Raw genomic sequence first — 96550 nt, forward strand, 5'->3', positions numbered from 1 at the left:
CATGGTCAACAGTGAAAGGATGATGTCGTGCTTATCTTATTAGGTTACCTGGTTGTTCTCGGTACAGTTTTCGGCGGTTATTTGATGACCGGCGGAAGCCTTGGAGCACTCTATCAACCCGCTGAACTGGTGATTATTGCCGGTGCAGGTATTGGGTCGTTTATTGTCGGTAACAACGGTAAAGCAATCAAAGGCACGCTCAAAGCGCTGCCGTTACTGTTTCGCCGCTCCAAATACACCAAAGCGATGTATATGGATCTGCTGGCACTGCTTTACCGACTCATGGCGAAATCGCGACAGATGGGCATGTTTTCGCTGGAGCGCGATATTGAAAACCCCCGCGAAAGCGAGATCTTCGCCAGTTATCCCCGCATCCTCGCGGATACCGTTATGCTTGATTTTATCGTTGATTATCTGCGCCTGATCATCAGTGGCCATATGAATACCTTCGAAATCGAAGCGCTGATGGATGAAGAAATTGAAACCCACGAAAGCGAGTCGGAAGTTCCCGCTAACAGCCTGGCGCTGGTCGGTGACTCGCTCCCGGCATTTGGTATTGTCGCGGCAGTGATGGGGGTGGTTCACGCGCTGGGATCGGCTGACCGGCCTGCCGCCGAACTGGGGGCGCTGATTGCTCATGCGATGGTAGGGACTTTCCTCGGTATCTTACTGGCTTACGGATTTATTTCCCCACTGGCGAGTGTTTTGCGCCAGAAAAGCGCAGAGACCAGCAAAATGATGCAATGCGTCAAAGTCATACTGCTTTCTAATCTGAACGGTTATGCACCGCCAATTGCCGTTGAATTTGGTCGTAAAACGCTCTACTCCAGTGAACGGCCATCGTTTGTTGAGCTGGAAGAACACGTTCGCGCGGTAAAAAATCCGCAACAGCAGACGACAACCGAGGAAGTATGAAGAATCACGCGCACCCAATAATTGTCGTCAAACGACGCAAAGCAAAAAGCCACGGCTCGGCGCATGGATCGTGGAAGATTGCTTATGCTGACTTTATGACCGCGATGATGGCTTTTTTTCTGGTGATGTGGCTGATCTCCATTTCCAGCCCAAAAGAGCTGATTCAGATAGCGGAATATTTCCGCACGCCGTTGGCGACCGCGGTAACGGGTGGTGATCGCATTTCTAATAGCGAAAGCCCAATTCCCGGCGGCGGTGATGATTACACTCAGAGTCAGGGAGAAGTGAATAAGCAGCCGGACATTGAAGAACTGAAAAAACGCATGGAGCAAAGTCGGTTGCGGAAATTGCGTGGCGATCTCGACCAGCTTATAGAGTCAGACCCGAAACTACGGGCGCTGCGTCCACATCTCAAAATCGATCTGGTACAGGAAGGTTTACGCATTCAGATTATCGACAGCCAGAATCGCCCGATGTTTAAAACCGGCAGTGCTGACGTCGAACCCTATATGCGCGACATTCTGCGGAGTATTGCGCCAGTGCTGAATGGTATTCCTAACCGTATCAGTCTCTCCGGTCATACCGATGATTTCCCTTACGCCAATGGTGAGCAAAGCTACAGCAACTGGGAGCTTTCTGCCGAACGCGCTAATGCGTCGCGCCGTGAGCTAATGGTGGGGGGGCTGGCTGATGGCAAAATTCTGCGCGTCGTCGGCATGGCGGCGACCATGCGTTTAAGCGATCGCGGACCTGATGATGCTGTCAACCGTCGAATCAGTCTGCTGGTCCTGAACAGACAGGCCGAGCAGGCCATTTTGCATGAAAACGCTGAAAGCCAGAATGAGCCGGTAAGTGTACTGGAAAAAACTGGGGGCGCTCCGCAGGTCAGTGTTCCCACAATGCCATCAGCCGAACCGAGGTGACAGCGTGAGCATGGATATAAGCGATTTTTATCAGACATTTTTTGATGAAGCGGACGAATTGTTGGCCGATATGGAGCAGCATCTGCTGGATTTGCAGCCAGAAGCGCCAGATGCCGAACAATTGAATGCTATCTTTCGTGCGGCCCATTCCATCAAAGGAGGGGCAGGAACTTTTGGTTTTACCGTGTTACAGAAAACCACGCATCTGATGGAAAACCTGCTCGATGAAGCCAGACGCGGTGAGATGCAGCTTAATACCGACATTATCAATCTGTTTTTGGAAACGAAGGATATCATGCAGGAACAGCTCGACGCTTATAAACAGTCGCAAGAGCCGGATGCCGCCAGCTTCGATTATATCTGCCAGGCCTTGCGTCAACTGGCATTAGAAGCGAAAGGCGAAACGGTGCCCGCAGTGACCCGGTTAAGTGTGGTTGCCAAAAGTGAACCGCAAAATGAGCAGAGTAACAGTGAGTCGCCGCGACGAATTATCCTTTCACGCCTGAAGGCGGATGAAGTCGAGCTGCTGGAAGACGAACTGGAGCAGTTGACCACATTAACTGACGTGGTTAAAGGCGCGGATTCATTATCTGCAACAATGTCGGGAGATATTGCGGAAGACGACATTACCGCCGTGCTCTGTTTTGTGATTGAAGCCGATCAGATTGCCTTTGAAGCGGTAGAACCTGCACCAACAGTATCGACCCCGCCAGTGCTGGAACTGGCCGCAACAGAAGCGCCAGCCGGACGCGTAGAGCGGGAAAAAACGACGCGCGGTAGCGAATCGACCAGCATCCGTGTGGCGGTAGAAAAGGTTGATCAACTGATAAACCTGGTCGGTGAACTGGTCATCACCCAGTCAATGCTCGCTCAGCGCTCCAGTGAACTGGACCCGGTAAATCATGGGGATTTGATTACCAGCATGGGGCAGTTACAACGTAACGCCCGTGATTTGCAGGAATCGGTGATGTCGATTCGTATGATGCCGATGGAATATGTCTTTAGCCGCTATCCGCGGCTGGTGCGCGACCTGGCGGGTAAACTCGGCAAACAAGTAGAACTCACGCTTATAGGCAGCTCCACCGAACTCGACAAGAGTCTGATAGAACGCATTATCGATCCGCTGACCCACCTGGTACGCAACAGCCTTGACCACGGTATAGAACTGCCGGAAAAACGCCTCGCCGCAGGTAAAAATAGCGTCGGAAATTTGATCCTGTCTGCCGAACATCAGGGCGGTAACATCTGCATCGAAGTGACCGACGATGGCGCGGGACTAAATCGTGAGCGGATTCTGGCAAAAGCCGCCTCGCAAGGGCTGCCTGTCAGCGACAACATGAGCGACGACGAAGTGGCGATGTTGATATTTGCTCCGGGTTTTTCCACGGCGGAGCAGGTTACCGATGTTTCCGGGCGTGGCGTCGGCATGGATGTCGTTAAACGTAATATCCAGGAGATGGGCGGCCATGTCGAAATCAAGTCGAAGCCGGGCACAGGTACAACGATCCGCATTTTACTACCGCTGACACTGGCGATCCTCGACGGTATGTCCGTGCGCGTTGCTGATGAAGTTTTCATTCTGCCGCTGAATGCTGTCATGGAATCACTGCAACCCCGTGAAGTCGATCTGCATCCGCTGGCAGGTGGCGAGCGGGTACTTGAAGTGCGTGGTGAATATCTGCCAATAGTCGAACTGTGGAAAGTGTTTAATGTCGCTGGTGCGAAAACTGAAGCCACCCAGGGGATTGTCGTGATCCTGCAAAGTGGTGGTCGTCGTTATGCCTTGCTGGTGGATCAATTAATTGGTCAACACCAGGTGGTGGTGAAAAACCTTGAAAGTAACTATCGCAAAATTCCTGGAATATCCGCCGCAACAATTCTTGGCGACGGAAGCGTAGCACTGATTGTTGATGTCTCAGCCTTGCAGGCAATAAACCGCGAACAATGTATGGCGAACACCGCCGCCTGATTGAGTAAAAAGGTAATAAATATGACCGGTATGACAAATGTAACAAAACTGGCCAGCGAACCGTCAGGCCAGGAATTTCTGGTATTTACCCTTGGTGATGAAGAGTACGGCATAGACATTCTGAAAGTGCAGGAGATCCGTGGTTACGACCAGGTCACGCGGATTGCGAATACGCCAGCGTTTATCAAAGGCGTCACTAACCTGCGCGGCGTCATTGTGCCAATTGTCGACTTACGCATTAAGTTCAGCCAGGTCGATGTGGACTATAACGACAACACAGTCGTGATCGTCCTGAATCTTGGCCAGCGCGTGGTCGGCATAGTGGTTGACGGCGTATCGGACGTTCTTTCGTTGACGGCGGAACAAATTCGCCCGGCACCGGAATTTGCCGTGACGCTTTCTACTGAATATCTTACGGGACTGGGCGCGCTGAGTGACCGCATGCTGATTCTGGTTAATATCGAAAAACTGCTAAATAGTGAAGAGATGGCGCTGTTAGATAATGCGACCGCAGACGTCGCGTAATTTCGCGTTCAGCAATAAATAAAGGCAGAACCCGATGATGCGCACATCGGGTTTTTTTATTTTAAGTCATCTCTCTACGATTGATCTAAGTAATAAAGTTTCCCACCTTCCTGCCGATAACGGGATCAACTTGTTTTCAGGAAGGTGCCTTATGATTAACCGTATCCGCGTAGTTACGCTGCTGATGATGGTGCTGGGGGTATTTGCACTGTTACAGCTCATGTCCGGCAGTCTGTTTTTTTCTTCGCTGCACCATAGCCAGCAAAGCTTTGTGGTTTCCAATGAACTACGGGAACAACAGGGCGAGTTAACTTCAACCTGGGATCTCATGCTACAAACGCGCATTAACCTGAGTCGTTCAGCGGTGCGGATGATGATGGACCCATCCAATCAACAAAGTAGTGCAAAAATTGAATTGCTTGATAGCGCCAGGAAAACGTTGGCGCAGGCGGCTGTTCATTATAAAAAATTCAAAAGCATGGCACCGTTACCCGAAATGGCTGCCGCCAGTAGTCATATTGATGAAAAATACAAAAATTACCACACGGCATTAACTGAACTGATTGATTATCTTGATTATGGTAACACCGGAGCCTATTTTGCCCAGCCAACCCAGGGAATGCAAAATGCGATGGGAGAGGCTTTTGGGCAGTACGCCCGTAGCAGCGAAAAATTGTACCGCAATATCGTTGTCGACAATGCCAGTGATTACCGTTTTGCCCAGTGGCAACTGGCCGTTATCGCGCTGGTGGTGGTACTGATTCTTCTGGTGGCATGGTATGGCATTCGCCGCATGTTGCTTAACCCGCTGGCAAAAATCATTACCCACATCCGTGAAATTTCGGGTGGTAACCTGGCGAATAACCTGGCCATTGCTGGACGCAGTGAAATGGGCGAGCTGGCGCAGAGCGTTTCGCATATGCAACGTTCTCTGACTGATACAGTCACCCACGTGCGCGAAGGTTCAGATGCCATCTACGTTGGTACGCGTGAAATTACTGCAGGTAATACCGATCTCTCCTCCCGAACTGAACAGCAGGCCTCGGCACTGGAAGAGACTGCTGCCAGCATGGAACAACTCACCGCCACGGTGAAACAGAACGCCGATAATGCCCGCCAGGCCTCGCAACTGGCGCAAAGTGCCTCCGACACTGCCATGCACGGCGGTAAAGTGGTGGATGGCGTGGTGAAAACCATGCACGAAATTGCTGACAGTTCGAAGAAAATTGCTGACATCATCAGCGTTATCGACGGTATTGCTTTCCAGACCAATATACTGGCGCTGAACGCCGCCGTAGAAGCTGCCCGTGCCGGTGAACAGGGCCGTGGTTTTGCCGTGGTTGCGGGTGAAGTGCGTAATCTTGCCAGCCGTAGCGCCCAGGCGGCAAAAGAGATTAAAGCCCTGATTGAAGACTCAGTATCCCGCGTCGATACCGGTTCGGTGCTGGTTGAAAGCGCCGGAGAGACGATGACCAACATCGTTAATGCGGTTACGCGCGTTACCGACATTATGGGGGAAATTGCTTCAGCCTCCGATGAACAGAGCCGTGGCATTGATCAAGTGGCGCAGGCCGTGTCGGAAATGGATCGTGTGACTCAACAGAACGCCTCGTTGGTGCAGGAGTCAGCCGCTGCAGCCGCCGCGCTGGAAGAGCAGGCCAGTCGTTTAACGCAGGCAGTATCCGCGTTTCGTCTGGCTGCCAGCCCGCAATCCCAAAAACCACCGCTTCAATCCCGGCCAGCCAGTGAAAAACCACCAACACAACCACGCCGGCATATCGCTGAACAAGCTCCAAACTGGGAAACATTTTGATGGCTATTTACTCAAGCACCATTGTTGCCAGATTGATCAGATGATGCAACAGAACGTCGCGCGTATCGTCTCTGATGGCGCTATTTACAAGTGGTTATACGACACAATCGGCGCAGTTACAGGCTGTGCCAGTGGTTTCCTGAAGTGACTGAGAAGGCGCTATGACATCATCTCTGCCCTGTGGGCAAACGTCTTTATTGTTACAGATGACCGAGCGCCTCGCGCTTTCCGACGTTCATTTTCGGCGGATAAGTCAATTGATCTACCAACGTGCGGGGATCGTTCTGGCCGATCACAAACGTGACATGGTCTACAACCGGCTGGTACGCCGTTTGCGTTCGCTGGGACTGGCAGATTTTGGGCATTATCTGAATATGCTGGAATCTAATCAGTGCAGCAGCGAGTGGCAGGCATTTATTAACTCATTGACGACCAACCTGACGGCATTTTTTCGTGAAGGGCATCATTTTCCGCTGATCGCAGCTCACGCCCGCCGCTGTTCTGGTGAATATCGCGTATGGAGTGCAGCGGCATCGACAGGCGAAGAACCGTACAGCATTGCGATGACGCTGGCGGACACATTGGGCACTGCGCCCGGACGCTGGAAAGTCTTTGCCAGTGATATCGATACCGAAGTCCTGGAGAAAGCTAAAAGCGGCATTTATCGCCATGAAGAGCTGAAAAACCTGACGCCACAACAACTCCAGCGTTACTTCATGCGCGGCACGGGACCGCATGAAGGGCTGGTGCGCGTGCGTCAGGAGCTGGCGAATTATGTCGATTTTTCGCCGCTGAATTTGTTGGCGAAACAGTACACCGTACCGGGGCCGTTTGATGCGATCTTCTGCCGTAACGTCATGATTTACTTTGATCAAACGACTCAACAGGAGATTTTGCGTCGCTTTGTACCGCTACTTAAGCCCGACGGATTGCTGTTTGCGGGTCACTCTGAAAACTTTAGCCATCTTGAGCGCAGCTTCACGTTGCGAGGTCAGACGGTGTATGCGCTAAGTAAGGAATAACGATGAGCAAAATCAGGGTGTTGTCTGTCGATGATTCGGCATTGATGCGCCAGATCATGACGGAAATCATCAACAGCCATAGCGACATGGAAATGGTTGCGACGGCTCCTGATCCGCTGGTCGCGCGTGATTTGATTAAGAAATTCAACCCTGATGTGTTGACGCTGGACGTTGAAATGCCGCGGATGGATGGGCTGGATTTCCTCGAAAAATTAATGCGTTTGCGACCAATGCCGGTGGTGATGGTTTCTTCTCTGACCGGCAGAGGTTCCGAAGTCACGCTGCGCGCGCTTGAGTTAGGGGCGATAGATTTTGTCACCAAACCACAACTGGGTATTCGCGAAGGAATGCTGGCGTATAGCGAAATGATTGCCGAAAAGGTACGAACGGCGTCAAGAGCGAGCCTGGCCGCGCATAAACCGTTATCGCCACCGGCAACGCTGAAGGCTGGCCCGCTGTTGAGTTCAGAAAAATTGATTGCAATTGGTGCCTCAACGGGCGGAACAGAGGCGATTCGTCACGTACTGCAACCGTTGCCACTTTCCAGCCCGGCGCTGTTAATCACTCAGCATATGCCGCCCGGTTTCACCCGCTCTTTTGCTGACCGACTTAACAAGCTGTGTCAGATCGGCGTTAAAGAGGCTGAAGACGGTGAACGCGTCTTACCGGGACATGCCTATATCGCGCCGGGCGATCGGCATATGGAACTGGCGCGCAGTGGCGCGAACTATCAAATCAAAATTCACGATGGCCCGGCGGTTAACCGTCATCGGCCTTCGGTAGATGTGTTGTTCCATTCTGTTGCCAAACAGGCGGGGCGTAATGCTGTTGGGGTGATCCTGACGGGAATGGGTAACGACGGCGCGGCGGGAATGTTGGCGATGCGTCAGGCGGGGGCATGGACCCTCGCGCAAAACGAAGCAAGCAGCGTGGTTTTCGGTATGCCGCGTGAGGCCATCAATTTGGGGGGCGTCTGCGAAGTGGTCGATCTTAGTCAGGTAAGCCAGCAAATGCTGGCAAAAATCAGTGCCGGACAGGCGATACGTATTTAAATCAGGAGTGTGAGATGGCGGATAAAGAGCTTAAATTTTTGGTTGTGGATGACTTTTCCACCATGCGACGCATTGTGCGTAACCTGCTGAAAGAGCTGGGATTCAACAATGTTGAGGAAGCGGAAGATGGTGCCGATGCTCTCAACAAGTTACAGGCGGGCGGTTATGGGTTTGTGATCTCCGACTGGAATATGCCGAATATGGATGGTCTGGAACTGCTGAAAACCATTCGTGCTGATGGCGCGATGTCGGCGTTACCGGTGTTGATGGTGACCGCAGAGGCGAAGAAAGAGAACATTATCGCCGCAGCACAAGCGGGGGCCAGTGGCTATGTGGTTAAGCCATTTACCGCCGCGACGCTGGAGGAAAAACTCAACAAAATCTTTGAGAAACTGGGCATGTGAGGATGCGATTATGATGCAACCATCAATCAAACCGGCTGATGAACATGCCGCTGGCGATATCATTGCGCGCATTGGCAGCCTGACGCGTATGTTGCGTGACAGTCTGCGGGAGCTTGGACTGGATCAGGCGATAGCTGAGGCCGCTGAAGCCATCCCCGATGCCCGCGATCGTTTGTACTACGTCGTGCAGATGACTGCCCAGGCTGCGGAGCGTGCGCTGAACAGTGTTGAGGCGTCACAGCCACATCAGGATGAAATGGAGAAGTCGGCAAAAGCATTAACCCAACGCTGGGATGCCTGGTTTGCCGATCCGATTGACCTTGCCGATGCCCGTGAACTGGTGACCGATACGCGGCAATTTCTGGCGGATGTGCCTGTTCATACCCGTTTCACCAATGCGCAACTGCTGGAAATCATGATGGCACAGGATTTTCAGGATCTCACCGGCCAGGTGATTAAACGGATGATGGATGTGATACAGGAGATTGAACGCCAGTTGTTGATGGTGCTGCTGGAAAACATTCCGGAACAGGATGCGCGTCCGAAGCGTGAAAGCCAGAGTCTGCTTAATGGGCCACAGGTTGATAGCAGCAAAGCGGGTGTGGTAGCCAGCCAGGATCAGGTCGACGATTTGTTGGATAGTCTCGGTTTTTAATTTGTATTGCCTGATATGACGTGACCCGTCGTATCAGGCGGCCGGATGAGACGTTTACACCGCATCCGACAAACGCGGCACCACGCCTGATGTGCTGCGGTAAAAGCCCTAAATCCCGCCTGTTTTGCCCCTTACTCTAACCATTGAACGCTTTCCGCTCTGGCATTATTCACGCTTATCACTATTTCCAGGATTGGCGACGTGTCTGACGAGAGCGACGACAAAACAGAAGCCCCCACACCTCACCGACTTGAAAAAGCACGGGAAGAGGGACAGATCCCGCGCTCCCGTGAGCTAACCTCACTGCTGATTTTGCTGGTGGGCGTGTGTGTTATCTGGTTTGGTGGCGCGTCTCTGGCTCACCGGTTGTCTGGGATGCTCTCCGCCGGGCTGCATTTTGATCACAACATCATCAATGACCCCAACCTAATCCTGGGGCAGATTATTCAGTTAATCAGAGAAGCCATGTTGGCTCTGTTGCCGCTGATTAGCGGCGTGGTGCTGGTGGCACTCATTTCGCCAGTCATGTTGGGTGGTCTGGTATTTAGCGGCAAATCATTACAGCCGAAGTTTTCCAAAATCAACCCGTTACCAGGTATTAAACGCATGTTCTCAGCGCAAACCGGCGCAGAGCTGCTGAAAGCGATACTGAAATCCACTTTGGTCGGCAGTGTGACTGGTTTTTATCTCTGGCATCACTGGCCGCAGATGATGCGCTTAATGGCGCAGTCGCCCATTACTGCAATGGCTAACGCGATGGATGTTGTGGGATTGTGCGCGCTTTTAGTGGTGCTTGGGGTCATCCCAATGGTGGGATTTGACGTCTTTTTTCAAATATTCAGCCACCTGAAAAAGCTGCGTATGTCACGGCAGGACATTCGTGATGAGTTCAAACAAAGCGAAGGTGATCCCCATGTCAAAGGGCGAATTCGTCAGATGCAGCGAGCTGCGGCGCGGCGTCGGATGATGGCCGATGTGCCGAAAGCGGACGTCATTGTTAACAACCCAACTCACTACTCAGTGGCATTGCGATATGACGAAAACAAAATGAGTGCGCCGAAAGTGGTCGCCAAAGGTGCAGGGCTGGTAGCACTGCGCATTCGTGAAATTGCCGCTGAAAATAACGTCCCGACCCTTGAAGCACCGCCGCTGGCGCGTGCGCTGTATCGACATGGCGAAATAGGCCAACAAATTCCAGGCCAACTATACGCCGCTGTGGCAGAAGTACTGGCCTGGGTCTGGCAACTGAAACGCTGGCGTCTGGCCGGTGGGCAACGCCCCGTACAACCCACACATCTTCCGGTGCCGGAAGCCCTGGATTTTATCAACGAGAAACAGCCCCATGAGTAATCTGGTCGCAATGCTGCGCCTACCCGCAAACCTGAAATCGACACAATGGCAGATCCTTGCCGGACCGATTTTGATCCTGTTGATCTTGTCGATGATGGTGCTGCCACTGCCCGCATTCATTCTCGACCTGCTGTTTACCTTCAATATTGCCCTGTCGATCATGGTGTTGCTGGTGGCGATGTTTACCCAGCGCACGCTCGAGTTTGCCGCGTTCCCGACCATCCTGCTGTTTACCACGCTGTTGCGTCTGGCGCTCAACGTGGCTTCAACCCGTATCATTTTGATGGAAGGTCATACTGGTGCGGCGGCGGCGGGGAAGGTCGTTGAAGCGTTCGGTCACTTCCTCGTTGGCGGTAACTTTGCAATCGGCATTGTGGTATTCGTCATCCTCGTGATCATCAACTTTATGGTTATCACCAAAGGTGCCGGGCGTATTGCGGAAGTGGGGGCGCGCTTTGTTCTCGACGGTATGCCGGGTAAACAGATGGCGATTGATGCCGACCTCAACGCCGGATTGATTGGTGAAGATGAGGCGAAAAAACGTCGTTCCGAAGTGACCCAGGAAGCCGATTTTTACGGCTCAATGGACGGGGCGAGTAAGTTTGTTCGTGGTGATGCTATTGCCGGGATCCTCATCATGGTCATTAACGTCGTCGGCGGATTGCTGGTCGGCGTGCTGCAACATGGCATGAGCATGGGCCATGCGGCAGAAAGTTATACGCTGTTGACCATCGGTGATGGCCTGGTGGCGCAAATCCCGGCGCTGGTTATTTCTACCGCTGCGGGGGTCATCGTCACGCGTGTCAGCACCGATCAGGATGTTGGCGAGCAGATGGTGAATCAGCTTTTCAGTAACCCCAGAGTCATGTTGTTAAGTGCCGCAGTACTGGGGTTACTTGGTCTGGTGCCAGGAATGCCAAACCTGGTCTTTTTACTGTTCACGGCGGGACTGCTGGGGCTGGCGTGGTGGATCCGTGGACGCGAACAAAAAGCGCCTGCCGAACCGAAGCCGGTAAAAATGGCGGAGAATAATGCCGTTGTTGAAGCGACGTGGAACGATGTGCAACTGGAAGACTCGCTGGGAATGGAGGTGGGGTATCGGCTGATCCCGATGGTCGATTTTCAGCAGGATGGCGAGTTGCTGGGGCGTATTCGCAGTATTCGTAAGAAATTTGCCCAGGAGATGGGCTTTCTGCCGCCGGTGGTGCACATTCGCGACAATATGGATCTGCAACCTGCCCGTTATCGTATCCTGATGAAAGGCGTTGAAATTGGTAGCGGCGATGCCTATCCGGGGCGCTGGCTGGCGATCAACCCGGGGACAGCCGCCGGAACATTACCCGGTGAAGCGACGGTCGACCCGGCGTTTGGTCTGAATGCTATCTGGATCGAAAGCGCGCTAAAAGAACAGGCGCAGATTCAGGGATATACCGTGGTTGAGGCCAGCACGGTGGTCGCAACGCATCTTAACCACCTCATTAGCCAACATGCCGCCGAACTGTTTGGTCGTCAGGAGGCGCAGCAGTTACTGGATCGCGTCGCCCAGGAGATGCCAAAGCTAACGGAGGACTTAGTTCCTGGCGTCGTCACGCTCACCACGCTGCACAAGGTGCTACAAAACCTGCTTGATGAAAAAGTGCCGATTCGCGATATGCGCACCATCCTCGAAACGCTGGCGGAACATGCGCCCATCCAGAGCGAACCACATGAATTAACCGCCGTCGTCCGCGTGGCGCTTGGTCGGGCGATTACCCAGCAATGGTTTCCCGGCAAAGATGAAGTTCACGTTATTGGCCTGGACACGCCGCTGGAGCGTTTGCTGTTACAGGCATTGCAGGGCGGGGGCGGGCTGGAGCCTGGACTGGCGGATCGTTTGCTGGCACAAACTCAGGAGGCATTATCCCGTCAGGAGATGCTGGGCGCGCCGCCAGTGCTGTTGGTGAACCATGCGCTGCGGCCATTATTATCTCGTTTTCTGCGCCGTAGCCTGCCGCAACTGGTGGTGCTTTCGAATCTCGAACTCTCTGATAACCGCCAAATCCGTATGACGGCGACGATTGGCGGCAAATAATGAGGAGCTTATTAGCTATTTTGTTGTTTCCGATGCTTGTGCAGGCTGCCGGGGAGGGCATGTGGCAGGCAAGTAGCGCGGGCGTGACGCTGAATCATCGTGGTGAATCGATGTCGTCAGCGTCTCTGACTTCGCGACAACCGGTTTCAGGATTGGTGACGCTGGTGGCCTGGCGTTATCAGCTTATCGGCCCGACACCTGTAGGGCTGCGCGTGCGCTTGTGTTCGCTATCTCGTTGTGTCGAATTAGACGGGCAGAGCGGGAGTACGGTGGCATTTACCGGCGTACCTGCGACAGAACCGTTGCGCTTTATCTGGGAAGTTCCAGCCGGTGGGAGGTTAATTCCGCCGCTGAAGGTGCAGCGTAATGAAGTGATTGTGAATTATCGGCGGTGATAAAAAAGCCGATGTCCGTAACTGCGACATCGGCCTTTGACACATAACGCGATTACATACGCTCTACAGTCTCAATACCCAGCGTATCCAGACCCAGTTTCAGCGTCTTCGCGGTCAGTTGTGCCAGTTTCAGACGGCTGTTACGCACTTCTTCGTTTTCTGCGCTGAGGATCGGGCAGTGCTCGTAGAAGCCAGAGAACAGACCAGCCAGATCGTACAGGTAAGCACACATCACGTGCGGTGTACCTTCACGGGCAACCACCGTGAGGGTTTCTTCAAATTGCAGCAGGCGAGCGGCCAGTTGCGCTTCACGATCCTCACGGATGACAACCGGAGCCGCAGCCAGTTGATCTTCGTTAATTTCCGCTTTACGGAACACGGACAGCACACGGGTGTAGGCATACTGCATATACGGCGCAGTGTTACCCTCGAACGCCAGCATGTTGTCCCAGTCGAAGATGTAGTCGGTAGTGCGGTTTTTGGAGAGATCCGCGTATTTCACCGCGCCGATACCGACCGCATTGGCCAGTTTTTCCAGCTCGTCGGCTGGCATATCCGGGTTCTTCTCAGCCACCAGACGACGCGCGCGTTCCAGTGCTTCATCCAGCAGATCTGCCAGTTTCACCGTACCGCCAGCGCGGGTTTTGAATGGTTTACCGTCTTTACCCAGCATCATGCCGAACATGTGGTGTTCCAGCGGTACGGATTCTGGTACATAACCTGCTTTGCGTACGATTGCCCATGCCTGCATCAGGTGCTGATGCTGACGGGAGTCGATGTAATACAGCACGCGATCGGCATGAAGGGTTTCATAACGATACTTCGCACAGGCGATATCGGTGGTGGTGTAGAGATAGCCGCCATCTTTCTTCTGAATGATAACGCCCATCGGCTCGCCTTCCTTGTTCTTGAACTCATCAAGGAATACAACGGTCGCGCCTTCACTTTCTACTGCCAGACCTTTGGCTTTCAGATCTGCCACGATACCCGGCAGCATCGGGTTGTAGAGGCTTTCGCCCATCACATCATCGCGAGTCAACGTTACGTTCAGACGATCGTAAGTGATCTGGTTCTGCGTCATGGTGATGTCGACCAGTTTGCGCCACATTTCGCGGAAGTATTCGTCACCGCTTTGCAGTTTTACCACGTAGTTACGTGCACGTTCGGCAAACTCTTCATCTTCGTCGTAATGCTTTTTCGCATCGCGGTAGAAACCTTCGAGATCTGCCAGCTCCATTTCACCGGCGTTTTCCTGCTGCTGTTTTTCCAGCCACGCAATCAGCATACCGAACTGGGTGCCCCAGTCACCGACGTGGTTAGCGCGAATTACGTTGTGACCGAGGAACTCCAGGGTACGCACAGCCGCGTCACCAATGATGGTGGAACGCAGATGCCCTACGTGCATCTCTTTCGCCACGTTTGGCGCGGAGTAGTCCACCACAATGGTCTGTTTTTCTGGTGTAGCAACACCGAGACGATCGGACGCCAGCGCCTGCTGAACATGTTCAGCCAGGAATACCGGATCAAGGAAAATGTTGATAAAACCTGGGCCGGCGATCTCAACTTTACTGGCGATACCGTTAAGATCCAGATGAGTCAGCACCTGCTCTGCTAATTGTCGCGGTGCCATACCCAGTTTTTTAGCAACTGCCATCATGCCGTTAGCCTGATAGTCGCCGAACTGAACTTTTGCTGACTGACGAACCTGCGGTTCGCAATCCGCAGGCGCGCCTGCCGCAATCATGGCCTGACGGACTTTTTCTGAGAGAAGAGCCTGAATATTCACCGGAATACCTTACATTGATGAAGCGAGCGAGAATTGCCCGCACCAGTTAAAGAAATTAGGGCGGGAGTATACTGCAAATGGCTGTTTTCGTCAGCAACGTGCGCGTGGCGTATTGCCGTTTTCACTATTGCACCGGGGACTGCGCGAAATCAGCAGTTGGTTGGCGCAGGGCAACAAGGTAAATTAACGCTTTTGCTGAAAGACGAAGAGTGATTATGGCTAACTGGCAATCTGTCGACGAGTTGCAGGATATTGCAACGGATTTACCGCGATTTATCCACGCATTAGACGAACTTTCCCGTCGTCTGGGGCTGGATATTACTCCGCTGAATGCCGATCACATTTCCTTGCGTTGTCATCAAAACGCCACCGCTGAACGCTGGCGTCGTGGGTTTGAACAGTGCGGCGAACTCCTGTCAGAAAATATGATCAATGGCAGACCGATTTGCCTGTTTAAATTGCATGAATCGGTACAGGTTGCTCACTGGCAGTTTTCGATAGTTGAGTTACCGTGGCCTGGGGAAAAACGTTACCCGCACGAAGGCTGGGAACATATCGAAATCGTTCTGCCTGGTGATCCAGAGACACTGAACGCCCGTGCACTGGCATTACTTTCTGATGAAGGGCTTAGTCAGCCGGGGATCTCGGTTAAAACCAGTTCGCCAAAAGGTGAGCATGAGCGATTACCCAATCCAACGCTGGCCGTCACCGACGGTAAAACCACGATTAAGTTTCATCCGTGGGCCATTGAAGAGATCGTCGCCAGTGAGCAGTCGGCGTAATTAAGGAGTAAAAATGGCATTACTGGAAATTTGCTGTTACAGCATGGAGTGCGCGCTGACGGCGCAGCAAAACGGTGCCGACAGAATAGAGCTGTGTGCGGCACCGAAAGAAGGTGGCTTAACGCCGTCGCTGGGTGTGCTGAAGTCTGTGCGTCAGCAGGTTACTATCCCTGTGCATCCGATTATCCGTCCTCGCGGTGGCGATTTTTGCTACAGCGACGGCGAGTTTGCCGCCATTCTTGAGGACATCCGCACAGTACGCGAATTGGGATTTCCTGGACTGGTGACGGGGGTTCTGGATGTTGACGGTAATGTCGATATGCCACGAATGGAAAAAATAATGGCGGCTGCCGGTTCGCTGGCCGTCACTTTTCATCGCGCCTTCGATATGTGCGCTAACCCTTTAAATGCACTGAATAATCTTGCGAAATTAGGCATTGCCAGGGTGCTGACATCGGGGCAAAAATCAGACGCGCTGCAAGGTTTATTAAAAATTATGGAACTTATTGCCTATGGTGATGCTCCAATCATCATGGCCGGAGCTGGAGTTCGTGCAGAAAACCTGCACCACTTCCTCGATGCCGGAGTGCTGGAAGTCCATAGCTCCGCGGGAGCGTGGCAAGCCTCACCGATGCGTTATCGTAATCAAGGATTGTCCATGTCATCAGATGCACTCGCGGACGAGTATTCGCGTTATGTCGTAGACGGGGCGGCGGTTGCTGAAATGAAAGGAATCATTGAACGCCATCAGGCCAAATGATTTTTACCGTTGCATCATGTCGCCCAATATGATGCTTGCTCGTACCAGGCCCCTGCAATTTCAACAGGGGCCTTTTTTTATCCTTGATCAGTATGAAAAATGAACCTGAAGGCAAAGACAAAATGGCGTGGCTGATCAGGCGCATAAGAAGTAAATAGCGCCCGGAAACGGGCGCTAAATTGCAGATAAAGTGTGCTTTATTCATGCCGGATGCGGCGTGAACGCCTTATCCAGCCTGCAAATTTGTGCAAATTTAACATATTGCAGGAGACGGGTAGGCCTGATAAGCGTAGCGCATCAGGCGGTTTTGGCGTTTGTCATCAATCTCAGCGCTCGGAAACGGGTTACGGCTTACGCGCAATCAGCACCGCGCGTTTAGGCGCAGGATAGCCTTCTACCGTTTTACTCGGATCATGCGGGTCGAGGAAATCAGACAAAGACTCGGTAACCATCCATTCAGTACGGCGCTGCTCTTCTGTAGAGGTAACGCTCACGTCCGCAATGCGGATATCAACAAACCCACACTTCTTCAGCCAGTTTTTCAGCGCCAGTGCTGATGGAATGAAATAGACATTACGCATTTGCGCGTAACGATCGCCTGGCACCAGTACTGTGTGCTCATCGCCATCAACAATCAGCGTTTCCAGCACCAGTTCGCCTTCATTCACCAGTTGATCTTTTAACTGCCACAGATGTTCCAGCGGTGAGCGGCGATGGTACAGCACGCCCATCGAAAAGACGGTATCAAAGGCTTTCAGCGCTGGAAGTTGTTCAATACCTAACGGCAGCAGATGCGCGCGCTGATCGTTACCTAACAACTTACGCACCGCTTCGAACTGGCAGAGAAAAAGTTGCGTAGGGTCAATCCCCACCGCCAGATGCGCGCCTGCGCCAATCATGCGCCACATGTGATAACCGCTGCCGCAGCCAACATCGAGGATCGTGCGCCCGGTCAAATCAGAGAGATGCGGCAGAACACGATCCCATTTCCAGTCAGAACGCCATTCGGTGTCGATGTTAACGCCATACAGCGAGAACGGCCCTTTACGCCACGGCATCAGGTTGCGCATCAGTGTTTCAATGCGTTTAATCTGCCCGGCACTCAGCGGCTCTTTGCTTTCCGCCGTTACGCTATGCAGTAAATCAAGACGATACGGTTTAATTTCGGGCAGAAATTCCACCGCATTGGACCACTGTTTAAACAGACCGTGCTGCTGTTCACGTTGCCAGTTGGCAATCTGTGCAGGGAGGGTTTCCAGCCAGTGCGAAAGATGATTTTTGGCAATCAGAGAATAAAAGTTACCAAAGTCGATCATGCAGCGTCCTCTGCTTTCAATGCCACCAGTGAGCCAAAGTTAAAGCACTGGAACCATAACTCGCTATGTTCAAATCCGGCTTTATGCAGGCGTGCTTTATGGGTTTCCACAGAATCGGTCAGCATCACGTTTTCTAACATGCTGCGTTTTTGGCTGATCTCCAGCTCGCTGTAACCGTTGGCGCGTTTAAAATCGTGGTGCATGTTGAACAGCAGTTCACCGACTTTGGCATCTTCGAAACTGAATTTTTCCGAAAGCACCAGCGCACCGCCAGGATTCAGTCCTTGATAAATTTTATCCAGTAATGCCTGACGTTCAGAAGGCTCAAGGAATTGCAGGGTAAAATTCAGTACCACCATCGACGCGTTTTCAATGGCAATATCGCGAATATCACCCTCGATTACTTCTACAGGTGTTGGCGCTTTATAGGCGTCGATATGGCGACGGCAGCGTTCAATCATCGCCGGGGAGTTGTCGATGGCGATAATTTTACAATTATCATGATGAATATTGCGACGCACCGAGAGCGTCGCCGCGCCCAAAGAACAGCCCAGATCGTAAACCTGCGTACCAGGTTGTACGAAGCGTTCGGCCAACATGCCAATCATTGAAATAATATTGGAATAGCCGGGAACGGAACGCTGGATCATATCCGGGAAGACTTCGGCTACCCGTTCATCAAAGGTCCAGTCGCCCAGTCTGGCGATAGGGGCAGAAAATAACGTGTCGCGGTGAGACATAACGTAAAAATCCGGGAAAAAGAAAGTGGCGTATTGTGCGCTAACGCAGGGAGAAAACCAACTCCCAGGGCATATACCAAAGATTCGCCAGCACCATCAGCAACAGCGCACACCAGGTGGCGCTCATGCCGGAACGCCGCCAGCGAAACAGACGGTGATGAAAACCGTAATAATGCATCAGACGCCCGGCAAGCAGAACAATGCCGCAAATATGTACCATCCAGGTTTCTGCGCCATTCATTTCCATAAACAGCATCAATACAATCGCGATGGGAATATATTCCACCGCGTTACCGTGAATGCGAATGGCGCTTTGCAGTTCGCTAAAACCGCCGTCACCATAGGCAACGCGATATTGCATTCGCAGGCGAACAACATCAAAAGAGAACTTCATTAATAACAACGCACCTAAAACGGCATACAGCGCGCTTACCATACAAACTCCCTTTAAAATGGCCGATGGCTCCTGTCTATGATAGGTGGCAATTTCAGAAAAGAGAAGATTGCTGTGGAATAGCCGGAACTGCTCCGATCTCTGGAAGTGTCTTACGTAAGTCTTCCCAAAGGGTATGTACCAGTTCCGGTGCCTGGGCAATATCTGGCGTATGTAAAAAAAGATAAGGCGTGGTGGTCTGGTGCCACTGTGCTAATTTTTGTAACCAGACCTGAAATAATTCCCGATTTTGCGTCATATCATCGCTGCCGATAAAACGGATCAGTGGGTTTGTCGCTGTTAATACGGCATGAACCGGAACTTTGGGCTTTTTCCGTTGCGCGTCGCGAATGGCTTCATTATGCGGACGCGCTGCATGAACCGGACGGCTGTCTAAAATCACCCGATTAACGCCGCGCTGATGCAAACCGCGATTAAGCGTTTGTTCCTCTACCTCTTTGGCAAAAAACAGCGGATGACGAACTTCCACACCATAGGTAAATTCGCGAGGAAGGGAATCGAGAAAGTGCCACAGTGCAGACAGATCCCGGGGGCCAAATGTGGCGGGCAGTTGCAGCCAGTATTGCCCAATGCGCGGCGCTAACGGTGACATGCGGGTTAAAAATTCTGCTACTAAATCATCGCAATGTCGCAATGCGGCCTGGTGCGAAATGGTCGCCGGAAATTTAAAACAAAAACGAAAATCATCGCTGGTTTGCTCGCGCCAGCGCAGAACCACTTCCGGCTTTGGCAGAGCATAAAGGGTCGTGTTGCCCTCCACGCAGTTAAAATGGCGGGCGTACTCTTCCAGGCTGGAGATCCCCAACCGCACCCATTTTGGATGCGACCATTGCGGCAGACCGATATAAATCATAACGCGTTGAGGATCTCTTCCACGCGACGCACACGGGCAATGCGCGGGTAGATATGGTTGATGCTGTTGTTGTGCTGTTCGGTACTGGCGGCGCTACAGGCGTCTTCAGCGATCACCAGATTAAACCCTAACTCCCACGCGTTACGGGCGGTGGACTCAACACCGATATTGGTTGAAATCCCACACAAGACAATGGTGTCAATGCCACGACGGCGTAATTGCAACTCCAGATCCGTACCGTAAAACGCACCCCATTGACGTTTAATGATTTCAATATCGCTGTCAGTTGCACCTAACGCCGCAGGATGCCGCCACCAGTTCTCCGGCAACGTTTTGGCAGGCGAAGGCGCATCAACCGGCTGTTTCAATGCTTCGGCATAATCGGCCGACCAGCCGACGCGCACCAGAAATACGGACTGTCCGTTTGCGCGAAATTTCGCCGCCAGTTTTCCGGCGCGATTAACAACATCCTCGGCAGTATGTGGGCCACCGGCAAAAGGCAAAATGCCTTCCTGTAAATCAATCACCACCAGTGCAGTGGTTTTAGCATTAAGCTCAAGCATGATCTCTCCTGATAAAACAAAATCGTACCTCTCACCTTAATGCGATTAGCCGATGGCAGGATGACAAATTTTGTTAATTTTTATGTGTTCAGGCAACACCTTTATAGCAAACAAGGGTAGAGTCTGATTCCAGGCCTGATATAAAGTGGTAACGAGTCGTTCCAGAGCGGGCCAGACTCTTACGGTGCGGCAGAATTTCCAGTATAATAGCCGCCTTTTTTCATTCAGTTGTGACATACAGCTAACGCTGCGACTTAGGTCACCTGCGCAGCAGGGGACATCCGCCGGCAGCTAAGTTAAGGGATATCTCATGCGTACAGAATATTGTGGACAGCTCCGTTTGTCCCACGTGGGGCAGCAGGTGACTCTGTGTGGTTGGGTCAACCGTCGTCGTGATCTTGGTAGCCTGATCTTCATCGATATGCGCGACCGCGAAGGTATCGTGCAGGTATTTTTCGATCCGGATCGTGCGGACGCGTTAAAGCTGGCCTCCGAACTGCGTAATGAGTTCTGCATTCAGGTAACGGGCACCGTGCGTGCGCGTGACGAAAAAAATATCAACCGCGATATGGCGACCGGCGAAATCGAAGTGCTGGCGTCTTCGCTGACCATCATCAACCGCGCAGACGTTCTGCCGCTTGACTCTAACCACGTCAACACCGAAGAAGCGCGTCTGAAATACCGCTACCTCGACCTGCGTCGTCCGGAAATGGCTCAACGCCTGAAAACGCGCGCTAAAATTACTAGCCTGGTGCGCCGTTTTATGGATGACCACGGCTTCCTCGACATCGAAACTCCGATGCTGACCAAAGCGACGCCGGAAGGCGCACGTGACTACCTGGTGCCGTCTCGTGTGCACAAAGGTAAATTCTACGCGCTGCCGCAGTCTCCGCAGTTGTTCAAACAGTTGCTGATGATGTCCGGTTTCGACCGCTACTATCAGATCGTTAAGTGTTTCCGTGACGAAGACCTGCGTGCTGATCGTCAGCCTGAATTTACCCAGATCGATGTGGAAACTTCTTTCATGACCGCGCCGCAAGTGCGTGAAGTCATGGAAGCCCTGGTGCGTCATCTGTGGCTGGAAGTGAAGGGCGTAGATCTGGGCGATTTCCCGGTAATGACCTTTGCGGAAGCTGAACGCCGTTATGGTTCTGATAAACCGGATCTGCGTAACCCGATGGAACTGACCGACGTTGCCGACCTGCTGAAATCCGTTGAGTTTGCGGTATTCGCGGGGCCAGCGAACGATCCGAAAGGTCGTGTTGCTGCTCTGCGAGTTCCGGGCGGGGCATCGCTGACCCGTAAGCAGATCGACGAATACGGTAACTTCGTCAAAATCTACGGCGCGAAAGGTCTGGCTTACATCAAAGTCAACGAACGCGCGAAAGGTCTGGAAGGTATCAACAGCCCGGTAGCGAAATTCCTCAACGCTGAAATCATCGAAGCCATCCTGGATCGTACCGCCGCACAAGATGGCGATATGATTTTCTTCGGTGCCGACAACAAGAAAATTGTTGCCGACGCGATGGGCGCACTGCGTCTGAAAGTCGGTAAAGATCTCGGCCTGACCGACGAAAGCAAATGGGCACCGCTGTGGGTTATCGACTTCCCGATGTTTGAAGACGATGGCGAAGGCGGCCTGACGGCAATGCACCATCCGTTCACCTCACCGAAAGACATGACTGCCGCCGAGCTGAAAGCGGCACCGGAAAATGCGGTGGCGAACGCTTACGATATGGTCATCAATGGTTACGAAGTGGGCGGTGGCTCTGTGCGTATCCATAATGGTGATATGCAGCAGACGGTGTTTGGCATTCTGGGTATCACCGAAGAAGAACAGCGCGAGAAATTCGGCTTCCTGCTCGATGCCCTGAAATATGGTACGCCGCCGCACGCAGGTTTGGCATTCGGTCTTGACCGTCTGACCATGCTGCTGACCGGCACCGACAACATCCGTGACGTTATCGCCTTCCCGAAAACAACGGCGGCAGCGTGTCTGATGACTGAAGCCCCGAGCTTTGCCAACCCGACTGCACTGGCTGAGCTGAGCATTCAGGTTGTCAAGAAGGCTGAGAATAACTGATATGAATAAAATACACGAAATCATTTGCGGTGCATCGAGGCGGCAACTGAGTGAACTTCCATGAGCATAGATAACTATGTGAATGGGATGAGCGAAAGCAGCCAACGAAGAGGCAGCGTGAAGGATAAAGTGTATAAGCGTCCCGTTTCGATCTTAGTGGTCATTTACGCACAAGATACGAAACGGGTGCTGATGTTACAGCGGCGTGACGATCCTGACTTCTGGCAGTCGGTAACCGGCAGTGTGGAGGAGGGTGAAACCGCGCCGCAAGCTGCTATGCGCGAAGTAAAGGAAGAGGTCACCATTGATGTTGTTGCTGAACAACTGACCTTAATTGACTGTCAGCGCACGGTAGAGTTTGAAATTTTTTCACATTTGCGTCATCGCTATGCGCCGGGCGTGACGCGTAATACGGAATCATGGTTCTGTCTTGCGCTACCACACGAGCGCCAGATTGTTTTTACTGAACATCTGGCATACCAATGGCTTGATGCGCCCGCTGCGGCGGCGCTTACTAAGTCGTGGAGCAACCGACAGGCGATTGAACAATTTGTAATTAACTTAGCCTGAGAAGGCGTATACACAAAATCCTTCGAGCTGTATCAAGGTGGTAAACGAGAGCCGCTAACGCAGGCAGCCTGAAGGATCAAGTGTATAGTTATTTTGGAGATATTTTTATGGCAGGTCATAGTAAATGGGCCAACACCAGACATCGTAAAGCTGCGCAGGATGCTAAGCGCGGTAAAATCTTCACTAAAATCATTCGTGAGCTGGTGACCGCAGCTAAACTGGGTGGTGGCGATCCGGATGCTAACCCGCGTCTGCGTGCTGCCATTGATAAAGCACTGTCTAACAACATGACCCGTGACACCCTGAACCGCGCAATTGCACGTGGTGTGGGCGGTGATGATGATGCGAACATGGAAACCATCATCTACGAAGGTTACGGTCCTGGCGGCACTGCAATCATGATTGAATGTCTCTCTGACAACCGCAACCGTACCGTTGCTGAAGTGCGTCACGCATTCAGCAAATGTGGTGGCAACCTCGGTACTGACGGTTCCGTGGCTTATCTGTTCAGCAAAAAAGGTGTGATCTCCTTCGAGAAAGGTGACGAAGACACCATTATGGAAGCGGCGCTGGAAGCAGGTGCTGAAGACGTTGTGACCTATGATGACGGCGCGATTGACGTTTACACCGCATGGGAAGAGATGGGTAAAGTACGCGACGCTCTGGAAGCGGCAGGTCTGAAAGCAGATAGCGCGGAAGTATCTATGATCCCGTCAACCAAAGCTGATATGGATGCAGAAACCGCACCGAAACTGATGCGTCTGATCGATATGCTGGAAGACTGCGACGACGTGCAGGAAGTTTACCATAACGGTGAGATCTCTGATGAGGTTGCAGCGACCCTCTGATGAGGCCGGCTAAACAACAAAACGGAGACGCGTGATGGCGATTATTCTCGGCATTGACCCGGGTTCACGCGTTACCGGTTACGGCGTTATCCGCCAGGTGGGCAGACAACTGTCCTACCTGGGTAGCGGATGCATACGCACCAAAGTGGATGATTTACCGTCTCGTCTGAAGCTCATTTATGCAGGCGTGACGGAAATCATCACCCAGTTCCAGCCAGATTATTTCGCAATCGAACAAGTCTTTATGGCGAAGAACGCCGATTCTGCCCTGAAACTGGGGCAGGCGCGTGGTGTGGCGATTGTGGCAGCGGTGAATCAGGAATTGCCGGTATTTGAGTATGCCGCTCGCCAGGTAAAGCAAACCGTGGTGGGTATTGGCAGTGCCGAGAAAAGCCAGGTGCAGCATATGGTTCGCACCTTGCTGAAACTTCCCGCTAACCCGCAGGCAGACGCCGCTGATGCGCTGGCAATTGCCATCACCCACTGCCATATCAGTCAGAATGCGATGCAGATGAGCGAATCGCGGCTGAATCTGGCTCGCGGGCGACTGCGTTAAATTATACTGCCTCGGTCAGTTCAGGCTGAGGCGTATCTACTCCTTCGGCATGAATCAACACCAGACCCGGATGATGCCACAAACTCGCTGGCGTTACGGTTTTTCGCGCCCACGGAATTGAGCCTAAAAACCAGAATTTCCAGAAAGTAAGTTTTGCATGTGGATTGCTGTGTAATAACTCTTCAAAAGTTTCTATCTCGCCTACCGGAATACATAATGCTTCTTTATAAATATCAAAGACAAACTTTGAGCAGAACTGGCGAGATGACTCATATTTAAACCCGGTGTGATAGAGCTTGCGCAGTCGAGAGGGAACCTGTTCTATCAGCCTTTGTTTTTGCTGTTCTGTCAGCCCTGCACCTAATCGCTTTACGGCATAGCGTTGGTGAGAAGAACGTTTAATAAAATGGGACAGTGTGGTGATGGTGGAGAGGGGAACACGGCTTTCTGCGACCAGAAAATCATCGCCGTCATGACCGATAATGATCCCGACGTGATTACTCCAGCAATTTGATGCGGCAGAAATTTGGCCGAATAATGCGGCACCTATACATGTAAATACAATATCACCAGTTTCATATTCAGCAGGATAATTAATATTCACTTTATCATTCCATTGAAATAAATTTGAATATGTTTAATAACATAAAATCTTTTTTATCGCAGGTATAGTCAAGTTTATTTTTTTTGGATCTTTTACCTGAATATTTAATATATAAAATATTTGCTTTCAATATGACCTGGAGAATGAATTATGCAGTGACAATTCTCCGTTCATCGAGACGCCTCGCAATTTTTCTGCATCCTTCGCTGGATATCTATCCAGCATTTTTTTATCATACAGCATTATCTTTGATTCATTACGCAGGAGCGTCATGTGATAGGCAGGCTGAGAGGCATCATTCTGGAAAAACAACCCCCGCTGGTGTTACTTGAAGTGGGCGGCGTAGGCTATGAAGTGCATATGCCGATGACCTGTTTTTATGAACTCCCTGAAGCGGGCCAGGAAACGATAGTCTTCACCCACTTTGTAGTACGTGAAGACGCGCAGTTACTGTACGGTTTTAACAATAAGCAAGAACGCACGCTGTTTAAAGAACTGATTAAAACCAACGGTGTGGGGCCGAAACTGGCACTGGCGATCCTCTCTGGTATGTCAGCGCAGCAGTTTGTTAATGCCGTTGAGCGTGAGGATCCTGCGGCACTGGTGAAATTACCTGGCATAGGTAAAAAAACTGCCGAACGGCTGATTGTTGAAATGAAAGATCGCTTTAAAGGCCTGCACGGCGATCTGTTTACACCGGCTGCCGATCTGGTGTTGACCTCACCGGCAAGCCCGGCAACCGACGATGCCGAGCAGGAAGCGGTTGCTGCGCTGGTGGCGCTGGGCTATAAACCACAAGAAGCCAGCCGCATGGTGAGCAAAATCGCTCGTCCTGATGCCAGCAGTGAAACATTAATTCGCGAAGCCCTGCGCGCCGCGTTATGAGGTAAAGGATGATTGAAGCAGACCGTCTGATTTCTGCCGGTACGACCTTGCCGGAAGATGTGGTAGATCGCGCTATTCGCCCCAAATTACTGGAAGAGTATGTTGGTCAGCCGCAGGTCCGTTCGCAGATGGAGATTTTCATCAAAGCGGCGAAACTGCGCGGCGATGCCCTCGATCATCTATTGATTTTTGGTCCTCCTGGCCTGGGAAAAACCACGTTAGCCAACATCGTTGCCAATGAAATGGGCGTCAATTTACGCACAACGTCTGGTCCGGTACTGGAAAAGGCGGGTGACCTGGCGGCAATGCTGACCAACCTTGAACCGCACGATGTGCTGTTTATTGATGAGATCCATCGTCTCTCGCCAGTCGTGGAAGAGGTGCTGTATCCGGCAATGGAAGATTACCAGTTGGATATTATGATTGGTGAAGGCCCGGCAGCGCGTTCGATAAAAATCGATCTACCACCGTTCACCTTGATTGGCGCGACCACGCGTGCTGGCTCATTGACATCGCCATTGCGTGACCGTTTCGGTATAGTGCAGCGCCTGGAGTTTTACCAGGTGCCTGATCTGCAATATATCGTCAGTCGTAGCGCACGGTTTATGGGGCTTGAGATGAGTGACGATGGCGCACTGGAAGTCGCTCGCCGGGCGCGAGGTACGCCACGTATCGCTAATCGTTTGCTGCGTCGTGTGCGTGATTTTGCCGAAGTGAAGCATGATGGCACCATCTCGGCAGATATCGCCGCCCAGGCGCTGGATATGCTTAATGTCGATGCAGAAGGTTTCGATTATATGGATCGCAAGTTATTGCTGGCGGTAATCGATAAATTCTTCGGTGGTCCGGTTGGCCTGGATAACCTGGCTGCAGCCATTGGCGAAGAGCGTGAAACTATTGAGGATGTGCTGGAACCTTATTTGATTCAGCAAGGCTTTTTGCAGCGTACACCGCGCGGGCGTATGGCGACAGTGCGGGCGTGGAACCACTTCGGGATTACACCGCCAGAAATGCCGTAGAGCGGATAAAGCGTTAACGTCGCATCTGGCATTGAATTATTGACAGGATGAATCGAGACAGGCGCTCCCGCAGGAGCGCCTGATTGATTAGCGACCAAACAGGTCACGTTTTTTCGCTTTAAATGGCTGGGAAATCACCACCAGCACTGCGACAATCAGGTAAGCAACAAAAATACCGAGCAACCACTGCGGCATATCCAGACCTAAAAACTCCCACTGACGCTCAGCGCAATCACCAGAGGCGACAAACACTTGTGGCACCCATTTATCCAGCGGCAGCCAGTCCGGGAAGCGAACCATGAAATCACAGGTCATAAACGGCGAAGGATAGAGCTGGAGCATGGTGTGTTCGTAAGTTAACTGCACACCACGAAACGCGCTATACAACCAGATAATCATCGCCACATAACGCAGCGGCGTTTTCGGGGCGATAGCGCCAATCAACGCGGCACCCAGAACACCGAATAACGCGCAGCGTTCATAAATACAGAGCACGCAAGGTTTCAATAACATCACATGCTGGAACCACAGCGCCGTCAGTTCCAGTGCCAGAGCGGTAAGCGCCATTAACAACCACGCACCCCGCCCCTGTGAACATTGGTTCAAAAATCGCAACATAATAATTTCCCTGCAATATGCATCGAATGCGCAGTTTAAACCAATTCATTCGTTGCGCCACCAGGAGGGAGTAAAAATAGGATGTAATTGAACAATTATCGGGCGGAAAGGCAAACCGGGCATGAATATGCCCGGTAAGTTGTTATCAAAGCGTTGCTATCCACCCCATTTGCATAAACCATTCAGTTACAGGGGCAAGAGTAAACTCTACGCAGAGTAGCCCGACGAGGGTCAGTACGAGGGTGTAGGGCAGAGCCATCCATACCATGCGGCCATAAGAAAGACGTATCAATGGCGCGAGAGCGGAGGTTAACAGGAACAAGAACGCAGCTTGTCCGTTCGGCGTGGCGACGGATGGCAGGTTGGTCCCGGTGTTAATGGCGACGGCCAGCAGTTCATATTGCTTCATACTGATAGCGCCGCTCTCCATTGCTGCTTTGGCTTCGTTGATATAAATCGTTCCCACAAAGACGTTATCCGAAATGGAAGACAGCAAACCGTTGAAGATATAGAACAGCGATAGCTGGGCGTGTTCTGATGCCTGCAATACAAACTGGATAATTGGGGAGAACAGTTGTTGGTCGATAATCACCGCAACTACCGAGAAAAAGACCGTCAACAGTGCAGTGAATGGCAGAGATTCGGTGAAGGCTTTGCCGATAGCATGTTCATCAGTGACACCGGTCAGTGATGTAGTCAGAATAATGACAGACAAACCAATCAGGCCGACTTCCGCCAGATGCAACGCCAGCGCGGTGACCAGCCAGACGCCGATAATCGCCTGGACAATCAGGCGAATTTTATCCTGACGTGTACGCTGGTTACGGCTTTGATCGTCAAACTGCTGCAGCACTTCGCGGACTTTCTCCGGCAGCGTTTCACCGTAGCCAAACCAACGCATTTTCTCCACTAACAGGCAGGTTAACAAACCACAAATCAGAACCGGGACGGTTACCGGTGACATGCGCAGGAAGAAATCGCCAAAATGCCAGCCAGCAGCTTTCGCAATAATCAGGTTTTGCGGTTCACCGACCATGGTCATCACACCGCCTAATGCAGTACCGACACCCGCGTGCATCATCAGGCTACGCAGAAAACCACGGAACTGCTCCAGCACCACCTTGTAATGCTTGTCGATATGGCTGTCGTCTTGCAGATCGGTATCTTCGGCACGGGAAGAAGCCACTCGGTGATAAATACCATAAAAACCCACCGCAACGCTGATCACCACGGCCACTACGGTTAAGGCATCCAGGAACGCGGAGAGAAACGCAGCCGCCACACAAAAAGAGAGCGATAACAGCATCTTGGAGCGAATGCTTAACAGCAAGCGGGTAAAGATGAACAGCAATAGCTGTTTCATAAAATAGATACCCGCCACCATAAACATCAGTAGCAGCAAGACTTCAAGATTCGCCGCCACCTCTTCACGGACGTGCTCCGCGCTGGTCATGCCTATGAATACCGCTTCGATAGCCAACAGGCCGCCAGGCAGTAGCGGATAGCATTTGAGCGCCATCGCCAGGGTGAAAATAAATTCCGCTACCAACAGCCAGCCAGCAACAAAAGGGCTGATGAGGAAAATTAACGGGTTAACAATTAAGAAAATAATGAGGGCAAGTTTGTACCAGTCAGGTGACTGGCCCAAAAAATTGCGCCATAACGCGCGGCCCCAGGAGATCTCCATGATGGTTTCCCTTACCTTACAAATAATAAATGATGTTTTTATGTTAGAACGCAAAGCTTAACGGCCAGGCAGGAGTGAGGCAAGTCTTGATAGTCAAGCGGAAAGAGATGCGGAAAATGAAGCCCTGATCCCTTTTTTCTTCTTTTTGTCTGCTATCAGCGTAGTTAGCCCTCTGGTATGATGAGTCCAACTTTGTTTTGCTGTGTTATGGAAATCTCACTATGGTCATTAAGGCGCAAAGCCCGGCAGGTTTCGCGGAAGAGTACATTATTGAAAGTATCTGGAATAACCGCTTCCCACCCGGGACTATTTTGCCCGCAGAACGTGAACTTTCAGAATTAATTGGCGTAACGCGTACGACGTTACGTGAAGTGTTGCAGCGACTGGCACGAGATGGCTGGTTGACTATTCAACATGGCAAGCCAACGAAGGTGAATAATTTCTGGGAAACCTCCGGTTTAAATATCCTTGAAACACTGGCGCGACTCGACCACGAAAGTGTGCCGCAACTTATTGATAATTTGCTGTCTGTGCGTACCAATATTTCAACTATTTTTATTCGCACCGCGTTTCGTCAGCACCCTGATAAAGCGCAGGAAGTGCTGGCAACCGCCAATGAAGTGGCCGATCACGCCGATGCTTTTGCTGATCTGGATTACAACATTTTCCGCGGTCTGGCGTTTGCCTCTGGCAACCCGATTTACGGCCTGATCATTAACGGGATGAAAGGGTTGTACACGCGCATTGGTCGTCACTATTTTGCTAATCCGGAAGCGCGCAGTCTGGCGCTGGGTTTCTACCACAAGCTGTCGGCATTGTGCAGTGAAGGCGCGCACGATCAGGTTTACGAAACGGTGCGTCGCTATGGGCATGAGAGTGGCGAGATTTGGCACCGGATGCAGAAGAACTTGCCAGGTGATTTAGCCATTCAGGGGCGATAATCCATCCAGACTGATGACAAACGCGTAATTGCCTGATGCGCTATGCTTATCAGGCCTACGTTGTTCTTGCAATATATTGAATTTTCGATACTTTGTACGCCACATCAGGCAAAAATGAGTCCTCCTCAAATGAGGAGGACTTTTTACAGATTTCCCATTCTTGGCGGGCAACGTTCCAGCAACTCGACGCTGCCATCTTCGTTTTGCTGCTCCAGCGTCACATCAAATCCCCACAAACGATGCACATGTTTCAGCACCTCTTTACGTCCCCGATCCAGCGGAGCGCGGTTATGCGGAATGTAGCGTAGAATCAGCGAACGGTCGCCGCGCAAATCCACGTTCCAGATCTGAATATTCGGCTCCAGATTGCTTAAGTTATATTGCGACGATAATCGGTTACGGATCTCCCGATAACCTTCCTCATTATGAATGGCAGAAATTTCCAGATAATTATGCCGATCATCATCCAGCACGGTGAAGAAGCGGAAGTCACGCATTACCTTCGGTGACAGGAATTGACTGATAAAGCTCTCATCTTTGAAATCACGCATCGCGAAATGCAGCGTTTCCAGCCAGTCAGAACCGGCGATATCCGGGAACCAGTATTTGTCTTCTTCCGTTGGTGACTGACAAATCCGCTTAATATCCTGGAACATGGCGAATCCGAGGGCATACGGGTTAATGCCGCTGTACCACGGGCTGTTATACGGCGGCTGGAAGACCACATTGGTGTGACTATGCAAGAACTCCAGCATAAAGCGTTCGGTCACTTTCCCTTCATCGTACAGATGGTTAAGGATGGTGTAGTGCCAGAAGGTGGCCCAGCCTTCGTTCATCACCTGAGTCTGTTTTTGCGGATAAAAATACTGGCTCACCTTACGCACAATGCGCAGGATCTCACGCTGCCATGATTCCAGCAGTGGGGCATTTTTCTCCATAAAATAGAGCAGGTTTTCTTGTGGTTCGGAAGGATAGCGGCGCGCTTCGGCAACGGTTTTCTCTTCTTCGCGTTTCGGCAGGGTACGCCAGAGCATATTGACCTGACTTTGCAGATACTCTTCGCGGCTTTTCTGTCGGGCTTTCTCCTCTTGCAGCGAGATTTTTTGCGGGCGTTTGTAACGATCCACTCCGTAGTTCATCAGCGCATGGCACGAGTCCAGCAGCTTTTCTACCTCATCAACGCCATAACGTTCTTCGCACTCGGTAATGTATTTGCGGGCGAAAATCAGGTAATCGACAATCGAACTGGCATCGGTCCAGCTACGGAATAAATAATTGTTTTTGAAGAAAGAGTTATGGCCGTAACAGGCATGCGCCATCACCAGCGCCTGCATGGTAATGGTGTTCTCTTCCATCAGGTAAGCGATACACGGGTTAGAGTTTATGACAATTTCATAGGCCAGCCCTTGTTGGCCATGCTTATACAGGCGCTCAGTTTCGATAAACTTCTTACCAAATGACCAGTGCGGATAGTTAATCGGCATACCGACGCTGGAGTAGGCATCCATCATCTGTTCTGAGGTGATCACTTCAATCTGGTGCGGGTAGGTATCCAGCCGATAGAGTTTCGCCACCCGGTCTATCTCTGCCAGATAAATATCCAGCAGCTCGAACGTCCAGTCGGGTCCATCGCTCAAACGTGTGGTGTCCTTATTCATAGAATCGATCGTCGCCATACGCGCACCTCATTGTTGTCGGTACTCTCTGTGTGGAGGACCTCATTTCAAGCATAGAACACCCGTTAAAAACCGCGTCGCCGGAGAATTTTTTTCTTTGCGATTTCTTATTATCGTAGTGCCAATAATCAGCCTCTGAACGGAATTTTCTGCTGGATAAAAAGTACCTTCAGCAGGAGATACCAAAGACGGCATATTCCCACAGCGTCAGGGAGATGTGAGCCAGCTCACCATAAAAAAGCCATATGTTGAATAATATTTTCATCTAGGTTATCAAGATGTAATTAGATTATTGTTCTTTTACTGTATCTACCGTTATCGGAGTGGCTATGCGAGTTGTCATACTGGGAAGTGGTGTGGTAGGCGTTGCCAGCGCCTGGTATTTAAATCAGGCAGGACATGAGGTCACCGTTATTGATCGGGAACCGGGAGCAGCCCTGGAAACCAGCGCAGCAAATGCCGGGCAAATCTCGCCTGGTTATGCGGCACCGTGGGCGGCGCCAGGTGTGCCGTTGAAGGCGATTAAATGGATGTTTCAGCGCCATGCACCGCTGGCGGTTCGTCTCGACGGTACGCAATTTCAGTTGAAATGGATGTGGCAAATGTTACGTAACTGCGACACCAGCCACTACATGGAAAACAAAGGGCGGATGGTGCGCCTGGCGGAATACAGCCGTGATTGCCTGAAAACATTACGTGCTGAGACTAACATCCAGTATGAAGGGCGGCAGGGCGGGACGCTGCAACTGTTCCGTACCGAACAACAATATGAAAACGCGACTCGCGATATTGCCGTTCTGGAAGATGCTGGTGTGCCGTACAAACTACTGGGATCCAGCCGTCTGGCGGAAGTGGAGCCAGCGCTGGCCGAAGTGGCACACAAACTCACCGGTGGCCTGCAACTGCCCAATGACGAAACCGGCGATTGCCAGCTCTTTACCCAGAATTTAGCGCGAATGGCGGAACAGGCGGGGGTTAAATTCCGCTTTAATACGCCTGTCGATCAACTGCTTTGCGACGGTGAGCAGATCTATGGCGTGAAGTGTGGTGATGAAGTGATTAAGGCCGATGCGTATGTGATGGCATTTGGTTCTTACTCGACAGCGATGCTCAAAGGCATTGTTGATATTCCGGTCTACCCGCTGAAAGGTTACTCGCTGACCATTCCTATTGCACAAGAAGATGGTGCGCCGGTGTCCACTATTCTCGATGAAACCTACAAAATTGCCATTACACGTTTCGATAATCGCATCCGTGTCGGCGGAATGGCGGAAATTGTTGGCTTTAATACTGAACTGCTACAGCCGCGTCGTGAAACGCTGGAGATGGTGGTTCGCGATCTCTATCCGCGCGGCGGTCATGTTGAGCAGGCCACGTTCTGGACGGGGCTACGCCCGATGACGCCAGATGGCACGCCGGTTGTGGGGCGTACACGCTTTAAAAATTTGTGGCTGAATACCGGTCACGGCACGCTCGGCTGGACGATGGCTTGCGGTTCTGGTCAGTTGTTAAGCGATCTGCTCTCTGGTCGCACGCCCGCTATCCCGTATGAGGATTTAAGCGTGGCGCGCTACAGCCGTGGATTTACGCCATCGCGCCCGGGTCATTTACATGGCGCGCACAGCTAAGGACGCGAGATGACCAGACCGATACAGGCCAGCCTCGATCTGCAGGCATTAAAACAGAATCTGACCATTGTTCGCCAGGCCGCGCCGCATGCGCGTGTCTGGTCGGTGGTAAAAGCCAACGCGTATGGTCACGGTGTCGAGCGTATCTGGAGCGCGCTCGGGGCCACCGATGGCTTTGCATTACTTAATCTGGAAGAGGCGATAACGTTACGCGAGCGCGGCTGGAAAGGGCCGATCCTGATGCTGGAGGGATTTTTCCATGCTCAGGATCTGGAAATTTATGACCAGTACCGGCTGACCACCTGTGTACACAGCAACTGGCAGCTCAAAGCGTTGCAAAACGCGCGACTAAAGGCACCGCTGGATATTTATCTTAAAGTGAACAGCGGGATGAATCGGCTGGGCTTCATGCCTGAGCGCATGCTTACCGTCTGGCAGCAATTGCGGGCGATGGCGAATGTTGGCGAAATGACGCTGATGTCGCATTTTGCCGATGCGGAGCATCCTGATGGGATTTCTACGGCGATGGCGCGTATTGAGCGAGCAGCAGAAGGGCTGGAGTGTCGGCGTTCGTTGTCTAACTCGGCGGCAACCCTGTGGCATCCGGAAGCGCATTTTGACTGGGTTCGACCAGGCATTATTTTGTATGGTGCTTCGCCGTCCGGTCAGTGGCGGGATATTGCCAATACTGGATTACGTCCGGTAATGACATTAAGCAGCGAGATTATTGGTATCCAGACACTAAAAGCAGGAGATCGTGTGGGCTATGGCGGTCACTATACCGCGCGCGATGAGCAGCGAATTGGCATTGTCGCCGCCGGATACGCCGATGGTTATCCGCGTCATGCGCCAACCGGTACACCTGTTTTAGTGGACGGAGTACGCACCATGACGATAGGGACAGTCTCGATGGATATGCTGGCGGTTGATTTGACGCCTTGCCCGCAGGCGGGAATTGGTACGCCGGTTGAGCTGTGGGGCAAGGAGATCAAAATTGATGATGTCGCCGCCGCTGCCGGAACGGTAGGCTATGAGTTGATGTGCGCGCTGGCGTTACGCGTGCCAGTTGTGACGGTGTAACTTGCTGTTAGCCGGATAAGACGCACAGCGTCGCATCCGGCGATACAAACTACATCAAATTTTAGATTCGGCTTCGTCCTCTGCCACCCGAACGCCGATCTTCAACACGGCATTATCTTCTTTCTCAGCCACCGTCCAGATCATCCCGGCAAACTCCACCTGGTCACCGACAACCGGTGCCGCGCCTAACAACTGCTGAACAATTTCACCCAGTGTTTGCTGTTTATCGCGATATTCCCGGCCGTCTTCCAGACCATATATCAGCGCCACATCAGCATATTTGGCGCTGGCTTCGAGAATGAAGTCACCAAAGAAGCGTTGATCCAGCGCGACTGGCGGCGACTGGCTGAACAGTTTACCGAGCGCCGGAAGATCGCGCTCCCGACCAATTACACACAGCACATCGCCTTCGCGCAGTCGGGTGCTGCCGGTGGGATGAAGCAACTGGTTATCACGAAACAGTGCCGCAATACGCGTCTCTTTTGGCATATGCAGATCGCGCAGTGCCGCACCCACGCACCATTTATCGGCACTTAACTGATAAACAAACTGCTCCCACGGGTTTTCCGGGTGAATATCCAGGCCAACGCGTGATACAGGACGTCCGACGGGCGGAACCACGACTTTGGCTTTTTTCGCTGCCCACGAGAGTGATGTTCCCTGTAATAGCAGTGAAACCAGCACCACGAAGAAGGCGACATTAAAGAACAAGCGCGCATTTTCCAGCCCCGCCATCATCGGGAATACTGCCAGAATGATCGGCACCGCGCCGCGTAATCCCACCCAACTGATAAACACCCGTTCGCGCAGATTGAAGCCGCGGAACGGTAATAATCCGGCAAATACCGACAGGGGACGGGCGAAGAAAATCATCCATGCGGACAATATGAGCGCCGGAATGGCAATAGGCAGCAGGTCGCTCGGATTAACCAACAGGCCGAGCACGAGGAACATGGCGATTTGTGCCAGCCAGGCGAGGCCGTCGAAATTTTGCAGAATGCCGTAGCGGTTGCGAATCGGGCGATTACCCAGCAGAAAACCGCACAGATAAACTGCCAGAATACCGCTGCCTTCCAGCGCCGTGGTTAAAGAGAAAATCAGGATACCGCCGCTTAATGCCAGCAATGGATATAAGCCCGCAGGCAGAGCAATGCGGTTAATCATTTGCAGCAGTAAATAACCACCGCCAAGACCGATCACAATTCCCAGCCCAAATTGCTGCAGAATATCGACAACGAACATCCAGCTAATAGTGCTTTCATGATGCTGGATCATCGCAATCAAGGTAATCGTCAGAAAGACGGCCATCGGATCATTGCTGCCGGATTCTATCTCCAGCGTTGAGCCAACACGTTCGTTAAGTCCCTTGCCGCCAAGCAGAGAAAAGACCGCTGCGGCGTCGGTGGAGCCGACAATGGCACCGATTAATAAGCCTTCAATCAAATCAAGATTAAACAACCACGCCGCCATCATGCCGGTTAAACCGGAGGTGATAAGCACGCCGACTGTCGCCAGTGAAAGCGCCGGACCTAATGCAACGCGAAATGAGCTGGCCTGGGTTCGCATCCCGCCGTCGAGCAAAATAATTGCCAGCGCCAGATTACTTACCATGTAGGCAAAAGGATAATTATCAAACGGAATGCCGCCGACGCCATCGACGCCCGCCAACATGCCAATCGCCAGGAAAATGACCAGAATCGGAATGCCAAGGCGGGAAGAAAATGAACTAAGTAAAATACTACTGGTGACAAGGATGGAGCCTAAGATGAAAAGGCTAATGATTGTTGCGGCATCCAACGGTCGGTTACTCCTGATTACGCTGTCTCGTACTATAAACCCTACCATATTCACGGCAGAAACAGCGTTTTACTTGGCCCTGAAGCGTGATTTTTTTACGCTTTCAGAACAGGATGACCGCTTATTGTCATCCGTGTGCCTCTTTTATCGTTATTGAGTATGGCATGTGCGCCCAACGGCAGTGTAACCGTGCGTTGTTCATGACCAAAATCGAGGCCGGTGATGAGTGGGATCGACAGACGAGAGCGCAAGAACGCGTAAACTGACTCCAGGTTGTAACCCGCGTCATAATCATTTGGCGCGCTGCCACTGAAACTACCGAGAATGATCGCGCTCTGACGATGTAAAATACCTGCGTGATAAAGCTGTAACAACATGCGCTCGACGCGGAAAGGATGCTCGTTGATATCCTCCAGCACCAGAATGCCGTTCTCGATTTGCGGCATCCAGGGCGTACCAATCAGCGAAATCAACATCGCGAGGTTGCCTCCCCACAACGTGCCTTCGCTCTGACACGCCGGGCCTTCCCCTTGCCATTCAATGGCGAACGTTTCATTACGTAACGCCAGCCAGAAATGGTGCTCGGTAAAGGCGTTCAACTCATCCGCGCCAAAATTCGCCACCAGCATCGGTCCGCTAAAGGTGATGACATTGCCTTGCGCCAGAAGAGCGCACTGAATGGCCGTAAAATCGCTATGCCCGCAGATGAGCAACGGATCATGTTGTTGGCGAGTTACCAGTGCCTGCCAGTCAATGTCTGCCAGTAAGCGACTGGCACCGTAACCGCCGCGTACTGCCAGTACGATAGTGTTGGGTGACGTCAGCCTGGCAAGGGCATTGATATCCTCCAGTCGCTCCGTTTCCGTACCAGCAAAACGCTCACAGCGTCGGGCAATGACCTCTACGTTATTGACCTGATGACCTGCATCCGTCAGGCGTTGAATACCGCGCTGCGCGGCGTGCTGATTAATGCAGTAACCCGACGGGGCGATTAAGTGAAACTGAGACATGGCAATTCCTTGCTGACAACAGAAACGAATTGTATATCATGCCGCTTAGGTGTGCTGTTGTCACCTCAACGGCGATTCCAGGCTATAAGGATAGATGAAGTGAAATTGAGATGGTTTGCCTTTTTGATTGTGTTATTAGCGGGTTGTTCATCTAAGCATGACTACACGAACCCGCCGTGGAACGCGAAAGTTCCGGTACAACGTGCAATGAAGTGGATGCCAATAAGCCAGAAGGCCGGTGCGGCCTGGGGTGTCGATCCACAATTGATCACGGCGATTATCGCTATTGAATCGGGCGGTAACCCAAACGCGGTCAGTAAGTCGAATGCGATTGGTCTGATGCAGTTGAAAGCCTCAACGTCCGGACGTGATGTTTACCGCCGCATGGGGTGGAGTGGCGAACCGACAACCAGCGAACTGAAAAACCCGGAGCGCAATATCTCAATGGGGGCGGCTTACCTGAATATTCTGGAAACCGGCCCGCTGGCAGGAATTGAAGATCCGAAGGTACTGCAATATGCACTGGTGGTGTCATACGCCAACGGAGCTGGCGCGCTGTTACGGACTTTCTCATCAGATCGGAAAAAGGCGATCAGTAAAATCAACGATCTGGACGCTGACGAGTTCCTCGAGCATGTAGCGAAAAATCACCCCGCACCGCAGGCACCGCGCTATATCTACAAACTCGAGCAGGCACTGGATGCGATGTAACTCAGTCGCGTATTTTGTCCGCTTTCTCCCGGGCTTCCCGTTCGAGTGAGAAAATAATTCGCTGTAATTGCCGCTCCACCGTCGGGCCGACGTTAAGAAAACGAAAGCTCAGACGGGGAGTGGAGATGGTTTCATTTTTGCCATCAATCAATTTGCGTTCGCTGATAGCCAGTAACTGGGCGTCAAAGTGAAAAACTCCCCATTGTCCCATGTTGACCTCAATCTGTGCGAAGCGCATGCCTTCGTGCAATCCGGCTGGTTTTTCCGTTTCCAGCAATGCGCCCATGCCACCTAACGATAAATCATACAGGCGAAAACGTAACGTACTGTTATCTGCCAGTTTGGTCTGGCAATAATAAGGCGGATGAAGTGGGGCGGAGATGCGAAAATATCGGCGTCGTTGTACAAACCATAAGGCGGGAGGGAGTGTGGTGATGAACGCAGGAAGCTGCAAATACTCACTTTGCTGTAATTGTTCAACAGTAAACTCGACTTTCGCCCCCTGAGTTTCGGCGGTAATAGTAATGTGCTGCGCTTTAAGCGCTGCATTATTGTCTTCTGGTTGACTGCCGTGATCCAGCACCAGTTTATCAGGGCTTATTGCCAGTATTTTGCTGATCAACTGACCGCCTGACCAACTGATACGCAAGGGAACAGCGGCTTTGTGCAAATCGCGTAAAATGCCCAGGACTGCTAACGGATTTTGTTTCAGGAACTGCTCATGGTAATGACTCACGCGGAAAAACTCCTGACCGACAAACTGTCTTTGGTTTATCGGTAGTGATTAACAAAACTTAATACAAATGCGTGAATATTTTTTACACGTTGATCTTAAATCAACCGACAGACGCCAGCATCGATCCAGCCCTTGCCTATACTTAGAGCGTTGACGTAAACATTTTCTGCGTCCGATTCATCGAAACGAGGGCCTGAACATGGGAATTATTGCCTGGATTATTTTTGGCCTGATAGCCGGCATTATCGCCAAGCTGATCATGCCAGGGCGTGATGGTGGTGGATTTTTCCTGACCTGTATTCTCGGGATAGTCGGTGCGGTTGTCGGCGGCTGGCTGGCGACCATGTTTGGCATTGGCGGTTCCATCAGCGGTTTTAATTTGCACAGCTTCCTGGTGGCGGTGGTCGGCGCTATCCTGGTTCTGGGGGTATTTCGCCTTCTGCGAAGAGAATAAGATTTTCATAAGGCGGATAGCGGTGCTGACGCCGCTATCCGCTTTCAAATCAGAACGTATACTCCACACCTGCCCAGAAATTACGCCCTTCTTCAATAAACCCTTCGCTGTAGGCATATTTCGTATCAAACAGGTTATTGACGGACGCATTGACGCTGAAGCCATGACCTAAGGCGTAATCGGCACGAATGTGGGTCACCGCAAAACCGGCGGCTTTTTGTGAACCGTCGCTGTTGCTGTAACTGGAGGAACGCGCCTCTTCCGACAGCGTTACGCTTAACGGCTCCCACGGTTTGAGTGTCATCCATGCAGTCATTGTCTGTGTCGGCAGATCGGTTATCTTGCCGATATCTTTGCGTTTGGCATCGGCATGAATCAGAGCGTAGCTCAATCCTACATCCAGTACATTGCTGATTTTCCCCTTAATACCGGCATCCAGGCCACTGTAATCTACCGTGCCGCTGTTCTGGTTTTGAATGGTATCGGCATCGATATTGTGTGAAAGGATGGCGTCACTTACCCGGTTATAGTAAACGCTGACTTCAAATCCCCAGGCGCGGGTGAAAGCGCCATTCCAGGTTAAATCCACTCCGCGAGCGCGTTCTGGCTTAAGTTGTGGATTAACAATGGCTATCTGGTTATACGCCGGTTTGGACGTGGTATAGCGTTCTTTCAGTGTCGGGAGGCGCGTGCGGTCATAGTATGAAAGCGCCAGCGTGTCTTCATTGGCAAAGTGGTATTTCCCCATCACCTGCCAGTTAAAAGCTGACTGATTGTTGTCGTCATAATGGGTGATGCTGCCATCTTTTTCGTGTTTTTTCGCTTCTACGCTATCACGCCAGTCATAGCTGATCCCGGCCACAACATCCAAATTATCAGCAGCAGCCCATTGATATTCACTGGCGAGCGACCAGGTACGATCTTCATAGCGATCGTAAGCGGCGTGAGGTGCACCTTTTTCCCGGTGTACGTCATCCTTCCAGTTAACGGCAAACGACAGCAGATCGTTTTCACGTACATCGGCCGCCAGTTGTAATCCGGCACCATCGCTGTAATCGGAATAGTGACTATAGCTACCGTTTTTACTTTTCAGATCGGCCAGCGAGTTGTACATCATGAGCGTATTTTCAAAGGTGTCGCGATACAGCCGGCTTTTCAGGGTAAAACGGTCGTTTAGCTGTGTGGTTCCCTGATAGTAAAAACTTTCTTTGTCATACTCCGGCCACTGCCAGTAGCGTGACTTTTGGCCACTGTTTCCGCTGTATGGCGGGTTGTCTTTTTCGCCATCCTGCTTAATGTAAGTCAGCGTGTATTCATCGTTTTCACGCGGTGTAAAACCGAGCTTCACAATGCCGCGTTTGTCATCGGCAGATGAGTTAATCATCTTACCGTGCTTGCCTGCAATATCATTATTAACACCGTGTGGCAGGCCGAGAAAATCCTGTTTTAGCTGGCTGCCGCTGACTTGCAAGTATCCCAGATCGCTGCTGGCGGCAAATGAAGCGTGCATATCGTAGGCGTTGTCCTGACTACGGCTCCATCCCTGACGATATCCCAGACTCGCTTCCAGCGGTTTGGTCGGTTTCTGAGTGGTGATGTTTATGGAACCCCCCATCTGATTAGGTCCCTGTAGCAGTGAGGAATACCCTTTGGAAACTTCGACCGCGCCCAGATTGTTGGTTAAAATCCGCGCCAGATCGAGGTTACCATCATAGGGAACATAAATGGGGACGCCGTCGAAATAGACCGGCACCTGACGGCTATCAAAACCACGAACTTTGACCTGTTCTTCGTTGCGGCTGCCTGATTTTTGCAGCACCACGCCGGGAACGACACTTAATGCCTGAGCAACATTTTGTTTATCCAACGCCTTTATGGTGGGTTGATCGAGAATGGTGGTCGTCGTCGATGATACAGGGCTGGACCATACAGTCAGTGTATCGCTCTCTTGAGCTGCTACGGCCTGCTGGGCAAGTGCAATTGATAATGCTGTGCAGAGATAATGTTTTTTGAATCTCATAAAATAAATTCCGTTTAATAAAGAATTAAAAAGAGGCTTTGGGTTTCAGACTGACTTTGATATCAGCCGGTGCCGCGTAATAAGGCGCGGAGGTAATAAACAGTCGGATGCCACAATCGAGGTAATTTTTGAGAGTTGTCAGATTAATTCCACCCGTCAGAGCCAGCGTGCAGTGAGGAGCCAGTGACGGTGCTTTTTGCGCAATTTCCGTTGCCTGCTGCGGACTAAATTTGTCGAGCTGAAGTACGTCTGGTTGCGCGCGTAACGCGGCAATTGCCTCTTCGGGCGTATCGGCTTCAACAACGATTTTCTTCTCCGGTGCGTGGCGACGTAACTGAGCGATTGCGCCCGACCAGTCCTGCTTGTCGGCAAGAAAATGACGGTGGTTGGCAAACAATAATATGGTCTCCGCACATCCGGCACGGTGAATCAATCCCCCTGCGGCCAGAATTGCCTGCGCTGCCAGTAAACGGGTGCCGGGGATCGCTTTTCTGGTGCAGGCAATATTGCCATCGGAATAACGTTCGCGAAGCAGCATCAACATTTGAGCGAGATAATCAGACACGCCGCAACTCCACTCCAGCACGTTCTGGACTGCTTTCCACCCCTGATGAAGTGCTGCGGCATTGCCATGTGCCCGGATTAGACGCTGACCCGGGTTCGCTAGTGAACCGTCGCTGGCAGCATCATCGATGGTTAATCCCAGTGTAGTTAACATCTTGCAAGCCACCGCCACGCCACTGACGCAGCCGCCCTGGCGGTGAAAAAAATCAATAACACCAGGCTGTTCACCGATGCCTAATGCACGTGTGGTCAGGTCACCTCCCTGGATATCCTCCAGAAGTAACGCATCGATTTGTGCCTGAGAAATGAAAATCATCGCAGTGCCTCCTGTGGCACGCTGTCCCACCAGATGAGTGCCCAGTCGCGGCTGGCAGGGGCGAGGGCGCGAGCATCCTGTTGTTGATACCAGCGATATAACCTTTCGCGTTCATCGTCGTTAAGCGTGCCGAGACTCCAACTGACGTTCTGCTCAAAACGTTCCCAGGTACTGTTATCCTGTTGGCAATTTTGCCCACGGATAAAATCAACGTGAGCATAAATTCCCATCTGATACAGCACGTTAAGTGCAAAGATATAGTTGGGTAATTCGATCACTTCCCGACCTGCCGCCCGCTGGATGGCAGGGGAGACGAACGAGGTACTGACAAGATGGGTGGTATAGACGCGTAACCGTGCCTGATTATTCAGTTTGGTTATCGCCTGGCGCATGTCAGCCACCAGCGTGGATCGGGAAGCCACGGCAATATCGCAGCGTGGCAGGTCACTCCAGTCCTCTTCCCAGGCGCGTTGGATCCAGTGGACATTGTCGGCCTTCATCGCGGCGGCGCGACGGGCGGCAACGTTCAGCATCCCCTGACTGTAATCAACGCCATAAACGGTAGTGACTTTATCAGCCAGTGCCAGTGACACAGTGCCCGGTCCACAGCCCATATCGAATAAGGAATTTGCGCCCTGCAGGTCAATTTTAGCGATCAGTTGTTGCAGATAGCTGTCCGTTGGCGAGGCGCAATTCTCGGCCATTTTTTCCGCCCGTTGATCCCAGTGATCTGGCGTTTTTTCTGTTCGGTGAGCCAGCTTTAATTGCTGAAGATAAAGGTCTGCAAAATCAATATCATCAATGAGCATGATTGTTCCTTAGCGTTTAATGGCAGAGAGGTGATGATGAATCTGGGCGGCGGAAACCCGATACAGGGCTGCCAGTTTGTCCATTGTCAGTTGTTCAGCCGGTAAGCCTTGTGTTACGCGTCCATCTGGCTCAACCCGGATAACGCTGTCGGCAATGGCGTTAGCATGTAGCGGATGATGGGTCGACATCAGCATCGTCATTCCGTTATTTTTTAGCTGCGCCAGGGTGTCCAGCAGTTGGATCTGATGACCAAAATCGAGGCTGGAGGCAGGTTCATCCAGTAACAACAAGCGTGGTTGCTGAAGCAGGGCGCGGGCGATTAATGCCATCTGGCGTTCACCGCCGCTAAGGGTATTCCAGCGCCTTGTCGCCAGATGCGAAATACCCAGCTTTTCCAGTTGCTCTGTGGCTTTCAGGCGTTCTTGCTTACCGGGGACGGAAAACGTCCCCATTATTGGAGTCAGTCCCATTAACACCATGTCCAGTACACTGAAAGCAAAAACACCGTCGTGCGCTTGCGGCACCCAGGCAATAGCTTGCGCGCGCTGGTGATGGCTAAGTTTCTGAACAGGTACGCCATCCAGCAAAATCTCGCCACCTGACAATGGAATCACGCCAAGAATGGTGCGCATCAGCGTAGTTTTACCGCAGCCATTGGCTCCCAGCAGGCAACAAATTGATCCCTGAGACAGGTTGAAGGAAACGTCGTGTAGCACCGGATGGCGGGAGTAACCCAGAGAAGCATGACGGACGGCAAGCAAAGTCACTGGCGACCTCCGCGTAACAACAACAGCAGAAAAAATGGTGCACCAACAAAAGCGGTCAGAATGCCGAGCGGGATTTCTGTTGTCCCAATGCTTCGCGCCAGTGTGTCGGTGAGCAGAAGCAGAATGGCACCTGTAGACATCGCCACAGGCAATAGTTGCTGATGGTTGTGACCAGTCAACAAGCGGGCAATATGTGGGACGACGAGGCCGATCCAACCAATAATTCCTGCTATTGCCACTGTGCTGGCGGTGATTAGCGTGGCGCAGATAATCAACCCTAACCTCAGGCGCGCAACATTCAGCCCCAGCGAGCTGGCTTCATCGTCGGAAAGTGTGAGTAAATTCATGCGCCAGCGGAGGAAAAACAGGGGCAGGGAGCCAATTAGAATGATCGGCGCAGCGTAGTAAAGATCACGCAAGGTTACGGTGGACAGCCCTCCCAGCAACCAGAAGGTTATTGAAGGTAACTGGGTGTAGGGATCGGCCAGAGTTTTTATTAGCGAAATTCCGGCTCCGCATAGCGTACCCAGCGCAATACCGACCAGTACCAGAGTTAAGACCGGATCGTGGCGGGTAACCCGGCGTGTAATCAACCAGACACCCGCGACGACCAACAGTCCGCCGCAAAACGCGTACAGTTGGATGTAAACAATCGATAATCCCCACAGGATTGCCGCGCAGGCTCCGAGTCCGGCACCCGCGGAGACACCCAGAATATCTGGTGAAACTAAGGGATTACGGAACATACCCTGATAGGTGGTTCCCGCCCCCGCCAGCGCAGCGCCCAGTAACAGCGCAGCAAGAATGCGCGGTACGCGGATTTGCCAGAAGACAATGTGTTCCTGCACTGGGACATCTTCTTGACGAAGAATGAGCGCCAGCAACTGCTGCATATCGAGATGATAAGCCCCACTTACGGCAGCAAAAGTGATGCTGATGGCTGCCAGCAGCAAAAGCAAAATAAACCCGTTCACTGTTCTCATTAGCTCGCCACCATTTTTTGATAGTCGGCGTCACTTAATGTGCAATGCCAGAACAGTTGGGCGTAACGCTGCATATCATCTTTAAACTGGCTGTTGACTACGGGATCGAGCCAGGCATGCAATCGGCGTAACCCCAAAAGGCGATTGATTCCTGGTGGGGCATCCAGCCAGCCAAAGGGCAAACCAGTTAAAAATAAGATGCGTCGTTCCGCGACAGCTTTTACCCCCTGCCAGAGCGGGTCGTTACGGATAAAGTCAGCAGTGACGGGATCCTGAACCAGAATAATATCCGGCTGCCAGCGCAGCAGGTTTTCCATGGATACTTGCGCCAGCCCATGACGATCGGCAATTTGTGCAACATTGTGCAGACCTAATAATTCTGCCGCCTCAGTATGCAACGAACCTTGTAAACCTGTTTCCAGCCCCCGGGCACCACGCGCGGCATAAAAGCGAATGTTGGCAGCGGGCGAGGCGGCGAACGCCTGAGCTTCACGAACGAAACGGTTGGCGAGACTGGCTTGTTCTGCGGCGCGGTTTTCTTCGCCTAACGTTTTGCCCAGCGTTGTTAACTGTTCTGCGGATTGTTCCAGTTTCCCGTTAAGCAATAACCAGGGGATTTGTGTCTGCTCGCTAACCTGCCGGGCCTGGGAGATCCAGGTGTCATCTGTATTGCCGCAATCAACGACCAGATCGGGCTGCAATGCCATCAGCCCTTCCATCGAGAGCGAACTGGCGCGCCCGGCAAGCCGCCCAAGTTTAGGTAAATGGCGAATCGCCGGGGGTAATGGAATAGCCGCTTCGCGGGCAAAGTTAAAGGAAGAAAAACCGACCAGTTTTTCCGGAGCGACAGCCAGCAAAAGCAGATCCGCAGGTGCACCAGCGCTGACTATGCGCGTAATCTTTTTTGCGTCGGGGAGCATCGGTGAGGCCCAGAATTTAACGGGTTGTGCAAAGGACGGCAAATGATACAGGAGCAGGGTGGATGCAAGAGCCTGCGTAAACATCCGTCTGGTTAGTGGCATGAGTAATATCCTGACAATCAAAACCGCTATATATTTACATATATATCGATAAAGATCATGTTTGATATCAAGGTTTATTTAAAGAAACAGATTGGTCTGCTTATTTGCTAAACAGCATTTTGTTTAACAAGAAAAATTATCAGGGAGAATGGGAGACAGACAAAAATATAAATAGAATCGTAATGATTAATAAATTGATAATGCAAGATTTAACGCTTGCTCTGATATAAGGCGGCTAAGGTATAGAATGTATAATGAGCGATTTTTGATATTTCATGGAAAAAATGGGCAATGCCAATTTAATGTGCGGAATGACATTGCCCGATATACAGTAAATTTAAGGCGTAGGTTCCGCCTCTTTTTGTTTAACCGGCGGTGTTGTTGATTTACTGAGTGGGCGACTTGCCGGAACGTTGTCACACGGTTGCGCTTTCGGGCAGATCAAATCCAGCATTTTCAGCGTCACGCCGTTGGTCCAGCCAAAGCCATCCTGCAACGGATATTCGCCACCGCCGCCACCTGTTCCGGTGGTGCTGACATCATATTTTTCGACCAGCTTTTTCTCCCGGTCATAAGTGTGTTGAACATTGGTCAGGAAATTCCAGCTAATATCCATCGCCACCTCATTTTGCCCGTAGTTTTGCAATCCTTCGGTAGCAACCCATTGCAACGGTGCCCAGCCATTTGGCGCATCCCATTGCTGTCCACTTTTCACCGAGGTGGTGTTCAGTCCGCCAGGTTGCAGCAGATGCGTTCTGGTCGCCGTTGCCATTTTGCTGGCACGATCTTTCGCCGCAGCGTTGACATACAGCGGGAACAGGGCGGCGGCAGTTAACTGATTGCGTACTTTATGGCTCTTCAGATCGTAATCGGCATACCAGCCTTGCTGGTCGTTCCACAGGTATTTTTCGATCCCTTGCTGACGGGCATTGGCTAATGTTTCATATTGACTGGCCATCGCGTTATCCCCGGCGGCTTTACTGGCGCTGGCGAGAATTTTTTCCATTTTATACATCAGACTATTAAGATCGACCGGCACAATGCTGGTGGTGCGCAAGGTATTTAACTGCTGTGGATTATCCATCCAGCGCGAGCTGAAATCCCAGCCAGATGCGGCGGCGGAACGCAGGTCGCGATAGATTTCCGTAGCGGGGCGACCGGGATTGCTTTTGGCTGTGGCGATATCTTCCACCCACGATTCCGGACGCGGTGTATCGCGGTCGTCCCAGTAGCGGTTAAGGATAGTGCCATCCTTGAGCTTTACAACGCGTTTTTCCTGTTGCCCGGCTTGCAGGTTTTCAACGCCGTCCATCCAGTAAGCATATTCTTTTTGCAGTTGCGGCAGATACTGTTTCAACGCTGCATCGCCTTCATGTTGTGCCAGTAACTCCACCATCAGGGCAAAGAAGGGTGGTTGTGAACGGCTCAAATAATAGCTGCGATTACCGTTTGGAATATGTCCGTAAGTGTCTATTTCATAGCCAAAATTCGCCACCATATCCGCAACTTTATCCCAGTGACCGCTTTCAGCAAGCCCCAGCATAGTGAAGTAGCTGTCCCAGTAATATACTTCCCGGAAACGCCCCCCCGGCACGACATAGGGTTTCGGCAACGGCAGCAGAGAGTCCCATTTTTCGGTGCTTTCGGTTGTGCGGGTTAATACCGGCCAAAGCCCATCAATATGTTCACGTAGCGACTGTCCCTTTGGTGGGATGTGTTTCTCGCCTTCTTTTGGCAGGGAGAAATTGACTTTCACGAAGTGACGCAAATCAAACCCGCTCTGGTTCTGTTGCATCCGGTAATCAGCGAGGATCATCAGCGGATCGCTGTTTGGCACGGCGTCGGCAAAGGTTTTTTGATCCGGAAAAAGTTTGGCGTTTTGTACATCGTCAAACAACGGTCCCAACAAAATATCAGGCGATTGTGGTGTGACGGCAATTTCTTCCGCTTGTGCCGATAGCGCGGCAAAACACAAAAAAAGTGTGGTGGGAATTAACGCCATTCTTTGTGGATGACGAGGGACACGTGGTTTCATCAATCATTCTCCTTTGGCGATACCGAACAAAACGGTATTCAAGTATCAGAAAACCTTAGTTCAGGATCGCCGTAAGGACATGATTGAAATCTTATTCTGCGAACTGACAGACAAATCTGACGGAGAATCTAATTTAACTCTGATGCCTGAAGCGTTGTGCTTTTACATCCAGGGTTAATGTCTCTTCAGGTTGTAGCGCATACAGTTTCTCGCCCTGCTGACAAACCCAGCCAATGCCCAGTTCACGGGCAATTAAGGCGCTGTGGGATACCGGGCTTCCGGCGCTAAGACAGATGCCTTTAACGACAGTCGGGTCCAGTTGCAACATGGTGGAAGGGTAAATATTCTCCGCCAGTAAAATAGTCGGCGCGCTAAATTGCGGCAGTTCTTCTTTCGTCTGTGTCAGGTGGAGCAGGGTACGATGCAGAAGATCGTCTACATCAATATAGCGAGCTTGCAAATATTCATCATCAAGCTGCTGATATTGTTGGCTAAGTTCTTTAAGAACCTGCTGCCAGGCATATTCTGCTGTGCAGTGTTCATGCTGAAGGAGTTCGCTTGCCGCCGCCAGTAGTTCAGGATCGTCTAACAGAGTATGGTGGCCGGAAAAGATCGCGGCGATATCGTCGAGCCCGTTTGCCTCTGCCTTTGCCGATAAGGCCATCAAATCTAACAATGTGAAGTCAATCGCCTGGCGTAATCGTTCCTGTTCTTGTTCCGCTGTCAGAGTTGATTTCGCCTGCACTGTGCATAAAACCGGTTGATAATAGAAGGCTTTACCCGTGACAGGAGGGACTGGGCGCAGAGTCGGTGGCGCTATCTCTTCCGTTTCACCAAAGTTATCTTCAGCCAACTGGCGGAAAGCGGCCAGCGCCTCTTCAGCTTCAGGCCCTTTCACAATCAGGCGCAGAGTATCGTTATAGCGGACTTGTAACAGCGCAATCTGGTTAATACTTTCCGGCGTGACGCATTTACCGTTTTTCTCCAGCAACATGTCCGCATTAAATACCGATAAGGTATAGACCAGTCGGGAGGCCGGGCGCACGTGGAGGCCGTTACGGTTTTTAATCACCACCGCCAGAGAACGAGCCTCTTCATCGTGCGGAGGGCATATGTCAGAGATTTCACTGTCGGATGACGGTAAACCCAGTTGTTCGCGTTTGGCTTCCAGCGCATGCATTGCGTCATGGATAACCTGGTTGATATCCGCACCTGACGCCGCGCTGACCGTCGCAGCCAGCGTCCCTTCAACCAACGGTGCGGCGCACAACCGTACTTTTGCGGCGATCTCTGGCGCAAGCAATTCCAGTGCGGTTTCTGCACTCAATAACGCGCTCCCCATATCCATCATGACCAGCACATGGTCGGCATCGGCAACGGATTCGATGGCTTCCATCACTTTGACGGCATCGGTGCCGATGGGATTTTGTGGATCATCGATCCCCGCGGCAACGGCGATTTTACAACTATCGCTCATCAGCATCTGACGGGCTAATTCACCAACACCTTCTCCCAGTCGGGCGCTATGTGAAACTATGACCAGGTTTACCATCACCAATTCCTTACTCTTTCGCGGCTAAAGCCAGCATTTTCATCATAAACATCACGGAGGTCGCGCCAGGATCCTGGTGACCGATACTGCGTTCACCGAGGTAACTGGCACGGCCTTTGCGGGCTTGCATCGTAATCGTGCTTTGTGCAGCGGATTCAGCGACGCTGCTGGCAGCGTCGAGCGCCGCCGGAACAGAGAGATTTTGCTCGCAGGACTGACGTAACGACTCAACCACCGGCACCCAGACATCGCACATGGTCTTATCGCCGGGCTCGGCTTTTCCCCGGCTGATTACGCCATCCGCACCATCGCGGAACATCTGATAAAGCTCTTCCAGCGTCAGGCTTTGTCGTGCCTGAGTTACCTGTGCGGCGCGAATAAAAAACGTACCGAACAGCGGACCACTGGCACCGCCGACGCTGGAAAGCAACGTCATACCGGTATTTTTGAGGATGAAACCAATATCCTTGTCCTCGATGGCGGGTAGTTTCTCCACCACTTTGCTAAAGCCACGATTCATATTCAGCCCGTGGTCAGCGTCACCAATTTCACGGTCAAGGCTGGTGAGATAATCGCTCTCTTTGCTGAAAATTTCTCCACAGCGAGTGAGCCAGTTAACAATCTGTGTTCTGCTCAGTGACATCATCATCTCCTTATTTACCCCAGTTGAGTGCCGGGGTATGGACCGGGGCGTCCCATAGTGCCAGCATTTCGTCATCAACTTTCAGTAAGGTGATAGAAAAGCCGGACATATCCAGTGAGGTGCAGTACGCGCCAATTAAATTACGCTCGATAGTCAAACCCGCTTGCTGACAACGCGTGGTCAGGCGGTTATAGACGCCGTATAGCTCAGAAAGCGGTGTGGCACCAAGATTGTTGACCAGTGCAATCACCCGATCGCCAGACTGTAGCGGCTGTTTGGTTTGCGTCTGTTCCAGCCAGTTTCCTTGTTGATAATCCCAGAAACGCAGCGTGCGATGATATGCGCCATTTTCCAGCAGGGTATCGAACATTTCATCGACGGTTTGATTAAGGGAAGAGAAGGGGCGACGGTCAATACCTGGTTCACCATGAATGCCAACGCCAAACTCCATCTCATTATCCGCCAACGTAAAAGACGGTTTGCCTGCGGCAGGAACGGTACAGGCACCGAGGGCGATACCAATTGAGTGACCCTGATTATTCAACTTACGCCCCAGTTCTGCACAGGCGTCCAGTGAGTCGCCACGTTCCGCCGCCGCACCCACCAGTTTTTCAATTAATACCGTGTTGGCAACGCCGCGCCGCCCGGCGGTGTAAAGACTGTCTTTCACCGCAACGTCGTCATCGACAACCACTGTGGTGACTTTTACGCCGCTGTCGTGCAGTAATTCTGTTGCTGTTTCGAAGTTAAGAATATCGCCGGTGTAATTTTTGATAATCAGCAGCACACCTTCGCCGCCATCAATTTGCATGGCGCATTCAAAGATTTTGTCTGGCGTCGGAGAGGTGAATATTTCGCCAGGACATGCCCCCGAGAGCATTCCCTGGCCGATATAACCGCAGTGCATCGGCTCGTGTCCGCTGCCGCCGCCCGACAGTAGAGCGACTTTTCCTGCAACGGGTGCATCAGCTCGGGTGACATACAGTGGGTCCTGATGCAGCGTCAGCGAAGGATGGGCTTTCGCCAGCCCTGCCAGTTGTTCGTTCAGTACGTCTTGCACATCATTGATCAATTTTTTCATTATTTTGTTCCAGCATTTACGGTAGGGCATGGATGATGTTCAACGATACGGCGACCACTGACTGCCGATGAATCCATTGTGCATCAGGCAAGGGAAAAGAAAATTAACCCAAATTGCGTTTCATAATGGAACATATGCTTTAATGAATGTTTCATATTGAAACTTGTATGTGTCTTAATACTAAAAATTGCGAGCCGGAACACCTTTTGTCATAAGTGAGCGGAATATGAATGGCGGTTTTAACGACGATAGCCGGGGGCTTTCTCCCTTAATTGCAGCCTCCTGGGAGCGATGCTGTAAGCTGATGAAACGGGAGTTATGGAGCAAACCGCACCAGGCACAGGGCGTAACATTTGCTTCTATTTGTCGGCGTAAAAAGGCGATGCTGACGCTCGGGCAAGCGGCGCTGGAAGATGCCTGGGAATATATGGCACCCCGAGAGTGCGCCCTGTTTATCCTTGATGAAACGGCCTGCATTCTTAGCCGTTATGGGGATCCGCAGACGTTGCGCCAGCTCAGTCTGCTGGGATTCAGCGACGGTACATATTGTGCTGAAGGGATCATTGGCACTTGTGCATTATCGTTAGCGGCTATCTCCGGTCAGGCTGTGAAAACGAAGGCCGATCAACATTTTAAGCAGATGCTTTGGGATTGGGCATTTTGTGCAACGCCACTGTTTGACAGCAAAGGGCGATTGACGGGGACGATAGCCCTGGCGTGTCCGGCTGAACAATCGACGGCAGCCGATTTGCCGTTGACGCTGGCAATTGCTCGCGAGGTGGGGAATTTACTGCTGACGGACAGTTTGCTTGCTGAAACTAATCGGCATTTAAATCAGCTTAACGCCCTGTTAGAAAGTATGGACGATGGGGTGATTAGCTGGGACGAGCAGGGTAATTTGCAATTTATCAATGCTCAGGCGGCGCGTGTTTTGCGTCTGGACGCGACGGCAAGTCAGGGCAAGGCGATCACTGAACTGTTAACGTTACCCGCCGTTTTGCAACAGGCAATAAAACAGGCGCATCCGCTCAAACATGTGGAAGCGACCTTTGAAAGCCAGCATCAGTTTATTGATGCGGTCATTACCCTTAAACCGATAATAGAAACGCAGGGAACCAGCTTTATTCTGTTGCTGCATCCGGTGGAACAGATGCGGCAATTGATGACCAGTCAATTAGGCAAAGTTAGTCATACATTTGCCCATATGCCGCAGGACGATCCGCAAACCCGCCGCTTGATTCATTTTGGCCGTCAGGCGGCGCGCAGCAGTTTTCCTGTTCTACTTTGTGGGGAAGAGGGCGTTGGTAAAGCCCTGTTAAGTCAGGCAATTCATAATGAAAGCGAGCGGGCAGCAGGGCCTTATATCGCCGTCAATTGCGAGTTATACGGTGATGCGACGCTGGCGGACGAGCTTATTGGCAGCGATCGCCCGGAGAACGAAAATGGTCGCCTGAGTCGGCTGGAACTGGCGCACGGCGGCACGTTGTTTCTTGAAAAAATTGAATATCTGGCAGTGGAGTTACAGTCTGCTTTATTACAGGTTATCAAGCAGGGGGTTATCACGCGGCTGGATGCGCGGCGTTTAATACCGATTGATGTCAAAGTCATTGCTACAACGACCGCGGATCTGGCAATGCTGGTGGAACAAAATCGCTTTAGCCGGCAACTTTATTACGCGCTGCATGCGTTTGAAATTACTATCCCGCCGCTGCGTATGCGGCGCGGCAGTATTCCGGCGTTGGTGAATAACAAGCTGCGCAATCTCGAAAAACGTTTCTCAACCCGCCTGAAAATTGATGACGATGCGCTTGCCCGCCTGGTTTCTTGTGCATGGCCCGGCAATGATTTTGAACTGTACAGCGTCATCGAGAACCTTGCCCTGAGCAGCGATAACGGGCGAATTCGCATCAGTGATTTGCCTGAACATCTGTTTACCGAACAGGCGACAGATGATGTCAGCGCCACACGTCTTTCAACCAGTCTGTCATTTGCGGAAGTCGAAAAAGAGGCAATTATTAATGCAGCACAGGTTACGGGCGGACGTATTCAGGAAATGTCTGCATTACTGGGGATTGGTCGCACTACGCTGTGGCGAAAAATGAAGCAACATGGCATTGATGCGAGTCAGTTCAAACGCCGTGGATAGTGGGAGAGTATGTACTCTCCCGTCTATGACTTACTAATTAATAGCGACTATGACCAGGGCTGCCATGATTTGGCCCACCATTTGAGGGGGGCATTGGCTTACCGGAGGCCGCAGGGCCACGAGGGCCATCGCTGTGGCGGTGATGATGGTGAGGAACACAAGCACTTAACAGGCTGGCGAAGACAATTGCTAACAGGCTGAAGGTAAATGTTTTTTTCATGACAAACTCTTGAACGGTTAATGCACTGTGATTGTTATCACATAAAAGCCATATTGTTAATATTGCCAGGAGTCTGATTATGAATTTCGGTAACTCAGAATTGGAAGTAGCAGCGTAGCAGGTAAAAAAAAGCCATTATGTGCAACTCACATAATGGCTCATTATTAACCGCTCGGGTATTACGCGGAATTAGACGTTGAACAGGAAGTTCATCACATCGCCATCTTTAACGATGTAATCTTTACCTTCTGCACGCATTTTGCCCGCTTCTTTCGCGCCTTGTTCACCTTTGTAAGTGATGAAATCTTCAAACGAGATGGTTTGTGCACGGATAAAGCCTTTTTCAAAATCGGTGTGGATTTTGCCAGCAGCCTGCGGAGCCGTTGCACCAACCGGAATGGTCCATGCGCGCACTTCTTTCACCCCAGCGGTGAAGTAAGTTTGCAGATTCAGCAGTTTATAACCAGCACGGATCACACGGTTCAGACCCGGCTCTTCCAGTCCCAGTTCCTGCATAAACTCGTCACGTTCTTCGTCGTCCAGTTCGGCAATGTCTGCTTCAACAGCAGCACAAACCGGAACCACGATAGAGCCTTCTTTCGCCGCAATCTCACGCACCTGGTCAAGATACGGGTTGTTTTCAAAACCGTCTTCGTTGACGTTGGCGATGTACATCGTCGGTTTCAGAGTCAGGAAGCTCAGGTAACGAATAGCCGCTTTCTCTTCTGCGCTTAAATCCAGCGCGCGCAGCATACCTGCGTTTTCTAGCTGTGGCAGACATTTTTCCAGAACCGCCAGTTCGGCTTTCGCGTCTTTATCGCCACCTTTGGCCTTCTTCTGTACGCGATGAATTGCACGTTCACAGGTGTCGAGATCCGCCAGTGCCAGTTCGGTATTGATAACTTCAATATCGTCCGCCGGGTTAACTTTGCCGGAAACGTGGATGATATTGTCATTTTCAAAGCAACGAACAACGTGGCCGATCGCTTCGGTTTCACGGATGTTGGTCAGGAACTGGTTACCCAGACCTTCACCTTTCGACGCGCCTTTTACCAGACCGGCGATATCGACAAATTCCATGGTGGTGGGAAGCGTGCGCTGCGGTTTTACGATTTCAGCCAGTTGATCCAGGCGTGGATCGGGCATTGGTACGACGCCGGTGTTCGGCTCGATGGTGCAGAATGGAAAGTTGGCCGCTTCAATACCGGCTTTGGTCAGCGCGTTGAACAGGGTAGATTTCCCGACGTTGGGCAAACCGACGATACCGCATTTGAATCCCATGATTTAAATCACCTTAATATCTTAATAATCAACCTGTTATCGTAAACAGATTGTAGAAATGGAAATAACTTTGCCTATTATACACGGCACTCGGCAAAAATGCCGCAGACAACGACTTATTGCGCTTTAAAGGCGTGCAATCGGTTCGTTGCTTTGGTCAGGCCATCTGTAAACCACATTTCAGTACAACGTGCCGCTTCGTCGATGGCGTCATCAATTAACTTCTGTTCACTAACAGGTGGTTTGCCTAACACAAAGCCGACAACTTTGTTTTTATCGCCCGGATGACCAATTCCGATGCGTAAACGGTGAAAGTTAGGGTTATTACCTAATTTACTGATGATGTCTTTCAGTCCATTGTGACCACCGTGGCCACCGCCCAATTTAAATTTGGCGACGCCAGGAGGCAGATCCAGTTCGTCGTGGGCGACCAGAATTTCATCCGGGTTAATGCGGAAAAAACTGGCCATCGCTGCGACTGCTTTGCCGCTGAGATTCATAAATGTAGTCGGGACTAACAGGCGGACATCTTCTCCTCCGAGAGTCACTCGTGAGGTATAACCGAAGAATTTAGCTTCTTCCCGTAGAGGGGCGCGTAAACGCTCCGCCAGTAAGTCAACGAACCAGGCACCAGCATTATGTCGCGTTGCTGCATATTCAGCGCCGGGGTTCGCCAGGCCGACAATCAATTTAATCGTCACGTTTTTTTGTCCTGAGTGAGTACATAACTGGCGCGTAGTTTACTGGTTGCGGCCCCGCTTGACAAAAAACAGCGCCTTATATGCTGACAACACAATAATTGCCTCTACAGACTATTAGAAAGTCAGGGTGTTCAGATGGTTATTTGTAAAGTTTTGTTGAAATAAAGGGGGTAATTGTGATCACACCCGCACATAAGCCACAGGGTGTTGTCTATACTTTACACATAAGGATGAGGGGTATTCCCTGTTACAACCCAGAAAGTTCCGGAGGTGACATATGAAACGCAAAAACGCTTCGTTACTCGGTAACGTGCTCATGGGGTTGGGTCTGGTGGTGATGGTGGTTGGCGTGGGGTATTCAATCCTCAACCAGTTACCACAGTTTAATATGCCCCAGTATTTCGCACATGGTGCAGTGCTGAGTATTTTCGTCGGTGCCATTCTCTGGCTGGCGGGTGCCCGTGTTGGTGGGCATGAACAGGTGTGCGACCGTTACTGGTGGGTTCGCCACTATGACAAACGTTGCCGCCGTAGCGATAATCGTCGTCATAGCTAATGTATAATGCAGTTTACTGACCAGTCAGTTTGCGCTGACTGGTCAATTTAATGCCTTTCTTACAGATCAGCCATCGCTGCGCTGCGATTCGGGAAGAACGCCAGGCGTCCCGGAATCGGTTGAATACCGGATCGAGCCATTGTGCGCAGAGGCTGAAATTCCACGTTACACACGCGCAGTTCACACCCTTCAGGCAGTCGCTTCACAAAACGCTGGAACGCATCAAGACCACCGGCATCAAGCACCGGAACGGCATCCCACTTCAGAATAACAATTCGTTTTCCTTCCAGACGTGATTCCAGTTCAGTGAACAGACCTTCAGCCGCAGCGAAAAACAGCGGGCCGATAACACGCAGAACCAGTACATCGTCAGGCACGTCTACTACTACCGGAGCCAGGCGAGTCATACGGGCGATACGGCGCATAAACAGCAGCGATGCCAGCACGATCCCTACGCTGATGGCAATAACCATATCAAACAGCACGGTCAGTGACATGCACAGCAGCATGACGATGATGTCATCCTTCGGCGCATGACGCAGCAAATCGACCACTTTATGCGCTTCACTCATGTTCCACGCCACCATCAGCAGCAGGGCAGCCATGGCGGAAAGCGGCAGCCAGGAAAGCAGCGGTGCCAGTACCAGCAGGGCAAGAATAACCAGAATAGAGTGAATTACCGCCGAGATGGGGGAAGTCGCCCCGGCACGGACGTTAGCGGCAGAACGCGCGATCGCGGCTGTAGCGGTAATACCGCCAAAGAATGGGGCAATGATATTCCCCAGCCCCTGGCCGACCAGCTCACTATTCGCTTTGTGTTTCGTCCCGGTCATACCATCCAGTACCACAGCGCAGAGCAGAGATTCAATCGCCCCGAGCATTGCCATTGAGAATGCTGCAGGCAGAAGAGTGCGAATGGAGTCCCAGCTTAGCGTGAATTCTGAATTGGGCAGATCCCACGGTAGCACCAACTGCGGCAGCAGTTGCGGGATACCGTTACCCTGGGAGCCATCGGCCAGAACGTAGTGGAATTGCGAGCCGATGGTAGCAACATGCCCGCCGAGCAGGTTAACAATTCCCATCACCGCACAACCGGCCAGCAATGCTGGAAGGTGACCAGGTAAACGGATGCCCAGGCGCGGCCAGAAAATCAGGATCCCAAGCGTAACAATACCAATTGCGGCATCACCCACGTTAATCGTCGGCAGCGCCATAAATAATGCGCCAACTTTTTGCAGATAATGTTCCGGGACATGAGCCATTTGCAGACCGAGAAAATCTTTAATCTGCATCGTACCGATGGTGATCCCGATACCCGAGGTGAAGCCTAAGGTAACGGAAACCGGAATATACTCAATCAGGCGGCCAAAGCGTGCCAGCCCCATCAGGATCAAAAAGATCCCAGACAACAATGTCGCAACCAGCAGGCCTGCCAGTCCAAACTGTTGCGAAACAGGATAGAGAATTACCACAAATGCCGCAGTCGGACCGGAGACGCTAAAGCGCGACCCACCCGTCAGAGCAATGACAATCCCTGCAACAGCAGCGGTGTATAAACCGTACTGTGGAGCTACGCCACTGCCAATTGCTAACGCCATCGCCAGCGGAATAGCAATAATCCCGACGGTAATCCCGGCAATCAGGTCACGGGTAAACCGTGCGGCAGTGTATTTTTCTTTCCAGCAAGCGTCGATCAGAGCGCGGAAAGGCATCACATGTGAGGAGAATATTTTGTTCACAATAATGTTTCATCCGTGAGCGCATCATCTGTCAACTAAATGGCAGGTGAAGGAGGCATAGGTCATACAAATGGATATTACAGACAAAAAAACCCGCCGCAGCGGGTCTTTGAGCCGGGTTCGATTAATGTTCGAACATAGCAGAGATCGATTCTTCGTTGCTGATACGACGAATCGCTTCGGCCAGCATACCTGACAGGGTCAGAGTACGCACGTTCGGCAGTAATTTGATTTCATCGCTCAGCGGAATAGTATCGCAGACAACGACTTCATCAATTACAGAGTTACGCAGGTTGTTCGCCGCGTTGCCAGAGAAGATCGGGTGAGTCGCATACGCAAATACACGTTTAGCACCACGTTCTTTCAGCGCTTCAGCAGCTTTACACAGCGTACCGCCAGTGTCGATCATGTCATCGACCAGTACGCAGTCACGACCTGCAACGTCACCGATGATATGCATCACCTGGGAAACGTTCGCACGCGGACGACGTTTATCGATGATTGCCATATCGGTATCGTTCAACAGCTTAGCGATAGCGCGGGCACGCACAACGCCGCCGATGTCCGGAGAAACCACAATCGGGTTATCCAGATTCAGCTGCAGCATGTCTTCCAGCAGGATCGGGCTACCAAATACGTTATCAACCGGAACGTCGAAGAAACCCTGAATCTGTTCAGCGTGCAGATCCACTGTCAGCACACGGTCAACACCGACGCTGGAGAGGAAGTCTGCAACCACTTTCGCAGTGATTGGTACACGAGCGGAACGGACGCGACGGTCCTGGCGCGCATAGCCAAAGTAGGGGATAACAGCGGTGATACGACCTGCGGAAGCACGACGCAGGGCATCAACCATAACGACTAATTCCATCAGGTTGTCGTTAGTAGGGGCACAAGTGGACTGGATGATGAAAATATCACCACCGCGTACATTTTCGTTGATTTGTACGCTGACTTCGCCGTCGCTAAAGCGACCTACAGCGGCGTCGCCGAGTGAAGTGTACAGGCGGTTGGCAATACGTTGTGCTAGTTCCGGGGTGGCGTTACCAGCAAAAAGCTTCATATCAGGCACGAGAAGAACCTCAGGCATGCGTCCATTGGTGGAAAGAATCTGCCGAAAACTGTGCGGGCCAGGCAATATTCTTTCCAGGCGGTGTATTAAAGAGCGCGATGCAACGTCTGGAACAAGGTGACGTTGTCACCGAAACTCAGCTTGCCCGGCTTAAAGCATGGCTCTGTGCAATGGGGAAAGGTTGACGCCTTTCGCCACAAAGCCATTGAGCCATTCCGGGGCTTGCTCTAGCACCTGGCGGGCTTCAGACTCTGTATCAAATTCAGCAAAGACACAGGCCCCTGTCCCAGTCAGGCGCGACGGGGCGTATTCTAACAGCCAGGAAAGCACCGCATCAACCTCGCGAAAACGTTTTCTTGCGATAACCTCGCAATCATTGCTAAATTCACATTTTAGCAACGTTTCTATTGACCTTTTCGGCGTGTTGCGCGGGAGTTCGGGATCTTTAAAAATTACCGGTGTCGGAATACTCACACCAGGGTGTGCTACCAGATACCATTTTTCTGGCGGATCCACCGGTGTTAATATTTCGCCAACGCCTTCGGCAAAAGCAGCATGACCACGCACAAAGACAGGCACATCAGCGCCCAGCGTCAGCCCCATTTTCGCCAGCTCCTCGATGCTGAGTCCACATTGCCAGAGATGATTTAACGCCACCAGAACAGTCGCGGCATTGGATGAACCGCCGCCCAGACCACCGCCCATCGGCAAACGCTTGTCAATACTGATATCTGCACCGCTTCCCGCCGGAAGACGCCCGCTGGCGGCTGCTGTTTTCATCAGCAAGCGTGCCGCGCGAACAATCAGGTTATCTTCGTTTTCCACGCCTTCAACGGGCGTTAACAGGCGAATTTCCCCATCGTCACGAAGTTCAATGTTGATGGTGTCGCCGTAATCAAGAAACTGAAACAGCGTTTGCAACGTGTGGTAGCCGTCCGCACGCTGACCGGTAATGTATAAAAACAGATTAAGTTTTGCCGGAGAAGGCCACTGAGTCCGCATTATTTCACTATCCAGTTATCCATTTTTAACTTGATGCGCTGACCACCGTCGGTGAGCTCCATATTGGCAGGCATCGCTGGTTGCGTTTTAGTGTCATAACCACCGTATACCACTTTCCAGTTTTTGCCGTTCTGGCTGTAGGTGATTTCACTCAGGCGATATTGATCGTCTAGTTTGTAGTCGGTCGCGTCTCCCGGCAAACCTAAAATCCACTGACGCAGACTATTGAGCGGTATTGGCATTCCGGTCAATTTGCCTATCATCTCTTCGGCATCATCAGCGGTGTAGCGCTGGCCTTTGTTATCCACTAACTGCACGTTACCTGGTTGCGCATTCAGCTCCAGCTCGGTGCTGCCCAATGGGTTAGTCAGCAGCAGACGGTAACGATCCTGACCGGTTTGCTGCCAGAAAAAGCGGGCGTAGACTTTCTGTTGATCGGAAATATAAGCAAACGCACCGCGAGTCTGATACTGATTAAGATTACGAACGTCTTGCTGATGCTGACGCCACTGTGGTGAATCCGGGCTTTTGCCTGGACCTTTGGGCGTGGTAACGGAACAGGCAGTGAGCACGAGGGCTGCCAGCGGTAGCAGGCGGATAAGACGAAAATCGGGCAGGGGCATAATGATGACAAGTCCTTGAGATACGTTGCAGTTATAACCCTTAATGCTAGCGTTACCGTCCGCTATCGTCTATGTTCAAGTTGTCTTAATTGCCAGAATCTAACGGGTTTCGGCAATTACTCCAAAAGGGGGCGCTCTCTTTTATTGATCCCGCGCATCCTGTATGATGCGAGCAGACTAACCATATCAACGTTGGTATTATTTCCCGCAGACATGACCCTTTTAGCACTCGGTATCAACCATAAAACGGCACCTGTATCGCTGCGAGAACGTGTATCGTTTTCGCCGGATAAGCTCGATCAGGCGCTGGACAGCCTGCTCGCGCAGCCGATGGTGCAGGGCGGCGTGGTGCTGTCGACGTGTAACCGCACAGAACTTTATCTTAGCGTTGAAGAACAGGATAACCTGCAAGAGGCGCTTATTCGCTGGTTGTGCGATTACCATAATCTTAATGAAGAAGATCTGCGTAATAGCCTCTACTGGCATCAGGATAACGATGCGGTTAGCCACTTAATGCGTGTCGCCAGTGGTCTGGATTCACTGGTTCTGGGCGAGCCGCAAATTCTCGGCCAGGTGAAAAAAGCGTTTGCCGATTCGCAAAAAGGCCATATGAAGGCGAGCGAACTGGAGCGCATGTTCCAGAAATCTTTTTCTGTAGCGAAACGCGTTCGTACCGAAACAGATATTGGTGCCAGTGCCGTGTCTGTCGCTTTTGCGGCTTGTACACTGGCGCGACAGATCTTTGAATCACTCTCTACGGTGACGGTATTACTGGTGGGGGCGGGCGAAACTATTGAGCTGGTGGCACGTCATCTGCGCGAACATAAAGTGCAGAAGATGATTATCGCCAACCGTACTCGCGAACGAGCACAAATTTTGGCAGATGAAGTTGGCGCGGAAGTGATTGCATTGAGCGACATCGATGAACGTCTGCGTGAAGCCGATATCATCATTAGTTCTACCGCCAGCCCATTGCCGATCATCGGTAAAGGCATGGTGGAGCGTGCATTAAAAAGCCGTCGCAATCAACCGATGCTGCTGGTGGATATTGCCGTTCCGCGCGATGTCGAGCCGGAAGTCGGCAAACTGGCGAACGCCTACCTTTACAGCGTTGATGATCTGCAAAGCATCATTTCGCACAATCTGGCACAGCGTAAAGCTGCCGCCGTGGAGGCGGAAACCATCGTCGCTCAGGAAGCCAGCGAATTTATGGCGTGGCTGCGTGCACAAAGCGCCAGTGAAACCATTCGCGATTATCGCAGTCAGGCAGAGCAGGTTCGCGATGAGTTAACCGCCAAAGCGTTAGCGGCCCTTGAACAGGGCGGCGACGCGCAAGCCATTATGCAGGATCTGGCATGGAAACTGACTAACCGCCTGATCCATGCGCCAACGAAATCACTCCAACAGGCCGCCCGTGACGGGGATAACGAACGCCTGAATATTCTGCGCGACAGCCTCGGGCTGGAGTAGCAGTACATCATTTTCTTTTTTTACAGGGTGCATTTACGCCTATGAAGCCTTCTATCGTTGCCAAACTGGAAGCCCTGCATGAACGCCATGAAGAAGTTCAGGCATTGCTGGGTGATGCGCAAACCATCGCTGACCAGGATCGTTTTCGCGCATTATCTCGTGAATATGCGCAGTTAAGTGATGTTTCGCGCTGTTTCACCGACTGGCAACAAGTGCAGGAAGATATCGAAACCGCACAGATGATGCTCGACGATCCAGAAATGCGTGAGATGGCGCAGGATGAACTGCGCGAAGCGAAAGAGAAAAGCGAGCAACTGGAACAACAACTTCAGGTTCTTTTGCTGCCAAAAGATCCTGATGACGAACGCAACGCCTTCCTCGAAGTGCGCGCCGGAACCGGCGGCGATGAAGCCGCGTTGTTTGCTGGCGATCTGTTCCGCATGTACAGCCGCTACGCGGAAACCCGTCGCTGGCGTGTGGAAATCATGAGCGCCAGTGAGGGTGAACATGGTGGTTATAAAGAGATCATTGCTAAAATCAGCGGCGATGGTGTGTATGGTCGGTTGAAATTTGAATCCGGTGGTCATCGCGTGCAGCGTGTCCCTGCCACGGAATCGCAGGGGCGGATCCATACTTCTGCTTGTACCGTTGCTGTAATGCCGGAACTGCCAGAAGCGGAACTGCCAGATATCAACCCGGCGGATTTGCGCATTGATACTTTCCGCTCTTCAGGAGCGGGAGGTCAGCACGTTAACACCACCGATTCGGCAATCCGTATTACCCACTTGCCGACCGGCATCGTTGTTGAATGTCAGGATGAACGTTCACAGCATAAAAACAAAGCGAAGGCGCTTTCAGTGCTCGGTGCTCGCATCCATGCGGCGGAAATGGCAAAACGCCAGCAGGCGGAAGCCTCGACCCGCCGTAACCTGCTGGGGAGTGGCGATCGCAGCGACCGTAACCGTACCTATAACTTCCCACAGGGGCGCGTCACCGATCACCGTATCAACCTGACGCTCTACCGTCTGGATGAAGTGATGGAAGGTAAGCTGGATATGCTGATTGAACCGATTATTCAGGAACATCAGGCTGACCAACTTGCGGCGTTGTCCGAGCAAGAATAATGGAATATCAACAATGGTTGCGCGAAGCAATAAACCAACTTCAGGCGAGTGAAAGCCCGCGGCGCGATGCTGAAATTTTGTTGGAACATGTTACCGGCAAGGGACGCACTTACATTCTCGCCTTTGGTGAAACGCACCTGACTGACGAGCAACGAGAGCAACTCGACGCGCTGCTGGCGCGTCGTCGCGCCGGTGAACCCGTTGCTCATTTAACCGGTGTGCGTGAATTCTGGTCGTTGCCGTTGTTTGTTTCGCCAGCGACTTTGATTCCTCGTCCGGACACCGAATGTCTGGTAGAACAGGCGCTGACACGCTTGCCTGAACGGCCTTGTCGCATTCTCGATCTTGGTACTGGCACTGGGGCGATAGCCCTGGCATTGGCCAGTGAACGCCCGGATTGTGATGTTACGGCGGTTGACCGAATGCCTGATGCAGTTGCCCTTGCAAAGCGCAATGCACAGCATCTGGCGATTAAAAATATCCATATCCTGCAAAGCGACTGGTTTAGTGCACTTGACGAGCAGCAGTTTGCGATGATTGTTAGCAATCCACCGTATATCGACGAGCAGGATCCACATCTTCAACAAGGCGATGTCCGCTTTGAGCCGTTGTCGGCGCTGGTTGCGGCAGACAGCGGTATGGCTGATATCGTTCACATCATCGAACAGTCGCGTAATGCACTCGCATCCGGCGGATTTCTGCTTCTGGAACATGGCTGGCAGCAGGGCGAAGTGGTGCGGCAGGCATTTATGCAGGCGGGTTATCGTGATGTCGAAACCTGTCGTGACTACGGTGATAACGAGCGCGTGACGCTTGGTCGCTATTATCGATGACAAGTTTCAACACGCTGCTTTGCGTTCATCTCATCAGTATCGTGCTTTCTGTCGGCTTTTTAGCCCTGCGTTTTTGGTTACGCTACCAGGAGCATTCACTGGCATTTGCTCGCTGGACGCGAGTATTGCCGCCAGTTATTGATACAGTGTTATTGTTCAGCGGCGTTGCGCTGATGGCTAAAGCGCACATCCTGCCATTTTCCGGGCAGGCACAATGGCTGACTGAAAAGCTGTTTGGAGTTATCATTTATATCGTTTTGGGTTTTATTGCTCTCGATTACCGTCGGGTGCACAGTCAGCAGGTGCGCATTATTACCTTCCCGCTGGCGCTGGTGGTGCTGTACATCATCATTAAACTCGCCACCACAAAAGTACCGTTACTGGGGTAAGTCATGAGATCGTTAGCTGATTTCGAATTTAATAAAGCGCCGCTGTGCGAAGGCATGATCCTGGCTTGCGAAGCAATCCGCCGCGATTTTCCCTCGCAAGATGTATACGACGAACTGGAGCGTCTCGTTAGTCTGGCGAAGGAAGAAATTAACCAGCTTCTACCTTTAGAAGAGCAGTTGGAAAAATTGATCGCGCTGTTTTACGGCGAATGGGGGTTTAAAGCCTCACGCGGTGTTTATCGCCTCTCCGATGCTTTATGGTTTGACCATGTGTTGAAGAACAGGCAGGGCAGTGCGGTATCGTTAGGTGCCATTTTGTTGTGGGTCGCTAATCGTCTCGATTTGCCGCTACTGCCGGTGATTTTCCCGACGCAGCTTATTTTGCGCATTGAATGTTCGGATGGCGAAATTTGGCTGATTAACCCTTTTAACGGTGAATCGTTAAGCGAACATATGCTGGATATATGGTTAAAGGGAAATATCAGCCCATCTGCGGAACTGTTTTATGAAGACCTGGATGAAGCAGATAACATTGAGGTTATCCGCAAGCTGTTGGATACGCTGAAAGCATCACTGATGGAAGAAAACCAGATGGAACTTGCATTACGCACCAGCGAAGCCTTGTTACAGTTCAACCCGGAAGATCCGTATGAAATTCGCGATCGCGGGTTGATTTACGCGCAACTGGATTGCGAACACGTTGCGTTGAATGATTTAAGTTATTTCGTTGAACAGTGTCCGGAAGACCCGATCAGCGAAATGATCCGTGCGCAAATTAATAACATCGCGCATAAACATATTGTGCTGCATTAATTAATCGACATTTTACTTAAGATTAAGGCGATCCTATGAAACAAAAAGTGGTTAGCATTGGCGACATCAACGTAGCAAATGACCTGCCGTTCGTGCTGTTTGGCGGTATGAACGTGCTGGAATCCCGCGATCTGGCGATGCGCATTTGCGAGCACTACGTAACCGTAACCCAGAAATTGGGTATCCCTTACGTGTTCAAAGCCTCTTTTGACAAAGCCAACCGCTCCTCCATCCACTCTTATCGTGGGCCGGGCCTGGAAGAAGGGATGAAAATCTTCCAGGAGCTGAAGCAAACTTTTGGCGTAAAAATTATCACCGACGTTCACGAGCCAAGCCAGGCACAGCCTGTTGCTGATGTTGTGGATGTGATTCAGCTACCGGCGTTTCTTGCTCGCCAGACCGATCTGGTGGAAGCCATGGCGAAAACTGGTGCGGTAATTAACGTCAAGAAACCACAGTTTGTCAGCCCAGGCCAGATGGGTAACATCGTTGATAAATTCAAAGAAGGCGGCAACGAAAAAGTTATTCTTTGCGATCGTGGCGCTAACTTCGGTTATGACAACCTGGTTGTCGATATGCTGGGCTTCAGCGTAATGAAGAAAGTGTCTGGCAACTCGCCGGTAATTTTCGACGTTACCCACGCACTGCAATGCCGCGATCCGTTTGGTGCAGCTTCCGGTGGTCGTCGTGCCCAGGTGGCCGAACTGGCACGTGCCGGTATGGCAGTAGGTCTGGCTGGTTTGTTTATTGAAGCGCATCCGGATCCGGAACATGCGAAATGCGATGGTCCATCCGCGCTGCCGCTGGCGAAACTGGAACCATTCCTCAAGCAGATGAAAGCAATTGATGAGCTGGTTAAAGGTTTCGAAGAACTCGATACCAGCAAGTAATCTTTTTGCTTAAAAACAAAAGCCTTAGCGTTTTGGCTGCACCCCAAAAGTTGGACACCCAACTGATTAAGGTGCAGTTTTTTATGGCCAAAGGATACAAAAAAGGCCGCAGGTTGTTACTCCTGCGGCCGGTTTCGGGCGCATATTGCCATCACGGCAGCCTGACACCCGTCTTCACCTTATTTCCGGTTACGCCACCAGCCGACAATCGCTGCGGTGATAATTCCCGCAAGGATCGGTGCTGCCAGGTCGTGCCAGAAAGTTATGGCAAACTGCGCGAGCGTCATATAGCCGCCTTTTTGTTGTAATGACAACGTTTTGCGGCTATTCTTGAAGTGTCTGGTTTCAAGATTAGCCCCCGTTCTGTTGTCAGGTTTGACCTCTCAACGTGCGGGGGTTTTCTCTTTCCAGCAACCAATGCCGCCAGGGATAAAGCCCCCACAACATTGCGCCTCACCGGATAACTCCGGCTTGGCGTGGATACTACACTTCAAGTTTTCTTTACTTCACCCCTGAAACGTTCGTAATGAAGAGTACATTCCGGATTTTCACCAACTGTTGCAGTGATTTCGTGCAAGCGGTGGCACAGGCTCGCAATTCTGATTAATGAATTACTCAGGAAGGTCAAAAGAGATGAAACACGGAGGGATTTTTCTTATCTCCCCCGATCTCTGTCATCAGGGGAGATATCAATGTCAGGCAAATATCGTCATCAAATAGGCGGCAAACAGAGCCAGATGCGCTGCGCCGTTGAGGACGTTAGTACGCCCGGTGGAGAATGAGATATGACACAGTACTAAAGAGGCCACCATCACCACCATCTCCGGTGCACCAAGAGCAAACTGCAATTCGTTGCCCGTCAGAAAGGCGATCAGCGTTACGACAGGTACGGTCAGTGAAATTGTCGCTAATACCGAACCAAAGAACAGATTCATCGCACGCTGGACCTGGTTGTTTAATACGGCTTTTAACGCCCCTAAACCTTCCGGCGAAAGAATCAACAGTGCCACCAGGAAACCGGTAAAGGCCACCGGGGCATTCATGCTGGTGAGGAGCGTTTCCAGTGGGCTGGCGTTCATTTTGGTGACTGCAATCACCGCTATCAGATGGATAATCAGCCAGACAGCATGCCACAGACTGCTATGGGCAGACGGTTTGCCGTGGTGCGGATCGTCATCATCGCTGTCATCCTCGTGCTCATAGACAAACAGACTCTGGTGCGTTTTGGTCTGAATCAGCAAAAATACGCCGTACATTGCCGCGGAAATTAATGCCACCAGTAACGCCTGACCGGTTGAGAAATTCGCCGCAGGCAGAGCCATCGGGAATACCAGCACAATAATTGCCAGCGGAAACAGGGCGATCAAATACTGTTTAATACCAAACAGATTCATATATTGGGTGGCAAATTTGCGTCCGCCCAACAGTAATGAAAAACCAACCAGCCCACCGGTAACAATCATAATGATTGAATAGAGCGTATCTCGCATTAACGTCGGCGCGGCATCGCCGGTCGCCATTAAGGCTGAGATCAGACTGACTTCAAGAATAACCACGGAAAGGCTAAGAATAAGAGAACCATAAGGTTCACCCAGGCGATGCGCTAATACGTCAGCATGACGGACAACACTAAAGGCACTGCTTAAAATACCAATAAGCGCAAGAAGGTTGATGGCAATGACCACTGGTAGTGTCTGAGCGCTTCCCCACAGGAACAGCACCACCAGCGCCAGAACCGGGAAAATAAGCGAGGTCTCCTTGTGGCGGGTTTTTACCGCCTCGTGAGCATTTGTCATTATGGTTATCCCTTTGCAGATGAATTTGTCGGAAATGTAATAAATCGGTGGAAAAAATAACAGAAAGTGTCTGGATATCGGTAACATTTTACGAAATTTTACCCCGCTGCCGCTTTTTTACTCTTTGGGGGATAAAAATAATCAACGCGTTTAGCCAATGTTTGTATTAGCGTCTCTTAAGAAGATTCTAACGTGGGAATTCTTATACGCTGGCAAGCGTGGATATTGTTGACCACACTTAAAGTTCACCTTTAAAAAGGAGTCAGTAATGCCGTATAAAACAAAAAGCGATCTGCCAGAAAATGTAAAACACGTTCTACCGTCTCATGCCCAGGATATCTATAAAGAGGCATTCAACAGCGCCTGGGATCAATATAAAGATAAAGAAGATCGGCGTGATGACGCCAGTCGTGAAGAGACAGCGCATAAAGTGGCCTGGTCCGCAGTGAAACATGAATATGCCAAAGGGGATGATGATAAATGGCATAAAAAAGAGTAATCCCCAGAGATGAACTAAAGCTATTCGTGCGGCGTCGCCTTGCAAGTGGTCTGAGAAATGCATATTGTCCCGAGAGTGGTTTCAAAATGAGCAGTAAAAATGTCCGGAAGACACCAATAAGTTGTCGCAAGGAAGTATGCAGTGGCGGAGGTATAAGGTGATAACGCGTGATTTCTTAATGAATGCCGATTGTAAAACGGCATTTGGTGCCATTGAAGAATCACTCTTATGGTCAGCAGAACAACGGGCGGCCTCGCTGGCGGCGACGCTGGCTTGCCGTCCTGATAACGGACCGGTGTGGATCTTCGGCTATGGGTCGCTGATGTGGAATCCGGCGCTGGAGTTTATCGAGTCGTGTACCGGTACGTTGGTTGGGTGGCACCGGGCGTTTTGTCTGCGTCTGACCGCGGGGCGCGGGACAGTGCACCAGCCGGGACGGATGCTTGCTCTGAAAGAGGGCGGTCGCACCACAGGGGTGGCGTATCGCTTACCGGAAGGGGCGCTCGAGCAGGAACTGACTTTGCTGTGGAAGCGGGAGATGATTACTGGCTGTTATCTGCCAACCTGGTGCCAGCTTGATCTTGATGACGGGCGCACAGTAAACGCACTGGTATTTATTATGGATCCACGGCATCCAGAATATGAATCCGACACTCGTGCTCAGGTCATCGCGCCGTTGATTGCGGCAGCGAGCGGTCCGCTGGGAACCAACGCACAATACCTGTTTTCACTGGAACAAGAGCTTATCAAGCTGGGGATGCAGGATGACGGGTTAAATGATTTGCTGGTGTCGGTGAAAAAACTGCTGGCGGATAATTTTCCGGATGGTGTGTTACGGCCAGGATTTGCCTGATGAAACATCTGTCATAGTGGGGCGTCGGACGCCCCGCCAGACATTAAAATGTGAGCACTTTATCGGCTGCCAGCGTCCATTGCGCCAGTTCGATCAGGGTGCCAATTTCAACCCCGTCAATCAGCGGAAGTGGGCTGATGCCGCGACCATCGGTGCAGGTCTTGCACAGTTTCACGGGTACATTTTGCGCCGTGAGGATCTCCAGCATTTGCTGAATATTGTAGCCTTCCCCTGGTTTTTGTCCGCGCAATCCGGCAGTGACCGCATCAGACATCAGAAACAGACGCAGATCCAGGTCGCTCTTCTGCTCTCGTAGCGCAATGGCCAGCCGCAGGCTGTTAAATAAGGATTCACTCCCGTAGGGGGCTCCATTGGCAACGATCACGATTTTTTGCATTATTCACTCCTGTATTCAGAGAATTAGACTTTCTATTTATATCTTACTGTTTTTGTGCTGTCTGACCAATTTGCCGCATTTTTAGGATTTTCCATAAAGCGTGAGAAAGTACGAGAAAAGTTACCAGTAATCGTTATTCTATAAAGTAATGAGTGTTCATTTTTATCGGAAACTACTGACGTTTTGAGCCGTATCGTCTTTCGTGTTATCCCGCTTTTTTTACTCTTGCTGCTGGCAGGCGGTATGGCTGATGCACAGCCATCCTTTGAGCAGCAATCGACAAATCCTTTTGATAACGATAATGATGGTCTGCCGGATTTAGGAATGGCACCGGAAAATCATGACGGTGAAAAACACTTCGCTGAAATTGTGAAAGATTTTGGCGAAACCAGTATGACTGATAACGGTCAGGATACAGGCGAACAAGCGAAAGCCTTTGCGCTGGGAAAAGTCCGTGATGCGCTTAGCCAGCAGGTTAATCAGCATGTAGAATCCTGGCTTTCGCCGTGGGGGAACGCCAGTGTTGACGTCAAAGTGGATAACGAAGGACATTTCACCGGAAGTCGGGGAAGCTGGTTTGTACCGTTGCTGGATAACGAGCGCTATCTCACATGGAGCCAGGTTGGACTGACCCAGCAGGACGATGGTCTGGTAAGTAATCTTGGCGTGGGTCAACGCTGGAAGCATGGCTCGTGGTTGATGGGATACAACACGTTTTATGACAACTTGTTGGATGAAAATCTTCAGCGGGCAGGCTTTGGCGCTGAAGCCTGGGGAGAATATCTGCGCCTGTCGGCAAATTATTATCAGCCTTTTGCCTCATGGCGTGAACAGACAGCTTCGCTTGAGCAACGTATGGCGCGCGGTTACGATCTGACCGCCCGAATGCGAATGCCGTTTTACCAACATATCAACACCAGCGTCAGCGTCGAACAATATTTTGGCCAGAGTGTTGATCTGTTTAACTCTGGCACGGGGTATCACAATCCAGTTGCCTTGAGTCTGGGGCTAAATTACACACCTGTGCCACTCGTCACAGTGACCGCCCAGCATAAACAAGGCGAAAGTGGAGAACGCCAAAATAACCTCGGACTGAATATTAACTACCGTTTTGGCGTGCCGCTCAATAAACAACTGTCTGCTGGTGAAGTTGCGGAAAGTCAGTCGCTGCGCGGTAGTCGCTATGACAATCCGCAGCGAAATAATTTGCCGGTTATTGAGTATCATCAGCGTAAAACTTTAACGGTGTTTCTGGCGACGCCGCCCTGGGATCTTAAACCCGGCGAATCTGTACCGCTGAAATTACAAATCCACAGTCGTTACGGTATTCGCCAATTGATCTGGCAGGGAGATACGCAGATGTTAAGTCTGACGTCGGGAGCAACTGCCAACAGTACGGATGGCTGGACGCTGATCATGCCGGACTGGCAGAGCGGGGAAGGGGCGAGCAATCACTGGCGATTGTCGGTGGTGGTGGAAGATAACCAGGGACAGCGTGTCTCCTCCAATGAGATCACGCTAACGCTTGCCGAACCTTTCGATGCGATGGCAAAGGACGAACTGCGCTGGGAACCATAATCAGAAAATACGTTCCTGATGCACCCATACCGCGGCTTCCACACGAGATTTGAGCTTCATTTTTTTCAGCATGTGCTTCACATGTACTTTTACCGTGCTTTCTGTGATGTCCAGGCGGCGGGCAATCATCTTATTCGGTAAGCCCTGAGCAATCAGCTTCAGAATATCGCGCTCGCGCGGCGTTAACTGGTTGACGTCGCGTTCAGTAGTCGCGCGGTTAGCACGCAGGCTGGCGGCCAGAACGGGGGTTAACGCCTCGCTTAATACCATTTCGCCAGCAGCAGCCTGATGTAACGCTTTCAACAGATCTTCCGGCTCCATATCTTTTAACAGATAGCCATCTGCGCCGCGTTTCAGGGCGGTGACCACGTCCTCTTCATGGTTAGAGACGCTGAATACCACAATGCGACCGGATAAAGATTTTTCACGCAGTTTATCCAGCGTTTCCAGACCGTTCATGCCGGGCATATTCAGATCAAGCAGAATCAGATCCGGATCGAGAGATTCCGCCAGTTCAATACCCTGCTCGCCATTACTTGCTTCGCCAACCACGGTGATATCGGGGGCCATGCTGATAAGCTGTTTTACGCCAGTTCGCAGCATCGGGTGATCGTCGATCAGCAGGATAGTAGCCGGTTCCTGATTACTCATGGGTATCTCCTTGGACGTCTGTGAAAGTTTTTTCGGGAATAAAAGTGACCACCACTTCGGTGCCACCTGATTCACGACGGCGGACGCGGCAGTCGCCACGCAGACTTTGCGCACGGTCACGCATAATTATCATGCCGTAGTGATTGCTGCGGATGGCATTTTCAGGCACTCCGCAGCCGTTATCCTGGACGGTCAGTTTGACCTGATTATCGTTTTGCGCCACTGTTACCACGACCTCGCTCGCTTGCGAATGTTTGAGGGCGTTACTTAATGCCTCACGGGCAATTTGCAACAGATGGATTGCCTGATGCGAAGGCACCAGGCGCGGTGGCAATTGGTAATCCAGCTTCACCGGAAAGCCAAATTTGGCGCTGTATTCTTCACAACTTGCTTCCAGTGCCGGGCGTAACCCCGGTTCGGTGAGCTGTAAACGGAATGTGGTGAGCAGCTCACGCAACTGCGCCCAGGAAGCATTCAGTTCGTTACGGATCTGGCTTAACAGGTCGCGGCTGCTTTCTGGCAGCGCGTCGCCTTGCATCTGTAAACAACTCACCTGCATCTTCATGCAAGAGAGAGATTGGGCAATAGAATCATGCAGTTCGCGCGCAATGGTGGCACGCTCTTCCATCACGATCAACTGCTGCTGGCGTTCCTGATGGCGATCCAGTGCCAGAGTGGCGGTTAATTGCTCAACCAGCGTATCCACCAGTTGCTGTTGATCATGGCTTAGATGGCGGCCCTGCGGCAGAGTCGCCAGCAAAATTCCGTACTGCATATGAGAATCGGTCAGTCGCCATTTCAGGGTCGTGCCGCGATCGCCAACAGGTAATACGCCGCGCGGGCAGAGTTGGCAGCCTTTGTCATCGCAGGTCATATCCGACTGGCAGGTGAACTCCTGATGGTTCTCTTCATCTTCAGTGTCATACACCCGCAGTTCGATATCACGCAGTAGGGTTAAATTTTGTAAGCCGTTGAGTACGGGAGACAGGCGTTCACACAGCGGGGCGCGAGAATGCAAACGACGGTTAGCCTGCCACAAAAAAGAGAGGATCTGATTTTTATGTTCCAGACCGGCGGTTTTTTCCCGTACTCGCTGCTCAAGTACGGCATAACTCTCCGCCAGTTCCGCAGACATATTGTTCAGCGCTGTTCCTAACATCGCCATTTCATTGCGACCGCTGATATGTGCCCGCTGGCTAAAATCACGGTGACTTACCGCACTCGCCATCGCCAGCAATTGCCGCCACGGTTGCAGCAGTCGCGCTCGCAGCCAGATAATGGTGAAGACCAAGAGCAATGTCATAAACACCGCCATCACCCGGTGGACCATCACTACCGTCTCAATGCGCATTTCAGTGGTGTGATCAAAACCTGAGACTAACTGATCCAGCCCGGCAACAAACTGACTGACGTCTGCCGATACGGTTTCTCTGGTTTGCGCACGTAATAGTCCTGGAACGAGTTCATTGCGCCAGTACTCCTGCAAACTTTTTAGTTGTTCCTGTTGCCCGTCGCGTTCTGCGGCACGGCTTAATTCTGGGCTAAAGGCGGTTTGCTCCATCTCTTTTAGCAACGGCGTGTCTTTCTCGCTTAATGGCACCGCTGCCAGCAGGCGGTAACTTTGCATACGCAGCGATCCTGCTTTGTTGATGGCATGAGCGCTGCCCTGAACGCCTTGCACCAGCCAGCCAGAAACCGCCATCCCCGCCAGTCCAATAGCGGTAGAAAGCAAAACAATAAGCGCAACCTGATTGACCAGGGTGAGCGGAGAGAGACAACGTTTAAGCATGTAAACCTCTTCCTTCAGGCTTTGAATGAGCAATAACCTTAATGAATGTGATGATACATTCTGAAATGGCATTATTCTCAGCTATTGGCTGAAGTATACCCATACCCGGAAAGAGTTACTCCTTATTTGCCGTGTGGTTAGGCGTTTTACATCAGTAAGGGTAGGGATTTTACAGCGCCGTGAAAAATCTCATAATTTTTATGAAATCTCTGTACTCACTATGGGTAATGATAAATATCAATGATAGATAAAGTTATATTGTCGTTTGATTTATATCAAATTACCTTTAGCTACAGCCACTAAGGTGGCAGACATCGAAACGAGTATCAGAGGTGTCTATGAGTCACTCATCCGCCCCCGAAAGGGCTACTGGAGCTGTCATTACAGATTGGCGACCGGAAGATCCTGCGTTCTGGCAACAACGCGGTCAACGTATTGCCAGCCGCAACCTGTGGATTTCCGTTCCCTGTCTGCTGCTGGCGTTTTGCGTATGGATGTTATTCAGTGCTGTCGCGGTGAACTTACCGAAAGTCGGCTTTAATTTTACGACCGATCAGCTATTTCTTTTAACCGCACTACCTTCGGTTTCTGGCGCATTATTGCGGGTGCCATACTCCTTTATGGTTCCAATCTTCGGTGGGCGTCGCTGGACGGCGTTTAGTACTGGTATTCTGATTATTCCTTGTGTCTGGCTGGGTTTTGCCGTGCAGGATACCACTACGCCATACAGCGTATTTATCATCATTTCTCTGCTGTGCGGCTTTGCTGGCGCGAACTTCGCTTCCAGTATGGCAAACATCAGCTTCTTCTTTCCGAAGCAGAAACAGGGTGGCGCGCTGGGCCTGAATGGTGGTCTGGGTAACATGGGCGTCAGCGTTATGCAGTTGGTTGCTCCGCTGGTGGTATCACTGTCGATTTTTGCTGCATTTGGTAGCCAGGGCGTAACACAACCGGATGGCAGCGAATTGTATCTGGCTAACGCCTCCTGGATATGGGTGCCGTTCCTCGCCATCTTCACCATTGCGGCGTGGTTTGGCATGAACGACCTTGCTACCTCGAAAGCCTCCATCAAGGAGCAGTTGCCGGTACTCAAACGGGGTCATCTGTGGATTATGAGCCTGCTGTATCTGGCGACTTTCGGCTCCTTCATCGGCTTCTCTGCGGGTTTTGCCATGCTGTCAAAAACGCAGTTCCCGGATGTGCAGATTCTGCACTACGCCTTCTTCGGACCGTTTATTGGCGCACTGGCACGTTCTGCGGGGGGGGCTCTGTCTGACCGTCTCGGCGGCACCCGTGTAACGCTGGTGAACTTTGTCCTGATGGCGATTTTCAGCGGCCTGCTGTTCCTCACCTTACCGACTGACGGGCAGGGCGGAAGTTTCATGGCGTTCTTCGCGGTCTTCCTCGCGCTGTTCCTGACGGCGGGGTTGGGGAGTGGTTCCACCTTCCAGATGATTTCCGTGATTTTCCGTAAACTGACGATGGATCGCGTGAAAGCAGAAGGTGGTTCTGACGAACGCGCTATGCGTGAGGCAGCAACCGACACTGCAGCGGCGCTGGGCTTTATCTCTGCCATTGGTGCTATCGGTGGCTTCTTTATCCCGAAAGCGTTCGGTAGCTCACTGGCATTAACGGGTTCGCCAGTCGGTGCAATGAAAGTATTTTTGATTTTCTATATCGCCTGCGTGGTAATTACCTGGGTGGTATATGGTCGGCATTCTAAAAAATAAATCGTAATATTTGATTATCCTTTGCGCGGCGTAATGTCGCGCTTTTTTTATTTGTCATTTAGTTACAACATACTTTCAGAGGGATAATTATTTCAACGGCGTCATTAAGCATCATTAATATGTCATCCATGGGGGATACTCCTTAATACCCACCTGTATAAAAATCCGAAGCGTTTAAATGTGCTTAGATGTAAAAGTTATTAACTTACAATATGTTAGGTGAAACATTTTAATTACCCCAAAGAGGTATATTAGGAAATTACTTTATTTTTCATCCCCTCCACACTTGATCGTTATCAATTCCCACGACGTTTCAGAGCGTTACCTTCATTTTAAACATTAGCAATGTCGATTTATCAGAGAGCCGACAGGCTCCCACAGGAGAAAACCGATGAGTAAATTCCTGGACCGGTTTCGCTACTTCAAACAGAAGGGTGAAACCTTTGCCGATGGGCATGGCCAGCTTCTCAATACCAACCGTGACTGGGAGGATGGATATCGCCAGCGTTGGCAGCATGACAAAATCGTCCGCTCTACCCACGGGGTAAACTGCACCGGCTCCTGTAGCTGGAAAATCTACGTTAAAAACGGTCTGGTGACCTGGGAAACCCAGCAGACTGACTATCCGCGTACCCGTCCGGATCTGCCAAACCATGAACCTCGCGGCTGCCCGCGCGGTGCCAGCTATTCCTGGTATCTCTATAGCGCCAACCGCCTGAAATACCCGATGATGCGCAAACGCCTGATGAAAATGTGGCGTGAAGCGAAAGCGCTGCATAGCGATCCGGTTGAGGCATGGGCTTCTATTATTGAAGACGCCGATAAGGCGAAAAGCTTTAAGCAAGCGCGTGGACGCGGTGGTTTTGTTCGTTCTTCCTGGCAGGAAGTGAACGAACTGATCGCCGCGTCTAACGTTTACACCATCAAAAACTACGGTCCGGACCGTGTTGCTGGTTTCTCGCCAATCCCGGCAATGTCGATGGTTTCTTACGCATCGGGTGCCCGCTATCTCTCCCTGATTGGCGGTACTTGCTTAAGCTTCTATGACTGGTACTGCGACCTGCCTCCAGCTTCTCCGCAAACCTGGGGTGAGCAGACTGACGTGCCGGAATCTGCTGACTGGTACAACTCCAGCTACATCATTGCCTGGGGTTCTAACGTTCCGCAGACCCGTACTCCAGATGCTCACTTCTTTACCGAAGTGCGTTACAAAGGCACCAAAACCGTTGCCGTAACACCTGACTATGCTGAGATCGCTAAACTGTGCGACCTGTGGCTGGCACCGAAACAAGGCACCGATGCGGCGATGGCGCTGGCGATGGGCCACGTAATGCTGCGTGAGTTCCATCTTGATAACCCAAGTCAGTATTTCACCGACTATGTGCGTCGCTACACCGACATGCCGATGCTGGTGATGCTGGAAGAACGCGATGGTTATTACGCTGCGGGTCGTATGCTGCGTGCCGCCGATCTGGTTGACGCGCTGGGCCAGGAAAACAATCCTGAATGGAAAACCGTGGCCTTTAATACGCAAGGCGAAATGGTCGCGCCGAATGGTTCTATTGGCTTCCGCTGGGGCGAGAAGGGCAAATGGAATCTGGAGCAACGTGACGGCAAAACCGGCGAAGAAACCGAACTGCAACTTAGCCTGCTGGGTAGCCAGGATGAGATTGCTGAAGTGGGCTTCCCGTACTTTGGCGGCGACGGCACTGAACACTTTAACAAAGTGGAACTGGAAAACGTTCTGCTGCACAAACTGCCGGTGAAACGCCTGCAACTGGCTGATGGCAGCACCGCGCTGGTGACTACGGTTTATGACTTGACGCTGGCAAACTATGGCCTGGAACGTGGTCTGAACGACGTCAACTGCGCAACCAGCTATGATGATGTGAAAGCCTACACTCCGGCCTGGGCTGAGAAGATCACCGGTGTCTCACGTTCGCAAATTATCCGTATAGCCCGTGAATTTGCTGACAACGCTGATAAAACGCACGGTCGTTCGATGATTATCGTTGGTGCCGGTCTGAACCACTGGTATCACCTCGATATGAACTATCGTGGTCTGATCAACATGCTGATTTTCTGCGGTTGTGTCGGTCAGAGCGGCGGCGGCTGGGCACACTACGTAGGTCAGGAAAAACTGCGTCCGCAAACCGGCTGGCAGCCGTTGGCGTTTGCCCTTGACTGGCAGCGTCCGGCACGTCATATGAACAGTACCTCTTATTTCTATAACCACTCCAGCCAGTGGCGTTATGAAACCGTCACGGCGGAAGAGCTGCTGTCACCGCTGGCGGATAAATCCCGTTATACCGGCCACATGATCGACTTTAACGTGCGTGCTGAACGTATGGGCTGGCTGCCATCTGCTCCGCAGTTAGGCACTAACCCGCTGACCATCGCACGTGAAGCAGAAAAAGCCGGGATGAATCCGGTTGACTATACGGTGAAATCCCTGAAAGACGGTTCCATTCGTTTTGCTGCGGAGCAGCCGGAAAACGGCAAAAACCATCCGCGTAACCTGTTCATCTGGCGTTCTAACCTGCTGGGTTCTTCCGGTAAAGGTCACGAGTTTATGCTCAAGTACCTGCTGGGGACGGAACATGGTATCCAGGGCAAAGATCTGGGGCAGCAGGGCGGAGTGAAGCCGGAAGAAGTGGACTGGCAGGACAACGGTCTGGAAGGCAAGTTGGATCTGGTGGTGACGCTGGACTTCCGTCTGTCGAGCACCTGTCTCTACTCCGACATCATTTTGCCGACTGCAACCTGGTACGAAAAAGACGACATGAATACTTCGGATATGCATCCGTTTATTCACCCGCTGTCTGCGGCGGTCGATCCGGCCTGGGAAGCGAAAAGTGACTGGGAAATCTACAAAGCCATCGCGAAGAAATTCTCCGAAGTGTGCGTTGGTCATCTGGGTAAAGAAACCGACATCGTCACGCTGCCGATCCAACACGATTCTGCCGCTGAACTGGCGCAGCCGCTGGATGTAAAAGACTGGAAAAAAGGCGAATGCGACCTGATCCCAGGTAAAACCGCACCGCACATTATGGTCGTAGAGCGCGATTATCCGGCAACTTACGAACGCTTTACCTCTATCGGTCCGCTGATGGAGAAAATCGGCAACGGTGGTAAAGGTATCGCCTGGAACACCCAGAGCGAGATGGATCTGCTGCGTAAGCTCAACTACACCAAAGCGGAAGGTCCGGCGAAAGGCCAGCCGATGCTCAACACGGCGATTGATGCGGCAGAAATGATCCTGACGCTGGCACCAGAAACCAACGGTCAGGTGGCCGTGAAAGCCTGGGCGGCACTGAGTGAGTTTACTGGTCGTGACCATACGCATCTGGCGCTGAATAAAGAAGACGAGAAGATCCGCTTCCGCGATATTCAGGCACAGCCGCGTAAAATTATCTCCAGCCCGACCTGGTCTGGTCTGGAAGACGAACACGTTTCTTACAACGCCGGTTACACCAACGTTCACGAGTTGATTCCGTGGCGCACGCTCTCTGGTCGTCAGCAGTTGTATCAGGATCATCAGTGGATGCGTGATTTCGGTGAAAGCCTGCTGGTTTATCGTCCGCCGATCGACACCCGTTCGGTGAAAGAAGTGATGGGGCAGAAATCCAACGGTAATCCGGAAAAAGCCCTCAACTTCCTGACGCCGCACCAGAAGTGGGGGATCCACTCCACTTACAGCGACAACCTGCTGATGCTGACCTTAGGTCGCGGTGGCCCGGTGGTCTGGCTGAGCGAAGCTGATGCGAAAGAGCTGGGTATTGCCGATAACGACTGGATTGAAGTCTTCAACAGCAACGGTGCGCTAACTGCCCGTGCGGTTGTCAGCCAGCGTGTTCCGGCAGGGATGACCATGATGTACCACGCGCAGGAACGTATCGTTAACTTGCCTGGTTCAGAAATCACCCAACAGCGTGGGGGCATCCATAACTCGGTCACCCGTATTACGCCGAAACCGACGCATATGATCGGTGGCTATGCCCATCTGGCATACGGCTTTAACTACTACGGCACAGTAGGTTCTAACCGCGATGAGTTTGTTGTAGTGCGTAAGATGAAGAACATTGACTGGTTAGATGGCGAAGGCAATGACCAGGTACAGGAGAGCGTAAAATGAAAATTCGTTCACAAGTCGGCATGGTGCTGAATCTCGATAAGTGCATCGGCTGCCACACCTGTTCAGTTACCTGTAAAAACGTCTGGACCAGCCGCGAAGGCGTGGAGTACGCGTGGTTCAACAACGTTGAAACCAAGCCGGGTCAGGGTTTCCCGACCGACTGGGAAAACCAGGAAAAATATAAAGGCGGCTGGATCCGTAAAATCAACGGCAAACTGCAACCGCGCATGGGTAACCGCGCCATGTTGTTGGGTAAAATCTTCGCTAACCCGCATCTGCCGGGGATCGACGATTATTACGAGCCGTTCGATTTTGACTATCAGAACCTGCATACCGCGCCGGAAGGCAGCAAATCGCAGCCGATTGCTCGCCCGCGTTCGCTGATTACTGGCGAACGGATGGCGAAAATCGAAAAAGGGCCGAACTGGGAAGATGACCTGGGCGGCGAATTTGACAAACTGGCGAAAGACAAGAACTTCGACAACATCCAGAAGGCGATGTATAGCCAGTTCGAAAACACCTTCATGATGTATCTGCCGCGCCTGTGCGAACACTGTCTGAACCCGGCATGTGTGGCGACCTGCCCGAGCGGTGCGATCTACAAGCGTGAAGAAGATGGCATCGTCCTGATCGATCAGGATAAATGCCGTGGCTGGCGTATGTGCATCACCGGATGCCCGTACAAAAAAATCTACTTCAACTGGAAGAGCGGTAAGTCTGAGAAATGCATTTTCTGCTATCCGCGTATTGAAGCGGGTCAACCGACCGTGTGTTCAGAAACCTGCGTGGGTCGTATCCGTTATCTCGGCGTGCTGCTGTACGATGCGGACGCTATTGAACGTGCAGCCAGCACCGAGAACGAGAAAGATCTCTACCAGCGCCAACTGGAAGTGTTCCTCGATCCGAACGATCCGAAAGTCATTGAGCAGGCAATTAAGGACGGTATTCCGCTGAGTGTTATTGAAGCGGCACAGCAGTCGCCGGTTTATAAAATGGCGATGGAGTGGAAGCTGGCGCTGCCGCTGCATCCGGAATATCGCACGCTGCCGATGGTCTGGTACGTTCCGCCTCTGTCACCGATTCAGTCTGCGGCAGATGCGGGCGAACTGGGTAGCAACGGCATTCTGCCAGACGTTGAAAGTCTGCGTATCCCGGTTCAGTATCTGGCGAATCTGCTGACCGCCGGTGATACCCAACCGGTGCTGCTCGCGCTGAAACGTATGCTGGCAATGCGTCATTACAAACGAGCTGAAACCGTTGACGGTAAAGTCGATACCCGTGCGCTGGAAGAGGTCGGTCTGACCGAAGCTCAGGCGCAGGAGATGTACCGTTATCTGGCGATTGCTAACTATGAAGATCGCTTTGTGGTGCCGAGCAGCCATCGTGAACTGGCGCGGGAAGCTTTCCCGGAGAAAAATGGCTGCGGCTTTACCTTTGGTGACGGCTGCCACGGCTCAGATACGAAATTTAATCTGTTCAACAGCCGCCGTATCGATGCCATCGACGTGACCAGCAAAACGGAGCCGCATCCATGATCGAACTCGTGATTGTTTCGCGCCTCCTTGAATATCCGGATGCTGCCTTGTGGCAGCATCAACAAGAGATGTTTGAGGCTATTGCCGCGTCGGAAAACTTACAGAAAGAAGATGCCCATGCGCTGGGCATTTTCCTGCGTGATTTAACCGCGCTTGATCCGCTGGATGCGCAGGCGCAGTACAGCGAACTGTTTGACCGTGGTCGCGCCACATCGCTACTGCTGTTCGAACATGTTCATGGCGAATCCCGCGATCGTGGCCAGGCAATGGTTGACCTGTTGGCGCAGTACGAGCAGCACGGCTTGCAGCTAAATAGCCGTGAATTGCCAGATCATCTGCCGCTGTATCTGGAGTATCTGGCGCAGTTGCCGAAAAGCGAAGCGGTAGGAGGCTTGCAGGACATTGCGCCGATTCTGGCGTTGCTGAGTGCTCGTCTGCAACAGCGTGAGAGCCGCTACGCGGTGTTGTTTGATTTGCTGCTCAAACTGGCGAATACCGCTATCGACAGCGACAAAGTGGCGGAAAAAATTGCCGATGAAGCACGCGATGATACGCCGCAGGCGCTGGATGCCGTCTGGGAAGAAGAGCAGGTTAAGTTCTTTGCTGACAAAGGCTGCGGTGATTCGGCAATCACTGCCCATCAACGTCGCTTTGCGGGTGCCGTCGCGCCGCAATATCTGAATATCACCACCGGAGGACAGCACTAATGCAATTCCTGAATATGTTCTTCTTTGATATCTACCCGTACATTGCAGGGGCGGTCTTCCTGATTGGTAGCTGGCTGCGCTATGACTACGGGCAGTACACCTGGCGCGCGGCGTCCAGCCAGATGCTGGATCGCAAAGGGATGAACCTGGCGTCGAACCTGTTCCATATCGGGATTCTGGGGATTTTTGTCGGTCACTTCCTCGGTATGCTGACGCCGCACTGGGTTTACGAAGCGTGGCTGCCGATTGAAGTGAAACAGAAAATGGCGATGTTTGCTGGTGGTGCCAGCGGCGTGCTGTGCCTGATTGGTGGTGTGCTGTTACTGAAACGCCGTCTGTTCAGCCCGCGCGTGCGTGCAACCACTACCGGAGCAGACATCCTGATCCTGTCACTGTTAGTCATCCAGTGTGCACTGGGTTTGCTGACCATTCCATTCTCCGCTCAGCATATGGACGGTAGTGAGATGATGAAACTGGTTGGTTGGGCGCAGTCAGTAGTGACCTTCCACGGTGGCGCTTCTCAACACCTCGACGGCGTGGCGTTTATTTTCCGTCTGCACCTGGTGCTGGGGATGACTTTATTCCTGCTGTTCCCGTTCTCGCGTCTGGTACACATCTGGAGCGTACCGGTAGAGTATTTGACGCGTAAGTATCAGTTGGTGCGTGCTCGCCACTAAGCCAGAAAAATAAGTCGTCTGGCGCAAAATGGCAAAGTGCCTGATGCGCTGCGCTTATCAGGCCTACGAGAATTCTGCAATATATGGAATTAGCTCATTTTTGTAGGCCTCACGCCGCATCCGGCATAACGCAGAGTACGTTGTCAGCCTGCTGAAATTGCCAGTTACACACTGTCAATTTTTTCGGATTGTAGGGAAACGTATCCCACCTCTATGATATGTCCCCCTGGAGCAGTGAAGGAGCACTGACCGTGGATCGACCTAATCAACCGACGATCTCCGCGGCGTTAAAAATAATCGCCACGGGGATCGCCTTACCACCGAATAAAATCACTTCTCAACAACTGGATGTTCAGCTAAATAAACCTGCGGGCTATGTTGAGCGACGTTCCGGCATTTGCTGGCGTTATTTCGCCAGTAACGACGCCAGTCAGGCCGAACTAGCAGCAGAAGCTTTGCATAATGCGTTGTCGACTGCTGCGTTAAAACCGTGTGATATTGATCTGTTAATTTGTGCGTCAGCCGTTGCTGTACAGGCATTACCCTGTAGCGCAATTCATATTCTCAAAGCCGCAGCCATGCCTGCAGGCATTGCCGGGTTTGATATCAACAGCAGTTGCGTTAGCTTTATTTCTGCACTGGAAGTGGCTGCCGGATTATTAAACAGCGGAGCATATCGGCGGATCGCCATCGTTTCGGCGGATATCGCTTCACGCGGTATTGACTGGAACCATGAAGAATCGTCATTAATTTTTGGTGATGGTGCGGCGTGCGCGATTGTTGAGCGGGGCAATGGTCGCAGCGGGATTATTGCCAGCCTGATCGAAATGTACCCCGAAGGCAGCGAACTATGTGAAATACGCGCTGGCGGCACGCGGTGTAATCCACGCTCAGGCGTCAGTAACAGCGACTTTCTTTTTCATATGCAGGGGAAACCGCTGTTTCGTTTTGCCTCTTCGATTATTGAAGATTATTTTTCGCGCTTACTGCAAAAAAGCGACCTGCGACTGAGTGATATCGGCACGGTCGTTCCTCACCAGGCCAGTCATCTATCCCTTGAACATATGCGAAAACGGCTGCAAGTGCCGGGACCCGCGCTCGTCGATGTCTACCGTTTCTACGGCAATCAGGTGGCGGCCTCTATACCCACAGCGCTGCATGAAGCGGTGATTAGCGGTCGTTTCACTGCAGGTAGACCTGCGATGTTGATTGGCACGGCAGCAGGATTAACACTGGCTGGTCTGGTGCTTTTACCGTGAAGATCCTCGTGACGGGGGCAACCAGCGGCCTGGGGCGAAATGCCGTGCAATATTTGTTGCAATCGGGTGTGTCGGTAGTGGCGACAGGGCGAAATTGCGAGGTCGGTAAAAATCTGACAAGCGCAGGCGCACAGTTTGTGGCTCTCGATTTAACCCTGGCAACTGAGGATGATTGCGCACGGCTGGTAGAAGGCTGCGATGCTGTCTGGCACTGTGCGGCGAAGTCTTCGCCCTGGGGCAACAAAACGGCATTCTGGCTCGCCAATGTCAAAGCGACCCACACTCTGGCACAGGCGGCAGGCAGGCTGAGGATCCCCCGGTTTATCCATATCTCTACGCCTGCGGTTTACTTTGATTTTCAACATCACTATGACTTGCAAGAAACCTATCTTGCGCGAGCATTCTCCAGCCATTACGCCCGCAGTAAATACGCCGCTGAGCAGGCTATTGCCAGGGCAGTAGCTCAATATCCTGCCACGAGGTTTATTCTTTTGCGTCCCCGTGGTTTGTTTGGCCCTCATGACCAGGTGATTGTTCCCCGTCTGATGCAGCAACTGCAACAGGGCGGCGGCTGCTTACGCTTGCCGCGGGGTGGTGAAGCGTTACTGGATCTCACTTTCGTGCAGAACGTGGTGTATGCCATGCAACTGGCAACACAGGTTGCAGGCTTACGCTCGGGCAGTATTTACAACATCAGTAATCATCAGCCGCAGAAATTATCTGTAATGTTTGACGCCTTGCTGCACCAGCAATTGGGCTTGAGCTACCGAATTGCTGCCGTTCCCTGGCCATTGCTTTCTGTGGTTGCGCGAGGCCTGGAACTGTACGGGAAATGCGTTAATCAGGAACCTGTCATCACACGTTACAGCGCCGGAACACTCTGTTTTGATATGACGCTGAGTGCGCAAAAGGCCATTACAGAGCTGGGATATCACCCGCGCTTTTCGATGGAACAAGGTATTGCAATCACGGGACAATGGCTGAGGGAACATGGCAAAAATAACCGCATTTGAAACGGGCTGGTGTACACATATTGGCTGTATTGCGCTGAAAGGGGCAGGGCTGAAAGTGTGTAAATTCCCCGCCCGTGCGTGGCTGCTGGAAGCGGGTGAGAAACGCTGGCTGTGGGACACCGGCTATTCTTCGTGGTTTGCACATTACACGCAAGCCGGCGTATTTCGCTTTTATCGTCAGGTCACTCCGGTATATTTCGATCCGCAACAAGCGCTGGTACGTCAACTCTCCGCACAGGGACTGATGGCGAAAGATGTTGATACGATTATTCTGTCGCATTTTCACGCCGATCATATTGCTGGCCTGCGAGATTTCCCTAATGTCGCCTGCATCTGTTCTGGTGAAGGCTGGCGGCAGGTAAGAACTCTGCGTGGTGTCGCTGCGCTGCGCCAGGCCTTTGTGCCAGGGCTAATCCCGGAGAGTTTTGAGTCCTCACTCCGTTTTATTGAAAGTTTTGAAGCGGTAAGTTTGCCTGCACAACTGGCACCGTTTGAGCATGGTTACTTGCTACCAGAAAGCCGTGGTGAAGTCATTCTTGTACCGCTGCCGGGCCATGCTGTCGGACACATTGGGGCGTTTGTTCTTACTGATGACGGCTGGATTTTACTGGCTGCCGATGCCGCGTGGGCACCTGCTAGTTATCGGGAACTGCGTGGACCGTCACCGCTGGCGCATCTGGTTATGTCTGACAGCCACGCCTACTACCGCACGCTTGGGCAATTACATCAGCTTTGGCAAAACGGCGCAGTGGATATTCGATTATGCCACGAGGGGGAACTATGATCCTGCTGACGTTGCTCTGGCGCTACTTTCGTACCCGCAGGCTGCATTTTACCGATCGTCAGGCGCTGGAAAACTGGCAGGCAAAAAGGTTGCATTTGTTCCGGCAAAATACCTTGTCTAAAAGTCTGTGGTTTCAGCGTTATCTGGCGTTGCCCTTTAACCAGTGGCCATTGATGGACAAAGCGTTAATGATGACGCATTTCGATGAGATGAATACCGCAGGTTTAAAGCGCGATGAGCTTCTCGCCTGTGCGATGCGCAGTGAGCAGAGCCGTGATTTTAAACCCTGTGTTGGCAAGTTCAGCGTTGGACTTTCATCTGGCACATCGGGGCGTCGTGGGCTTTTTGTCGTTAGCCCACAGGAGCAGCAGATTTGGGCCGCAGGTGTGCTGGCAAAAGTGTTGCCCGATGGATTGTTTGCCAAAGAGCGAGTAGCACTGTTTCTGCGAGCAGATAACAACCTCAATCAAAGTGTGAATAATCGCTGGTTAAGCCTCGATTTTTACGATCTGTTAGCGCCATTCCAGGCGCAAACCAAACGGCTGGAACAACGTTCGCCTACGATCATTGTCGCACCAGCTCAGGTATTACGCGCACTCGCGCTGGCGGTCATTGCGGGAGATTTGACGCTGAAGGTCAAAAAAGTGGTTTCGGTGGCGGAAGTTCTGGAGCCGCAGGACAGGGAATTACTGCGCAGCGTGTTCAACAATGTGGGCGAAATTTATCAGGCGACAGAAGGGTTTCTCGCTTCTACCTGCCGTTGTGGCACGTTACATCTCAATGAAGAATTTATTCACGTTGAACCACAATGGCTGGATGAACGCCGTTTCGTACCGATCGTCACTGACTTTACTCGCACTACACAACCGGTGGTGCGTTATCGACTTGATGACGTGTTGGTGGCAAGCGAACAGCCATGCCCCTGTGGCAGCGCGACAATGGCGATTGCGCGTATCGAAGGGCGGCAGGATGATCAACTGCAACTGCCGACAAGATCTGGTGATGTTCAGACCGTTTTTGCCGATGCCTGTAGTCGTGTGCTGGCGATGACGTTGCCGCTAACAGCCGATTATCGACTGCTACAAACCGGAGCAGCACAGTTGACGTTATTAGCTGATTGCGAACTGCGGATGCTGGAGCATTGTCGGGAGGCGTTGAATGCCTTGTTTATGCGCCAGAATATCGCGGTAGAGCAACTGATATGGTCGCTGGAATCGCAAACTGTGCCCGTTGCTTTTACAGCCAAGCGGCGGCGGATTGTGCGTCAGTGGAGGCGGGAATGAGCAATCTGTTGCGACGCCTGAAACAGATGCTGTTTGGCTGGGGAACTGTTGGGGTTATCTACAACTTTAGCGATCGCCTGCAAGGTGAGGGATGTCAATTAACGCCTTCCGTGATTGATAATCTGATTCCATTTTCTCCTTCAGCCGTGTGGTTGTATCTCTCGTTTTTTCTTGTTGTACCGTTAGGCTATTTATCAACACCACTTTCCCACCTGCGCTGGCTGGCCCGGTCAATGCAACTTTCGGCACTGGCGGCTGGTGTGTTTTATCTTCTCTGGCCCACAACAATGCAATATCCCCCGTTTGTGCAGTCTGGGGTATCTGCGGGTGCACTAAACGGGCTGATAGCGATTGACTCAAGCCAGAACTGTTTCCCTTCTTTACACGCTGCGCTCACTCTGTTGACAGTATGGGCAATAGCCAAAAAGGGGAACCGTTGGCTGACGCTGATGAGCGTGGTTTGGGCGATAGCTATCGCCTTTTCAATTCTGCAATTACGCAGGCATTTATTTATTGATTTAGTCGGTGGCGTGATGTTGGCGTTGATTTGCGGTTGGATAGCTGCGTGGCTGGATATGCGCGACAGGCGAGAAAGGAATATGAATCATGAGTGACTTATTAACCCCTATTATCCTGATGATGTTATTTGTGTTAGTCGAAGCCGGAGTATTGCAAGTATCAGGACGACAGAAAATCGACTGGCTGGACGTTATTTTCAATATCAACTCCGGACATATGATGCTGTGGCTATTTCGCTGCCTGGAAGTACTCTGCTATAGCCTGGTGGTCAATCACTTTAGCTTTGGGCTGTTTGATAATGCGCCCGTGATCCTGCTGTGGCTGTTTACTTTGCTGGTGTGGGATTTCGGTTTTTACTGGCTACATCGATGGCATCACGAGGTGCGCCCGCTGTGGGCGGTTCATGTAGTGCATCATCAGGGGGAACACTACAACCTGTCATTAGGTGTACGTAACTCGTGGTACTCCTCATTGACCTCAATTCCGTTTTTTATGCTGCTGGCGCTGCTTGGAGTACCACTAAGTGTCTTTCTGGCAGTTTCCATCGCGCATTACAGTTGGCAGTTTTTTAACCATAATGCGCTAACGCCGAAACTGGGTTGGCTGGAAAAGGTGCTGATCACGCCTTCTCACCATCGCATCCATCATTTGAATGAAAAACAATATGCCGATACCAATTACGGTGGCACCTTTTTGTTGTGGGATAAACTTTTTGGTTCGTATAGCGCCGGGCCGGATCATGGCAATGTTGCCTATGGCGTAAAAAATAGTCGATTATCCTGTAATCCGATGCGCGAAAGTAATCTGCCTTTTTTACGCTTAATGGGTTTTCACTCTGTTGGCAAAGCGATTGAACGCCGATACCAGAGTTCTCCGTGGGCTGTGGGTGCAGGGGTTATTCTGCTGTTTATGATGGTGCTGGGCTACATCCAGCAATATGGCTATGGCATTGAGTATATTACCAGTGAGCAGGCTGTATTATTCGTGTTACTGGTGGCAGGCTCAGTAGCTCTGGGGGGCATGGGCGATGGACAACGTTGGGGAATGATTTTGTGGTGCTCTGTGACGTTGTCACTGCTTTATTTTATTCTTTATATGTGTTCATGGAGCACTCTGCTCTGGAAGGGATTAGCTGGCGTTTTGCTGGCCCATTGTGTGTTATTCGTGAGTGGTGTGGGGCGTAAGTCGCTAAGGAAACACTATGAACCTGTTTAATCCCAACAGGTTAATCACTTTTCCTGCCGATGATCCGCACCTGGTAAAACAGTTGCAAAAGGGTACGAAAGCGTATCTGGCAAAATCAGGTGATCATCGATATGCCGACGGATGGGCATTCGCCAAAATGGTGACACTGATTATTGCTTGCCTATCCTGTTATTCACTGGCGTTGTCTCAAAGCCAGTGGGTGTTATATCTATTGTGGTATCTGGCGATGATATTTTGCGCCATGTTGTTAGCAGTCAATGTGGTGCATGACGCTTCGCACGATGCATTTTGGCGTGGTAAAAAGGCCAATGCCTGGCTTAATCGGATGGTTGCTTTTCCGATAGGGCTTGATCCTGACTGCTGGCGGGTGCGCCATGTACGCTTTCATCACGGTTTTACCAATATCGAATTTTACGATCCTGACACCGCAGAAAATGGCATTCTTCGCCAGACGCCATGGCAACGGTGGCGACCTTTTATGCGCCAGCAACATCGCTACTGGCCGCTGGTCGCGGCGCTAACCTTTCCCTGGTATATCTGGGTAGTGGACTGGCTCGATCGTGGAGGGTTCACGCCGGTAACGCCGCATCTGGCATTGCGTGGTTTTACTGGCTGGGGGTATTTTTTAGGCGGCAAACTGGCGCACTTCGCCATGTGCCTGCTGCTTCCTTTCTGGCTATTGTCCGATGTGTTTAGTTTTAGGGCTATTCTGCTGATTTATTTGCTCAGTCAAATGCTCGCTTCTCTGATCTTTGTCATGCTGATCATAGGAACACATTGGGCAAAGGGGAATACCCAGTTGCCGCCAGAAGAGGGGAAAATAGCAGTGGGCAGGCTGGCTCATACTTTCGCTACAACCTTTGACTGGACGCCACAACCGGCATCGCTTGGTTATTGGTTGGGCGGGATTAATTTGCATCTTACCCATCATCTTTTTCCCCACTGGAATCATCGCCACTATCCGGCGTTAAGTCGCATTATTGCGGATATCGCAAAGCAGAAGGGGCTGGATTACCAGTTACTGACGTTATCGGATTTGTTGGGGCTACAGCAGCAATTTTTACGGCGAATGGGTGAGAAGCCTAAGAATTGAGATAAGAACTAAGTGATGGTGGTGGGGGAAGGATTCGAACCTTCGAAGTCGATGACGGCAGATTTACAGTCTGCTCCCTTTGGCCGCTCGGGAACCCCACCAGGGGAAAGTAACGCTTGAGATGGTGGTGGGGGAAGGATTCGAACCTTCGAAGTCGATGACGGCAGATTTACAGTCTGCTCCCTTTGGCCGCTCGGGAACCCCACCACGGGGTAATGCTTTTTACTGGCCTGCTCCCTCATTGGGAAGCGGGGCGCATCATATCAAATGACACGCCGCTGTAAAGTGTTACGTTGAGAAAAATGAACTAGTTGCGTAATTTTCATCCGTAACGGATTAAAGGCAACCAGTTCTTTTGGCTGGCGATTAAAGAATAATCGTCCGGTTACCGTAAACAAAAACGCGCTGGGCCAAAACCTGGTAAAGCGCGCGGCTTAATACATTTTTCTCGACATCACGACCTGCCCGCATCATATCTTCAGCAGTGTAAGTATGATCCACATGAATAACGTCCTGCATGATGATTGGACCTTCATCCAGATTGTCATTTACGTAGTGTGCTGTTGCACCAATAATCTTCACCCCGCGCTCATACGCCTGATGGTACGGGCGTGCGCCAATAAATGCCGGCAGGAATGAATGGTGAATATTGATAATCTTATTCGGAAAGCGCGCCACGAACTCCGGCGTTAATACACGCATATATTTCGCCAGCACCACGTAATCAGGCTGATAAGCATCAATAGCATCTGCCATCTTCTGATCGTGTTCGTTACGACTTAATCCTTCATGGCTGACCAGTTCAAACGGGATATCAAAACGCTCCACCAGTGAACGCAAAGTGTCGTGGTTGCCGATGACTGCCGCTATTTCCACATCCAGTCCGCCATAAGTGGCTTTCATCAGCAGATCGCCAAGGCAATGTGCTTCTTTAGTGACCAGAATGACTATCCGACGACGACCGGCGGGAGTGAGCTCACGCACAGAACCTTCCGGCAATGCGCTATCGAGATCCGCCAGCAGGGTGGAATCATTAAATATGCCTTCCAGCTCCGTGCGCATAAAAAAGCGCCCGGTGCGGTGATCAACAAATTCATTGTTCTGCACGATATTTAACTCGTGCTTGTAGCAAATATTAGTAATACGCGCGATCAGACCCTTTTGATCCGGGCAAATGGTACGCAAAACTTTTCGTTGGAGTGAATGCATTGCTGGAAAAACCTTGTTGAGAGTGTTTGCTTAACCGTACCGTCAACCATTATTGGCCGCAGCACTTTTTAAATTTTTTACCTGAACCACAAGGGCAGGGATCGTTGCGGCTAAACTGTGGACGTGTACCGTCAATATAGTACCACTGACCGTTTTCTTTCAAAAATCGCGAACGTTCAATTATCGCTCCTGTTTTACCCTGTTCGGTAAATCGAGCGACGAAACTAACATAACCTACGTCATCACCTTCATGGTATGAGCGTTCAAATACGGTCAGCCCCAACCATTCGGTATGCGCAAATCCGGCCATCAATTCGGTACGCAACGCTGCAGCGCCACAGGATGGATGCCAGGTCTTTATTAAATAATCTGCGTCTTGCATCACAAAAGCGCAGTAACGCGAACGCATGAGATGTTCAGGATCAGGTGCAACCTTTTCACCAGACACATAAGGGTGGCAACATAGGCTATACTCGACAGCACTACCACAGGGACAAAGCTCAGACACAAATAATCTCCCTGGAAACAATAACGGCGTATTAATCGCCTGCGTAGCACTATGTTAACCGAGCAGTAGCGATGTGGCTACGGCTGCATTCCAGGGGAAGCTTGCAGGAATAATGAGAAAGATAAAAATAGGGCTGGCGCTAGGATCCGGCGCGGCGCGAGGATGGTCGCATATTGGCGTCATTAACGCGCTAAAAGAAATGGGCATTGAAATAGATATCGTTGCAGGATGTTCAATCGGTTCGCTGGTGGGCGCAGCCTATGCATGTGATCGCCTGTCCGCGCTGGAAGAGTGGGTCACCTCTTTTAGCTACTGGGATGTTTTACGGCTGATGGATCTCTCCTGGCAGCGTGGCGGATTGCTGCGCGGTGAGCGTGTATTCAATCGGTATCGCGAAATTATGCCGGAAACAGAGATAGAAAATTGTTCACGCCGTTTCGCTGCGGTCGCCACAAATTTAAGTACGGGGAGAGAACTGTGGTTTACCGAAGGCGATCTCCATCTTGCTATTCGAGCATCATGCAGCATTCCCGGCCTGATGGCACCGGTTGCTCATAACGGCTATTGGCTGGTTGATGGCGCAGTTGTTAATCCGATTCCTATTTCCCTCACGCGTGCGATGGGCGCTGATATCGTAATAGCGGTTGATCTCCAGCACGATGCGCACTTGATGCAACAAGACCTTCTTTCATTCAATGTCAGTACTGAATATGATGACACTGAAGATGCTTTACCGTGGCATGCACGGCTGAAAGAGCGGTTAAGCAGTTTTACTGCGCGCCGGGCTGTCACGGCACCGACAGCGACAGAAATTATGACTACCTCAATCCAGGTGCTGGAAAACCGCCTCAAACGAAACCGCATGGCTGGAGACCCGCCTGATATTCTGATTCAACCTTTATGTCCGCAGATATCTACCCTGGATTTTCATCGTGCCAACGCCGCGATTGCGGCAGGACAATTGGCGGTAGAAAAGAAAATGGATGAACTTTTACCGCTGGTTCGAACTAACGTTTTAATCTGATTTTTTATCTACACTTAAGTTAATTCTGACAGGCACTGATGGCAATAGCATGTCACTATTGAATAAAGCCAGTCAGGGGAGAGAACATGACGCAGCCATTGGTCGGAAAACAGATTCTCATAGTTGAAGATGAGCCAGTCTTTCGCTCGCTTCTGGATTCGTGGTTTTCCTCATTGGGAGCGACAACGGTACTGGCGGCTGATGGGGTGGATGCCCTTGAGCTACTGGGAGGTTTCACACCCGATCTGATGATATGTGATATTGCAATGCCAAGAATGAATGGTTTAAAACTGCTGGAGCATATCCGTAACCGGGGGGATCAAACTCCTGTCCTGGTGATTTCTGCTACGGAAAATATGGCAGATATTGCGAAAGCGTTACGCCTGGGGGTAGAAGATGTTTTGCTGAAACCGGTTAAAGATCTTAATCGCCTGCGTGAGATGGTTTTTGCTTGTCTTTATCCCAGCATGTTTAACTCCCGGGTTGAGGAAGAAGAAAGACTTTTTCGCGACTGGGATGCAATGGTGGATAATCCCACCGCTGCCGCGAAATTATTGCAAGAATTACAACCACCGGTTCAGCAGGAGATTTCCCATTGCCGGGTTAATTATCGCCAACTCGTAGCTGTTGATAAACCTGGTCTGGTACTTGATATTGCAGCACTATCGGAAAATGATCTGGCTTTTTATTGTCTTGATGTAACCCGAGCTGGACATAATGGCGTCCTTGCCGCTTTGTTATTACGTGCGCTGTTTAATGGCTTATTACAGGAACAGCTTGCGCACCAAAATCAACGTTTGCCAGAGTTAGGCGCGTTATTGAAGCAGGTAAACCATTTACTACGCCAGGCCAATTTGCCTGGTCAGTTTCCGCTATTAGTCGGCTATTATCATCGTGAATTGAAAAATCTCATTCTGGTTTCCGCAGGCTTGAATGCGACGTTGAATGCGGGCGAACACCAGATTCAAATCAGTAATGGCGTTCCGTTAGGGACATTAGGTAATGCCTATTTGAATCAATTGAGTCAGCGATGTGATGCCTGGCAATGCCAAATTTGGGGAACCGGTGGAAGGCTGCGGTTGATGTTGTCTGCGGAATGAGCAAACGATAATTTTGGATAAAATTGCATTACCCGCTAATGTTGGCTGGTGGTACTATCGTCGCCATTCGTATAAGTAATTGTCTTAATTATGTTAACTCACATCCTTTTCGGAACCAGGCCTTGTCAGGGTACTGATATACTGGGATGTGATACAGAAATATGAACACGTTCAATACACGAACAGTCCAGGAGAATTTAAATGGCTGCCATTAACACGAAAGTCAAAAAAGCCGTTATCCCGGTAGCGGGATTAGGAACCAGGATGTTGCCGGCGACAAAAGCTATCCCGAAAGAGATGCTACCGCTTGTCGATAAGCCATTAATTCAATACGTCGTGAATGAATGTATTGCGGCTGGCATTACTGAAATTGTGCTGGTTACTCACTCATCTAAAAACTCTATTGAAAACCACTTTGATACCAGTTTTGAACTGGAAGCTATGCTGGAGAAACGTGTAAAACGCCAGTTGCTTGATGAAGTGCAGTCTATTTGTCCGCCGCACGTGACTATTATGCAAGTTCGTCAGGGGCTGGCGAAAGGTCTGGGGCACGCGGTATTGTGTGCTCACCCGGTCGTTGGTGATGAACCTGTGGCTGTTATTTTGCCAGACGTTATTCTGGATGAATACGAATCCGATTTGTCGCAGGATAACCTTGCAGAGATGATCCGCCGCTTTGATGGAACTGGTCATAGCCAGATCATGGTTGAACCTGTTGCTGATGTGACAGCATATGGTGTTGTGGATTGCAAAGGTGTGGAATTAGCGCCTGGTGAAAGTGTGCCGATGGTTGGTGTAGTAGAAAAACCGAAAGCAGATGTTGCACCATCTAATCTCGCTATTGTTGGTCGTTACGTACTTAGCGCCGATATTTGGCCGCTGCTGGCAAAAACTCCTCCGGGAGCAGGCGATGAAATTCAACTGACCGATGCTATTGATATGCTGATCGAGAAAGAAACGGTTGAAGCCTATCATATGAAAGGGAAGAGCCATGACTGTGGTAATAAATTAGGTTACATGCAGGCATTTGTCGAATACGGTATTCGTCACAATACACTGGGTACTGAATTTAAAGCCTGGCTTGAAGAAGAGATGGGCATTAAGAAGTAACATCTATAGCGATGTTTTCTACGGAACGGCATTGAGTTATCAATGCCGTTTTTTTATAGCTTATTCTTATTGGATAGTCTTAAAACGGACAATAAAAAATCCCGCCAATGGCGGGATTTTAAGCAAGCTGAATCTAAAAAAGATTATTGCTTGATCAGGAAATCGTCGAGAGATTTACCTTGCTCATCCATTGCTTTTTTGATTACTGCCGGAGTACGACCCTGGCCAGTCCAGGTTTTGGTTTCGCCGTTCTCGTCAACGTAGCTATATTTAGCCGGACGCTGTGCACGTTTAGCTTTGGTGCCAGATTTAACAGCAGCCATGCTATTCAGCAGTTCGTTCGGGTCAATACCGTCAGCGATCAGCATTTCACGATATTGCTGCAGTTTACGAGTGCGCTCTTCAACTTCAGCAGCAGCCGCACTTTCTTCTTCGCGACGTTCGTTAACGACAACTTCTAATTTTTCCAGCATTTCTTCCAGCGTTTCAAGTGTACATTCTCTTGCCTGCGCACGAAGAGTACGGATGTTGTTCAGAATTTTAAGTGCTTCGCTCATTGTAGTAATCTCAAACTTATATTGGGGTGGTTTGTTGAGGTAATAATAGAGCCTTAAATTCAGTTGTGCAATAGCCAGGAATGTAAGGAATTCAAAATTGTTCTTTATTTTGTGCCGCCAATAAATATCTTTTCATAAAATTAGTCAGAAAAGACGCGGCATATAGCCCTATTTGCATCGGTACTTTTGCACCACCTAAGGTTAAAACTTCCTGATTCATGTCACATTTTATGTAGGGATTAACATGTGCTGGCACCTTTTACTCTTCGGTATTAGTCATGTTTACGAAATCCCCTATTAAGCGAATGATGAAAAGTAGAACAGTTGCAATAAGTGCAGGGACTTTGTATTGCCGTATGCTGGAGGTCAACAGGGGGTTATTACTTGTGCAACAAGTTAAAGATTGTGAATAGTTACCAGGAGTCATTTACGCAGTTATAACAAGCAAAGCAGTCGCAATGATAGCTCTGAAGGATTATGCCATCCTTCTAAAAGAATGACGTATATACCTCTTCTGCGCGTACTGTTGCACTGTAAAACTGGCGAATTATGATAAACTTCAACCAACTTTATTTCATATCATTGAGGGTCTGTGGCTGATGGCACAGCTATATTTCTACTATTCCGCAATGAATGCGGGTAAGTCTACGGCATTGTTGCAATCTTCATACAATTACCAGGAACGCGGTATGCGCACTGTCGTATATACGGCGGAAATTGATGATCGTTTCGGAGCTGGGAAAGTCAGTTCGCGTATAGGCTTGTCATCACCTGCAAAATTATTTAACCAAAATTCATCATTATTTGATGAGATTCGTGCGGAGCATGAACAACAGGCAATTCATTGTGTATTGGTTGATGAATGCCAGTTTTTAAGCAGACAACAAGTATATGAATTATCGGAGGTTGTCGATCAACTCGATATACCTGTACTTTGTTATGGTTTACGTACCGATTTTCGCGGTGAATTATTTACCGGCAGCCAATACTTACTGGCATGGTCAGACAAACTGGTCGAATTAAAAACCATCTGCTTTTGTGGCCGTAAGGCAAGCATGGTGTTACGTCTCGATCAGGAGGGTAGACCTTATAACGAAGGCGAGCAGGTGGTTATTGGTGGTAATGAGCGTTATGTCTCAGTTTGCCGTAAACACTATAAAGAAGCGTTAGAAGTCGGCTCTCTGACGGCTATTCAGGAAAAACACCAACACGATTAATAAGATTTTCTTTACTGACAGGATGAACGGGACGCCTTTATCCTGTCAGTTCGTTTTACTAACTTCTTCCGAGTCATAAATCCTTCCCTACTCTTAACCATCGCTAAAAGTGTAACCAAACGGTTTTAGTGCTCCGATGCTTCGTCATCTACGAAGTAGAGTCGTTTACAGGTTATCGCAGTTTTCGCACATTAGATAACAGTATAAATATGAGAATACTAACGCTGCTGAGTTATTTGATCTTGCATAGTATCGGTTTATGACAAAAACAAAAAACGGCCCCAAAAGGGATAATGCCAGTCAGTTAAGCAACTGACTGGCTCTTTTTCGGAGCTGTGGGGTATTTCCAGGGCCTCTCCTTTACCACTCTCGGGAAGGCCCTTTCCCTTCTTGCCGGTAATTTCACAAGTTGTCCCAT

Annotated in this window: 92 protein-coding genes, 2 tRNA genes and 1 pseudogene; 53 read left to right on the top strand and 42 right to left on the bottom strand. The window is 51.2% G+C overall.

All coding sequences use genetic code 11. From position 1 onward, the window contains the following. Positions 1-27: 27 nt before the first annotated feature. The 12 genes from motA (at position 28) to flhE (ending at position 13094) form a co-directional block, all read left to right on the top strand. Entirely contained in the window at positions 28-915 is an 888-nt protein-coding gene (motA, locus tag A9587_RS11355) for a flagellar motor stator protein MotA (protein WP_000906344.1), read from the top strand. Then, positions 912-1838 (top strand): flagellar motor protein MotB, encoded by a 927-nt coding sequence (motB, locus tag A9587_RS11360; protein WP_000788500.1) that lies wholly within the window; start codon positions 912-914, stop codon positions 1836-1838. Before motA ends, motB begins: the two co-directional genes overlap by 4 nt. A 4-nt stretch (positions 1839-1842) precedes the next feature. Continuing rightward, positions 1843-3807, top strand: coding sequence for a chemotaxis protein CheA (gene cheA / locus A9587_RS11365; protein WP_105263540.1), 1965 nt, complete (start codon positions 1843-1845; stop codon positions 3805-3807). Positions 3808-3828: 21 nt separating this feature from the next. Continuing rightward, positions 3829-4332 carry a chemotaxis protein CheW gene (cheW, locus tag A9587_RS11370; RefSeq protein ID WP_000147305.1) on the top strand — a complete coding sequence of 168 codons (504 nt, stop codon included), beginning with the start codon at positions 3829-3831 and terminating at the stop codon, positions 4330-4332. 151 nt (positions 4333-4483) lie between these two features. Next, positions 4484-6145 carry a methyl-accepting chemotaxis protein II gene (gene tar, locus A9587_RS11375; RefSeq protein ID WP_038355603.1) on the top strand — a complete coding sequence of 554 codons (1662 nt, stop codon included), beginning with the start codon at positions 4484-4486 and terminating at the stop codon, positions 6143-6145. Between the two features lie 161 nt (positions 6146-6306). Then, entirely contained in the window at positions 6307-7167 is an 861-nt protein-coding gene (cheR, locus tag A9587_RS11380) for a protein-glutamate O-methyltransferase CheR (RefSeq protein ID WP_000204353.1), read from the top strand. A gap of 2 nt (positions 7168-7169) precedes the next feature. Continuing rightward, positions 7170-8219 carry a protein-glutamate methylesterase/protein glutamine deamidase gene (gene cheB / locus A9587_RS11385; protein ID WP_000036407.1) on the top strand — a complete coding sequence of 350 codons (1050 nt, stop codon included), beginning with the start codon at positions 7170-7172 and terminating at the stop codon, positions 8217-8219. A 14-nt stretch (positions 8220-8233) separates the two neighbouring features. Beyond that, on the top strand, positions 8234-8623 hold the full coding sequence (cheY, locus tag A9587_RS11390; protein ID WP_000763855.1) for a chemotaxis response regulator CheY: 390 nt from the start codon (positions 8234-8236) through the stop codon (positions 8621-8623). A 10-nt stretch (positions 8624-8633) separates the two neighbouring features. Further along, a complete protein-coding gene (gene cheZ / locus A9587_RS11395) occupies positions 8634-9278 on the top strand; it encodes a protein phosphatase CheZ (RefSeq protein ID WP_000983595.1) in 645 nt (214 codons plus the stop codon). 201 nt (positions 9279-9479) lie between these two features. Further along, a complete protein-coding gene (flhB, locus tag A9587_RS11400) occupies positions 9480-10628 on the top strand; it encodes a flagellar biosynthesis protein FlhB (RefSeq protein WP_001516553.1) in 1149 nt (382 codons plus the stop codon). Then, positions 10621-12699 (top strand): flagellar biosynthesis protein FlhA, encoded by a 2079-nt coding sequence (flhA, locus tag A9587_RS11405; protein WP_001516552.1) that lies wholly within the window; start codon positions 10621-10623, stop codon positions 12697-12699. The genes flhB and flhA overlap by 8 nt, the downstream gene beginning before the upstream one ends. After that, complete coding sequence (gene flhE / locus A9587_RS11410) at positions 12699-13094, top strand: flagellar protein FlhE (RefSeq protein ID WP_105263539.1); 396 nt, start codon at positions 12699-12701, stop codon at positions 13092-13094. The genes flhA and flhE overlap by 1 nt, the downstream gene beginning before the upstream one ends. Positions 13095-13146: 52 nt before the next feature. Here the strand turns inward: flhE and argS are convergent, their stop codons facing one another. Further along, positions 13147-14880, bottom strand: a complete 1734-nt coding sequence (gene argS, locus A9587_RS11415; protein WP_001025346.1) for an arginine--tRNA ligase — start codon at positions 14878-14880, stop codon at positions 13147-13149. Between the two features lie 215 nt (positions 14881-15095). Between argS and A9587_RS11425 the strand changes: the two genes are divergently transcribed. Both A9587_RS11425 and cutC read left to right on the top strand, forming a co-directional pair. After that, on the top strand, positions 15096-15662 hold the full coding sequence (locus tag A9587_RS11425) for a VOC family protein (protein WP_105263538.1): 567 nt from the start codon (positions 15096-15098) through the stop codon (positions 15660-15662). A gap of 13 nt (positions 15663-15675) precedes the next feature. Beyond that, entirely contained in the window at positions 15676-16422 is a 747-nt protein-coding gene (gene cutC / locus A9587_RS11430) for a copper homeostasis protein CutC (RefSeq protein ID WP_001185711.1), read from the top strand. On the opposite strand, the gene A9587_RS24650 is transcribed toward cutC, so the two are convergent. From A9587_RS24650 to A9587_RS11455, 6 genes are all read right to left on the bottom strand, one after another. Next, on the bottom strand, positions 16397-16627 hold the full coding sequence (locus tag A9587_RS24650; protein ID WP_138922586.1) for a hypothetical protein: 231 nt from the start codon (positions 16625-16627) through the stop codon (positions 16397-16399). The genes cutC and A9587_RS24650 overlap by 26 nt on opposite strands. Before the next feature lie 139 nt (positions 16628-16766). Then, positions 16767-17738, bottom strand: a complete 972-nt coding sequence (gene cmoB, locus A9587_RS11435) for a tRNA 5-methoxyuridine(34)/uridine 5-oxyacetic acid(34) synthase CmoB (RefSeq protein WP_001516547.1) — start codon at positions 17736-17738, stop codon at positions 16767-16769. Next, a complete protein-coding gene (cmoA, locus tag A9587_RS11440) occupies positions 17735-18478 on the bottom strand; it encodes a carboxy-S-adenosyl-L-methionine synthase CmoA (RefSeq protein ID WP_000019599.1) in 744 nt (247 codons plus the stop codon). Before cmoA ends, cmoB begins: the two co-directional genes overlap by 4 nt. Positions 18479-18518: 40 nt before the next feature. Beyond that, positions 18519-18914, bottom strand: a complete 396-nt coding sequence (locus tag A9587_RS11445; protein ID WP_000252971.1) for an MAPEG family protein — start codon at positions 18912-18914, stop codon at positions 18519-18521. Between the two features lie 52 nt (positions 18915-18966). Beyond that, the gene (locus A9587_RS11450; protein ID WP_000639250.1) at positions 18967-19785 is read right to left on the bottom strand and encodes a DUF72 domain-containing protein; all 819 of its coding nucleotides are present in this window, start codon (positions 19783-19785) and stop codon (positions 18967-18969) included. Further along, positions 19782-20348: a hydrolase gene (locus A9587_RS11455; RefSeq protein WP_000891641.1), complete on the bottom strand. Its 567-nt coding sequence runs from the start codon at positions 20346-20348 to the stop codon at positions 19782-19784. Before A9587_RS11455 ends, A9587_RS11450 begins: the two co-directional genes overlap by 4 nt. A gap of 310 nt (positions 20349-20658) precedes the next feature. Between A9587_RS11455 and aspS the strand changes: the two genes are divergently transcribed. The 4 genes from aspS (at position 20659) to ruvC (ending at position 24405) form a co-directional block, all read left to right on the top strand. Then, positions 20659-22431, top strand: a complete 1773-nt coding sequence (gene aspS, locus A9587_RS11465) for an aspartate--tRNA ligase (protein ID WP_001258665.1) — start codon at positions 20659-20661, stop codon at positions 22429-22431. Positions 22432-22548: 117 nt separating this feature from the next. Beyond that, complete coding sequence (nudB, locus tag A9587_RS11470) at positions 22549-23001, top strand: dihydroneopterin triphosphate diphosphatase (RefSeq protein ID WP_010375688.1); 453 nt, start codon at positions 22549-22551, stop codon at positions 22999-23001. 107 nt (positions 23002-23108) lie between these two features. Continuing rightward, the gene (locus A9587_RS11475) at positions 23109-23849 is read left to right on the top strand and encodes a YebC/PmpR family DNA-binding transcriptional regulator (protein WP_000907234.1); all 741 of its coding nucleotides are present in this window, start codon (positions 23109-23111) and stop codon (positions 23847-23849) included. A gap of 34 nt (positions 23850-23883) precedes the next feature. Continuing rightward, positions 23884-24405, top strand: a complete 522-nt coding sequence (gene ruvC / locus A9587_RS11480; RefSeq protein WP_001516546.1) for a crossover junction endodeoxyribonuclease RuvC — start codon at positions 23884-23886, stop codon at positions 24403-24405. A gap of 1 nt (position 24406) precedes the next feature. Here the strand turns inward: ruvC and A9587_RS11485 are convergent, their stop codons facing one another. Next, complete coding sequence (locus A9587_RS11485) at positions 24407-25009, bottom strand: YebB family permuted papain-like enzyme (RefSeq protein WP_001024955.1); 603 nt, start codon at positions 25007-25009, stop codon at positions 24407-24409. Positions 25010-25282: 273 nt separating this feature from the next. Between A9587_RS11485 and ruvA the strand changes: the two genes are divergently transcribed. Both ruvA and ruvB read left to right on the top strand, forming a co-directional pair. Next, a complete protein-coding gene (ruvA, locus tag A9587_RS11495) occupies positions 25283-25894 on the top strand; it encodes a Holliday junction branch migration protein RuvA (protein ID WP_000580346.1) in 612 nt (203 codons plus the stop codon). 8 nt (positions 25895-25902) lie between these two features. After that, positions 25903-26913, top strand: coding sequence for a Holliday junction branch migration DNA helicase RuvB (gene ruvB / locus A9587_RS11500; RefSeq protein ID WP_000568526.1), 1011 nt, complete (start codon positions 25903-25905; stop codon positions 26911-26913). A gap of 87 nt (positions 26914-27000) precedes the next feature. On the opposite strand, the gene dsbB is transcribed toward ruvB, so the two are convergent. Next, positions 27001-27531 (bottom strand): disulfide bond formation protein DsbB, encoded by a 531-nt coding sequence (gene dsbB / locus A9587_RS11505; protein ID WP_000943467.1) that lies wholly within the window; start codon positions 27529-27531, stop codon positions 27001-27003. 145 nt (positions 27532-27676) lie between these two features. After that, positions 27677-29218: a Na(+)/H(+) antiporter NhaB gene (gene nhaB / locus A9587_RS11510; protein WP_001516544.1), complete on the bottom strand. Its 1542-nt coding sequence runs from the start codon at positions 29216-29218 to the stop codon at positions 27677-27679. Positions 29219-29439: 221 nt separating this feature from the next. Here nhaB and fadR point away from each other — a divergent pair, with 221 nt between their 5' ends. Next, positions 29440-30159 carry a fatty acid metabolism transcriptional regulator FadR gene (gene fadR, locus A9587_RS11515; RefSeq protein WP_001516543.1) on the top strand — a complete coding sequence of 240 codons (720 nt, stop codon included), beginning with the start codon at positions 29440-29442 and terminating at the stop codon, positions 30157-30159. Positions 30160-30302: 143 nt separating this feature from the next. Here fadR and A9587_RS11520 read toward each other — a convergent pair whose 3' ends face one another. Continuing rightward, positions 30303-31835 (bottom strand): SpoVR family protein, encoded by a 1533-nt coding sequence (locus A9587_RS11520; protein WP_000190867.1) that lies wholly within the window; start codon positions 31833-31835, stop codon positions 30303-30305. Between the two features lie 329 nt (positions 31836-32164). On the opposite strand from A9587_RS11520, the gene dadA reads away from it, so the two are divergent. From dadA to A9587_RS25660, 3 genes are read left to right on the top strand one after another with little or no spacing between them, the layout of a single operon-like run. After that, complete coding sequence (gene dadA, locus A9587_RS11525) at positions 32165-33463, top strand: D-amino acid dehydrogenase (protein WP_001266919.1); 1299 nt, start codon at positions 32165-32167, stop codon at positions 33461-33463. Positions 33464-33472: 9 nt separating this feature from the next. Beyond that, positions 33473-34543: a catabolic alanine racemase DadX gene (gene dadX, locus A9587_RS11530; RefSeq protein WP_000197889.1), complete on the top strand. Its 1071-nt coding sequence runs from the start codon at positions 33473-33475 to the stop codon at positions 34541-34543. 42 nt (positions 34544-34585) lie between these two features. Next, the gene (locus A9587_RS25660; protein WP_420870958.1) at positions 34586-34732 is read left to right on the top strand and encodes a hypothetical protein; all 147 of its coding nucleotides are present in this window, start codon (positions 34586-34588) and stop codon (positions 34730-34732) included. Here A9587_RS25660 and A9587_RS11535 read toward each other — a convergent pair. Next, positions 34670-36388: pseudogene (locus A9587_RS11535) on the bottom strand (potassium/proton antiporter); the annotation flags it as partial. The gene A9587_RS25660 and the pseudogene A9587_RS11535 sit on opposite strands and share 63 nt — an antisense overlap. A 47-nt stretch (positions 36389-36435) precedes the next feature. Continuing rightward, positions 36436-37350 (bottom strand): muramoyltetrapeptide carboxypeptidase, encoded by a 915-nt coding sequence (gene ldcA, locus A9587_RS11540; protein ID WP_000077266.1) that lies wholly within the window; start codon positions 37348-37350, stop codon positions 36436-36438. 99 nt (positions 37351-37449) lie between these two features. Between ldcA and emtA the strand changes: the two genes are divergently transcribed. Continuing rightward, the gene (gene emtA / locus A9587_RS11545; protein WP_001516541.1) at positions 37450-38061 is read left to right on the top strand and encodes a membrane-bound lytic murein transglycosylase EmtA; all 612 of its coding nucleotides are present in this window, start codon (positions 37450-37452) and stop codon (positions 38059-38061) included. Between the two features lies 1 nt (position 38062). On the opposite strand, the gene ycgR is transcribed toward emtA, so the two are convergent. Beyond that, positions 38063-38797 carry a flagellar brake protein YcgR gene (ycgR, locus tag A9587_RS11550; RefSeq protein ID WP_000020127.1) on the bottom strand — a complete coding sequence of 245 codons (735 nt, stop codon included), beginning with the start codon at positions 38795-38797 and terminating at the stop codon, positions 38063-38065. A 199-nt stretch (positions 38798-38996) separates the two neighbouring features. Here ycgR and A9587_RS11555 point away from each other — a divergent pair, with 199 nt between their 5' ends. Next, a complete protein-coding gene (locus A9587_RS11555; RefSeq protein WP_000511315.1) occupies positions 38997-39251 on the top strand; it encodes a GlsB/YeaQ/YmgE family stress response membrane protein in 255 nt (84 codons plus the stop codon). A gap of 49 nt (positions 39252-39300) precedes the next feature. Here the strand turns inward: A9587_RS11555 and A9587_RS11560 are convergent, their stop codons facing one another. The 10 genes from A9587_RS11560 to dhaK form a co-directional block, all read right to left on the bottom strand. After that, a complete protein-coding gene (locus tag A9587_RS11560; RefSeq protein WP_085449003.1) occupies positions 39301-41271 on the bottom strand; it encodes a TonB-dependent receptor plug domain-containing protein in 1971 nt (656 codons plus the stop codon). A gap of 25 nt (positions 41272-41296) precedes the next feature. Then, entirely contained in the window at positions 41297-42151 is an 855-nt protein-coding gene (modD, locus tag A9587_RS11565) for a ModD protein (protein WP_105263537.1), read from the bottom strand. After that, the gene (locus A9587_RS11570; RefSeq protein WP_105263536.1) at positions 42148-42960 is read right to left on the bottom strand and encodes a class I SAM-dependent methyltransferase; all 813 of its coding nucleotides are present in this window, start codon (positions 42958-42960) and stop codon (positions 42148-42150) included. Before A9587_RS11570 ends, modD begins: the two co-directional genes overlap by 4 nt. A 9-nt stretch (positions 42961-42969) precedes the next feature. Further along, a complete protein-coding gene (locus tag A9587_RS11575; protein WP_000173307.1) occupies positions 42970-43728 on the bottom strand; it encodes an ABC transporter ATP-binding protein in 759 nt (252 codons plus the stop codon). Beyond that, positions 43725-44711 (bottom strand): FecCD family ABC transporter permease, encoded by a 987-nt coding sequence (locus A9587_RS11580; RefSeq protein WP_001261268.1) that lies wholly within the window; start codon positions 44709-44711, stop codon positions 43725-43727. The genes A9587_RS11575 and A9587_RS11580 overlap by 4 nt, the downstream gene beginning before the upstream one ends. Further along, positions 44711-45733: an iron ABC transporter substrate-binding protein gene (locus tag A9587_RS11585; RefSeq protein WP_105263535.1), complete on the bottom strand. Its 1023-nt coding sequence runs from the start codon at positions 45731-45733 to the stop codon at positions 44711-44713. Before A9587_RS11585 ends, A9587_RS11580 begins: the two co-directional genes overlap by 1 nt. A 337-nt stretch (positions 45734-46070) precedes the next feature. Then, positions 46071-47768 (bottom strand): alpha,alpha-trehalase, encoded by a 1698-nt coding sequence (locus tag A9587_RS11590; RefSeq protein WP_001516536.1) that lies wholly within the window; start codon positions 47766-47768, stop codon positions 46071-46073. Between the two features lie 133 nt (positions 47769-47901). Further along, positions 47902-49320, bottom strand: a complete 1419-nt coding sequence (gene dhaM, locus A9587_RS11595) for a dihydroxyacetone kinase phosphoryl donor subunit DhaM (RefSeq protein ID WP_001516535.1) — start codon at positions 49318-49320, stop codon at positions 47902-47904. 10 nt (positions 49321-49330) lie between these two features. Further along, entirely contained in the window at positions 49331-49963 is a 633-nt protein-coding gene (dhaL, locus tag A9587_RS11600) for a dihydroxyacetone kinase subunit DhaL (RefSeq protein ID WP_001516534.1), read from the bottom strand. A 10-nt stretch (positions 49964-49973) separates the two neighbouring features. Further along, on the bottom strand, positions 49974-51044 hold the full coding sequence (gene dhaK / locus A9587_RS11605; protein WP_000733746.1) for a dihydroxyacetone kinase subunit DhaK: 1071 nt from the start codon (positions 51042-51044) through the stop codon (positions 49974-49976). A 226-nt stretch (positions 51045-51270) separates the two neighbouring features. Here dhaK and dhaR point away from each other — a divergent pair, with 226 nt between their 5' ends. Then, positions 51271-53190, top strand: coding sequence for a dihydroxyacetone kinase operon transcriptional regulator DhaR (dhaR, locus tag A9587_RS11610; protein ID WP_001516533.1), 1920 nt, complete (start codon positions 51271-51273; stop codon positions 53188-53190). A gap of 37 nt (positions 53191-53227) precedes the next feature. On the opposite strand, the gene A9587_RS11615 is transcribed toward dhaR, so the two are convergent. The 3 genes from A9587_RS11615 to pth form a co-directional block, all read right to left on the bottom strand. Then, a complete protein-coding gene (locus A9587_RS11615) occupies positions 53228-53410 on the bottom strand; it encodes a hypothetical protein (protein ID WP_016248797.1) in 183 nt (60 codons plus the stop codon). Positions 53411-53599: 189 nt separating this feature from the next. Beyond that, the gene (gene ychF, locus A9587_RS11620) at positions 53600-54691 is read right to left on the bottom strand and encodes a redox-regulated ATPase YchF (protein WP_064528709.1); all 1092 of its coding nucleotides are present in this window, start codon (positions 54689-54691) and stop codon (positions 53600-53602) included. A gap of 116 nt (positions 54692-54807) precedes the next feature. Next, a complete protein-coding gene (gene pth, locus A9587_RS11625; protein ID WP_000152932.1) occupies positions 54808-55392 on the bottom strand; it encodes an aminoacyl-tRNA hydrolase in 585 nt (194 codons plus the stop codon). Positions 55393-55669: 277 nt separating this feature from the next. Here pth and ychH point away from each other — a divergent pair, with 277 nt between their 5' ends. Next, complete coding sequence (gene ychH, locus A9587_RS11630; RefSeq protein WP_000823885.1) at positions 55670-55948, top strand: stress-induced protein YchH; 279 nt, start codon at positions 55670-55672, stop codon at positions 55946-55948. A 59-nt stretch (positions 55949-56007) separates the two neighbouring features. On the opposite strand, the gene dauA is transcribed toward ychH, so the two are convergent. From dauA to lolB, 4 genes are all read right to left on the bottom strand, one after another. Further along, a complete protein-coding gene (dauA, locus tag A9587_RS11635) occupies positions 56008-57687 on the bottom strand; it encodes a C4-dicarboxylic acid transporter DauA (RefSeq protein WP_105263534.1) in 1680 nt (559 codons plus the stop codon). Positions 57688-57811: 124 nt separating this feature from the next. Continuing rightward, positions 57812-58759: a ribose-phosphate diphosphokinase gene (gene prs, locus A9587_RS11645; protein WP_001516529.1), complete on the bottom strand. Its 948-nt coding sequence runs from the start codon at positions 58757-58759 to the stop codon at positions 57812-57814. A 150-nt stretch (positions 58760-58909) separates the two neighbouring features. Continuing rightward, on the bottom strand, positions 58910-59761 hold the full coding sequence (gene ispE / locus A9587_RS11655; RefSeq protein WP_001516528.1) for a 4-(cytidine 5'-diphospho)-2-C-methyl-D-erythritol kinase: 852 nt from the start codon (positions 59759-59761) through the stop codon (positions 58910-58912). Then, positions 59761-60384 (bottom strand): lipoprotein insertase outer membrane protein LolB, encoded by a 624-nt coding sequence (gene lolB, locus A9587_RS11660; protein ID WP_001130692.1) that lies wholly within the window; start codon positions 60382-60384, stop codon positions 59761-59763. Before lolB ends, ispE begins: the two co-directional genes overlap by 1 nt. A 213-nt stretch (positions 60385-60597) precedes the next feature. On the opposite strand from lolB, the gene hemA reads away from it, so the two are divergent. Genes hemA through kdsA form a run of 6 tightly spaced genes read left to right on the top strand, consistent with a single transcriptional unit; the run spans position 60598 to position 65903 of the window. Beyond that, positions 60598-61854 (top strand): glutamyl-tRNA reductase, encoded by a 1257-nt coding sequence (gene hemA, locus A9587_RS11665; RefSeq protein WP_001516527.1) that lies wholly within the window; start codon positions 60598-60600, stop codon positions 61852-61854. A 41-nt stretch (positions 61855-61895) separates the two neighbouring features. Next, complete coding sequence (gene prfA / locus A9587_RS11670; protein WP_000804714.1) at positions 61896-62978, top strand: peptide chain release factor 1; 1083 nt, start codon at positions 61896-61898, stop codon at positions 62976-62978. After that, the gene (prmC, locus tag A9587_RS11675; RefSeq protein ID WP_038354497.1) at positions 62978-63811 is read left to right on the top strand and encodes a peptide chain release factor N(5)-glutamine methyltransferase; all 834 of its coding nucleotides are present in this window, start codon (positions 62978-62980) and stop codon (positions 63809-63811) included. The genes prfA and prmC overlap by 1 nt, the downstream gene beginning before the upstream one ends. Then, positions 63808-64200, top strand: coding sequence for an invasion regulator SirB2 (sirB2, locus tag A9587_RS11680; RefSeq protein ID WP_000200357.1), 393 nt, complete (start codon positions 63808-63810; stop codon positions 64198-64200). The genes prmC and sirB2 overlap by 4 nt, the downstream gene beginning before the upstream one ends. 3 nt (positions 64201-64203) lie before the next feature. Beyond that, positions 64204-65013, top strand: a complete 810-nt coding sequence (gene sirB1, locus A9587_RS11685) for an invasion regulator SirB1 (RefSeq protein ID WP_105263533.1) — start codon at positions 64204-64206, stop codon at positions 65011-65013. 35 nt (positions 65014-65048) lie between these two features. Beyond that, positions 65049-65903 carry a 3-deoxy-8-phosphooctulonate synthase gene (kdsA, locus tag A9587_RS11690; protein WP_000811071.1) on the top strand — a complete coding sequence of 285 codons (855 nt, stop codon included), beginning with the start codon at positions 65049-65051 and terminating at the stop codon, positions 65901-65903. A 179-nt stretch (positions 65904-66082) separates the two neighbouring features. On the opposite strand, the gene A9587_RS11695 is transcribed toward kdsA, so the two are convergent. After that, entirely contained in the window at positions 66083-66190 is a 108-nt protein-coding gene (locus A9587_RS11695; RefSeq protein ID WP_032141347.1) for a type I toxin-antitoxin system toxin Ldr family protein, read from the bottom strand. 408 nt (positions 66191-66598) lie between these two features. After that, positions 66599-67699, bottom strand: a complete 1101-nt coding sequence (gene chaA, locus A9587_RS11700) for a sodium-potassium/proton antiporter ChaA (protein ID WP_001516524.1) — start codon at positions 67697-67699, stop codon at positions 66599-66601. Between the two features lie 268 nt (positions 67700-67967). Between chaA and chaB the strand changes: the two genes are divergently transcribed. Together chaB and chaC are read left to right on the top strand one after the other, a co-directional pair. Further along, complete coding sequence (chaB, locus tag A9587_RS11705) at positions 67968-68198, top strand: putative cation transport regulator ChaB (RefSeq protein WP_001146437.1); 231 nt, start codon at positions 67968-67970, stop codon at positions 68196-68198. 157 nt (positions 68199-68355) lie between these two features. Then, positions 68356-69051 carry a glutathione-specific gamma-glutamylcyclotransferase gene (chaC, locus tag A9587_RS11710; RefSeq protein ID WP_061090500.1) on the top strand — a complete coding sequence of 232 codons (696 nt, stop codon included), beginning with the start codon at positions 68356-68358 and terminating at the stop codon, positions 69049-69051. 43 nt (positions 69052-69094) lie between these two features. Here chaC and ychN read toward each other — a convergent pair whose 3' ends face one another. Then, a complete protein-coding gene (gene ychN, locus A9587_RS11715) occupies positions 69095-69448 on the bottom strand; it encodes a DsrE/F sulfur relay family protein YchN (protein WP_001516522.1) in 354 nt (117 codons plus the stop codon). A gap of 183 nt (positions 69449-69631) precedes the next feature. Between ychN and A9587_RS11720 the strand changes: the two genes are divergently transcribed. Further along, positions 69632-71026 (top strand): YchO/YchP family invasin, encoded by a 1395-nt coding sequence (locus tag A9587_RS11720; protein WP_016248766.1) that lies wholly within the window; start codon positions 69632-69634, stop codon positions 71024-71026. Here the strand turns inward: A9587_RS11720 and narL are convergent, their stop codons facing one another. Further along, complete coding sequence (gene narL / locus A9587_RS11725) at positions 71027-71677, bottom strand: two-component system response regulator NarL (RefSeq protein ID WP_000070491.1); 651 nt, start codon at positions 71675-71677, stop codon at positions 71027-71029. Next, the gene (narX, locus tag A9587_RS11730; RefSeq protein ID WP_016262059.1) at positions 71670-73466 is read right to left on the bottom strand and encodes a nitrate/nitrite two-component system sensor histidine kinase NarX; all 1797 of its coding nucleotides are present in this window, start codon (positions 73464-73466) and stop codon (positions 71670-71672) included. The genes narL and narX overlap by 8 nt, the downstream gene beginning before the upstream one ends. 338 nt (positions 73467-73804) lie before the next feature. Between narX and narK the strand changes: the two genes are divergently transcribed. From narK to A9587_RS11795, 12 genes are all read left to right on the top strand, one after another. Beyond that, positions 73805-75196, top strand: coding sequence for a nitrate transporter NarK (gene narK / locus A9587_RS11740; RefSeq protein ID WP_000019812.1), 1392 nt, complete (start codon positions 73805-73807; stop codon positions 75194-75196). Between the two features lie 391 nt (positions 75197-75587). Beyond that, positions 75588-79331 (top strand): nitrate reductase subunit alpha, encoded by a 3744-nt coding sequence (locus tag A9587_RS11745; protein ID WP_000032963.1) that lies wholly within the window; start codon positions 75588-75590, stop codon positions 79329-79331. After that, the gene (gene narH / locus A9587_RS11750) at positions 79328-80866 is read left to right on the top strand and encodes a nitrate reductase subunit beta (protein WP_000702663.1); all 1539 of its coding nucleotides are present in this window, start codon (positions 79328-79330) and stop codon (positions 80864-80866) included. Before A9587_RS11745 ends, narH begins: the two co-directional genes overlap by 4 nt. Continuing rightward, entirely contained in the window at positions 80863-81573 is a 711-nt protein-coding gene (narJ, locus tag A9587_RS11755; RefSeq protein ID WP_000571675.1) for a nitrate reductase molybdenum cofactor assembly chaperone, read from the top strand. Before narH ends, narJ begins: the two co-directional genes overlap by 4 nt. Continuing rightward, positions 81573-82250 carry a respiratory nitrate reductase subunit gamma gene (narI, locus tag A9587_RS11760; RefSeq protein ID WP_001160120.1) on the top strand — a complete coding sequence of 226 codons (678 nt, stop codon included), beginning with the start codon at positions 81573-81575 and terminating at the stop codon, positions 82248-82250. The genes narJ and narI overlap by 1 nt, the downstream gene beginning before the upstream one ends. A 251-nt stretch (positions 82251-82501) precedes the next feature. Beyond that, positions 82502-83509, top strand: coding sequence for a 3-oxoacyl-[acyl-carrier-protein] synthase III C-terminal domain-containing protein (locus tag A9587_RS11765; RefSeq protein ID WP_105263532.1), 1008 nt, complete (start codon positions 82502-82504; stop codon positions 83507-83509). Then, positions 83506-84522, top strand: a complete 1017-nt coding sequence (locus A9587_RS11770) for an NAD-dependent epimerase/dehydratase family protein (protein ID WP_105263531.1) — start codon at positions 83506-83508, stop codon at positions 84520-84522. Before A9587_RS11765 ends, A9587_RS11770 begins: the two co-directional genes overlap by 4 nt. Next, the gene (locus A9587_RS11775) at positions 84500-85306 is read left to right on the top strand and encodes an MBL fold metallo-hydrolase (protein ID WP_105263530.1); all 807 of its coding nucleotides are present in this window, start codon (positions 84500-84502) and stop codon (positions 85304-85306) included. The genes A9587_RS11770 and A9587_RS11775 overlap by 23 nt, the downstream gene beginning before the upstream one ends. Continuing rightward, positions 85303-86589, top strand: a complete 1287-nt coding sequence (locus A9587_RS11780; protein WP_105263529.1) for a F390 synthetase-related protein — start codon at positions 85303-85305, stop codon at positions 86587-86589. The genes A9587_RS11775 and A9587_RS11780 overlap by 4 nt, the downstream gene beginning before the upstream one ends. Continuing rightward, a complete protein-coding gene (locus A9587_RS11785; protein ID WP_010375759.1) occupies positions 86586-87203 on the top strand; it encodes a phosphatase PAP2 family protein in 618 nt (205 codons plus the stop codon). Before A9587_RS11780 ends, A9587_RS11785 begins: the two co-directional genes overlap by 4 nt. Continuing rightward, positions 87196-88323, top strand: a complete 1128-nt coding sequence (locus A9587_RS11790) for a sterol desaturase family protein (RefSeq protein ID WP_001281649.1) — start codon at positions 87196-87198, stop codon at positions 88321-88323. The genes A9587_RS11785 and A9587_RS11790 overlap by 8 nt, the downstream gene beginning before the upstream one ends. Continuing rightward, complete coding sequence (locus A9587_RS11795) at positions 88310-89407, top strand: fatty acid desaturase family protein (RefSeq protein ID WP_001516513.1); 1098 nt, start codon at positions 88310-88312, stop codon at positions 89405-89407. The genes A9587_RS11790 and A9587_RS11795 overlap by 14 nt, the downstream gene beginning before the upstream one ends. Positions 89408-89423: 16 nt before the next feature. On the opposite strand, the gene A9587_RS11800 is transcribed toward A9587_RS11795, so the two are convergent. From A9587_RS11800 to A9587_RS11815, 4 genes are all read right to left on the bottom strand, one after another. Beyond that, a tRNA-Tyr gene (locus A9587_RS11800) sits at positions 89424-89508 on the bottom strand. A 21-nt stretch (positions 89509-89529) separates the two neighbouring features. After that, positions 89530-89614, bottom strand: a tRNA-Tyr gene (locus tag A9587_RS11805). A gap of 159 nt (positions 89615-89773) precedes the next feature. After that, positions 89774-90616, bottom strand: a complete 843-nt coding sequence (purU, locus tag A9587_RS11810) for a formyltetrahydrofolate deformylase (protein WP_000555861.1) — start codon at positions 90614-90616, stop codon at positions 89774-89776. Between the two features lie 49 nt (positions 90617-90665). Further along, positions 90666-91124 (bottom strand): YchJ family protein, encoded by a 459-nt coding sequence (locus tag A9587_RS11815; protein WP_016248760.1) that lies wholly within the window; start codon positions 91122-91124, stop codon positions 90666-90668. Between the two features lie 112 nt (positions 91125-91236). On the opposite strand from A9587_RS11815, the gene rssA reads away from it, so the two are divergent. From rssA to galU, 3 genes are all read left to right on the top strand, one after another. Then, complete coding sequence (gene rssA, locus A9587_RS11820) at positions 91237-92148, top strand: patatin-like phospholipase RssA (protein ID WP_105263528.1); 912 nt, start codon at positions 91237-91239, stop codon at positions 92146-92148. A gap of 86 nt (positions 92149-92234) precedes the next feature. Then, on the top strand, positions 92235-93248 hold the full coding sequence (gene rssB / locus A9587_RS11825) for a two-component system response regulator RssB (RefSeq protein WP_001516510.1): 1014 nt from the start codon (positions 92235-92237) through the stop codon (positions 93246-93248). A gap of 201 nt (positions 93249-93449) precedes the next feature. Continuing rightward, positions 93450-94358, top strand: coding sequence for a UTP--glucose-1-phosphate uridylyltransferase GalU (gene galU / locus A9587_RS11830; protein ID WP_000719000.1), 909 nt, complete (start codon positions 93450-93452; stop codon positions 94356-94358). A 143-nt stretch (positions 94359-94501) separates the two neighbouring features. Here galU and hns read toward each other — a convergent pair whose 3' ends face one another. Beyond that, positions 94502-94915, bottom strand: a complete 414-nt coding sequence (hns, locus tag A9587_RS11835; protein WP_001287385.1) for a histone-like nucleoid-structuring protein H-NS — start codon at positions 94913-94915, stop codon at positions 94502-94504. A gap of 599 nt (positions 94916-95514) precedes the next feature. Between hns and tdk the strand changes: the two genes are divergently transcribed. Further along, the gene (tdk, locus tag A9587_RS11840) at positions 95515-96132 is read left to right on the top strand and encodes a thymidine kinase (protein ID WP_000068068.1); all 618 of its coding nucleotides are present in this window, start codon (positions 95515-95517) and stop codon (positions 96130-96132) included. Between the two features lie 304 nt (positions 96133-96436). Here tdk and A9587_RS25025 read toward each other — a convergent pair. After that, positions 96437-96550, bottom strand: a 114-nt coding sequence (locus A9587_RS25025) for a hypothetical protein (RefSeq protein ID WP_236942426.1), incomplete at its 5' end; no start/stop codon positions are given.

The organism is Escherichia sp. MOD1-EC6162 (genome assembly GCF_002965125.1).
In the GTDB taxonomy this organism is placed as follows: domain Bacteria; phylum Pseudomonadota; class Gammaproteobacteria; order Enterobacterales; family Enterobacteriaceae; genus Escherichia; species Escherichia marmotae.

Coding starts and splice junctions, on each gene's coding strand:
- motB (WP_000788500.1), top strand. CDS start 912: ATGAAGAATCACGCGCACCCAATAATTGTCGTCAAACGACGCAAAGCA.
- cheW (WP_000147305.1), top strand. CDS start 3,829: ATGACCGGTATGACAAATGTAACAAAACTGGCCAGCGAACCGTCAGGC.
- tar (WP_038355603.1), top strand. CDS start 4,484: ATGATTAACCGTATCCGCGTAGTTACGCTGCTGATGATGGTGCTGGGG.
- cheR (WP_000204353.1), top strand. CDS start 6,307: ATGACATCATCTCTGCCCTGTGGGCAAACGTCTTTATTGTTACAGATG.
- cheB (WP_000036407.1), top strand. CDS start 7,170: ATGAGCAAAATCAGGGTGTTGTCTGTCGATGATTCGGCATTGATGCGC.
- cheY (WP_000763855.1), top strand. CDS start 8,234: ATGGCGGATAAAGAGCTTAAATTTTTGGTTGTGGATGACTTTTCCACC.
- cheZ (WP_000983595.1), top strand. CDS start 8,634: ATGATGCAACCATCAATCAAACCGGCTGATGAACATGCCGCTGGCGAT.
- flhA (WP_001516552.1), top strand. CDS start 10,621: ATGAGTAATCTGGTCGCAATGCTGCGCCTACCCGCAAACCTGAAATCG.
- flhE (WP_105263539.1), top strand. CDS start 12,699: ATGAGGAGCTTATTAGCTATTTTGTTGTTTCCGATGCTTGTGCAGGCT.
- A9587_RS11425 (WP_105263538.1), top strand. CDS start 15,096: ATGGCTAACTGGCAATCTGTCGACGAGTTGCAGGATATTGCAACGGAT.
- cutC (WP_001185711.1), top strand. CDS start 15,676: ATGGCATTACTGGAAATTTGCTGTTACAGCATGGAGTGCGCGCTGACG.
- A9587_RS24650 (WP_138922586.1), bottom strand. CDS start 16,627: ATGAATAAAGCACACTTTATCTGCAATTTAGCGCCCGTTTCCGGGCGC.
- cmoB (WP_001516547.1), bottom strand. CDS start 17,738: ATGATCGACTTTGGTAACTTTTATTCTCTGATTGCCAAAAATCATCTT.
- cmoA (WP_000019599.1), bottom strand. CDS start 18,478: ATGTCTCACCGCGACACGTTATTTTCTGCCCCTATCGCCAGACTGGGC.
- A9587_RS11445 (WP_000252971.1), bottom strand. CDS start 18,914: ATGGTAAGCGCGCTGTATGCCGTTTTAGGTGCGTTGTTATTAATGAAG.
- A9587_RS11450 (WP_000639250.1), bottom strand. CDS start 19,785: ATGATTTATATCGGTCTGCCGCAATGGTCGCATCCAAAATGGGTGCGG.
- A9587_RS11455 (WP_000891641.1), bottom strand. CDS start 20,348: ATGCTTGAGCTTAATGCTAAAACCACTGCACTGGTGGTGATTGATTTA.
- aspS (WP_001258665.1), top strand. CDS start 20,659: ATGCGTACAGAATATTGTGGACAGCTCCGTTTGTCCCACGTGGGGCAG.
- A9587_RS11475 (WP_000907234.1), top strand. CDS start 23,109: ATGGCAGGTCATAGTAAATGGGCCAACACCAGACATCGTAAAGCTGCG.
- ruvC (WP_001516546.1), top strand. CDS start 23,884: ATGGCGATTATTCTCGGCATTGACCCGGGTTCACGCGTTACCGGTTAC.
- ruvB (WP_000568526.1), top strand. CDS start 25,903: ATGATTGAAGCAGACCGTCTGATTTCTGCCGGTACGACCTTGCCGGAA.
- dsbB (WP_000943467.1), bottom strand. CDS start 27,531: ATGTTGCGATTTTTGAACCAATGTTCACAGGGGCGGGGTGCGTGGTTG.
- nhaB (WP_001516544.1), bottom strand. CDS start 29,218: ATGGAGATCTCCTGGGGCCGCGCGTTATGGCGCAATTTTTTGGGCCAG.
- fadR (WP_001516543.1), top strand. CDS start 29,440: ATGGTCATTAAGGCGCAAAGCCCGGCAGGTTTCGCGGAAGAGTACATT.
- A9587_RS11520 (WP_000190867.1), bottom strand. CDS start 31,835: ATGGCGACGATCGATTCTATGAATAAGGACACCACACGTTTGAGCGAT.
- dadA (WP_001266919.1), top strand. CDS start 32,165: ATGCGAGTTGTCATACTGGGAAGTGGTGTGGTAGGCGTTGCCAGCGCC.
- dadX (WP_000197889.1), top strand. CDS start 33,473: ATGACCAGACCGATACAGGCCAGCCTCGATCTGCAGGCATTAAAACAG.
- ldcA (WP_000077266.1), bottom strand. CDS start 37,350: ATGTCTCAGTTTCACTTAATCGCCCCGTCGGGTTACTGCATTAATCAG.
- A9587_RS11555 (WP_000511315.1), top strand. CDS start 38,997: ATGGGAATTATTGCCTGGATTATTTTTGGCCTGATAGCCGGCATTATC.
- A9587_RS11560 (WP_085449003.1), bottom strand. CDS start 41,271: ATGAGATTCAAAAAACATTATCTCTGCACAGCATTATCAATTGCACTT.
- modD (WP_105263537.1), bottom strand. CDS start 42,151: ATGATTTTCATTTCTCAGGCACAAATCGATGCGTTACTTCTGGAGGAT.
- A9587_RS11570 (WP_105263536.1), bottom strand. CDS start 42,960: ATGCTCATTGATGATATTGATTTTGCAGACCTTTATCTTCAGCAATTA.
- A9587_RS11580 (WP_001261268.1), bottom strand. CDS start 44,711: ATGAGAACAGTGAACGGGTTTATTTTGCTTTTGCTGCTGGCAGCCATC.
- A9587_RS11585 (WP_105263535.1), bottom strand. CDS start 45,733: ATGCCACTAACCAGACGGATGTTTACGCAGGCTCTTGCATCCACCCTG.
- A9587_RS11590 (WP_001516536.1), bottom strand. CDS start 47,768: ATGAAACCACGTGTCCCTCGTCATCCACAAAGAATGGCGTTAATTCCC.
- dhaM (WP_001516535.1), bottom strand. CDS start 49,320: ATGGTAAACCTGGTCATAGTTTCACATAGCGCCCGACTGGGAGAAGGT.
- dhaL (WP_001516534.1), bottom strand. CDS start 49,963: ATGTCACTGAGCAGAACACAGATTGTTAACTGGCTCACTCGCTGTGGA.
- dhaK (WP_000733746.1), bottom strand. CDS start 51,044: ATGAAAAAATTGATCAATGATGTGCAAGACGTACTGAACGAACAACTG.
- dhaR (WP_001516533.1), top strand. CDS start 51,271: ATGAATGGCGGTTTTAACGACGATAGCCGGGGGCTTTCTCCCTTAATT.
- A9587_RS11615 (WP_016248797.1), bottom strand. CDS start 53,410: ATGAAAAAAACATTTACCTTCAGCCTGTTAGCAATTGTCTTCGCCAGC.
- ychF (WP_064528709.1), bottom strand. CDS start 54,691: ATGGGATTCAAATGCGGTATCGTCGGTTTGCCCAACGTCGGGAAATCT.
- ychH (WP_000823885.1), top strand. CDS start 55,670: ATGAAACGCAAAAACGCTTCGTTACTCGGTAACGTGCTCATGGGGTTG.
- ispE (WP_001516528.1), bottom strand. CDS start 59,761: ATGCGGACTCAGTGGCCTTCTCCGGCAAAACTTAATCTGTTTTTATAC.
- lolB (WP_001130692.1), bottom strand. CDS start 60,384: ATGCCCCTGCCCGATTTTCGTCTTATCCGCCTGCTACCGCTGGCAGCC.
- hemA (WP_001516527.1), top strand. CDS start 60,598: ATGACCCTTTTAGCACTCGGTATCAACCATAAAACGGCACCTGTATCG.
- prfA (WP_000804714.1), top strand. CDS start 61,896: ATGAAGCCTTCTATCGTTGCCAAACTGGAAGCCCTGCATGAACGCCAT.
- prmC (WP_038354497.1), top strand. CDS start 62,978: ATGGAATATCAACAATGGTTGCGCGAAGCAATAAACCAACTTCAGGCG.
- sirB2 (WP_000200357.1), top strand. CDS start 63,808: ATGACAAGTTTCAACACGCTGCTTTGCGTTCATCTCATCAGTATCGTG.
- sirB1 (WP_105263533.1), top strand. CDS start 64,204: ATGAGATCGTTAGCTGATTTCGAATTTAATAAAGCGCCGCTGTGCGAA.
- kdsA (WP_000811071.1), top strand. CDS start 65,049: ATGAAACAAAAAGTGGTTAGCATTGGCGACATCAACGTAGCAAATGAC.
- A9587_RS11695 (WP_032141347.1), bottom strand. CDS start 66,190: ATGACGCTCGCGCAGTTTGCCATAACTTTCTGGCACGACCTGGCAGCA.
- chaA (WP_001516524.1), bottom strand. CDS start 67,699: ATGACAAATGCTCACGAGGCGGTAAAAACCCGCCACAAGGAGACCTCG.
- chaB (WP_001146437.1), top strand. CDS start 67,968: ATGCCGTATAAAACAAAAAGCGATCTGCCAGAAAATGTAAAACACGTT.
- ychN (WP_001516522.1), bottom strand. CDS start 69,448: ATGCAAAAAATCGTGATCGTTGCCAATGGAGCCCCCTACGGGAGTGAA.
- narL (WP_000070491.1), bottom strand. CDS start 71,677: ATGAGTAATCAGGAACCGGCTACTATCCTGCTGATCGACGATCACCCG.
- narX (WP_016262059.1), bottom strand. CDS start 73,466: ATGCTTAAACGTTGTCTCTCTCCGCTCACCCTGGTCAATCAGGTTGCG.
- narK (WP_000019812.1), top strand. CDS start 73,805: ATGAGTCACTCATCCGCCCCCGAAAGGGCTACTGGAGCTGTCATTACA.
- A9587_RS11745 (WP_000032963.1), top strand. CDS start 75,588: ATGAGTAAATTCCTGGACCGGTTTCGCTACTTCAAACAGAAGGGTGAA.
- narH (WP_000702663.1), top strand. CDS start 79,328: ATGAAAATTCGTTCACAAGTCGGCATGGTGCTGAATCTCGATAAGTGC.
- narJ (WP_000571675.1), top strand. CDS start 80,863: ATGATCGAACTCGTGATTGTTTCGCGCCTCCTTGAATATCCGGATGCT.
- narI (WP_001160120.1), top strand. CDS start 81,573: ATGCAATTCCTGAATATGTTCTTCTTTGATATCTACCCGTACATTGCA.
- A9587_RS11775 (WP_105263530.1), top strand. CDS start 84,500: ATGGCAAAAATAACCGCATTTGAAACGGGCTGGTGTACACATATTGGC.
- A9587_RS11780 (WP_105263529.1), top strand. CDS start 85,303: ATGATCCTGCTGACGTTGCTCTGGCGCTACTTTCGTACCCGCAGGCTG.
- A9587_RS11785 (WP_010375759.1), top strand. CDS start 86,586: ATGAGCAATCTGTTGCGACGCCTGAAACAGATGCTGTTTGGCTGGGGA.
- A9587_RS11790 (WP_001281649.1), top strand. CDS start 87,196: ATGAGTGACTTATTAACCCCTATTATCCTGATGATGTTATTTGTGTTA.
- A9587_RS11795 (WP_001516513.1), top strand. CDS start 88,310: ATGAACCTGTTTAATCCCAACAGGTTAATCACTTTTCCTGCCGATGAT.
- purU (WP_000555861.1), bottom strand. CDS start 90,616: ATGCATTCACTCCAACGAAAAGTTTTGCGTACCATTTGCCCGGATCAA.
- rssA (WP_105263528.1), top strand. CDS start 91,237: ATGAGAAAGATAAAAATAGGGCTGGCGCTAGGATCCGGCGCGGCGCGA.
- rssB (WP_001516510.1), top strand. CDS start 92,235: ATGACGCAGCCATTGGTCGGAAAACAGATTCTCATAGTTGAAGATGAG.
- galU (WP_000719000.1), top strand. CDS start 93,450: ATGGCTGCCATTAACACGAAAGTCAAAAAAGCCGTTATCCCGGTAGCG.
- hns (WP_001287385.1), bottom strand. CDS start 94,915: ATGAGCGAAGCACTTAAAATTCTGAACAACATCCGTACTCTTCGTGCG.
- tdk (WP_000068068.1), top strand. CDS start 95,515: ATGGCACAGCTATATTTCTACTATTCCGCAATGAATGCGGGTAAGTCT.